General features: G+C 57.5%; 107 protein-coding genes and 1 tRNA gene (2 of these 108 only partly in view). 51 read left to right on the plus strand and 57 right to left on the minus strand.

Features of this window, described 5'->3' with window-relative positions; genetic code table 11:
- Positions 1–55 carry the 5' end (the start) of a glutamine-hydrolyzing carbamoyl-phosphate synthase small subunit gene (gene carA / locus AC2FLA_RS01440; protein WP_496719933.1) on the minus strand. 1,112 nt of this gene lie to the left of the window's left edge, so the window shows 55 of its 1,167 coding nt (coding positions 1–55); it begins with the start codon at positions 53–55; its stop codon lies beyond the left edge, outside the window.
- Positions 56–238: 183 nt separating this feature from the next.
- Here carA and AC2FLA_RS01445 point away from each other — a divergent pair, with 183 nt between their 5' ends.
- A complete protein-coding gene (locus tag AC2FLA_RS01445; protein ID WP_058274249.1) occupies positions 239–724 on the plus strand; it encodes a GatB/YqeY domain-containing protein in 486 nt (161 codons plus the stop codon).
- A 21-nt stretch (positions 725–745) separates the two neighbouring features.
- Here the strand turns inward: AC2FLA_RS01445 and AC2FLA_RS01450 are convergent, their stop codons facing one another.
- From AC2FLA_RS01450 to ctaD, 4 genes are all read right to left on the minus strand, one after another.
- Positions 746–1,240, minus strand: a complete 495-nt coding sequence (locus AC2FLA_RS01450; protein WP_496719935.1) for a DUF2244 domain-containing protein — start codon at positions 1,238–1,240, stop codon at positions 746–748.
- Positions 1,241–1,284: 44 nt separating this feature from the next.
- Positions 1,285–1,884: a 2-hydroxychromene-2-carboxylate isomerase gene (locus AC2FLA_RS01455; protein ID WP_113789062.1), complete on the minus strand. Its 600-nt coding sequence runs from the start codon at positions 1,882–1,884 to the stop codon at positions 1,285–1,287.
- Between the two features lie 105 nt (positions 1,885–1,989).
- On the minus strand, positions 1,990–3,018 hold the full coding sequence (locus AC2FLA_RS01460; RefSeq protein ID WP_496719937.1) for a bestrophin family protein: 1,029 nt from the start codon (positions 3,016–3,018) through the stop codon (positions 1,990–1,992).
- A 147-nt stretch (positions 3,019–3,165) separates the two neighbouring features.
- Entirely contained in the window at positions 3,166–4,839 is a 1,674-nt protein-coding gene (gene ctaD / locus AC2FLA_RS01465; RefSeq protein ID WP_058277640.1) for a cytochrome c oxidase subunit I, read from the minus strand.
- 289 nt (positions 4,840–5,128) lie between these two features.
- Between ctaD and AC2FLA_RS01470 the strand changes: the two genes are divergently transcribed.
- Positions 5,129–5,548, plus strand: a complete 420-nt coding sequence (locus AC2FLA_RS01470; RefSeq protein ID WP_282118720.1) for an HIT family protein — start codon at positions 5,129–5,131, stop codon at positions 5,546–5,548.
- Positions 5,549–5,559: 11 nt separating this feature from the next.
- Here AC2FLA_RS01470 and AC2FLA_RS01475 read toward each other — a convergent pair whose 3' ends face one another.
- On the minus strand, positions 5,560–5,985 hold the full coding sequence (locus AC2FLA_RS01475; protein ID WP_496719939.1) for a MerR family transcriptional regulator: 426 nt from the start codon (positions 5,983–5,985) through the stop codon (positions 5,560–5,562).
- An 84-nt stretch (positions 5,986–6,069) separates the two neighbouring features.
- Between AC2FLA_RS01475 and AC2FLA_RS01480 the strand changes: the two genes are divergently transcribed.
- Positions 6,070–7,017, plus strand: coding sequence for a cation diffusion facilitator family transporter (locus AC2FLA_RS01480; RefSeq protein ID WP_496719940.1), 948 nt, complete (start codon positions 6,070–6,072; stop codon positions 7,015–7,017).
- Positions 7,018–7,315: 298 nt separating this feature from the next.
- Here the strand turns inward: AC2FLA_RS01480 and lipB are convergent, their stop codons facing one another.
- Together lipB and AC2FLA_RS01490 are read right to left on the minus strand one after the other, a co-directional pair.
- Positions 7,316–7,972, minus strand: coding sequence for a lipoyl(octanoyl) transferase LipB (gene lipB / locus AC2FLA_RS01485; protein ID WP_496719941.1), 657 nt, complete (start codon positions 7,970–7,972; stop codon positions 7,316–7,318).
- A 39-nt stretch (positions 7,973–8,011) separates the two neighbouring features.
- Positions 8,012–8,671: a DsbA family oxidoreductase gene (locus AC2FLA_RS01490; protein WP_496719943.1), complete on the minus strand. Its 660-nt coding sequence runs from the start codon at positions 8,669–8,671 to the stop codon at positions 8,012–8,014.
- A gap of 144 nt (positions 8,672–8,815) precedes the next feature.
- Between AC2FLA_RS01490 and AC2FLA_RS01495 the strand changes: the two genes are divergently transcribed.
- The 6 genes from AC2FLA_RS01495 to AC2FLA_RS01520 all read left to right on the plus strand — a co-directional run bounded on the left by AC2FLA_RS01495 (position 8,816) and on the right by AC2FLA_RS01520 (position 15,119).
- Positions 8,816–8,902, plus strand: a tRNA-Leu gene (locus tag AC2FLA_RS01495).
- A 148-nt stretch (positions 8,903–9,050) separates the two neighbouring features.
- Positions 9,051–10,034, plus strand: a complete 984-nt coding sequence (locus tag AC2FLA_RS01500) for a glycosyltransferase family 2 protein (RefSeq protein WP_496719947.1) — start codon at positions 9,051–9,053, stop codon at positions 10,032–10,034.
- 5 nt (positions 10,035–10,039) lie between these two features.
- Positions 10,040–10,984, plus strand: a complete 945-nt coding sequence (locus AC2FLA_RS01505; protein WP_496719952.1) for a hypothetical protein — start codon at positions 10,040–10,042, stop codon at positions 10,982–10,984.
- Positions 10,981–12,996, plus strand: coding sequence for a hypothetical protein (locus AC2FLA_RS01510; protein ID WP_496719954.1), 2,016 nt, complete (start codon positions 10,981–10,983; stop codon positions 12,994–12,996). The genes AC2FLA_RS01505 and AC2FLA_RS01510 overlap by 4 nt, the downstream gene beginning before the upstream one ends.
- A gap of 61 nt (positions 12,997–13,057) precedes the next feature.
- Positions 13,058–14,104, plus strand: coding sequence for a glycosyltransferase family 2 protein (locus AC2FLA_RS01515; RefSeq protein ID WP_496719956.1), 1,047 nt, complete (start codon positions 13,058–13,060; stop codon positions 14,102–14,104).
- A 31-nt stretch (positions 14,105–14,135) separates the two neighbouring features.
- Complete coding sequence (locus tag AC2FLA_RS01520; RefSeq protein ID WP_496719958.1) at positions 14,136–15,119, plus strand: hypothetical protein; 984 nt, start codon at positions 14,136–14,138, stop codon at positions 15,117–15,119.
- Between the two features lie 3 nt (positions 15,120–15,122).
- Here AC2FLA_RS01520 and AC2FLA_RS01525 read toward each other — a convergent pair whose 3' ends face one another.
- A complete protein-coding gene (locus AC2FLA_RS01525) occupies positions 15,123–15,428 on the minus strand; it encodes a DUF6476 family protein (protein WP_496719960.1) in 306 nt (101 codons plus the stop codon).
- Between AC2FLA_RS01525 and AC2FLA_RS01530 the strand changes: the two genes are divergently transcribed.
- Positions 15,427–16,461, plus strand: a complete 1,035-nt coding sequence (locus AC2FLA_RS01530; protein ID WP_496719962.1) for an RluA family pseudouridine synthase — start codon at positions 15,427–15,429, stop codon at positions 16,459–16,461. The two genes, AC2FLA_RS01525 and AC2FLA_RS01530, sit on opposite strands and share 2 nt — an antisense overlap.
- A 146-nt stretch (positions 16,462–16,607) precedes the next feature.
- Positions 16,608–17,504: an RNA polymerase sigma factor RpoH gene (gene rpoH, locus AC2FLA_RS01535; protein WP_058273882.1), complete on the plus strand. Its 897-nt coding sequence runs from the start codon at positions 16,608–16,610 to the stop codon at positions 17,502–17,504.
- Positions 17,505–17,545: 41 nt separating this feature from the next.
- Here rpoH and AC2FLA_RS01540 read toward each other — a convergent pair whose 3' ends face one another.
- A complete protein-coding gene (locus tag AC2FLA_RS01540; protein ID WP_496719964.1) occupies positions 17,546–18,616 on the minus strand; it encodes a fasciclin domain-containing protein in 1,071 nt (356 codons plus the stop codon).
- Between the two features lie 224 nt (positions 18,617–18,840).
- Here AC2FLA_RS01540 and AC2FLA_RS01545 point away from each other — a divergent pair, with 224 nt between their 5' ends.
- The 3 genes from AC2FLA_RS01545 to AC2FLA_RS01555 are packed head-to-tail and all read left to right on the plus strand — an operon-like array spanning position 18,841 to position 21,044.
- Positions 18,841–19,815 (plus strand): Gfo/Idh/MocA family protein, encoded by a 975-nt coding sequence (locus AC2FLA_RS01545; protein WP_496719966.1) that lies wholly within the window; start codon positions 18,841–18,843, stop codon positions 19,813–19,815.
- A gap of 58 nt (positions 19,816–19,873) precedes the next feature.
- Positions 19,874–20,143 (plus strand): DksA/TraR family C4-type zinc finger protein, encoded by a 270-nt coding sequence (locus tag AC2FLA_RS01550; protein WP_108858884.1) that lies wholly within the window; start codon positions 19,874–19,876, stop codon positions 20,141–20,143.
- Positions 20,144–20,156: 13 nt separating this feature from the next.
- The gene (locus tag AC2FLA_RS01555) at positions 20,157–21,044 is read left to right on the plus strand and encodes a DMT family transporter (RefSeq protein WP_496719968.1); all 888 of its coding nucleotides are present in this window, start codon (positions 20,157–20,159) and stop codon (positions 21,042–21,044) included.
- On the opposite strand, the gene AC2FLA_RS01560 is transcribed toward AC2FLA_RS01555, so the two are convergent.
- From AC2FLA_RS01560 to AC2FLA_RS01570, 3 genes are all read right to left on the minus strand, one after another.
- On the minus strand, positions 21,045–22,865 hold the full coding sequence (locus tag AC2FLA_RS01560; RefSeq protein WP_496719970.1) for a M3 family oligoendopeptidase: 1,821 nt from the start codon (positions 22,863–22,865) through the stop codon (positions 21,045–21,047).
- Between the two features lie 68 nt (positions 22,866–22,933).
- Positions 22,934–23,917, minus strand: coding sequence for an alpha/beta fold hydrolase (locus AC2FLA_RS01565; protein WP_496719972.1), 984 nt, complete (start codon positions 23,915–23,917; stop codon positions 22,934–22,936).
- Positions 23,917–24,207: an SCP2 sterol-binding domain-containing protein gene (locus AC2FLA_RS01570; RefSeq protein ID WP_058273875.1), complete on the minus strand. Its 291-nt coding sequence runs from the start codon at positions 24,205–24,207 to the stop codon at positions 23,917–23,919. The genes AC2FLA_RS01565 and AC2FLA_RS01570 overlap by 1 nt, the downstream gene beginning before the upstream one ends.
- Before the next feature lie 69 nt (positions 24,208–24,276).
- Between AC2FLA_RS01570 and AC2FLA_RS01575 the strand changes: the two genes are divergently transcribed.
- The 6 genes from AC2FLA_RS01575 (at position 24,277) to AC2FLA_RS01600 (ending at position 30,165) form a co-directional block, all read left to right on the plus strand.
- Complete coding sequence (locus AC2FLA_RS01575; protein WP_233494683.1) at positions 24,277–24,846, plus strand: tetratricopeptide repeat protein; 570 nt, start codon at positions 24,277–24,279, stop codon at positions 24,844–24,846.
- A gap of 22 nt (positions 24,847–24,868) precedes the next feature.
- A complete protein-coding gene (locus tag AC2FLA_RS01580; RefSeq protein WP_496719974.1) occupies positions 24,869–27,700 on the plus strand; it encodes a helicase-related protein in 2,832 nt (943 codons plus the stop codon).
- 6 nt (positions 27,701–27,706) lie between these two features.
- Positions 27,707–28,072, plus strand: a complete 366-nt coding sequence (locus tag AC2FLA_RS01585; RefSeq protein WP_496719976.1) for an RNA-binding S4 domain-containing protein — start codon at positions 27,707–27,709, stop codon at positions 28,070–28,072.
- A 66-nt stretch (positions 28,073–28,138) separates the two neighbouring features.
- Complete coding sequence (gene fdxA, locus AC2FLA_RS01590; protein ID WP_058273871.1) at positions 28,139–28,477, plus strand: ferredoxin FdxA; 339 nt, start codon at positions 28,139–28,141, stop codon at positions 28,475–28,477.
- 285 nt (positions 28,478–28,762) lie between these two features.
- A complete protein-coding gene (locus tag AC2FLA_RS01595) occupies positions 28,763–29,281 on the plus strand; it encodes a CarD family transcriptional regulator (RefSeq protein WP_058277666.1) in 519 nt (172 codons plus the stop codon).
- Positions 29,282–29,397: 116 nt separating this feature from the next.
- Positions 29,398–30,165: a potassium channel family protein gene (locus AC2FLA_RS01600; protein WP_058277667.1), complete on the plus strand. Its 768-nt coding sequence runs from the start codon at positions 29,398–29,400 to the stop codon at positions 30,163–30,165.
- Here AC2FLA_RS01600 and cobS read toward each other — a convergent pair.
- Positions 30,162–30,926: an adenosylcobinamide-GDP ribazoletransferase gene (gene cobS, locus AC2FLA_RS01605; RefSeq protein WP_496719978.1), complete on the minus strand. Its 765-nt coding sequence runs from the start codon at positions 30,924–30,926 to the stop codon at positions 30,162–30,164. The genes AC2FLA_RS01600 and cobS overlap by 4 nt on opposite strands.
- A 79-nt stretch (positions 30,927–31,005) precedes the next feature.
- Between cobS and cobT the strand changes: the two genes are divergently transcribed.
- On the plus strand, positions 31,006–32,019 hold the full coding sequence (cobT, locus tag AC2FLA_RS01610) for a nicotinate-nucleotide--dimethylbenzimidazole phosphoribosyltransferase (protein ID WP_496719980.1): 1,014 nt from the start codon (positions 31,006–31,008) through the stop codon (positions 32,017–32,019).
- A 28-nt stretch (positions 32,020–32,047) separates the two neighbouring features.
- On the opposite strand, the gene AC2FLA_RS01615 is transcribed toward cobT, so the two are convergent.
- Both AC2FLA_RS01615 and AC2FLA_RS01620 read right to left on the minus strand, forming a co-directional pair.
- Positions 32,048–33,928: a monovalent cation:proton antiporter-2 (CPA2) family protein gene (locus tag AC2FLA_RS01615; protein WP_496719982.1), complete on the minus strand. Its 1,881-nt coding sequence runs from the start codon at positions 33,926–33,928 to the stop codon at positions 32,048–32,050.
- A gap of 19 nt (positions 33,929–33,947) precedes the next feature.
- Positions 33,948–34,403, minus strand: a complete 456-nt coding sequence (locus AC2FLA_RS01620; RefSeq protein WP_058273865.1) for an Lrp/AsnC family transcriptional regulator — start codon at positions 34,401–34,403, stop codon at positions 33,948–33,950.
- Between the two features lie 146 nt (positions 34,404–34,549).
- Here AC2FLA_RS01620 and hppD point away from each other — a divergent pair, with 146 nt between their 5' ends.
- Complete coding sequence (gene hppD / locus AC2FLA_RS01625) at positions 34,550–35,647, plus strand: 4-hydroxyphenylpyruvate dioxygenase (protein ID WP_496719984.1); 1,098 nt, start codon at positions 34,550–34,552, stop codon at positions 35,645–35,647.
- A gap of 66 nt (positions 35,648–35,713) precedes the next feature.
- On the opposite strand, the gene AC2FLA_RS01630 is transcribed toward hppD, so the two are convergent.
- Entirely contained in the window at positions 35,714–37,870 is a 2,157-nt protein-coding gene (locus tag AC2FLA_RS01630) for a hypothetical protein (RefSeq protein WP_496719986.1), read from the minus strand.
- Between the two features lie 164 nt (positions 37,871–38,034).
- Here AC2FLA_RS01630 and AC2FLA_RS01635 point away from each other — a divergent pair, with 164 nt between their 5' ends.
- Positions 38,035–38,730: an SIMPL domain-containing protein gene (locus AC2FLA_RS01635; RefSeq protein ID WP_496719988.1), complete on the plus strand. Its 696-nt coding sequence runs from the start codon at positions 38,035–38,037 to the stop codon at positions 38,728–38,730.
- Positions 38,731–38,732: 2 nt separating this feature from the next.
- Here AC2FLA_RS01635 and AC2FLA_RS01640 read toward each other — a convergent pair whose 3' ends face one another.
- From AC2FLA_RS01640 to AC2FLA_RS01650, 3 genes are all read right to left on the minus strand, one after another.
- Positions 38,733–39,443, minus strand: coding sequence for a GNAT family N-acetyltransferase (locus AC2FLA_RS01640; protein WP_496719990.1), 711 nt, complete (start codon positions 39,441–39,443; stop codon positions 38,733–38,735).
- A 3-nt stretch (positions 39,444–39,446) separates the two neighbouring features.
- The gene (locus tag AC2FLA_RS01645) at positions 39,447–40,739 is read right to left on the minus strand and encodes an O-acetylhomoserine aminocarboxypropyltransferase/cysteine synthase family protein (RefSeq protein ID WP_496719991.1); all 1,293 of its coding nucleotides are present in this window, start codon (positions 40,737–40,739) and stop codon (positions 39,447–39,449) included.
- A 72-nt stretch (positions 40,740–40,811) separates the two neighbouring features.
- Entirely contained in the window at positions 40,812–41,807 is a 996-nt protein-coding gene (locus AC2FLA_RS01650; RefSeq protein ID WP_496719993.1) for a GT-B fold glycosyltransferase domain-containing protein, read from the minus strand.
- Positions 41,808–41,974: 167 nt separating this feature from the next.
- Here AC2FLA_RS01650 and AC2FLA_RS01655 point away from each other — a divergent pair, with 167 nt between their 5' ends.
- The 4 genes from AC2FLA_RS01655 to preA all read left to right on the plus strand — a co-directional run bounded on the left by AC2FLA_RS01655 (position 41,975) and on the right by preA (position 46,307).
- Complete coding sequence (locus AC2FLA_RS01655) at positions 41,975–42,607, plus strand: cupin domain-containing protein (RefSeq protein ID WP_496719995.1); 633 nt, start codon at positions 41,975–41,977, stop codon at positions 42,605–42,607.
- Positions 42,608–42,766: 159 nt separating this feature from the next.
- On the plus strand, positions 42,767–44,101 hold the full coding sequence (locus AC2FLA_RS01660; RefSeq protein ID WP_496719996.1) for an NAD(P)-dependent oxidoreductase: 1,335 nt from the start codon (positions 42,767–42,769) through the stop codon (positions 44,099–44,101).
- A gap of 46 nt (positions 44,102–44,147) precedes the next feature.
- Positions 44,148–44,984, plus strand: a complete 837-nt coding sequence (locus AC2FLA_RS01665) for a methyltransferase domain-containing protein (RefSeq protein ID WP_496719998.1) — start codon at positions 44,148–44,150, stop codon at positions 44,982–44,984.
- An 18-nt stretch (positions 44,985–45,002) separates the two neighbouring features.
- Positions 45,003–46,307 (plus strand): NAD-dependent dihydropyrimidine dehydrogenase subunit PreA, encoded by a 1,305-nt coding sequence (gene preA / locus AC2FLA_RS01670; protein ID WP_496720000.1) that lies wholly within the window; start codon positions 45,003–45,005, stop codon positions 46,305–46,307.
- Between the two features lie 102 nt (positions 46,308–46,409).
- Here the strand turns inward: preA and AC2FLA_RS01675 are convergent, their stop codons facing one another.
- The 5 genes from AC2FLA_RS01675 to AC2FLA_RS01695 form a co-directional block, all read right to left on the minus strand.
- Positions 46,410–47,669, minus strand: coding sequence for a TRAP transporter large permease (locus tag AC2FLA_RS01675; RefSeq protein ID WP_496720002.1), 1,260 nt, complete (start codon positions 47,667–47,669; stop codon positions 46,410–46,412).
- On the minus strand, positions 47,666–48,199 hold the full coding sequence (locus AC2FLA_RS01680; RefSeq protein WP_496720004.1) for a TRAP transporter small permease: 534 nt from the start codon (positions 48,197–48,199) through the stop codon (positions 47,666–47,668). The genes AC2FLA_RS01675 and AC2FLA_RS01680 overlap by 4 nt, the downstream gene beginning before the upstream one ends.
- Before the next feature lie 63 nt (positions 48,200–48,262).
- Positions 48,263–49,237: a TRAP transporter substrate-binding protein gene (locus AC2FLA_RS01685; RefSeq protein ID WP_058273853.1), complete on the minus strand. Its 975-nt coding sequence runs from the start codon at positions 49,235–49,237 to the stop codon at positions 48,263–48,265.
- 24 nt (positions 49,238–49,261) lie between these two features.
- Positions 49,262–49,804 carry a 3-hydroxyanthranilate 3,4-dioxygenase gene (locus AC2FLA_RS01690; protein ID WP_058273852.1) on the minus strand — a complete coding sequence of 181 codons (543 nt, stop codon included), beginning with the start codon at positions 49,802–49,804 and terminating at the stop codon, positions 49,262–49,264.
- Positions 49,805–49,899: 95 nt separating this feature from the next.
- The gene (locus AC2FLA_RS01695; protein WP_496720006.1) at positions 49,900–50,853 is read right to left on the minus strand and encodes a dihydrodipicolinate synthase family protein; all 954 of its coding nucleotides are present in this window, start codon (positions 50,851–50,853) and stop codon (positions 49,900–49,902) included.
- Positions 50,854–51,011: 158 nt separating this feature from the next.
- Between AC2FLA_RS01695 and AC2FLA_RS01700 the strand changes: the two genes are divergently transcribed.
- The 3 genes from AC2FLA_RS01700 to AC2FLA_RS01710 all read left to right on the plus strand — a co-directional run bounded on the left by AC2FLA_RS01700 (position 51,012) and on the right by AC2FLA_RS01710 (position 54,266).
- The gene (locus tag AC2FLA_RS01700; RefSeq protein ID WP_496720008.1) at positions 51,012–51,785 is read left to right on the plus strand and encodes an aspartate dehydrogenase; all 774 of its coding nucleotides are present in this window, start codon (positions 51,012–51,014) and stop codon (positions 51,783–51,785) included.
- A gap of 2 nt (positions 51,786–51,787) precedes the next feature.
- Positions 51,788–52,732 (plus strand): LysR substrate-binding domain-containing protein, encoded by a 945-nt coding sequence (locus AC2FLA_RS01705; protein ID WP_282168505.1) that lies wholly within the window; start codon positions 51,788–51,790, stop codon positions 52,730–52,732.
- A 103-nt stretch (positions 52,733–52,835) separates the two neighbouring features.
- Positions 52,836–54,266, plus strand: a complete 1,431-nt coding sequence (locus tag AC2FLA_RS01710) for an NAD-dependent succinate-semialdehyde dehydrogenase (RefSeq protein ID WP_496720010.1) — start codon at positions 52,836–52,838, stop codon at positions 54,264–54,266.
- Positions 54,267–54,296: 30 nt separating this feature from the next.
- Here AC2FLA_RS01710 and AC2FLA_RS01715 read toward each other — a convergent pair whose 3' ends face one another.
- Positions 54,297–54,905, minus strand: a complete 609-nt coding sequence (locus tag AC2FLA_RS01715; RefSeq protein WP_496720012.1) for a TetR family transcriptional regulator C-terminal domain-containing protein — start codon at positions 54,903–54,905, stop codon at positions 54,297–54,299.
- A gap of 171 nt (positions 54,906–55,076) precedes the next feature.
- Between AC2FLA_RS01715 and AC2FLA_RS01720 the strand changes: the two genes are divergently transcribed.
- The 9 genes from AC2FLA_RS01720 to AC2FLA_RS01760 all read left to right on the plus strand — a co-directional run bounded on the left by AC2FLA_RS01720 (position 55,077) and on the right by AC2FLA_RS01760 (position 63,967).
- Complete coding sequence (locus tag AC2FLA_RS01720; RefSeq protein ID WP_496720014.1) at positions 55,077–56,327, plus strand: Zn-dependent hydrolase; 1,251 nt, start codon at positions 55,077–55,079, stop codon at positions 56,325–56,327.
- Positions 56,328–56,419: 92 nt separating this feature from the next.
- Positions 56,420–57,874: a dihydropyrimidinase gene (gene hydA, locus AC2FLA_RS01725; protein WP_496720016.1), complete on the plus strand. Its 1,455-nt coding sequence runs from the start codon at positions 56,420–56,422 to the stop codon at positions 57,872–57,874.
- 55 nt (positions 57,875–57,929) lie between these two features.
- Entirely contained in the window at positions 57,930–58,727 is a 798-nt protein-coding gene (locus AC2FLA_RS01730; RefSeq protein ID WP_496720018.1) for an ABC transporter ATP-binding protein, read from the plus strand.
- A complete protein-coding gene (locus tag AC2FLA_RS01735; protein WP_058277687.1) occupies positions 58,720–59,649 on the plus strand; it encodes an ABC transporter permease in 930 nt (309 codons plus the stop codon). Before AC2FLA_RS01730 ends, AC2FLA_RS01735 begins: the two co-directional genes overlap by 8 nt.
- The gene (locus tag AC2FLA_RS01740; RefSeq protein WP_058277688.1) at positions 59,646–60,491 is read left to right on the plus strand and encodes an ABC transporter permease; all 846 of its coding nucleotides are present in this window, start codon (positions 59,646–59,648) and stop codon (positions 60,489–60,491) included. The genes AC2FLA_RS01735 and AC2FLA_RS01740 overlap by 4 nt, the downstream gene beginning before the upstream one ends.
- A 56-nt stretch (positions 60,492–60,547) precedes the next feature.
- Positions 60,548–61,537 carry an ABC transporter substrate-binding protein gene (locus AC2FLA_RS01745; RefSeq protein ID WP_058274243.1) on the plus strand — a complete coding sequence of 330 codons (990 nt, stop codon included), beginning with the start codon at positions 60,548–60,550 and terminating at the stop codon, positions 61,535–61,537.
- Between the two features lie 153 nt (positions 61,538–61,690).
- Entirely contained in the window at positions 61,691–62,404 is a 714-nt protein-coding gene (locus AC2FLA_RS01750) for an ABC transporter permease (RefSeq protein WP_496720020.1), read from the plus strand.
- Entirely contained in the window at positions 62,397–63,131 is a 735-nt protein-coding gene (locus tag AC2FLA_RS01755; RefSeq protein ID WP_496720022.1) for an ATP-binding cassette domain-containing protein, read from the plus strand. Before AC2FLA_RS01750 ends, AC2FLA_RS01755 begins: the two co-directional genes overlap by 8 nt.
- Positions 63,132–63,151: 20 nt before the next feature.
- On the plus strand, positions 63,152–63,967 hold the full coding sequence (locus AC2FLA_RS01760; protein WP_496720024.1) for an ABC transporter substrate-binding protein: 816 nt from the start codon (positions 63,152–63,154) through the stop codon (positions 63,965–63,967).
- A 4-nt stretch (positions 63,968–63,971) separates the two neighbouring features.
- Here AC2FLA_RS01760 and AC2FLA_RS01765 read toward each other — a convergent pair whose 3' ends face one another.
- The 11 genes from AC2FLA_RS01765 to AC2FLA_RS01815 form a co-directional block, all read right to left on the minus strand.
- On the minus strand, positions 63,972–64,844 hold the full coding sequence (locus tag AC2FLA_RS01765) for a substrate-binding domain-containing protein (protein ID WP_496720026.1): 873 nt from the start codon (positions 64,842–64,844) through the stop codon (positions 63,972–63,974).
- On the minus strand, positions 64,845–64,970 hold the full coding sequence (locus AC2FLA_RS01770) for a hypothetical protein (protein WP_472723580.1): 126 nt from the start codon (positions 64,968–64,970) through the stop codon (positions 64,845–64,847). It abuts the gene before it with no gap.
- Positions 64,971–64,984: 14 nt separating this feature from the next.
- Positions 64,985–66,247: a c-type cytochrome gene (locus tag AC2FLA_RS01775; RefSeq protein WP_496720028.1), complete on the minus strand. Its 1,263-nt coding sequence runs from the start codon at positions 66,245–66,247 to the stop codon at positions 64,985–64,987.
- Entirely contained in the window at positions 66,248–67,447 is a 1,200-nt protein-coding gene (locus AC2FLA_RS01780; RefSeq protein ID WP_496720030.1) for a formate dehydrogenase subunit gamma, read from the minus strand.
- Positions 67,448–67,474: 27 nt separating this feature from the next.
- The gene (locus AC2FLA_RS01785) at positions 67,475–67,825 is read right to left on the minus strand and encodes a putative quinol monooxygenase (protein ID WP_496720032.1); all 351 of its coding nucleotides are present in this window, start codon (positions 67,823–67,825) and stop codon (positions 67,475–67,477) included.
- A gap of 111 nt (positions 67,826–67,936) precedes the next feature.
- Positions 67,937–68,530, minus strand: a complete 594-nt coding sequence (fdh3B, locus tag AC2FLA_RS01790) for a formate dehydrogenase FDH3 subunit beta (RefSeq protein ID WP_058273836.1) — start codon at positions 68,528–68,530, stop codon at positions 67,937–67,939.
- A gap of 11 nt (positions 68,531–68,541) precedes the next feature.
- On the minus strand, positions 68,542–71,436 hold the full coding sequence (locus AC2FLA_RS01795) for a formate dehydrogenase subunit alpha (RefSeq protein ID WP_496720033.1): 2,895 nt from the start codon (positions 71,434–71,436) through the stop codon (positions 68,542–68,544).
- Positions 71,437–71,564: 128 nt separating this feature from the next.
- Entirely contained in the window at positions 71,565–71,753 is a 189-nt protein-coding gene (locus tag AC2FLA_RS01800) for a ubiquinol-cytochrome c reductase iron-sulfur subunit N-terminal domain-containing protein (protein WP_058273834.1), read from the minus strand.
- A gap of 61 nt (positions 71,754–71,814) precedes the next feature.
- Entirely contained in the window at positions 71,815–72,426 is a 612-nt protein-coding gene (locus AC2FLA_RS01805) for a TorD/DmsD family molecular chaperone (protein ID WP_496720035.1), read from the minus strand.
- A 4-nt stretch (positions 72,427–72,430) separates the two neighbouring features.
- Complete coding sequence (locus AC2FLA_RS01810) at positions 72,431–73,015, minus strand: DUF3306 domain-containing protein (protein WP_496720037.1); 585 nt, start codon at positions 73,013–73,015, stop codon at positions 72,431–72,433.
- Positions 73,012–73,566 (minus strand): DUF3305 domain-containing protein, encoded by a 555-nt coding sequence (locus AC2FLA_RS01815; protein WP_496720039.1) that lies wholly within the window; start codon positions 73,564–73,566, stop codon positions 73,012–73,014. The genes AC2FLA_RS01810 and AC2FLA_RS01815 overlap by 4 nt, the downstream gene beginning before the upstream one ends.
- Positions 73,567–73,829: 263 nt before the next feature.
- Between AC2FLA_RS01815 and AC2FLA_RS01820 the strand changes: the two genes are divergently transcribed.
- A complete protein-coding gene (locus AC2FLA_RS01820; RefSeq protein ID WP_496720040.1) occupies positions 73,830–75,782 on the plus strand; it encodes a 4Fe-4S binding protein in 1,953 nt (650 codons plus the stop codon).
- Here the strand turns inward: AC2FLA_RS01820 and AC2FLA_RS01825 are convergent.
- Positions 75,776–76,612: a c-type cytochrome gene (locus tag AC2FLA_RS01825; RefSeq protein WP_496720042.1), complete on the minus strand. Its 837-nt coding sequence runs from the start codon at positions 76,610–76,612 to the stop codon at positions 75,776–75,778. The two genes, AC2FLA_RS01820 and AC2FLA_RS01825, sit on opposite strands and share 7 nt — an antisense overlap.
- A 24-nt stretch (positions 76,613–76,636) precedes the next feature.
- Here AC2FLA_RS01825 and AC2FLA_RS01830 point away from each other — a divergent pair, with 24 nt between their 5' ends.
- From AC2FLA_RS01830 to AC2FLA_RS01840, 3 genes are read left to right on the plus strand one after another with little or no spacing between them, the layout of a single operon-like run.
- A complete protein-coding gene (locus tag AC2FLA_RS01830) occupies positions 76,637–77,698 on the plus strand; it encodes an Mrp/NBP35 family ATP-binding protein (RefSeq protein ID WP_058273829.1) in 1,062 nt (353 codons plus the stop codon).
- Positions 77,695–78,390, plus strand: a complete 696-nt coding sequence (locus AC2FLA_RS01835; RefSeq protein ID WP_058273828.1) for a biotin/lipoate--protein ligase family protein — start codon at positions 77,695–77,697, stop codon at positions 78,388–78,390. Before AC2FLA_RS01830 ends, AC2FLA_RS01835 begins: the two co-directional genes overlap by 4 nt.
- Entirely contained in the window at positions 78,390–78,869 is a 480-nt protein-coding gene (locus AC2FLA_RS01840) for a DUF6505 family protein (protein WP_108859096.1), read from the plus strand. The genes AC2FLA_RS01835 and AC2FLA_RS01840 overlap by 1 nt, the downstream gene beginning before the upstream one ends.
- A gap of 3 nt (positions 78,870–78,872) precedes the next feature.
- Here the strand turns inward: AC2FLA_RS01840 and AC2FLA_RS01845 are convergent, their stop codons facing one another.
- The 8 genes from AC2FLA_RS01845 to acs form a co-directional block, all read right to left on the minus strand.
- Positions 78,873–79,373, minus strand: a complete 501-nt coding sequence (locus AC2FLA_RS01845; protein WP_058278169.1) for a flavin reductase family protein — start codon at positions 79,371–79,373, stop codon at positions 78,873–78,875.
- Positions 79,374–79,462: 89 nt separating this feature from the next.
- Positions 79,463–80,875 (minus strand): 3'-5' exonuclease, encoded by a 1,413-nt coding sequence (locus tag AC2FLA_RS01850; protein ID WP_496720044.1) that lies wholly within the window; start codon positions 80,873–80,875, stop codon positions 79,463–79,465.
- A 1-nt stretch (position 80,876) separates the two neighbouring features.
- Positions 80,877–81,395, minus strand: coding sequence for a hypothetical protein (locus tag AC2FLA_RS01855; protein ID WP_496695159.1), 519 nt, complete (start codon positions 81,393–81,395; stop codon positions 80,877–80,879).
- A gap of 46 nt (positions 81,396–81,441) precedes the next feature.
- Positions 81,442–83,265, minus strand: coding sequence for a DUF294 nucleotidyltransferase-like domain-containing protein (locus AC2FLA_RS01860; protein WP_496720046.1), 1,824 nt, complete (start codon positions 83,263–83,265; stop codon positions 81,442–81,444).
- A 111-nt stretch (positions 83,266–83,376) separates the two neighbouring features.
- On the minus strand, positions 83,377–85,161 hold the full coding sequence (locus tag AC2FLA_RS01865; protein WP_058273825.1) for a sodium:solute symporter family protein: 1,785 nt from the start codon (positions 85,159–85,161) through the stop codon (positions 83,377–83,379).
- Between the two features lie 5 nt (positions 85,162–85,166).
- Positions 85,167–85,451 (minus strand): DUF4212 domain-containing protein, encoded by a 285-nt coding sequence (locus AC2FLA_RS01870; RefSeq protein ID WP_108859095.1) that lies wholly within the window; start codon positions 85,449–85,451, stop codon positions 85,167–85,169.
- A gap of 185 nt (positions 85,452–85,636) precedes the next feature.
- Positions 85,637–86,320, minus strand: coding sequence for an adenylate kinase (locus tag AC2FLA_RS01875; RefSeq protein ID WP_496720048.1), 684 nt, complete (start codon positions 86,318–86,320; stop codon positions 85,637–85,639).
- 7 nt (positions 86,321–86,327) lie between these two features.
- Positions 86,328–88,292, minus strand: a complete 1,965-nt coding sequence (acs, locus tag AC2FLA_RS01880) for an acetate--CoA ligase (RefSeq protein ID WP_496720050.1) — start codon at positions 88,290–88,292, stop codon at positions 86,328–86,330.
- Between the two features lie 427 nt (positions 88,293–88,719).
- On the opposite strand from acs, the gene dctP reads away from it, so the two are divergent.
- The 3 genes from dctP to AC2FLA_RS01895 all read left to right on the plus strand — a co-directional run bounded on the left by dctP (position 88,720) and on the right by AC2FLA_RS01895 (position 91,836).
- Positions 88,720–89,736 (plus strand): TRAP transporter substrate-binding protein DctP, encoded by a 1,017-nt coding sequence (dctP, locus tag AC2FLA_RS01885; RefSeq protein ID WP_496720051.1) that lies wholly within the window; start codon positions 88,720–88,722, stop codon positions 89,734–89,736.
- Between the two features lie 63 nt (positions 89,737–89,799).
- On the plus strand, positions 89,800–90,429 hold the full coding sequence (locus AC2FLA_RS01890; RefSeq protein ID WP_058273821.1) for a TRAP transporter small permease: 630 nt from the start codon (positions 89,800–89,802) through the stop codon (positions 90,427–90,429).
- A 3-nt stretch (positions 90,430–90,432) separates the two neighbouring features.
- The gene (locus AC2FLA_RS01895) at positions 90,433–91,836 is read left to right on the plus strand and encodes a TRAP transporter large permease (RefSeq protein WP_108858838.1); all 1,404 of its coding nucleotides are present in this window, start codon (positions 90,433–90,435) and stop codon (positions 91,834–91,836) included.
- A 52-nt stretch (positions 91,837–91,888) separates the two neighbouring features.
- Here AC2FLA_RS01895 and ocd read toward each other — a convergent pair whose 3' ends face one another.
- Both ocd and rocF read right to left on the minus strand, forming a co-directional pair.
- Entirely contained in the window at positions 91,889–92,932 is a 1,044-nt protein-coding gene (gene ocd / locus AC2FLA_RS01900) for an ornithine cyclodeaminase (protein WP_496720054.1), read from the minus strand.
- Positions 92,932–93,852: an arginase gene (rocF, locus tag AC2FLA_RS01905; protein WP_496720056.1), complete on the minus strand. Its 921-nt coding sequence runs from the start codon at positions 93,850–93,852 to the stop codon at positions 92,932–92,934. The genes ocd and rocF overlap by 1 nt, the downstream gene beginning before the upstream one ends.
- An 86-nt stretch (positions 93,853–93,938) precedes the next feature.
- On the opposite strand from rocF, the gene AC2FLA_RS01910 reads away from it, so the two are divergent.
- Both AC2FLA_RS01910 and mprF read left to right on the plus strand, forming a co-directional pair.
- A complete protein-coding gene (locus tag AC2FLA_RS01910; protein WP_058277712.1) occupies positions 93,939–94,367 on the plus strand; it encodes an Lrp/AsnC family transcriptional regulator in 429 nt (142 codons plus the stop codon).
- A gap of 98 nt (positions 94,368–94,465) precedes the next feature.
- Positions 94,466–97,075 (plus strand): bifunctional lysylphosphatidylglycerol flippase/synthetase MprF, encoded by a 2,610-nt coding sequence (mprF, locus tag AC2FLA_RS01915; protein WP_496720058.1) that lies wholly within the window; start codon positions 94,466–94,468, stop codon positions 97,073–97,075.
- A 3-nt stretch (positions 97,076–97,078) separates the two neighbouring features.
- Here the strand turns inward: mprF and AC2FLA_RS01920 are convergent, their stop codons facing one another.
- The 6 genes from AC2FLA_RS01920 to AC2FLA_RS01945 form a co-directional block, all read right to left on the minus strand.
- Positions 97,079–98,641 (minus strand): efflux transporter outer membrane subunit, encoded by a 1,563-nt coding sequence (locus AC2FLA_RS01920; protein ID WP_496720060.1) that lies wholly within the window; start codon positions 98,639–98,641, stop codon positions 97,079–97,081.
- A gap of 11 nt (positions 98,642–98,652) precedes the next feature.
- Entirely contained in the window at positions 98,653–99,798 is a 1,146-nt protein-coding gene (locus AC2FLA_RS01925) for an HlyD family secretion protein (RefSeq protein WP_496704349.1), read from the minus strand.
- Between the two features lie 21 nt (positions 99,799–99,819).
- Positions 99,820–100,182 carry a DUF3302 domain-containing protein gene (locus tag AC2FLA_RS01930; protein WP_113788976.1) on the minus strand — a complete coding sequence of 121 codons (363 nt, stop codon included), beginning with the start codon at positions 100,180–100,182 and terminating at the stop codon, positions 99,820–99,822.
- Between the two features lie 34 nt (positions 100,183–100,216).
- A complete protein-coding gene (locus AC2FLA_RS01935) occupies positions 100,217–100,786 on the minus strand; it encodes a disulfide bond formation protein B (RefSeq protein ID WP_496720062.1) in 570 nt (189 codons plus the stop codon).
- Between the two features lie 9 nt (positions 100,787–100,795).
- Positions 100,796–100,951, minus strand: coding sequence for a DUF5993 family protein (locus AC2FLA_RS01940; RefSeq protein WP_186437446.1), 156 nt, complete (start codon positions 100,949–100,951; stop codon positions 100,796–100,798).
- Between the two features lie 115 nt (positions 100,952–101,066).
- Positions 101,067–101,828: a DeoR/GlpR family DNA-binding transcription regulator gene (locus AC2FLA_RS01945; protein WP_496720064.1), complete on the minus strand. Its 762-nt coding sequence runs from the start codon at positions 101,826–101,828 to the stop codon at positions 101,067–101,069.
- Positions 101,829–102,021: 193 nt separating this feature from the next.
- Here AC2FLA_RS01945 and glpD point away from each other — a divergent pair, with 193 nt between their 5' ends.
- Positions 102,022–103,614: a glycerol-3-phosphate dehydrogenase gene (glpD, locus tag AC2FLA_RS01950; RefSeq protein ID WP_496720066.1), complete on the plus strand. Its 1,593-nt coding sequence runs from the start codon at positions 102,022–102,024 to the stop codon at positions 103,612–103,614.
- Positions 103,615–103,662: 48 nt separating this feature from the next.
- On the opposite strand, the gene AC2FLA_RS01955 is transcribed toward glpD, so the two are convergent.
- The 3 genes from AC2FLA_RS01955 to metG form a co-directional block, all read right to left on the minus strand.
- Positions 103,663–106,800 carry an efflux RND transporter permease subunit gene (locus AC2FLA_RS01955; protein WP_496720068.1) on the minus strand — a complete coding sequence of 1,046 codons (3,138 nt, stop codon included), beginning with the start codon at positions 106,798–106,800 and terminating at the stop codon, positions 103,663–103,665.
- Positions 106,801–106,803: 3 nt separating this feature from the next.
- On the minus strand, positions 106,804–107,970 hold the full coding sequence (locus tag AC2FLA_RS01960) for an efflux RND transporter periplasmic adaptor subunit (RefSeq protein ID WP_496720070.1): 1,167 nt from the start codon (positions 107,968–107,970) through the stop codon (positions 106,804–106,806).
- Positions 107,971–108,247: 277 nt separating this feature from the next.
- The gene (gene metG, locus AC2FLA_RS01965) at positions 108,248–109,993 is read right to left on the minus strand and encodes a methionine--tRNA ligase (RefSeq protein ID WP_496720071.1); all 1,746 of its coding nucleotides are present in this window, start codon (positions 109,991–109,993) and stop codon (positions 108,248–108,250) included.
- 217 nt (positions 109,994–110,210) lie between these two features.
- Here metG and AC2FLA_RS01970 point away from each other — a divergent pair, with 217 nt between their 5' ends.
- Both AC2FLA_RS01970 and AC2FLA_RS01975 read left to right on the plus strand, forming a co-directional pair.
- On the plus strand, positions 110,211–110,966 hold the full coding sequence (locus AC2FLA_RS01970) for an OB-fold-containig protein (protein WP_496720073.1): 756 nt from the start codon (positions 110,211–110,213) through the stop codon (positions 110,964–110,966).
- 34 nt (positions 110,967–111,000) lie between these two features.
- Positions 111,001–112,512 carry the 5' portion of a flotillin family protein gene (locus AC2FLA_RS01975; RefSeq protein ID WP_496720075.1) on the plus strand. Its footprint extends 159 nt past the window's final position, so the window shows 1,512 of its 1,671 coding nt (coding positions 1–1,512); its start codon is at positions 111,001–111,003; the stop codon falls past the right edge of the window.

The following is a 112,512-nucleotide window of genomic DNA, read 5'->3' on the forward strand; positions in this document are numbered from 1 at the left end:
TACCGTCGGCCAATGCCAGACATGCGGTGGGCTTGGACGGGGCGTTCTGGGCCATGGCGCGACTCTCCTGCAAGGTAAACCGGCGCATACCTAAGGGGGTTGTACGCTCGGGTCAAGTCTGTTCAATTTTTGGGCTATTGTTTAAAATCAATTAGTTAGCCACATGTGCCCCCTGTTGTATCGCGCTTTTTGTTTCGATATGGTCGAGGTTCCTTTGCCATGGGGATGGACAGAACATATGGATATGCGATCACGGGTGAACACTGCCCTGAAGCAAGCAATGAAAGACAAGGATGCCGAGCGTCTGTCGACGCTGCGCCTGATTAATGCTGCGATCAAGGACCGTGACATCGCCTCGCGCGCGTCTGACAACGAAGAAGCCAAAGGCTGCGGTGACACAGAGGTGCTTGAAATTCTTGGTAAAATGACCAAGCAGCGCAAGGAAAGCGCCCGCGCTTATGAAGAGGGCAGCCGATTGGATCTGGCCGAACGGGAACTGCGCGAGGTCGAGGTCATCGAGGAATTCCTGCCCAAGCAATTGGACGATGACGAGGTGAGCAAGGCCATTCAGACCGCAATCACGGCCACCGGCGCCGGGTCGATCCGCGACATGGGCAAAGTGATGGGTGAGCTGAAAACCCGTTACACCGGCCAGATGGATTTCGGCAAGGTTGGCCCGATGGTCAAAGATCAGCTCTGCGCTGCGCCAGGCGGCAGCTGCTAAGCATTATTGTTTGCGAAGATGCTAAGGCTGCGCGACAGGTTCGCGCAGTTTTTTTGTGAGCTCATCAAACAGCGAAATCCGCTCGTCCTCAGACAGAAACGCGCCGATTTCAACTTCGCGGCCGTCACCGGTCAGTGTGACATAATTCGGGACCGGGCCGCCGCGCTCATGCATTTCGGGACGCGCCCAATAGCGGTTGCAGGACCACTCCTGCTGCCCCCGTTGTGGGTGATGCTGCACCAGACGGGCCTGCGAGCCAGTCAAGGTCAACACCTCGAAAACGCTGCGTGCACGGTAATTGGACTGTATCGCGAACCACAGTCCCAGAACGGTCAACAGCATGAATGGCAGCAAACCCCACAGCAAAACCGACCCAAGAACAGCCATCAGGGGAATCAAGCCAAACAGGAAGACCGCCAACACCACACGCATCGCCCAGCGTGGGGGCAGTGAGTTATGCGGCCACAGGCGCAGCTCTTGCTCGGAACTTGAGGTTTGATTCCATCGATATGGCATGGTGCAAAAATAGCGCAACAACTGCCGGTGTCTAACAGGAAAGATCAGATGACGTGTCCGACTTTGGCCCAGGACAACGCGTCGTCCAGCCGGTCATCGCCCCAGAAAACCTCGCCGCGAACGACCAGGCTGGGGGCGCCGAAAACGCCCAGCTTTGTGGCCTGTTCGGTTTCGGTTTCAAGGGCCGAGATCGTGTCAGGACTGCGGGCGCGGGCAAGGGTCAGACGCGGGTCCTGCTGACACCGATGCAGCGCTTCTGACAACGCCGTTTCGCTGCCCGCCTCAATCCCTTCTTCGAACCAGATGCGGTACAGGTTTTGGGTAAAGGATTTACCCCAGCCATCCGACATCCCCAAAACGGCAACCTGATTGGCCAGCGCAAGATCCGAGATCGGGTAGGGTGCTGGAAGCGTGGCGTGCAAGTGGTACTTGGCGGCGCGCCGTTCGATATCGCGCCACATATATGCGGATTTGGCCGGTTTGCCCGCAAAGGGAATGTTCTGTTGTTCGGACATCACGGTGCGCACGTTGAACGGTCGCCAATTGACGGTCGCGTCATGCTCATCACACCAATCATCCAAGCGCATGATCGTCAGGAAGCTGTATGTGCTGCCGATGGAAAACCAAAAGTCAATTTCGGGCATCTGATGGCTCCGATCCCAGGGTTTCTGGATACATGATACCCTAATTTGGGCAGATTATCGAACGCACCCTGAAATGGCGTTGCGGACGCACCAAATCGGGTCGCTCTAAAACAGAACTTTTTCGATAGGTTGCGCGGGTTGCGGCGCAACCCCGCAGTCGGTCATCTGCCGCAAGTCAATCTCGATGCTGCGACACAGGGCCGAGATCGGAACATCGGTTACATCCCCTTCGAACGGATCCTCCATCGAGGCGCTGACACGTTCGGTGACAAAGAAGATCCAGCAGACCAGCGCCCCAACCGGCGCGAATGTCAGCCAGTCGAAAATCACGAGCTGCAATACGGAGATATCTGTTTCGGGGATAATTGACCGCTCGTCGTTGAACGCCAGTGGCAGCATGAAGATGAAGATCCAACTGAAGACGCGACCGACCTCGGCAACCTGTCTTGGGAACGGTGTGTTTTTGATCCGCTCACACTGGCCTTGTGTCGTCGTAAACCGCGCGAGGCGGTCCATCAGGGCGACGTGCCAATAGGGGTCAATGCCACGGGTACGCGCCAACTCAGCAAGCTTTTCGCCCTGAAGAAACAACAGATAGGAGGCGCGATTGCTCTTGCCTTCAAGCCTTGGCAAGTCGCTTTCCAATTGGCATTCACGCCAGCATTCGGGCTTTTGATGCAGCTCGGTGCGGTCAGATATAGGTTTGTGTCCAAACATCCATGGGCGTCTGCTGCGTCCTGTCGGCGAGGGTTGGCGCAGCTGAAAGGCAAGCATATTGAGCCATGCGATGTGACGTTCGATCAGTTCGTCGCGCAGCGCGGGATCAATCGGTGTGCCGTCGGGCAGCACCAGGTTGCTAATAGTGTTGCCCCAGTCCCTGCTGGCATTGACGATCTCGCCCCAGATGCTGCGCGCTTCGGACCAGCGCGCAAAGGCCGATGTGTTTTTGAAGCCCAGAAAGAACGCCACTGCCAGCCCGAGCATGGTGACGGGCGGGCTGGGGTTCGAGATCAGCTCGATTGTCGTGAGTTCATCTGCCAGTACAACCAGCAGCGTCCATGTCAGCACGATGCAGATAAAGCCAAAGGAGCCTTTGACCATCTGTCGTACAGTTATTCCGTCGTGAAGGATCATGACCGACCGGGTCCTGCGCAATTGGCGATTGCAGATCAGTCTAACGGCTTATTCTCGGGCAAGTCTATGCCAGCGCTGTTTAATTCTTGAGGTCAGAAAATGAAAAGCCCCGCATCTGCGGGGCTTTGTCAGTCTATGTTGCCTGGATTAGTGGGCGTGGCCTTTATCCCAATCTTCCTGCTTTGGCAGCTGCTCGAACGTGTGCTCGGGCGGCGGGGTCGGCAGGGTCCATTCCAGCGTATCCGCGTATTCGTTCCAGGGGTTCGGCCGAGTCTCACGCTTGCCACGCAGCAAGGCGTAGATCACGATGCCGAAGAACAGCAGGAACGAGGCGAACGAGATGAACGCGCCAATCGACGATACATAGTTCCACTGGGCGAATGCCTCAGGGTAGTCGATGTAGCGGCGCGGCATGCCCTGACGGCCCAGGAAGTGCTGCGGGAAGAAGGTCAGGTTGGCGCCAATGAAGAACATCCAGAAGTGAACCTTGCCCCAGAATTCCGAGTACTGGCGACCTGTCATCTTGGAGAAGTAGAAGTACATTCCCGCAAAGATCGCAAACACGGCACCCAAGCTCATCACGTAGTGGAAGTGCGCAACCACGTAATAGGTGTCGTGATACGCACGGTCCACACCGGCCTGCGACAGAACCACACCGGTCACACCGCCAACTGTGAACAGGAACAGGAAGCCGAAGGCGAACAGCATCGGTGTCTTGAACTCGATCGAACCGCCCCACATGGTCGCGATCCATGAGAAGACCTTAACCCCGGTCGGCACCGCAATGACCATCGTGGCCAGCATGAAGTACGCCTGCTGACGAAGTGACAGGCCAACGGTGTACATGTGGTGTGCCCACACGACAAAGCCCAGCACACCAATCGCGATGATCGCCCAAACCATCGGCAGGTAACCGAAGACCGGCTTGCGCGAGAAGGTCGCGATGACGTGGCTGATAATTCCGAACCCAGGCAGGATCACGATGTACACTTCCGGGTGGCCAAAGAACCACAGGATGTGCTGATACAGGATCGGATCGCCGCCACCGGCGGGATCAAAGAAGGTGAAGCCAAAGTTGCGATCCATCAGCAACATGGTGATTGCACCCGCCAGAACCGGCAGGGACAACAGAATCAGCCACGAGGTGACAAAGATCGACCAGCTGAACAGCGGCACCTTGAACAGGGTCATGCCCGGGGCACGCATGTTCAGGAAGGTGGTGATCATGTTGATCGCGCCGAGGATCGAGGAGGCGCCCGATACGTGCACAGCAAAGATCGCAAGGTCCATGGACATGCCGCCTTCGGTTGTCGACAGCGGCGGGTACAGAACCCAGCCTACGCCCGAACCGAGCTGATCGTTACCACCGGGGCTCAGCAACGAGGCCACACCCAGCGACGTACCAGCGACATAAAGCCAGAAAGACAGGTTGTTCATCCGCGGGAAGGCCATGTCCGGTGCACCGATCTGCAACGGCATGAAATAGTTGCCAAATCCGCCGAAAAGCGCTGGGATGACCACGAAGAACATCATCAGAACACCGTGGTAGGTGATCATAACGTTCCACAGGTGTCCGTTAGGCGTGCAGAGCTCGGCTCCGCTGCCGAACAGTCGGAAGCCTTCCAGGCACATATGCTGCACCCCGGGTTCCATCAATTCGATCCGCATGACAACAGTCATCAGAACTGAAATCAGACCGGCAAGTGCCGAGACGACCAGGTATAGAATCCCGATGTCCTTGTGGTTGGTCGACATGAACCAGCGCTGGAAAAATGTGCGCTGGTCTTCATGGTCGTGACCATGAATGGCTGCGTCTGCCATTATAGGTGCCTCCTGTTGCAACTGCACCGCGCAGTTGGACCTCTCCAACGCGCGGGATTCCTGCTGGTTTTAGATTGCGGGGGGACGACCTTCAATGGTCGAGTTTGATCTGGATCAAGATTAATTGTCGCGGGCAGGAGGGCGACCCACGAAATTTTCACCAAATTCCGCATTCATCTGGGTATCAGCGCCCCGAATTCAAGGGGGCGGCTGGGAATTGCGTTCCCCGCTTGACCCGGGCCGGGGTGCGCCGCAGAACTGTCGGCAACGCGTCAATCGGAGAATTGAAATGACCGCCTATGATCCCGAGAATATTTTTGCCAAGATTTTGCGCGCAGAGATCCCTTCGAGCCGAGTATACGAAGATGACGATACGGTGGCCTTCATGGATATCATGCCGCGCGCGGACGGGCATCTGCTGGTGATCCCCAAAACCCCTTGCCGCAACATTCTGGACGCAACGCCTGCACAACTGGCGGCTGTGACCGCAACGGTCCAGAAGATGGCCAAGGCTGTCGTAGCAGCGTTCGATGCGGACGGGGTCACGATCCAGCAATTCAACGAGGCCGCCGGCGGGCAGGAGGTTTTCCACCTGCATTTCCATATTCTGCCGCGCCATGATGGTGTTGCTGTACGGGCGCCGGGAACGATGGGCGATTTCGACCTGATCGCGCAGCATGCCGAAAAGATCAAAGCCGCGCTGAGTTGACTGGGAGGCAGTTACTTCGAGTGCACGTGTGGCCCCGCACACTCACTGTGATCGCCAAATGCGTGAAGCACAGCGCAGACATGGTCGTGCTTGCCATCGCAGGCTTTGGAAATTCGGGTCAGTTCCGCCTCGAGGCTGCGCAGGCGGGAAATACGGTCCCGCAGGTCGGCCAGCTGTCTTTCGGCAATTTCATGCGCTTGGTCAAGGTCGCCGCCAGACGCGCCTTCCAGGGACAGTAAACCCTCGACATCGGTCAGCGGTAAACCAAGATCGCGGCAATGGCGAATAAAAAGCAGCCGTTTCAATGCAGTGTCGTCGTACCGGCGCTGATTACCCGCTGTTCGATCCGGGCGAGGCAGCAGACCTTTGTCTTCGTAAAACCGGATGGTCGGAATCTTGACCTGCGTGTGACGCGACAGATACCCGATTGAATACATCTTTTTTCCTCAGGGCTCTTGAACCTCTAGTCACTAGAGGAATTACATGCAATGTGCAGCCGTAACAAGGGACACAAATATCAGATGGCACATGATCATTCTCATAAAGGGCACAGCCACGCGCACCATCACATAGACCCGGAGGCAGGGGACGTGCGTGTTGCTTGGGCCATTGCCGTCAACATGTTCCTGACACTGGCACAAGTCATTGGGGGCATTTTTTCAGGGTCGCTGGCGTTGATCGCCGACGCCTTGCACAATTTCTCTGACGCTATCGCGCTGGTCATCGCCTTTTTTGCACGCAAAATCGCCCGCCGACCTGCCGATCCACGCATGAGCTTCGGCTATGGCCGGGCCGAGGTCGTCGCAGCGCTGGTCAACTACACCACTCTGGTCGTGCTGTCGGTGTACTTGTTCTACGAAGGCGTGATGCGGTTTTTTGAGCCTGAGCCGGTTAACGGCTGGATGGTCGTCTGGATCGCGGCACTGGCTTTGATTGTGGACCTTGTCACGGCTGCGCTAACTTACTCGATGGCCAAGGACAGCATGAACATCCGGGCGGCCTTTCTGCACAACGTGGCGGACGCCTTGGGATCGGTGGCTGTGATTATTGCCGGCACTGCAGTGATCCTGTTCAACTGGACATGGGTAGACCCCGCCGTCACGATCCTGATTTCGGTCTACATACTGTGGCATGTCAAAAGTGAAATTGGCGAAACGATCCGCGTTCTGATGATGGCAGCGCCCCCCGAACTGGACCCGGAAGAAGTTGCCTCGGCCATCGAGGGTGTACCCGGAGTGTCCGAGGTTCACCATATCCACTTGTGGAGCATGCAGGAGCGAGAGCCTGCATTAACGGCCCATCTGGTCGTGGACGCGGCAGCCTGGGCTGATGCGGAAGGGGTGAGAGCCAGCGTCAGACATTCGCTCCGCGACCGGTTTGCCATTGGTCACGCCACGCTTGAGCTTGAGCAGATCGACCGCGCGTGTGTCGGGTCGTCTCGTTTTGGGCATACAGAAGAGAAAGTATAGAGTGGGATGGGAATTGCCGCTCCGATTTGGGGTCGGAACGGCAGACTCGTTAACAAATACCTTTCCGATTACTCAGGATGACCCAAGATCACCGGTTAACACACCACTCACTCTAAGAACGGTAAGTCTATATTAGCCTCAAACACGCAGGATGTATCTATTTGAGTGAGCTTTTGGATAATTTGCTCATTTTGCGCTGTAAATATTGGGAAATTTCGGCTCAATGTGGAAACAGAGCTGCTAAAAATTGCGATATTGTTGACAACATGTTGACTCTGAACGATTCGCGGGTATCGATTCAGGCCCTATCGGGGTCAAAAGCCTCTGAAAAGGTTTTCCGCAGGGCCGTGTCCACGTCCACCAGGGTGACTGGCAACCCCAGATCGACAAGCGACGTAACCCCATGTTCGGTGATGCCGCAGGGGACGATGCCTGAAAAATGCTCAAGGTCAGGTTCGACATTGATCGAGATGCCATGGAAGCTGACCCATTTGCGCAAGCGCAATCCGATCGCCGCCACCTTATCCTCGGCAGGTTGGCCCGAAACGGTCAGTGGTTTGTCATTGCGCCGCACCCAAACACCAACGCGACCGTCACGGATTTCACCATGCACGTTGAACTCGGCAAGCGCTGCGATCACCCATTCTTCCAGTTGCTTGACGAAACGACGCACATCCTTGCCGCGTTTGTTCAGGTCCAGCATCACATAGGCCACGCGCTGGCCGGGGCCATGATAAGTGTATTCACCGCCGCGCTTGGCCTCAAAGACCGGAAAGCGATCCGGGTCGGTCAGGTCTTCGATCCGGGCCGAGGTGCCGGCGGTGTAAAGCGGCGGATGCTCCAGCAGCCACACACATTCATCTGCTTCACCGGCCGCAATTGCGGCCACGCGCGCCTCCATGAAGGCGACGGCGTCGTTGTAGTCGGTCAGCCCGTCAGTGATCTTCCATTCCATGGGGGCTCCTTACCGCCGGGGCGGGGCGAAGAAAAGAGGTCACGCAGCCTCGGTCAGGCACCGCTGCAACAGGTCCGAATAGGTTTCGGCCCCTTGCGCACCGGTCACCAGGTACTTGCCAGCGAACACCATCGACGGGACACCTGAAACAGCACGGCTGGTCCAGAACTGTTGCTTTTCGCGAACCGGCGCACTGTGATCGCCCGAAGTCAGAGCCGCATGGGCAGCGTCCCGGTCCAGACCCGCCACTTGGGCCGCATCAAGCAGGACCTCGGATTGGGATACGTCCTGTTGATTGGTAAAGTAAGCCTCGAACAGGGCCATCTTCAACGGATGCTGGCGGCCTTGCGTTTCGGCCCAGTTCAGCAGTTGATGTGCTGCAAAAGTATTCACCATCCTGCTGTCGTCATTGAAGTTGAACGTAAAGCCAAGCTCGGCGCCGATCTGGGTCAGCCGATCGCGAGCCTGCTGGCTCTGCTCAACCGTAGAGCCATACTTCTCCATAATATGTTCGCGCAGGTTCTGGCCCTCTGGCGGCATATTTGGGTTCAGCTCAAAAGGATGCCATCTGAGATTAGCCAGCACGTTTTGTTCTTTCAAAGCCAGGTCCAGCTGGCGAAACCCCACGATGCACCAGGGGCACACAATGTCTGAGACGATATCAATCTGGACAATTGGGCGGGGATCTTGCGCGGTCATGGGCGGGCTCCGGGGAGGGGGGAAATATACTCTATCTGCAGTACAGATAAGGATGGCACCGCGGAATTCAAATCGGCTTGTTTTTTGCCTCTTCACATCCTGTTCGCCACCGTCTATACGCCCCTCAACCAAGTCATTGGCAGTGCGGTCGTGGCGGAATTGGTAGACGCGCAGCGTTGAGGTCGCTGTGGGGTAACACCCGTGGAAGTTCGAGTCTTCTCGACCGCACCATAATCCAGCAGAAACTAGCGATTTATCAGTGCAACTGCCGTGTGGTGTTGCACCAGTTAGCGTTGGAATGCCCTTACTACAATTTCGTGTCTCGCCCATGCGGATCGGGATGTGTATGAGTGGGGCAAGACTATTTGGGAAGGGTAACATGTCTCAGTCCATCACCGTGTTCACAACGATGAAGAACGAAGGCCCATATATGCTGGAATGGGTCGCGTTCCACAAAACACTGGGCGTCGACCATTTTGTGATTTTCACCAACGACTGTGATGACGGAACGGACAAGATTGCTGCAAGGTTGCAAGAGCTTGGCCTGGCCACTCATGTCAGCAATGAAGTGAAAGAAGGGGGCAATCCCCAGCACCAGATGCTGCGCCGCGCGCGTCGCCAACCCAAGGTCAAAGAGGCCGACTGGCTGCTGTGTTTGGATGTAGATGAGTTTTGGAATATCCGCTGCGGCGACAACGGATTTCATGACCTTATTGCCGAGGTCGAGCAAAAAGCAGGGCAACCGGTCGATGCGATATCTTTTGCGTGGAAGTTGTTTGGAAGTTCGGGAAACATCAGTTTCGAAGACAGACCGGTGACCGAGGTATTCTCTATGGGGGATCAGGAATTTCCCTATCATTCAGGCCGCGCTTTTGGGCTGAAAACGCTGTTCCGAAATAATGGTAAGTTCACCCGGTTTGGTCCGCATCGCCCAAAGGGGTTTGACGAGGAGGTGGCGCCAGACATCGCTTGGTCAGATGCTGGCGGAAAGCTGTTTCCAGCAGACAAGGTCGGTTGGCGGGCGTGGCATGGGTTTGACCATTCCTTGGGACGCATCCACCATTATTCAGTCCGGTCCATGGATGGGTTTCTGGTCAAGCGCGACCGGGGGCGAACAAACCACATCAAGGTGGATCAGGGACAAGCCTATTGGCAGGACATGAATGCCAACAAAGAGTCTGACCAATCCATCTTGCCCGCCGCGCTCCGCGCCGCACCTCTGCTGGCCGAACTGAAGGCGGATGAAGAGTTGAACGAATTGCATGCGCAGGCCTGTGATTGGCATCGGGCCAAAGTGTCGGAAATCAAGATGCGCCCGGAATGGGTAGAGTTTCGCGTCTGGCTCGCCGATAACCTGATCTGATCATCATGGCCGAAGACCTTTCAAAAGAGCAGCTGAAACCGGAACACCCTGATCGCAAGACAGGGTATGAGCGTATTCTGACGGATCCCGCTCCGCCGTGGTTTGTCGAGCTGTACCCCGGCGGCGATGGCACTGGATTCTTTCAAAAGCTGGAACGCCACTCGATCCTGTTCCATCAGCGTTACCCGAAGCGTCTGGTAGTCAGCTTTGACAATATCGCCAACGCCAATGATCTGTCCTTTGCGCGCGAGCCGTGGGGCTGGAAGTTCTTTCGCGACGAAGGGTGGTCCCACATGGGCGTCTTCGCACGCACCAAGGCATGGTATCGCGACCCCGAGATCATTTCCTATTTTGAAAACAAGGTCGCCGAGGGGTTCTTTGACCGGTTCGATCAGGTGGTTTTTGCGGGTGCATCGATGGGTGGCTTTGGAGCATTGACCTTTTCGGCGCATGTACCCGGCGCGCATGTGATCGCGTTCAACCCTCAGACTACGCTGGATGAACGACTGGTGCCTTGGGAAACCCGCTATCGGTTCGGCCGCGTGCAGGACTGGGACCTGCCGATGAGCGATGCGGCCCAAACCGTTCAGGCAGCTGGTAAGGCTTACGTCTTTTACGACCCGTTCTTTGATCTGGACCGGCAGCAGGTTCAGCGTCTGCAGGGCGACAACGTGATGTTGCTCAAGACCTGGTTTTCAAACCATTTCGCGGCGCCCATGCTGCGCAAGCTGGATATCCTCAAGCCCGTGATGCTGGGGGCGATGGGCGGCTCACTGGATACGGTCGGGTATTACAAGATGATGCGCGCCCGACGTCGCCTGCCTATGTATATTCGGGGGATTGAGGCCATCGGCGCCGAGCGGCACCCTGACTTGGCGGCGAAAGCCCGGCGGCGATTCCGCCGACTGCGTCGGCAGGCAATGGCCGAGAAGGAAAGGGACGCCTCGTGACCGTCGCCAAAGGTGTGTTTGTCGGTCAGCGCAAGGACCGCATGGGCGCCCGGTTGCTGATGATGCTGACCTGCATCCGGTTGGCCGACGATTTCGGCACGACCTACCGGGTGAATTGGTTCCCGCAGGGCGCGGACGCGCCCGAGCTGGACCACCCACAAGAGTTGTTCGCACAGGATTGGATGGATGAACATTTCCTTACTCCCAAGGAGTTCGGAACCCTGGCACAGAATGCCTTGCCGATCTGGTCCTTCCAAAGCGACACCTCGCCCGACCGACTGATTGCGCATCTCAACGCCGGACGGTCGGTGTTGGTCGAGGAAGGTTTCGAGGTGCTGGCCTTCCCGTGGGAGGACGTCGAGACCATCCGCCCGCGATATCGCGACTTTATTCACCGGGTCGGGTTCACCGAAGAAATACGCGAAATTATGGATTGCGCGGATGCCAGGCTGTCAGGGCAGGGTGTATCTGCCTATCATATCCGCCGCGGTGATATTCTGAATGGGTTGCCGTGGAAGCACACGACCTGGCCCGCAAAGATCGAACCCGAAGAACTGTATGAGGCGCATCTAGAGAAGAACGCCGATAAAGCGGCCATTATGTTCTCGGACCAGCCCGAGTTGGTGTTTCGGTTCCAGAAAAAGTTCCCGCACCTGCTGCAGATGTCAGACATTACCGATTTGTCCGGGGTGACCCGGGCGAAACGCGATTTTCTGGAACTCTATGCAATGTCACGCGCAGATCAGGTAATCGCGCCGGTCATTTCGGCCTTTTCCATGGCGGCCGCCCGGATTTCGGGTCAACAGCGAAAAGTGTTTCGGGATGTTCTGACAGAAGAAGAGATTTCTCAGGCGAATGAGGATGCAATTCGGCGCCTACAGGCTGGGTTTGATGGCTTTTTGAACACGTCTGAGGCGGCACATATTTATGCCAAAGTTCTGATCCACATGAACCGGCTGCATTCAGATGATCGGCACGAAGAGGCCAGCGATATCGCTTCAAGGTTGCTGGATAAGGGAGCGGACAACGCGTTTCTGCCACTTCTTCAAGCGCTCAACTTGTTTTACGCAAACAAGTGGGATGAAGCTGCAGAGATGGTCGAGACGGCTTTGCTGGACCCCAATATATGGCCCGAGGACCACGCTGTAGCGCGTGCGTTGCGGTCAGCAGTTCTGGGCACGCAGAAAAAAAGGTGGATGGCAGCTCGAGAATTCAGCTTAGCGTTTTGGGCAAAACCTCTGAGGCCGGACGTAACGATTTTTGGGTCACGCCTGTTGTTCCGCGATCAACTTGCTTTCAGGGCACTACCACCAATCGACTGGGTTGTTCAGAAGTCGATTCGCAGATCGTGGTTCAGTTTCAATACGCATGTTGCACAATTGAAAGTGATTGCTCGCCGTCCGTGCAACTTTGATCTCATACTTCTTGATTGGTCAATTCTCTCTCTGGATGAGCGCGCGCGGCGTTTGACTGGCAACAAGGAACGGCTTCTGTTGTTGCAAGACGGTCTTGAAGCAATGAAGAACTTTCTACCGAATGCCGAGTTTTCCGAGGAGAGTCCTGAGCACAAAAGCCTGGCTACTATGTTGAACGTACATCTGGGACGGATGCGAAGTGAACGGGCCATTGACGTCGCACAATGGGTTTGCGCGCAACGACCAGACAGTCCTCTCTATCTGAAACGTTTGTCAGAACTCTACGAAGCGGCAGGGGACAATTCGCGGGCGCGTTTGGCAATGGCAGATGCATTGGCCAGTGATCCCGGCAATCCGTTTCTGATTTTCGCGATGGGATGTTTTCTGGAACGGATAGGTGCCGTGGAGCAGGCCCATCAACAAATTTTGGAAGCCGCTGGCATCGATGACAATACAGCGGCAATACAGGGTGCCGCAGGGCAATTATTGCTTCGACAAGGAGAAAAGGCCAAGGCGCGGAAATATCTGGCCCGAGCACAAGACCTTTGCCCCAAATTCAAACGGTTCTCAAACCAACTTAAACGGGCAGGTGGGTGAATTGCGTGGAATTCCCCTTGGTAGTTCCATTAATTCAACGTAATTTAACGGCAAATTCCGAATGATCCCGATAAGTTCCGGGCAAGAACAACGAACAGGGCAGTCAGGTATGGTCGATCAGAACCCTCGATATATCAGTGTCACTCCGATGAAGAACGAGGGACCGTTTGTGTTGGAGTGGGTGGCCCATAACCGTGCTATTGGTATCGACCAGATGGTTGTGATGACCAATGACTGCACCGATGGCACCGATGCCTTGCTGCAACGGTTGGATGAAAAGGGCATTCTGATCCACGTCGACAACAACTCGCGTCGCAAGACCAGTCCCCAGAAACGGGCCTATAGGACTTTTCAGAAGATGGAGGTTGCACGCCCGCAGGATTGGGTCGTGGTGATCGACGCTGACGAACATATCAATGTCAAAACCGGAGATCATACGCTGCGGGCATTGACCGATGCCATCCCTGACGCCAAGACGATTTCGATGACATGGCGGTTGTTCGGAAACGCAGGTGTCGTGCGATATGAAGACCGGTTTTTGTCGGATCAGTTCCGGCAGGCCGCTCCGGAAAAGATCTACCGGCCGCCGCAGGCTTGGGGCTTTAAGACTATGTTCCAGCGTGAGATTTGGGATGGGTTGGGTGTTCACCGGCCCAAAAAGCCGGCCGTCGAAACCATCGAAGAATGTCATTGGTATAACGGATCAGGCCAACTGATGCCCGAGCGATATTATGAAAAAAGCTGGCGATCGGCCCGTGACTCGGTCGGCTATGACTTTGTGCAGGTCAATCACTATGCGCTGAAGTCCTGTGAAAGCTATCTGGTCAAAAAGATGCGCGGTCGTGCCCACCATTTGGGGGAAAGCCTTGGCCTGGAATACTGGAACATGATGAACCAGAACGCCCAGACGAATACCTCGATCGATGTGGTTTTGGATCGCAAACGTGGTTTTTATTACGAAATGCTCTCTGACCCCGAGGTTGCGCGCTTGCATCATGCGTCCTGCGATCTGCACCGCCAACAGATCGGACAATTGCGCGACCTGCCCGAGATGCAGGACCTCATGCAGCAGATGACCGCAGGTTTCACGGCCAGCCAGCAGGCATGACGCAGGACAATTCGGGGACAGGGGCTACGTAATGCTTTGGCTGCACATGGGGATGCCCAAAACCGGCACGACCGCCTTGCAGGGATTTCTACGCCGGAAGCATTCGGTCATGAACGAGATCGGCCTGCACTATATGGAGACCGGTCGACGCCGGCTGGATGGCGGGACACGTCTGGCGATAAGTCACAACATCGTCGCCTTTCACATCAACCGAAGCGCAGATCCGATGGATCCGTTTCGGTCTGCCATGACCACTGAATACGACGCGCATGCGGATCAGACCTGTGTTGTCTCTTCCGAGATGTTCTACGGCTGCAATCTGAACCGGCTGGCCGAGGTTTTTGCTGATATCCCCTCGCGTGCATTGACGATCACCTACTATTGCCGGCGGTATTCCGATTTCTTCGAGGCTGATTACAAACAGCGGGCAAAGGCCGGGCGGCTGCCCAACGGCGGGACTGAATACATCCGCCAGCAACTTGATATTATCCGCAATCAACCGGAACGATTGAGTTTTTCTGCCAAACTGGCCGAAATACGCACCGCCTTTCCCGGCGTCACCGTTGCTCCGCTTTTGTATGAACGCTCAGGCATGGTCCGGGGCAACGTCGTTGATGATTTCCTGTCGCGGATCGGTACGCCTTTGGCGGAGGAGGTTTCAGCAGGAGCCGTGTCCAACCCGTCGCAATCCCGCGCGGCGAGCGAAGCTTTTGGTGTCATCTCCCGTGCGCTGGGGCGTAAGAAAAGCCGCCAACTGCGCCGAATTATTGTCGATGACCCCGTCATGGTGCGGCGGAATGATGTGCTGGAACCAGATGAGCGCGCTTGGCTGGACGAATTCCTAGCCAAGCAGGATACCGCCTTTCAGCAAGAGTTCTTTCCCGACCGGCCCGAACTGTTCACCCCGACAAAGCTAAGCGATGAGGACAAGAACTTCCGCCGGGATACGCCCGAAGAGTATGAGGCTTTGCGTAAAGCCACTGAGATCGTATTCCGAATGGCTTTGGACAGCTGATCGCTATTCCTGCAAGACGATTTCTTGACGCTGTTTTCCAGTCGTCTTGTCAAAAATCAGGATGCGGTTGTCATCGGTCACGACGGCGTACCAGTTGCTGCCGATCGTTACGGCCTGTGCTTTGGCACCATCCGGCAGTTCGATTTGATCAGGCAGAGTAGGGGTTCTGTCCGATAGTCGGATGACAATCAGTGCGAATGTCACTAGAACCCCGCCAATCATCACCGCGGTCAGCAGCATGACCATGCGCCGCAGCAAGCGAAGCTGCGGTGTTTCCTGCGGTTCTTGGGGTTCGGAAGGGACAGTCATGGGCACCCGCCAGATTGAATTTCAGATCGCGGCCGATCCGCCGCCACGTCTTGATAAGGCGCTTTCACGGGATGTACCAGCGGATGAAAACCTGTCGCGCACCCGCCTGACCCGGTTAATCGAGAACGGCGAGGTGACCATCGACAGTGTCGAAGTTCGGGACCCAAAGGCCAAGGTGGCCGAAGGCGCCTTGGTGTCAATCTCCGTCGCCGAAGCCGAAGAAAGCCACATCGGTCCCGAAGATATCCCGCTGAACGTCGTCTATGAAGACGCGGACCTGATCGTCATCAACAAACCGGCAGGCATGGTCGTTCACCCAGCGCCGGGCTCACCCAACGGAACACTGGTCAATGCCTTGCTGCATCATTGCGGTAAGGACTTGTCGGGCGTTGGGGGCGTCAAACGCCCTGGCATCGTGCACCGCATCGACAAAGAGACCAGCGGCTTGCTGGTGGTCGCCAAGTCTGACGCGGTCCATCACGGTCTGGCCGCTCAGTTCGAGGCGCATAGCGTCGAACGCTATTACCGCGCGATTTGCTACGGCGTTCCGGATGCGAATGACCCACGTTTGCGTGGCATCAAGGGTGTCAGCTTTGAACCGGGCAATATCATGCGCCTGACCACGCAATTGGCGCGGCACAAAAACGATCGGCAGAAACAAGCGGTTCTGTTCCACGGTGGTCGGCATGCAGTGACACGGGCGCGGTTGGTCGAGACATTTGGCAACCCGGCAGGCATCGCGCTGATTGAATGTTGGCTGGAAACCGGCCGAACGCACCAGATCCGTGTCCATATGGCCCATGCCGGGCATGGGCTGGTTGGGGATCCGGTGTATGGGGGTAAACGCAAGCTTGCGGCGAAAGCCTTCAATCCGGCCGCTGCCGAGGCTGTGCGCAGTTTTTCGCGACAGGCGTTGCATGCCGCAGTTTTAGGCTTTGAGCACCCTGTGACAGGCGAAAATCTTCGGTTTGAGGCCGATTTGCCAAATGATATGGAAATTCTGATTGAACAATTGCGCGCGCCGCTGACATAATACGCAAACATACGTGAGTAACGCGTTCTTAGCTTTCCTTTATCAATCGTTAATTTCAAACTGTTAACGGTACCTCTTGAATGGATCGGGACTTATTCCCATATCCCATGTTAACGAAGTAAACATTTGTCGGAGGGACATGAATCATGGCAAATTACGCAAATCTCCCCGCGCCGACGCCCGAGGGCGGCCTGAACCGCTATATGCAGGAAATTCGCAAATTTCCGCTGCTTGAGCCGGAAGAAGAGTACATGCTCGCCAAGCGTTGGGTCGAAGAGCAAGACACTGAAGCTGCACATAAAATGGTCACGTCGCACCTGCGATTGGCGGCCAAGATTGCTATGGGCTATCGCGGCTACGGCCTGCCACAGGCCGAGGTGATTTCCGAGGCCAATGTGGGCCTGATGCAGGCGGTCAAAAAGTTTGATCCGGAAAAAGGTTTCCGTCTGGCGACCTATGCAATGTGGTGGATTCGTGCCTCGATCCAGGAATACGTTCTGCGGTCGTGGTCGATGGTCAAGCTGGGCACGACATCGGCGCAGAAAAAGCTGTTCTTTAACCTTCGCAAGGCCAAGGCCCGTATTGGTGCGCTGGAAGAAGGCGACCTGCGTCCTGAAAACGTCAAGCGGATCGCTACTGATCTGGGCGTGACCGAAGCTGAAGTCATCAGCATGAACCGCCGGATGTCTGGTGGTGATGCCTCGCTGAACGCGACCGTCGGGTCCGAGGGCGAAGGCACCATGCAATGGCAGGACTGGCTTGAGGACGAAGATGCCGATCAGGCGGGCGATTACGAAGCCCGCGACGAGCTTGACGCCCGCCGCGAGCTTCTGGCGGCTGCGCTGGATGTCCTGAATGACCGGGAAAAGGACATCCTGACTCAGCGCCGTCTGATGGATCAGCCCGTCACGCTGGAAGAGCTCAGCACGCAGTACAATGTCAGCCGCGAGCGCATTCGACAGATCGAGGTCCGTGCCTTCGAGAAGCTGCAGAAAAAGATGCGCGAGCTGGCCCGAGAAAAGGGCATGCTGGGTACTGTCTGACCCAATTGGTTCAGCCCGCCACAACGGCGGGCTGATTTTCTTTAGGCGAAAATAAAGCTGTCTTCGGTCAGATGCCCGGCTCCAATGCCCGTAAGGACAATACTGTCCCCGTCCCCTAGTTCGATGGTGGTCTGGAAGAAGCCACCGGAGATATCATCCTCGATATCTTCAAACCCGGCGATGCCTTCGTAGCCGGACAAGTCAATCTTGTCCTTTCCGACCCGGAAGTCGACGATCCAATCATCGCCATCCCCGTTTTCAATGACAAACATGTCTTTGCCACGTCCGCCGAACATGATGTCATCATCGGCTCCACCGTCGATCACATCGGCCCCTCTGCCGCCGAATATCGTATCTTCGCCTTCATCACCGCGCAGAATGTCTTTGCCACGACCGCCAAAGATCACGTCGTGTCCAGCGCCTCCAAGCGCGACATCATTGCCTCGGCCAGTATTGATGACATCATTTCCGCCACCACCATGAACAAAGTCCTGACCTCGCCCGGTAAAATAGAACTCGTCCGAGTCGTCGCCGAGGATGAAATCGGTGTTCTTCTGACCCAGAATGTCCGTAACCGATACGGGCAGAAGGACTCCGTTTAGGGCGTGAATGATCCCGTTTGTGGCTTCAATATCGGTTTGGATGATACCCGGATCGGCGATGCCGTCATCTGCATCGCCCAAACTTGGTGGGTCGCTTTGAAGGTTCAACTCAACCGATGAACCCTGCAACGTTTCGATCTGGGCGCCGTCGCCCAGGCCGGCGACAGCAGCCAGGTCGAATTCCCCGTTCACCACGTGATATTTCAGAACCTCTGTCAGCATGGGGATGGGATCCCCTCCGCCCAACAGGGTCAGCGCCTTGACGATGTGCCCCAACGCGCCTGCTTCGTCCGAACCCGCATAGCCCAATGCCTGGGCAAGTCCGATAAAGGCGGCGTCGGTCGGGGCGAATACCGTAAGGCTGGCCTCGGGATCATCCAGTGCCCCAGCAAGGCCGGCGGCAACAACGGCCTCGCGCAGGATGTCAAAATCTCCGTTGTTGTCATCGAACGAGCCGACGGCTCCGCTCATCAACACGGTTCCGGTAATTGTCTCTGTCGGTGTTGGCATGTCTGGCAATCTCCCACCCAGTTGGTCACAACATCAATCCCGGGTGCTTTGAACGGACAATGCCGATTACCCGGTGACATAGTTGCTACGGCGCAGACAATGAAACGGATCAAGAAATTCTTAGGTTTACGTGCGCTAATGGGCGGAAAACACCACGAAACCCCTGACTTTAAAGCGATTCCCTGATAGAGACGGCACAAGCTAACAAAGGATGAGGCGGCGGTATGCAGCAACCTGTTCAATGGGGCGTTCTGGGCGCCGCGAAATTCGCACGACAGTTCATGGCGCCGGCAATTCACGCGGCGGACGGGGCCCGGTTGGCAGGTCTTGCCACGTCGGACGCAGCCAAGGCTGAGCCGTTCCAGCAGTACTGCCCTGATCTGACGGTTTATGGCAGCTATGACGCCCTTTTGGCCGATCCCAAAATCGAAGCGGTCTATATCCCGCTGCCCAACCATCTGCATGTCGAATGGAGCCTCAAGGCGTTGGACGCCGGTAAGCATGTTCTGTGTGAAAAGCCCATGGCCATGTCCGCGCCCGAGTTTGATGCGCTGATCGAAAAGAGGGATCAGACCGGTTTGCTGGCGGCCGAAGCGTACATGATCGTGCACCACCCGCAGTGGCAATTCGTACGGCAACTGATCGCGGATGGGGCGATCGGAAAGCTTGTGCACGTGACCGGGGCGTTCAGCTTTGACAATCGGGCGGACACCGGCAACATCCGAAACCGGGCCGAAACCGGCGGCGGTGGGCTGCGCGATATCGGCGTCTACGTGATTGGCAGCGCCCGGTTCGCCACTGGGCAAGAACCAGTTTCGGTGCAATCCGCGATCCGCTGGGAAGATGGCATTGATGCCTTCACCGAGATACGCGCGCAATTCACCGATTTTACCTATTCCAGCTACGTCTCGATCCGGATGCACCCGCATCAGGAAATGGTGTTCCATGGCGAGGGTGGCGTGATCCGCCTGACCGCGCCTTTCAATGCGCGTGTTTTTGGTGAGGCGCGGGTGGAACTGCATCGTCCGGGACTTGAGGTTCAGGTCACGCGGTTCCCGGGCGACGATCACTACAAGCTTCAGGTCGAGGCATTTTGCCAATCAGTCCGCGACGGGTCTGATTACCCATGCCCGTTGGAATTCTCGCGCGGAACGCAGGCAATGATTGACAGGGTGTTTGAGGGCGCGGTCGCCCTCTGACTTGCCACGCAGCGCTCGGCTGGACTAATCTGGCTGTCACCTGATCAGGAGGGAGACCATGGCCGGCGGTTGGGCGCGTGATGGCGCGGTGAGCGAACAGATTGAAGCGTCCATTACGGACGAACTGGCCCGGATGCAGGCGCAAAAGCGGCCTGTCGGGGAAAGCCGGACCCATTGCGCCGAATGTGAAGAGCCGATTCCAGAAAAGCGGCGAGCTGCCATTCCCGGTGTTAAACTCTGCCTGGATTGCCAGCAGGATCGGGACGGGGCCTTCAAGGGCCGTTCCGGCATCAATCGGCGCGGTTCTAAAGACAGTCAGTTGAAGTAAGCGGGGCACAAGGATGCCCGACACCAAAGAGAAGCAGCCACTCTTGCAAAACGGGCTGGTTCTTGGGTTTCTTGCGGCTTTCCTGTGGGGCACGCACAGCGTCATAGTCCGCTACCTGACCAGCGATCTGGGAGGGCTGCAAATTGCGGTAACGCGCCTGTTCATCGCAGCCATCGCCATCTATTGCATGCTGCGCGTGATGCGGGTCGCTGTTTTAATCCGGTTGAATGACTGGAACTTTCGGCTGGCCGTTCTGTCCACTGTGGTCAACTACATCCTGTTCCACATCGGGCTTGAACATACCGGTGCAGCCAATGCCATGGTTCTTGAGAACACGGCGCCGTTCTTTGTTCTTATGTTCCTGTACTTTTTTGCCGACACGCCCGTTACGCGCTCAGACGTACTTGCCACGGGATTGGCGATTTTCGGCGTGTTCCTAACGGTTTATCAGGATTTCCAAGGCGGTGGAGAGCCCCTGTTCGGAGACTTGCTTGAAATCGGAGCAGGCCTAAGCTGGGCGGTTTTCCTAATCTCGAGCAGCCGGGCGATGCGAAATTCTGAAACGACCGGAGAACGTCTGAACTTCCTATTTGGGATATTCTTGTGCTCGGGTGTGCTTTTGGTCCCGCTGGCCGCATTTTCACTGCAAATACCAACGGCCAACGATGTCGTGTTCCTGATTTTGTTGGGGGTGCTACCAACCGCTTTGGCCTACTACCTCTGGTACGAGGCCGCCGCGCGGGTTTCGACGTTGACTGCGACCTTGATGTTCGCCGCATCCGTGGTGTTTACGTTCATCAACTCAGCCCTGTTTCTGGGGGCCGCAATCACGCCGGTCGCGGCCCTAGGGGCTGTGTTGATTGTGGTCGCCATTTTCCTGACGACCAAAAGCCAGAAGTGACTAGTTTTCCATCGCTTCCAGCTCGTCGATAAAGCCAGAAATCATCGACAGACCCTTGTCCCAGAATTTGGGATCGCTTGCATCCAATCCGAACGGGGCCAACAGTTCCTTGTGGTGTTTGGACCCACCAGCGCGCAACATTTCGAAATACTTGTTTTCGAACCCATCCGCACCGCTTTCGTAGACCGAGTATAGCGCATTCACCAAACCGTCACCGAACGCATAGGCGTAGACGTAGAACGGTGAGTGGACGAAGTGCGGGATATAGGCCCAGAAGGTCTCATACCCTTCCATGTATTCGAACGCCGGGCCAAGGCTTTCGGCCTGAACGCTCATCCACAAAGCGTTGATGTCAACCGGGGTCAGCTCGCCTTCGCGACGGGCGGCGTGCAGTTTGCATTCGAAGTCGTAGAAGGCGATTTGTCGGACAACTGTGTTGATCATGTCCTCGACCTTGCCGGCCAGCAGCACCTTGCGCTGTTCCGGAGTTTCGGCCTTGTCCAACATCTTGCGGAAAGTCAGCATTTCACCAAAGACCGACGCCGTTTCAGCCAGCGTCAGTGGGGTAGAAGACAGCATCTCGCCCTGATCGGCCGCCAGTACCTGGTGGACGCCGTGCCCCAACTCATGCGCCAGTGTCATCACGTCGCGCGGTTTGCCCAGATAGTTGAGCATCACGTATGGATGAACCTCGGTGACGGTCGGATGCGCAAACGCGCCCGGAGCCTTCCCGGGCTTCACGGCCGCGTCGATCCAACCCTTCGAGAAAAACGGAGCCGCGATTTCACCCATGCGGGGATCGAAGGCAGTATAGGCGTCCATCACTGTCTTTTCGGCTTCATCCCAATCAACGATGCGGGTGTCTTCCATCGGCAGCGGAGCGTTACGATCCCAGACCTGCATGACATCCAGACCCAGCCATTTGCGTTTCAGCTCATAATAGCGATGGCTGAGCTTGGGGTAGGCGGCCACGACCGCCTCACGCAGAGCCTCAACGACCTCGGGTTCCACGTCATTGGACAGGTGGCGACCGGTTTGCGCGGTCGGCATGTTGCGCCAGCGGTCGACGATTTCCTTTTCCTTGGCCTGCGTGTTGTGGACGCGGGCAAAGGTCTTGATGTTGTCCTGAAACACAGCGGCCAACTCGCGCGCGGCCGCTTCGCGTTTGGCGCGGTCCTGCTCGGTCAGAAAGTTCAGGGTGCCTTCAATGTTCAGTTCTTCGCCATCAACAGTGAAGGTCAACCCGGCAATGGTTTCGTCAAAAAGACGCTCCCACGCGTCGCCAACAACGCCGAGGTCGTGCAGGAATTTCTCAAGCTCGTCAGACAGTTGGTAGGGTTTCATCGCGCGGATGCGGCGGAAGACCGGCTCGTACCGCGCTAGATCGGCATTCGCATCGAAATGCGCCTTCAGGACATCATCGTCGATGCGGTTGATTTCGAGCGTGAAAAACACCAAGGGGGTGGTGAAGATGGTGATCTTTTCCTGCATGTCGGACAGAAATTTGGCACGCTCGGCATCTGTGGTCAGCTGATAGTACCGCAGACCAGCAAACGACATGATGCGCCCGGCGATTGAATTGATCTTCTCATTGCGCTCGACGCAGTTCAGCAGACCCGCAGCATCCAGATCAGCCAGCTTACCCTCGTAGTTTTCGGCAAACGAGGCACATTCCTTTTCCAACCAGTCCAGATCGCGGGACAGTTCGGGCGCGTCCTCTGAGGTGTAGAGATCGGTCAGATCCCATTCCGGCAGGTTGCCCAGATTGCCGGCACCTCCGGCAGCATTTGCGTCTCGGACGGGAAAGGGAAGGTCGCGCATGGATCACCTCGATAATAGCTTTCGCCAACATCTAGGCGCGCGAGACGGGGATCACAAGCGGTGCGTGATCAGACTTCGGAAGACAGAACCGGTTCCGGCACCGCGTCAGTTTGCGCGGCTTTGAAATGAGCGGCCAACTGGTCAAAGACCGGCCCGCGCACGTCGGGCGCTTCCATCAGAACTTCGTGTTCGCCGTCCGGGATTTCGACCAAAGTGCCACTGGGCCAGTTCGCCATGCGGGCGCGAATAGCCTTGCGATCGACAATCTGTTCATGGCTGCCAAGAAAGGTAAGACACGGCGTATCCGGTGCGGTCTGGTCCATCAACCAGACGCATTCATCCAACGCTTCGCGCAGCCAGATTGTCGAAGGCGCACCAAGCGCCAGTTCGGGCTGTGCAGTCAGTTGATCTTTCATCATCTGGAACATGTCCGGATCGCGGGTCAGTACATTACCCTCGAACGGTTGGGAGGCCACATAGCTTTCCAAGGACGTAGTTGGTGGTGTTTTTTCCCCCAACCCGATCCTAGGCCCCCAATAGGCGGTCAGACGGCTGAGCGGTTTCATGATCGGAGTAAAGAAAATGCCCCACATGGGCCCGGTAAAGGCACAGGCGGCAAAGCAGTTCTTTTCCAAAGCCGCGCGCATACCGATGGCCCCGCCCATGGAATGTCCGATCACGAACCAAGGCTTCGGCAGGTTCAGTTCGGTTGCCAGATCCAGCGTGGCCTGAACGTCTTGTTGATAGTCCGTGAACTGTTCGACATGCCCGACGCGTGGGTCATCCAGCAACCGGTCGGCCAAGCCCTGACCGCGCCAGTCGACAGCCAGAAACGCAAAGCCGCGATCCGTAAACTCAGCCGCGCAGTTGCCGTATTTTTCGATATATTCGGTGCGACCGGGAAACATCATCACCGTGCCGCAGGTATCGCCTTCGGGCAGCCAGTGGCCAACCCGAATGCGTGTGTTGTCCGCTGTGTTCAGCCAATGAGCCTGACCACCGGCGGGGACGCCGGCCATGTCTGCAAAGAAAGGGGCCGGCGACAGGTCCATCAGGCCAGCGCCGATGCCAGTTGCATGGCAACGCCCATGTCACCATCCACGGTCAGCTTGCCCGACATGAACGCGCCAGTGGGGTTCAACTCACCGCTGAGTATTTGTTCGAACGTGTCCGCATCGGCGTTCATGGTGACGTCTGTTTCTTCGTCACTGACGCGCGCGCCGCTTGCGTCCAGAACGATTGAGCCCAGATCTGCGATGGCAAATTTTGCCGACGCGGTAAAATCGCCGCCCGACAGTTTTTCGTTCAACGCGGCTGCCGCTTTTTCCAGAGTGTCGCTCATGTTTCTCCTCACTATGTTTGTGCGCCGGGAATGGACATCCGCGGGCGCAGCGCTACACTGAACGTTGTTATGAGCATTGCAAGCACCAATCTCAAAGGTATCGTCGCGGCAACAGCGCTTCTAGTCACGTTTTCCATTCCTTCTTTCGCCCAAACGGCGGATTCCAAGGATGAGGAACAACTATTGCTGCAACTGTCGGAGGCAACCCCCGAACAGGCGATGAACATAGATCGTCAGCTCAAGGCGCTGTGGGCGCAGTCTGGCTCGGCCTCGGCGGATCTGTTGCTTGAGCGCGGGCGCGAGGCGCTGGAAGATGGCGACTCTCTGGCCGCGATCCAGCATCTGACTGCGCTGACTGATCACGCGCCGCAATTTGCCGAAGCCTGGCACGTGCGGGCATCGGCCTTTTTCGGGATCGAACGTTTCGGCATGGCTGCGGCTGATCTGGAATACGCCTTGACGCTGAACCCCAACAACTACGAGGCTATCTACGGATTGGGACTGATTTTTGAGATCGTCGATCGACCCGACAAAGCGCTGGACGCTTATGAGCGTGCTTTAGCTATACATCCCCATCACGAAGAAGTAACCAATGCCGTGAATCGACTGAAGCCCCGGGTCGAGGGCTCGGCCCTCTAACAAGCTGGGGCAGGGGGCAAAGGTGAGCGGGTCAACCCGAATCGTGGCCGTACTGGGCCCGACCAACACAGGTAAAACCCATTACGCGATTGAGCGGATGCTGGGGCACCGGACAGGTGTGATCGGCCTGCCGCTGCGTCTGCTGGCGCGCGAGGTCTATGACAAGATCGTCGCGATCCGCGGGCCGTCGGTCGTTGCCCTTGTGACGGGTGAAGAGCGGATCGTTCCACCGCGTGCTAAGTATTGGGTCTGCACCGTTGAGGCGATGCCGGAAGGCATGGGCGCAGATTTCGTAGCCATCGACGAAATCCAGCTGTGTGCAGATCCCGAGCGTGGTCATGTTTTCACCGACCGTCTGCTGCGGTCGCGTGGAACGAATGAGACGCTGTTTTTGGGCTCTGACACTTTGCGCGGACCGATTGCGGCGCTGGTGCCCGAAGCGCAGTTCATTCGCCGTGAACGAATGTCTCAGCTGGTTTATTCCGGTTCGAAAAAGATCAGCCGCATGCCCGCACGCAGCGCCATTGTCGGGTTTTCGGTCGATAACGTCTACGCCATTGCCGAGCTGCTACGCCGCCAAAAGGGCGGGGCCGCCGTGGTCATGGGCGCGCTTAGCCCGCGGACCCGGAATGCGCAGGTCGAGCTGTATCAGAACGGTGAGGTGGACTACCTCGTTGCGACAGACGCCATCGGAATGGGTTTGAACCTTGATGTGAACCACGTGGCGTTTTCGTCGCTGACCAAATTTGACGGTCGAAGGATGCGTCCACTGGCCCCAAATGAACTGGCGCAGATCGCAGGTCGGGCAGGGCGCGGGATGTCGGATGGCACCTTTGGGGTGACGGGTGAAGCCCCGCCGCTGGACGAAGGGGTCGCACAGGCGATCATGGACAGCCGGTTCACGCCGATGAAGAAACTGAACTGGCGGAATGCCGCTTTGCGGTTTGGCTCGGTTGAGGCCCTCATCGACTCGTTGGAAGTCAGCCCTGACAGCGAACATCTGATCAAGGCCCGACCCGCAGACGACCTGAACGCACTGAAATCGCTGTCTCAGGAGGCCGAAGTCATCGCTCGCGCTAGCGATGGACCGTCCGTCCGATTGCTGTGGGATGTTTGCCGAATCCCCGATTTTCGCGGTATCAGCCACGCGGAACACGCCAGCCTGCTCGAAGTGATCTACGGGCACCTGTATGAACGCGGCACTATCCCTGACGAGTTCATGGCGCGGCAAATCCGCCGCATCGACAAATCAGACGGGGATATTGATGCACTGTCCAAAAGGTTGGCATATATTCGCACCTGGACATATGTTGCGCAACGAAACGGATGGGTGCGTGACGAATCACATTGGCGCGCGGAAACGCGCATTGTAGAAGACAGGCTGTCGGACGCTCTGCATGATCGTTTGACTCAGAGATTTGTGGACCGGCGCACGTCAGTGTTGTTGCGCCGGCTCAAACAGAAGGAGGCCCTTTTGGCCGAAGTAAATGACAAGGGTGAAGTGACCGTCGAAGGAGAATTCGTCGGTCGTCTGGAAGGGTTCCGGTTTACCCCGGACAAAAGCGCACAGGGAACCGAGGCGAAAGCTTTGAAATCGGCCTCTCTGCAAGCACTCGCACCGCAATTCCATCTGCGTGCAGACCGCTTCTACAACGCGCCCGATACCGAAATTGATTTTACCGATCAGGGTGGCCTGATGTGGGGTGAGTATGCTGTTGGCAAGCTTGTTGCCGGGGCAGAACCCCTTAGGCCGATGGTCGAGGTTTTTGTGGATGAGGCCGCAGGCCCGGATGTCGAACAGAAAGTGCAGCGGCGTTTGCAGCATTTCATCGACCGAAAGGTTGCCGCCCTGTTCGAGCCGCTGCTGAACCTGTCGCGCGACGAAGAGCTGTCAGGCCTGGCCAAAGGGTTCGCCTTCCGCATGGTTGAAGGGCTAGGCGTTTTGCCGCGCGCCGGTGTTGCGCAAGAGGTCAAAGATCTGGATCAGGACGCACGTGGAGCGCTGCGTAAGCACGGCATCCGGTTTGGTCAGTTCACCATCTTCATGCCGCTGCTACTGAAACCTGCGCCGACGCGCTTGCGTTTGGTGCTGTGGGCGCTGGCCGGTGGATTGCAGGAATTCCCTGACGCGCCGCCTCCGGGCCTAGTCACTGTTCCGGTCGCCAAAGGCGCGCCCGAGGGCTACGATACCATGTGCGGTTACCGCGATGCGGGCGAGCGTTCGATCCGTATCGACATGCTGGAGCGTCTGGCAGACATGCTGCGCGCCGAAGACAGCCGGGGTGGTTTCGAGGCCAAGCCCGATATGCTGTCGATCACTGGCATGACGCTTGAGCAGTTCGCGGATCTGATGCAAGGGCTGGGCTATAAGGCCGAGCGCGGTGAGCGTGAAAAGGTCAAAGCCGCACCGGTCGAAGCCGAAAAGCCCGCGACTGATGTGACGGAACAACCCGCCGCCAAAGAAACCCCGACACCCGAGGCAGAAGTCGAAGAGGTCGTCGCGACCGCCGAGGCGCCAGCCGAGGCCACCGAAAGCACCGAGGCGGTAGCCGAGGCTCCAGCAAGCGAACCCGCCTCAGACGAGACCGAAGTTGAGGTGTTCTACACTTTCACCTGGGGTCGTCAGCGCCCGGCCAATCGCGCTCCGCGTCGTGAACAGCGGCAAGGGCAGGGGCCGGGCAAAGGCAAGCCGCGCGGCAAACCGCAGGATGGTCGCGGCAAGCCGCAAGGCAAGAAGGGTGGCAAACCGCAAGGTGGCAAGACGTTCTCATCCCGTCCGCCCCGGAAGGAAAAGGCGATCGATCCCGATAACCCGTTTGCAGCAGCGCTTATGGGTTTGAAGGACGGCAACTGATCTGCGATGGCCGAGGCCAAGCTGCGGATCGACAAGTGGTTGTGGCAGGCGCGGTTCTTCAAGACCCGCAGCCTGGCCGCCAAACAGGTCAGCGGCGGTCATGTCCGGTTGAACGGAAACCGGGTTCTGAAGCCGGCACAGGCCATTGGGCCCGGTGACGTTCTGACCTTCCCCCAAGGCCGTATCGTGCGCGTAGTACGCGTCGAAGCACTGGGGGAAAGGCGTGGCCCGGCGACCGAGGCACAAACGTTATACTTCGATATGACGGAAAAGAAGGACGTGCCTCCTAAGAATCCGGGATTTGAGGGAAAGGGTCGTCCAACAAAGAAAGATAGGCGCGCGCTTGATCTTTCTCGCCCCCGGGATGGATGATCCTACCTTGAAGAGAAGGCCAGACTGAATTAGCTAGACGCCCAAACCGAGAATGGGAATCCCACAATGACCTATGTCGTCACCGAAAACTGCATTGGCTGCAAATACACCGACTGCGTCGAAGTGTGTCCGGTGGACTGTTTTTACGAAGGTGAGAACACATTGGTCATTCACCCCGACGAATGCATCGACTGTGGTGTGTGTGAACCCGAATGCCCTGCGGACGCCATTCGTCCCGACACTGAGCCTGGCATGGAGCAGTGGGTCGAGTTCAACCGGAAATTCTCGGAGCAGTGGCCGGTTATTGTTACCAAGAAAGACCCCTTGCCTGAAGCGGAAGAGCGTGACGGCGAAGAGGGCAAGATGGAGAAGTATTTCTCCGAAGCACCCGGCGAAGGCGGTTAAGCGATTCGGTAACTGAACCGGGTAGTTTGAATAGCGGTCTTCTGCTGTATCGCTCTGAAAAGTCTGGGGTTTCTTCACCATTGTGGGGGCCGGACTTTCGGGCGTCGCAATTTTGTGATATACTCAGAAACTGAATGATGAATGAGATGGGGATGACTCCGTAAGTATGTACGCTTTGGAGTTCTGATTTTTTGACAAACTTACCGCCTGACCGGGCCTGATATTGGCGCGGTTTGGGGTCTTTTGTTGTCTCTGCCTCTCTCTCGTAACCAAGGATGAACCTGTATGTCTAAGTCGAAAAAGCTTGAGTTCCGCCCGAACGATTATGTTGTCTACCCCGCCCATGGTGTGGGCCAGATCATTTCGATCGAAGAGCAGGAAGTCGCGGGATACTCGCTCGAGCTGTTCGTCATTTCTTTTGAAAAAGACAAGATGACCCTGCGGGTGCCGACCAACAAGGTTACCGAATCCGGCCTGCGGTCCCTTAGCTCTCCTGACGTTATCAGCCAGGCAATGAGAACCCTGAAGGGTAAGGCCAAGGTGAAACGTGCAATGTGGTCGCGCCGGGCGCAGGAATATGAACAAAAGATCAATTCCGGTGATCTGATCTCGATCGCCGAGGTTGTGCGCGATCTGCACCGCACTGATGACCAGCGCGAGCAGAGCTATTCTGAACGTCAGCTGTACGAAGCCGCGCTGGAACGCCTGACCCGCGAAGTCGCGGCTGTGTCCGGCGCAGGTGAAGTATCGGCGGCCAAGCAGATTGATGAGGTTCTGACCTCGCGCGCGGCCGCGGCTGCCTGATCGCTTTTCAAGTCAATTTTCTGGCCGCTCCCGTAAGGGGGCGGCTTTTTCGCGTTGATGGCTTGGTGAAAGCGCCGTTTACGGCTAATTTTCCAGCAAGAAGAGGCGCGTAGACAGTGAACCTAAAACAGACAGTCAAATATCTATATATCGGCCACGACCCCATTTCCGTCTGGTTTCGCTATGGCTTGATCCTGTTTGATGCGATCACCATCGTTTTCTTTGTCGCTACGGCAAATGGCGAACACGGCACGGGATTCACCGTTGCCAGCCTGATCATTGGGTTCTTCATCGTGCTGGATTTTTCGGCGCGGATGTGGATTTCGAAAGATCGCTGGAAGCTACTGCGCCAAGTCTACACGATGGCCGACATAGTTGTGATCGTCTCGCTGTTTCTTGATCTGTTTCTACCTTGGAATCTTGCGTTCCTGCGTATCTTACGAGCGCTACGCCTGATCCATTCCTATCACCTGCTAAGGGATCTGCGACGGGACAGCGATTTTTTTCGCACGCATGAAGACGCGGTGATCGCGGCGATCAACCTGTTGGTTTTCGTATTCGCCACGTCCACCGCTGTTCTGGTGTTCTTCATCCCGGAAAACAGCCCGCACGCCTATATCGATGCGCTTTACTTCACCATGGCAACCCTGACGACCACCGGGTTCGGAGACATCACGCTGGCGACCCCGGGGGGCAAATTGTTTTCGGTCTTCATCATGATCGTCGGCGTGGCGTTGTTTGTCCGGTTGGCGCAGGCGATTTTCATGCCGCAGAAAGTACGCCACAAATGCTCAAACTGTGGCCTGTATCGTCACGATCCAGATGCGGTTCACTGCAAGCATTGTGGCGAAACCCTGAGGATCGAAACAGGCGGGACGACTTAGATCGTTGCAACCAATGCCGTAAGGAACGCAAGCTCTGCCAGTTGTTGCGAAGCGCCCAGAACATCGCCCGTTTGACCTTTGATTTTGGCCTTGGCGATGAATGCCAGGATTCCAACAATCAGCGCGGAAAATACCGTTGCCATCAGCGCGCTTGGTCCGATCAGCAGCAGCGATAAGACGACCGCAAGGCCAAAGCCGATCGCCGCTGTCTCGGCCTTTGGGCCGCCGACCGAATGGCTCAACCCGCTGTTTCTGGCGTTGGGTAAAGCTGCCATGAGGATTGGCATGACTGCGCGTGAGACGATGCAGGCCGCCAGAATACCCGCAAATGCGTTGGCCGACAGAAGTGCTGCGATCAGCGCGACGCGCAGCAGTTGGGCGAAGATCAGCGTCAGAACGCCGTAAGCACCGATATGGCTGTCCTTCATGATTTCCAGGCGGCGTTCGGTGGTGAACCCGCCCCAAAACCCGTCAACCGTGTCGGCAAGCCCGTCTTCATGCATAGCGCCGGTGGCGATCACCAGCACCGCCACAAGTATCACGGCGCTGGCGAATGCGGGCAGGCCGAATGCACCGGCCGTCCAACCGACGGCACAGGCCAACACCCCGACGACCAGCCCCACCAGGGGAAAGGCCCAGGCCGCATTGGCCTGCCGCGCAAACAGATATTCCGGCAGGCGCGGCATCGGCAGACGCGTCAACAGGACCAGCGACAGCGGAAAATCCCACGCGGAAAACAGTTTGGTGTCGTTTTTGTTCACTCCCGCGCCTTTCGGGGTCTTGTTGGATCGGACGCTTCGGTTAAACACAGAGGACCACTCTGATGCAACGAGGCTTTGGATGCTGCCGGAATTAAAAGACCTGAAAACCCTTCGCGAGGCCCTGAGTAACGCTCCGGGACCGGATGGCAATGCGCTGCAAGGTGCTGCTGAGCGTAACGGACAACTGACTAAACCCCCCGGCGCATTGGGCCGGCTTGAGGATTTGGCAATTTGGTATGCGAGCTGGCGTGGGGATGCCCGGCCGCAGATCTCGGCCCCTCAGGTCATCGTATTTGCGGGCAATCATGGCGTCACAGCGCAAGGCGTGTCGGCCTTTCCGCCCGAGGTGACTGTTCAGATGGTCATGAACTTTGAACATGGCGGCGCGGCGATCAATCAGCTGGCCAAAGCGGCGGGCGCGACGATGAATGTGCACGCGCTGGATCTGGATCGACCGACCGCGGATTTCACCGCTGGTCCCGCGATGTCCGAAGAAGAATTGCTTGAGGCCCTGCGCGTGGGCTGGACCGCCGTGGACCACAATGCCGATTTGCTTGTGGTTGGAGAGATGGGTATCGGCAACACGACCCCGGCGGCTGCCATCGCATGCGCTTTGTTCGGTGGCGACGCCGCAGACTGGACTGGGCGTGGCACTGGGGTAGACGATGCCGGTTTGGCCAACAAAACACGCGTCGTGGCCGAAGGCATCGCCTTGCATGGCGGGTCGGGTGACGGGTTGGAAATCCTGCGCCGTCTGGGCGGGCGTGAAATCGCGGCCATGGCCGGGGCCATCGCCGCTGCGCGTGCCTTGCGTATCCCGGTTATACTTGACGGCTTTATTTGCTCGGCGGCTGCAGCCTGTCTGGCAAACATGTCCGAGGGCGCATTGGATCACACGGTTGCAGGCCACCAAAGTGCCGAAGGCGCACACGCCGCTGTGTTGGCCAAGTTGGGCAAAGAGCCATTGTTGAGTCTTGGATTGCGTTTGGGCGAAGGCTCGGGCGGGGCGCTGGCGATCAACATACTTAAATGCGCGGTCGCGTGCCATTCCGGCATGGCGACATTTGCCGAAGCAGGTGTTTCGGACGGCTGATCAAACCGCCTGATCCGGTAAGACCGGGTCAGGCTGATTTCTTTGCGTGTTTCTCGGCCAGTTCCAGCAGCTCGGTTTCCAGGTCTTTCTCAAGCTGCCGCGCTCGTTCGATGTATTTCTTGTTGTCACCGGTTGACATTCCGGGAATCCACAGCTCTGCCAGGTCACGCACAGAGGCGCGGTCGTGGTGATAGAATGTCTGCTCGGCCTGAGCCGCCTCGTATTCGCTCAGACCTACGTTTTCCAGGACATAGCGACCTGCCCGTAGTGATCCGTCGAACATCTCGCGGACAATGTCATTCGCTCCGGCCTGATACAATTGGTAGACATGGGTACGATCACGTGCGCGGGCCACAATGTGCAAATCCGGTCGCTGACGCCGGGCAAAGCCGACCAAACGTGTGACTTGCTTGGGGTCATCCATCGCGGCGACCAGAACAGAAGCTTTTTCAAGCCCGGCGGCACGCAGCAGTTCTGGCCGCGTGGGATCACCCAGAAATCCTTTGACGCCAAAACGACGCATCAACTGGATTGTCTCAATATCGTGGTCCAGTACGACGGTCTTGAACCCGCTCGCGCGGACCAACCGGTTCACGATCTGACCAAAACGCCCAATTCCGGCGATGATGACTGGGCCTTTTTCGTCAATCTCATCGGGCTCGGCCTCGGGGACGCCATCTCCCATACGGCGCGACAGCAAATCGAAGATGATGAACAGCAGCGGGGTGATCAGCATTGTCAGGGCGATGATCATCAGCAGTTTTTGCGACAAATCCGGTGGGATGACGTTTTGTTGCGTTGAAAAGGCCAACAGCACAAAGCCGAATTCGCCTGCCTGCGCCAAACCCAATGTGAACAACCAGTGATCTCGACCGCGCAGCCGGAACGCACGACCGACCAAATACAGGATGATCCCTTTAGCCAGTATGACCAGCAGTGCCAAACCGATCAGGTCCAGTGGGTCGTTGAAGAAATAGCCGACGTCAATTCCAGCGCCGACCGTGATAAAGAACAGCCCCAGGAAAAGTCCCTTGAACGGTTCAAGGTCGCTTTCCATTTCGTGGCGGAATTCTGAGCTTGCCAGAACAACACCCGCCAGAAACGCGCCCAGAGCAGGGGAGAGTCCGACTAGTGTCATCAGGAAGGAAATGCCCACGACGATCATCAGCGCTAGCGCCGTATACATTTCGCGCAGCCTAGTGGCGTGGATGAACCTGAACAGTGGACGCGTCAGGTAGATGCCAGCCAGAATGACGAAGGCAACTGCGCCGATGGTGACCAGCGTAACGGCCCAGCCGGGCAGGCCCTCGACCAGTGACAAGCTATGATGTCCGGCCTCATGCAGCGCATCCGCGCCACGGTCGATTGAGCCGTCGTTTTCGATATGAGGCATTGCAGGCAACGCCAAAAGCGGCAGCATCGCCAAAATGGGAATGACCGCGATGTCCTGCGTCAGAAGCACTGAGAATGTCGCCCGACCTCCATTTGTCTGCATCAACCCCTTTTCCGACAACGTTTGCAGCACAATCGCTGTGGATGACAGAGATAAGGTTAACCCGACGGCTAGTGCGACCGACCAAGGGTGATTTGCATATATGGCAACTGCAGCGATGACTGCGGTGGACAGCAACACCTGCAGACCGCCTAGTCCCAGGAGCCTGTCGCGCATGTCCCACAAGGCGCGCGGCTCAAGCTCGAGCCCGATCAGAAACAGCATCATGACGACACCGAATTCAGCCACGTGCTGCAGGCTTTCGGTCTCGGCCCCCACAAGCCCGAAGACTGGGCCAATGACAATGCCAGCGGCCAGATAACCAAGAACTGAACCCAACCCCAGACGTGCCGACAAGGGCACTGCTATCACGGCGGCAGCCAGATAGATTGAAGCCTGGTAAAGGAAATCGTCCATGTTTGTCCTCTCGGTCCGGTCAGGTGGGCAATGGCGCGTCGCGTTTAAGTTGGTCCATAACGATCTGGCTGTGCACCCGTGCCACTGCAGGATGCGGCAGTATCACCTGGTGAAGCAAGCGGTTGAGCGCGGAAAGATCGTCGCAATAGACGTGCAGCAGGTAATCTGCCTCTCCGGTCATCGTCCAGGCGCTGGTGATCTCGGGGCGGGTGTCGACCATGCGGGCAAAACTCGCGGATTGTTCCGGGCCATGTGTGCCCAAATGCACCTGAATGAACCCTTGGACCTGTAGGCCAAGTTTTAGGGGATCCAGCCGTGCCGCATATCCGGTGATATAACCTTCGGCCTCAAGCCGCTGACGGCGGCGCCCGGCCTGGCTTGGTGACAGGTTCAGCATTTCACCCAATTGATGCGCGGTCAGATGTGCGTCCTTTTGCAGGGCAGACAACAGTCGCGTATCGGTGGAATCCAGCATATGCGGAATTTCTCCAAATTTTCCCAAGTTCATGCGTGATTTACGCATATGATTATAGTTTACACGAAAACTATGCGCAGAAACAGCGCTCGGTAAGGCGTATTTTGGAATCAGCAAAGAAATTCCTGTTTTTACGGAGACGCGCCATGGGTCCTTTCCCGCACAACGCCCCGAAATCTGTCATCAGCCCTGAAAATCCAGCCGGAACCGATGGGTTTGAATTTGTCGAATTCGCCCATCCCGAGCCGCAAGAACTGCGCGATCTTTTCACCAAAATGGGGTTCGAGTTGGTCGGACACCACGCGGACAAGCCTCTGGTTGAGCTGTGGCAGCAGGGGGACGTGACCTACATCCTGAATGCCCACCCGGAGAGCTTTGCCGCCAAGTTCGTGGCCGAACACGGCCCCTGCGCCCCTGCCATGGGATGGCGTGTCGTGGACGCGCAGAAAGCCTATGAACACGCGGTGTCAAAAGGGGCCGAGCCTTATGACGCGGCGGACAAGACCATGAATGCTCCGGCGATCAAGGGTATTGGCGGTTCGCTGATCTATTTCATCGATCAGTATTATGAAACATCGCCTTACAATCAGGAGTTCACCTGGGACAAACAATCCAAACCGCGCGGCGACGGGTTCTATTACCTCGATCACCTGACGCACAACGTGTACAAAGGCAACATGGACAAGTGGTTCAAGTTCTACGAGAGCCTGTTCAACTTCCGTGAAATCCGCTTTTTTGACATTCAGGGTAAATTCACAGGCTTGTTTAGCCGCGCCCTGACCTCGCCCTGCGGCCGGATCCGTATTCCGATCAACGAAGACCGGGGCGAAACCGGGCAGATCGTATCATACCTCAAGAAGTACAAGGGTGAAGGTATTCAGCATATCGCGGTGGGAAGTGAGGATATCTACGCCTCGACGGATGCGATTGCGGAAAAGGGTCTCAAGTTCATGCCGGGTCCGAACCAGGCCTATTACGACATGTCCAAGGAACGTGTCGTGGATCATGATGAACCTCTGGACCGGATGATCAAGCACGGCATCCTGATTGACGGCGAGGGCGTGCTGGACGGTGGCGAGACCCGGATCTTGCTGCAAATCTTCTCGAAAACCGTGATCGGCCCGATCTTTTTTGAGTTCATTCAGCGCAAGGGCGATGATGGGTTTGGTGAAGGGAACTTTAAGGCTCTGTTCGAATCCATTGAACGCGAGCAGATTGAAAGCGGTGAAATTTCAGCTGCTTAACGGCGTAAGGTAATTCACTAAAGGGCGGTCGGGGATATCCCTCGGCCGCCTTTGTTTTTTGAACCGTCAGCTCCGCGGCATTTTCAGCGTCAGGTTTCTTCCGCGCTTTTGGTAGCGCAATTCGCTGTCGCCAATGGCGATAACATTGCCGCCGTCCAGTCTGTCTCCGACTTTCAGTTTTTTGTACCGACCACTGGGCAACCGGACCAGCGCGCGCCGATTGGCCGGGGTCCCGTAAACCCCAATCAGGTTCAGCTTGCGCAGGTTGAGCGCATTGTCGATAGTCGCCTGCCGCGCCACCGAGGCGGTCGACGGGATCTTCGGTGCCACGGCCTTTGGTTGGAAAGAACCAGCTTCGTCCGAGCTTTGATCGACCGCTGCAGTCGATCCAAGATTGGCGGTGCTTGTGTTTGTACTGGCCGGGCGGGCAAGTCCGGCTGGTCGTGTTTTGGGGCGCGGAACGCGAACGACTGCCAATGCCGTTGGCGTTTCGTCAATCCGGGGGCTGCTTTGCAGGGACTTGGGGCGCAACTTAGGACGCAGAACCGCCAGTTCTTCGCGTGTGCGTCCGCCAAGTTGTTGCCGTTCAAAGCTTTCCAGCAAGTTGGCGGGACGTGGATTTGGCCGTTTCTGCGCTAAGCGGGCTGTAGGATCTTCCTCTATCGGCTCTTGCTCGAATCGAACTGGAACTGCCGGGGGAACCTTGGCGGGCCGGCCAAGGTAAACGACTACTCCGTCGGGGTTCAGGGTCCCTTCGGCTGAAGGCGTGACGAGGCCGCGTTCGTCCAGATCAAACTGGACTCCGGCCTGAGCGGGCAGGGCGTTTTGTTCAAACGGCAGGTCAGTTTCAAAGCTGCTGACGGGGGGCAGCGCCACCGCGTCCTGTGACAAGTCAGTGCTGTCCAGGGATGCCAGATACAGGTCCTCTGGCGACTCCAGGACCGGATCGGGCAAAGGTTCGGGGGCGAAGATCTGGATGCCTGTTTGTGACGAGATTTCCGCTGGTGCAGGCTCTTGTCCCACCGGTTCGACCTGGGTCGGTGCCACGTTCAGCGCTTCGAGGATTGCAGCATCGGTCGCGCTGAGATCAGCGGCGGTTTCTTCAACAGGTTCGGTTTGCGACTCTTCCTCTGGCGCGGTTGCGACCGCCTCGGGTTCGAATTCAAGCTCCGGATCGCCGTCAACTTCCTGTGTCTCGGCGATTTGCTCGTCGGATGCGAGGTTTGGCACAGTTTCTTCAATCGAAACCGCCTCAGCCACTGAGGATTCGGTGTCGTCAGATCCAGTCAACGACCACACGGTCAGAGCAATACCAGCAACGAGAGTGGCCGCCGCGGCTGGAACGGCGTAGCGGTTGATCGGAGGTGTGGCTTTCGTTTTGCCAGCAATATTCGCGTTGGGCGCTGAACGAAACTCCGTCGGGGTCTCAGTATCAGCGATCGCGTGAATGGTAGGGCCATCATCTTCGTTGGCAGGTTCTTCACCCTCAGCGGGTTCCTCTGCTGCGGTCGCATCGGACGCGGAAGGAAACTCCGTTTGGTCCTCGGTTTCAGCGATCGCCCGATCAGCAGCAGATTCATTTTCTTTTGCGGACTCTTCTACCTCAACCGTGTCCACTGCGCCGGCCGTGTCGGGGGCTGAAGGAAACTCTGTCGGGGTCTCGGAATCTGCAATCGTGTCTGCGATAGGTCCTTCATCAGTTTTGGCAGAATCCTCAACCTCGAACGGTTCCGCTTCAACGACCGTGCCGTGGGTTTCGATCTCGAATCGAGGTTCAGACGGAAATCCCTGACCTTCGATCGGGGTTGAATACTGCACCGGAACAAACCCGTGCTCGGCGGCAAATGTCCGGGCCTCATCCAGGGTTTGCCTGGCGACAGCGGCAATATGGGTTGTCGGACCGATGGTTGCGGTGTCAAAGGCGAGCTCATCCAGCGCATAAGGAGTTGCCTCGTTTAGTTCCGCCCGCACTTTTTCAGCGCTTTCCTCGGGGCTTAGGCCCTCTGTTGATACGGACAAAAACCGCACCTGATCTGCTGGTATCACCAGCTTGCAGTTCAGGTCGTTTTCAAGGGCAAAGCCCTGATCCCGCAATGCGATGATTTGTGTATTCAGGTCGGGCGCATCCAGAGCAACCTCGCCAATGCAGTACCAGTCACCATCCGAATGGTGGTGCAAGGATATTCCGGTCGAAGAAAAAGACAGCGCAAAGGCGGGTTTCATAATCCGGAAAAACCATAGTTGTCAGCATCTGTGCAAACGATCATTCGCCCGCAGAGTGACATTAAAGCAGGATCCCGCCGAGGGAAAGAAAAAGCCAGTCATTCCCCTTGTTCGGCAGACCCTCGCCACCCCATGTTGGGGGAAGGAAAATTGGAGGGAAGACCTTGAATAAAATCGCTTTTCTGGCCGCAGTTCTGACGATGTCGGTTGCGGGCATGACCCATGCGGAAGAACGTCGCATCACCGTTGACGCGGCGGGAACCGTACAGGCTACGCCTGATATGGCGACCATAACTCTGGGCGTGACTAATGAGGACGCGCAGGCTTCGAACGCGATGAAGGCCACTTCGGAATCAGTATCTCAGGTCCTGAGTCGGTTGCAGGAACTTGGCATCGAAACGCGTGATGTGCAGACCCGCGATGTGTCTTTGTCGCCGGTTTGGAACAACCGGAACAGCGCCAGCGGAGATCGACCCGAGATTTCCGGTTTTGTCGCCTCGAACCGAGTCGTAGTACGTGTGCGTGACCTGTCGCAGCTTGGCACGATCATGGATGCGGTTATCCAGGACGGTGCCAATGATTTTGGCGGGTTGAGCTTTGGCGTGCAGGATCCAAAACCGCTGCAAGCGCAGGCGCGGGCCAACGCTGTGGCCGAAGCGACCGCCAAGGCCGAGCAGTTGGCACAGGCGGCTAACGTGACACTCGGACCAGTTCAAGAGATCAGCGAACAGGTCGGTGGCGCGCGCCCCGTCGCCATGATGCGGGAATTCAGCGCTGCGGATGCAGGTGGTGTGCCGGTCGCAGGCGGCGAGGTGTCCGTTTCGGTCACCGTCACCATGGAATTCGAAATCTCTGAGTAACCTCAGACGCTTGCGCGGGCCATCAAAGGTTGCCTTTGTTGGCCCGTCTGGTCGAAATTGTCCGGCGATAACCAATCCTCAAAAGCGCTGCGTATGCGGGGCCATTCGCTGTCGAGGATGGAATACCACGCCGTATCCCGGTTGCGACCTTTGTAATGGGTGGCCTGTCGGAAAATACCCTCAAAGGTAAACCCCAAACGCTCGGCCGCGCGACAGGACGGCGCGTTCAGCGCGTCGCATTTCCATTCGTAACGGCGATAGTCCAACTCATCGAACACGCGCCGCATCATCAGGAACATAGTCTCGGTTGATTGCGGGCTACGCTGCAACAAGGGTGAGAAGTGGATGTGTCCCACCTCGATCGCACCCGCCGCTGGGTCAATCCGCAGAAATGAAGCCATGCCCACCGGCGTTTCGTTGCTATCCAGTACCGTGTGGAACATCGGATCGGCATCCATGCAGGTCTCACGGGTCCAATCCTCAAACTCGCGCTCGCCGTCGAACGGTCCGTAGGGCAGGTAGGTCCAGTTGTGGCCATCCGCGTCGTTGGCAAACGCCCGGAATAACCCGGGCGCATGCCTATTCACATCAAGCGGGACAACGGAACAATATCGGCCCTCCATCGGCGTGTAAGGTGGTGTCGGGCGAGGGAAATCGCCCGCTACCGGCAATCCAATGGGTTGGCCCAGACCATTGATGTTGTGCCCGCTCATGAATCAGGCCGACGCTTTAGCCAGCGCCTGATCAAGATCGGCGATCAGGTCATCGGCGTCTTCGATACCAATGGACACGCGAACCACACCCGGGCCTGCGCCCGCGGCCTCTTGCTGTTCCGGGGTCAGCTGCCGGTGCGTGGTCGAAGCCGAGTGAATGATCAGCGAACGTGCATCGCCCAGGTTGGCTACGTGGCTGAAAATCTCAAGCGCGTTGACCAGCTTGATACAGGCGTCATAGCCACCTTTGACCGCGAAGGTGAACAGGGCACCCGCGCCCTTCTTGTAGTGCGCTTTGACCCTGTCACTGTAGGGCGAAGACGGCAGCCCGGCATAAGTGACGTATTCCACGCGGTCATCCGCCTCGAGCCACGCGGAGATCTTTTGAGCGTTTTCGACGTGACGCTCCATCCGCAAAGACAGGGTCTCGATCCCCATCAGCGTATAGTGAGCCGCCTGCGGGTTCATGGTCATGCCTAGATCGCGCAGGCCAATGGCAATTCCGTGGAAAGTGAAGGCCAGCGGGCCGAAGGTCTCATGGAATTTGAGGCCGTGATACGCCTGCTCCGGCTCACTGAGTGACGGGAACTTGTCATTTGCCGACCAGTCGAATTTGCCTGAATCCACGATGCAGCCGCCGGTGACGGTACCGTTGCCAGTCAGGTACTTGGTGGTCGAATGTACGACCAGCGTCGCACCGTGCTCGATCGGGCGGCACAGGTAGGGCGTGGCCGAGGTGTTGTCGACGATCAGCGGGATGCCTGCTGCGTCAGAGACATCGGCCAACGCGCGGATGTCGGTGACATAGCCGCCGGGGTTGGCAATGGATTCGCAGAAAACCGCACGGGTGTTTTCGTCAATTGCGTCCTTCACGGCCTCCAGGTCATCGGTGTCGACAAACTTGGCAGACCAGCCAAAGCGTTTGATGGTCTGGCTGAACTGCGTGACCGTGCCGCCGTACAGACGGGTCGAGGCGACCACGTTGCAGCCCGGACCCATCAGCGGGAACAGCGCCATGATTTGCGCCGCGTGACCTGACGAGCAGCAAACCGCGCCGACGCCGCCTTCCAGCGTGGCGACACGTTCCTGCAGAACCGCCACGGTGGGGTTGGTCAGGCGGGAATAGATGAAACCAACCTCTTGCAGGTTGAACAGGGCAGCTGCGTGATCCGCGTCGCGGAACACATAGGCTGTCGTCTGATAGATCGGTGTCTGACGCGCGCCAGTTGCGGGATCGGGCCGGGCGCCCGCGTGAATTTGAAGCGTATCAAAACCGTAGGTGGGGCCGTCAGACATCTTGGAAATCTCCTGTTGGAAAGTGCGTTGCTGAATCTCTAGGCGATTGGGCGCGCGCAGACAACATTCCTGTCAGCGCATCCAAAGACCATTCTTGCGTATCGTGTTGCGAATAACCTGCTCGCGTTTGGGAAGGTTCTCGCGGTCGAACATGTCCCTGATTTTGTGACCCTTCCGTTGCAGAACCAGCTTCTTGATCGGGTCATATCCCTTGAGGACCTTCTTGACCCGGTTTGGCGCAACCACGGTTTCCAGCACCTCTACAGCGTGATCGCTTTCACGGGCGTAGAGCAGGGGGAACAGGCGGTAATGACAGCTGACCGATCCGTCCAGAAGACCTGCGGGCAGGGCATCGCGACCGCCGCCGAACGAGTGGATAACCAGCGGCAGTGCAGCCTGATCCAGCCAGGGGTCAAAATTCTGTCCAGCCATCTCGGGGATCTCGCCGTCGCGGATCGTGCGGGCATACTCCAGAAAGCGCTTTCCGAAGGTGTGAGGGCAGGAATGAAAGAAATACCCGGCATTGAAGTACAGATAGCGCCGCCAGTAATCCACAGGTTGGCTGGTATCCAGCGAGCTGTCGAAATCCAGTCCGAACCTTTGATAAAGAGCCTTCCAGATCCCATCCAGTCCAGGACCATACAAGGTTGGTTTGGGCCAGGTTCCTTCGACCCTTAGCGATGCGCCGGGGCGGTCAAAGTCGAAGGGGACGCTGGTCAGATCGCCGGTGATCAGTGTGTCACTGTCAAAAAACACAAAGGGCTCACCCTCGGGCATGGCCAGCAAAGCTTCGATCTTGTTGCCATAAGGGTAGCTGGCGCCAAATACTTTGTTTTCGAACGGCAAGATCTCGGCATCCAACTGGCGCAGCGCTTTCAGCAGATCCTCGTCCTGGATGGTAGGGTCCTGCGACCAGCGTGGACCGGGTTGCGGAACAGCCACGAACAGTCGACCGGAAAAATCAGGGCTGCTGTGCCGCAGCGAGGCGGCAAACAAAAGGGCTTCGTATTGCAGACGGTTGTTTTGCCCGATGATAACGATGTTGAATTTCGGGGCGCTGGCCTGCATCCGGTGACTTTCAGTACTTGTGGGTGCCGTGGTCCGGCGCTGCTCGGGTTTCTTGTCGGAGGTACAGTATGCAGACGCGCCCGTCAAAACCAGATGCGATGCGCGCAATTTGAAAAATGTCGTTGCAATCCCATGTTAGGGACACGTCCCCGTTCAGGAGTGCCCCCATGAGGATCAACGCAGATTTCACCAAACGTGTTGCAGTTCATTTCGACCAGAATGAATGGATCGCGTCCCCCGCTGCCGGTGTCGAACGCAAGATGCTGGATCGCATCGGCGAGGAGGTTGCCCGCGCAACGACAATCGTACGTTTTGCTCCGGGCAGCGCATTTTCGGCCCACACCCATGATGGGGGTGAAGAATATCTTGTGCTGGACGGCGTCTTTCAGGACGAAACCGGTGATTTCCCGGTCGGCAGCTATGTGCGAAACCCACCGACCTCGTCGCACACACCTTCAGCTAAAGAGGGGGCGACGATCTTGGTGAAGCTGCATCAGTTTGACCCGGATGATCGGACAGAGGTACGCCGCTCGATCAATGGTCAGGGGAATACTCAACTGTTCAAGGACGCGCATGAAGATGTCCGCGTGTTCAATCTTGCGGCGGGCGAGGCGTTGGATCTGGACGCGTCGCACGGAATGGAGCTGTTTGTGATCGAAGGCTCGCTGAGGGAATCTGACGAGGATTTCACGACCTGGGACTGGCTGAGGTTGCCTCCGGGCGCGCGATCTACCGCCGTGGCGGGTGCTTCGGGAGCGCGTGTTTGGACGAAAACAGGGCATTTGGCTCAGATGGTCTGATACGTTCGCTGCAAGAAAAACAGGCAGAAACAAAGGAAAACCGGGTCGATTGGTCCGGTTTTTTCATTTTTTGACCATTTGGCAAATTTTACCATTTGATAAAAAATTACTTTGTGGCAAGCTAAGGCCACAACAAACATATCTACAGGGAGTAGAGTGATGGCACAGGGCCAGATTGCCCCCGGCATTGTCTCCGGGCGGCTGTCCAGCGATGAGCTGACCTCGAATTTCACGGATTTGCATCCGCCACTGGCCCCTCATGAGGCCGCCGTGGCAGCGGATCGGTGCTATTTTTGTTACGACGCACCATGCGTTACAGCCTGTCCGACAGACATCGACATTCCGCTGTTCATGCGCCAGATTCAGGCTGGTCAGCCCGAAGCGGCAGGTGAGACCATTTTGGCGCAGAACATTCTGGGCGGCATGTGCGCCCGCGTTTGCCCGACTGAGACGCTTTGCGAAGAAGTCTGCGTGCGCGAAACCGCCGAAGGTTCACCGGTCGAAATCGGTCGTCTTCAGCGCTACGCAACAGACAGCGTGATGGTTGGCGGAAGTCATCCGTTCCAACGGGCCGCACCCACCGGCAAAACAGTTGCCGTAATCGGGGCAGGACCTGCGGGTTTGGCCTGTGCGCACCGGCTGGCCATGTTTGGGCATGACGTGGTGATCCACGAAAGCCGCCCCAAACCGGGTGGGCTGAACGAATACGGGATCGCAGCGTATAAATCGACCAACGATTTTGCTCAGGCCGAAGTCGACTGGCTGCTGAAAATCGGCGGAATCTCGATTGAGACCGGTTCAGTTCTGGGCGAGGGGATCTCGCTGAAAGGGCTAGCCGAGAACTATGATGCAGTGTTTCTGTCTATTGGTCTTGCCGGGGTGAATGCTTTGCGCGCCGACGGGGTGGAAAAAGAAGGTGTTCGCTTCGCAGTGGATTTCATTTCGGACGTGCGTCAGGCCTCTGATCTGGTTGATTTGCCCGTGGGTCGCAACGTAGTCGTCATCGGCGGCGGCATGACTGCAGTGGACGCTGCGGTGAAGTCGAAACTGTTGGGTGCCGAACATGTCACCATTGCATACCGCCGTGGTCGTGATGCGATGGGCGCCAGCCGGTATGAGCAAGACCTCGCGTCCTCGCACGGCGTCAAGATCATGACCAATGTGCAGCCCGTGGCTGTGCACGGAAACGGGGCAGCGGCAGAAATCGAATTGGAGTATACGTCCAGTCACGACGGTAAGCTCTCGGGCACCGGAGAGATGATCCGCATACCCGCTGATCAAGTCCTCAAGGCGATTGGTCAAAACTTGGACGGCGCGCCGGAAGGGCTGAAGCTCGACGGCAACAAGATTGCTGTGTCTGGTGCCGGGCGTACCTCGATGGCGGGTGTCTGGGCTGGGGGCGACTGTGCGGCGGGAGGCGAAGACCTGACCGTGACCGCAGTGGCCGAGGGCCGTGATGCCGCGATGGACATCCACGCAACTCTGGATTCGTGATAGGGTGGGGTATTCACCCCATTCCTTTCGCTGCTGAGGTATTCCCATGTCCCAGATCGAACAAGCCGTTGCCCAACACTATACCACCGGAGCCTTGACTGACCGCGTTCGCGCGGCGCTTGAGGCCAGTGGGATTGACCCGGACGCGGCCACTGTGGCCGATCTGAAGGCGGGGGATGAGTTCCACACCGGCGGCGTTCTGGCGACAGACAAACTGTTTGCGCAATTGTCACCGACCCACGCGACCCGTGTGTTGGATGTCGGCTGCGGCATCGGTGGGACGTCGCGGTACATCGTGGATCGCTATGACTCGACCGTGACCGGGGTCGACCTGACGCCAGAATTCGTTAAAACAGCTACCGCCCTCAGCGATCTGGTCGGGCATTCCGACAAGGCCAGTTTTCACGTCGGAAGTGCTTTGGACATGCCGGTGCCGGATGCAGGGTTTGATCTTGCCGTCATGTTGCATGTAGGCATGAACATTGAAGATAAGGCCGGGCTGTTCGTAGAAGTTTCGCGCGCGCTGGCCACGAGCGGGACATTTGCCCTGTTCGATGTGATGGGCGGGGATGTGGACGAACCGCTGTCCTTCCCGCTGCCATGGTCAACGGTGTCCGAAACCTCGTTTGTACATGCACCGCAGGTCTACAAGGACGCCGCGGGTGCCGCCGGTCTGGAACTGGCCGCCGAGACCGACCGCACAGAGTTCGCGCTGAAGTTTTTCGAGGAAGTCTTCGCGCGCATCGCCCAAAGCGGCCCGCCGCCTTTGGGCATCCACCTGATGATGGGCGAGACGGCGCCCGAAAAGTTTCAAAACTACGTCACGAACCTCAAGGCCGGGCGCATTCGTCCGACCGAAATGATTTTCAAGAAAACCGGCTGAGCCGGGAAGGGAGAAGCCATGGCCGATCTGACAACAAACTTTCTGGGCATTTCCAGCCCCAATCCTTACTGGCTGGCCTCGGCACCGCCGACGGACAAGGAATACAACGTGCGCCGCGCTTTCGAGGCCGGATGGGGCGGAGTCGTCTGGAAAACGCTCGGGTCCGAGGGGCCGCCGGTCGTAAACGTAAATGGGCCGCGCTACGGCGCGATCTATGGCGCGGACCGTCGCTTGTTGGGTCTGAACAACATCGAACTGATCACGGACCGACCGCTTGAGGTGAACCTTGAAGAAATGGCACGGGTCAAAGCCGACTACCCGGATCGCGCGCTGATCGCCTCGATCATGGTGCCCTGCGAAGAAGAGGCCTGGAAGGCCATCCTGCCGCGCGTCGAAGAAACCGGCGCGGATGGGATCGAACTGAACTTTGGCTGCCCGCACGGGATGAGCGAACGCGGAATGGGCGCAGCAGTAGGGCAGGTGCCGGAATATATCGAGATGGTCACCCGCTGGTGTAAGAAATACTATGACCGGCCCGTGATCGTGAAGCTGACGCCAAACATCACCGATGTTCGGAAGCCTGCTGAGGCGGCAAAAAACGGCGGCGCGGATGCAGTGTCACTGATCAACACGATCAATTCGATCACCAGCGTCGATTTGGACACGTTCAGCCCGGAACCGTCGATTGATGGCAAAGGCAGCCACGGTGGGTACTGTGGCCCGGCAGTGAAGCCAATTGCCCTGTCGATGGTGTCCGAAATCGCGCGCGCCGAAGCCACCCATGGCCTGCCGATTTCCGGCATTGGGGGCGTGACCACATGGCGCGATGCGGCAGAGTTCATTTCGCTGGGCTGTGGTAACGTTCAGGTGTGCACGGCTGCTATGACCTACGGCTTTAAGATCATCGACGAACTGACCGCGGGTCTGTCCAAGTGGATGGACGAAAAAGAGTACACAAACGTGTCCGAGATTGTCGGTCGTGCGGTTCCAAACGTGACCGATTGGCAATACCTGAACCTGAATTACGTGGCCAAGGCCAAGATCGATCAGGACGAGTGCATCAAATGCGGTCGTTGCTATGCCGCGTGCGAAGACACCAGCCACCAGGCGATTTCCATGTCTGATGACCGGGTGTTCGAGGTCATGGATGACGAATGCGTCGCCTGTAATCTGTGCGTGGATGTTTGCCCGGTCGACGGCTGCATCTCAATGGTGCCAATGACCGCCGGAGAGGTTGATCCGCGGACCGGTCTGGAAGTTCAGCGCGACTATGCCAACTGGACGACGCACCCAAACAATCCGATGGCCAAAGCTGCCGAGTAACTCGGGTACTGAAAACATGAAGGGGCCCGAAAGCGCGGGCCTCTTACCGAATACTGCCCCCTATATTGGGCATTCAAAGCCGCGTGGCGACATCACGTTTTGCTAGATCAAGTAGGTCGACAGGCTTGGGACATAGCTTAGCAGGATCAAGACGGCGGCCACCGCAATCAGGAACGGCCAAAGTGATTTCAGAATTGCTCCGGGGGTCGTGCCGCTCATGGATGAGGCGATATAGAGGCCAATACCGACGGGTGGCGTAAGCAGGCCAAGAACAAGGTTCAGGCATACGACAACTCCGAACTGGTAGGGGCTGATGTCGTAGGACCCAGTGGCAATTGGCAACAAAATGGGCGTGATCAGGATGATGGCGGCGATCCCGTCGATCACCATTCCCACCAAAAGCAGTGCAGCATTTACGATCAGTAAAAACATGAACGGATCTGAGGTGATCGACGTGATCAGCCCCGCCAGCTGCTGTGGTATTTCTTCGTAAATGATCACCCACCCAAAAACGCTGGCCGCCGCAATCATGAACAGGATCATCGATGCGTTTGCGGCTGTTCGCTTGAACATCTCGCCCAGATGTTGCGGCTTTAGCTCTCCGTAAATGAGCCACCCGACCAGAAATGCGATCAGCGAAGCGATGGCTGCGGATTCTGTCGGCGTAGCGATGCCAAACAGAATACCACCGATGATCGAAACCGGGATCAGCATCGCGGGCAGGGCGGCGATCAGGGCTTGCATGGCATCGCGGCGGGACATCCAGACGCCCTTTGGGAATTGCTGGACCCATCCGACCAGCGTGATCACCAAAGCAAAGGCTCCTGCCAGCAGCAGGCCGGGTATGATCCCGGCGATGAACATGTCGCCGATGGGAATCTGCGCCAAAACGCCAAAGATAACGAACATCATTGACGGCGGGATGACCGGTGCCAACAGGCCCCCGGCTGCTGTCGTGGCAGCGGCGAAGCCCTTGCTATAGCCCTCTTCCTCCATTGCGGGGACCATGGCACGCGACATCACGGCGATCTGCGCGGTGGCCGAGCCGATGATGGCGGCCATGAACATATTGGCCAGCAGGTTGATATAGGCGAGCCCGCCCCGGAAACCGCCAACGAACACGCGGGCCAAGGCGACCAGGCGGCGCGTCATGCCGCCTTCATTCATCAGCTCTCCGGTCAGCATGAACAGAGGGATGGCCAGCAGGCCGTAGTTTTCCAACCCGCCAAACATTTTCTGCGCGAAACTGTCGTACAGAACCGTGTTCCCGCTTTCCCAGATGTACCAGATTGCGGTTATCGCCAACACGATGGCAACAGGCACCGACAGCAACAGGGTGGCCAGAAAGACAATCGGGCTCATACCGGTGACCCTTGTCCGGGACGCGTCAGAAGATGCATCGTTGAATGTAGCGTTGCCCCCAAGGCAAACAGCCACATCACAAGCCAAAACAGAAACTTCGGAAGCCCGAGGGTTGAGGTCGGTTCGGCATAGATGAAGTTGAACGTATTGCCTTGAAACGCCACGGCGTCGAACCCTGTACGAGCGATGTCCAGTGGCAGAAACCAGCGCCAGCAGAACCACAGCATCGCAATTGCAAAAGCGAAGACAACGATGTCGACCGCCTTTTGGATGATTGCCCGGATATTAGGCGGAACCAGATCGACAAGGATCGTAATCGAGACCGAATTGCGGTGGTGCAATGCGGCTGATGCGCCAAGGAATGTCATCCAAACCATGGCATAGATCGCCAGTTCATCCACCCAGAACAGGGCGTTGCCAGCGGTTCTGGTCACGACATTCAACAAAATCAACAAGGTGACGCAAACGGCCAGTGCTGCGGCACACCATAACTCAACCCACGCCCACGCTGCAGACAGCCGGTATAACATCGCCGATCCCCTATGAAAAAGGGCGCAGGATTGACCTGCGCCCTTTCCTTGAAACGTTCAACTTTATTTGGTTTCTGCCGCAGTCTCGCGCAGCGCGTCAAGGGACGAGGTTTTTTCAGACCAGATGCCGTTCCATTCCTCAATCGCATCGCCAAAGAATGAGGCATCGACTTTCTTGTAGGCCTTGCCGGTTCCCTCGATCTGTTCCAGCCACTTCGCTTCGTTGGCAACATAGGCGTCGATGGTGCTGTCGACATGCTTGGCCATCAGTTCACCGATCATGGCACGGTCTTCCTCGGACAGTCCCGCCCAGACTTTGGCCGAGACCAGCCCGACCATCGGGAACATCATGTGATCGGATTGAACGATCGTGTCGGCGTGATCATAGTATTTCAGCACCCAGATCAGTTCTGCGTCCATATCAATGGCGTCGACCTGCCCATTGGCCAGCGCGTCATAGACTGCAGGCAGTGGCATCGGCGTTGGTGCAGCTCCGACCGCGTTGTAGAAATCCAAAATCGGCGTGAACGGCGTGATCCGCAGTTTCAGACCTGATAGGTCCTCGGCCGAAGACACATCGCCCCGGCTGACAATCTGGCGCAGCCCGGCCATACCGTAACCTAGGCCTACAACGCCAACCTGACCAGGCAGGGGTTCCAGCATCGATTTTGCGGTATCCGAACGCAGGATGCGCCCCGCGTGGCCGATATCATCCGCGAGATACGGCGCATAAAACGCACCCAGCTCAGGTGCGCGGTTCGATACTTCGGCCACGGTCATGAATGCCATGTCCAGCGCGCCAGTCTGCAATTGTTGCAGCATCTCTGCCTCGTTGCCCAACTGACGGGCAGGGAATACAGATACGGTATGGGCACCACCGCTGGCTTCGTTCAGCTCGGCCCCAAAGGACTCGGCCGCCTTGGTCCAGATATGCGGAGGTGGCGTGATCAGGCCCAGACGGAATTCATCTGCATGGGCAGCTAGCGATGTCACAGCAAGCGCTGCAGCCGAAGCGGCGATCTTAGCAAAATGTTTCATGTTCTTCCCTGTTGTTTGTTCATCTCAGAGTGTGACCCAGCCCTCTGGCGGCTCTTTCCCCGGATGCACGGTCTGGCAGTTCGGGCATGTTCGGTCTTCTTCTGATGAATAGAATTTTTCGTAGACCGGCGGCAAGTCCTTGACGATAGACTGCAATTGCATCTCGGCCCGATGAACGCGGGTACCGCATTCAAAGCAATACCATTCGATCGCGTCCAGCTCGCCTGTTTGCCGTTTGGGTTCGATGACCAATCCGATTGAGCCTTCCTGCGGTCTTTGAGGTGAATGGCGCACATGCGGCGGCAGCAAGAAGATCTCACCTTCGCGGATCGGAACGTCATAGAATTCCTCTCCGTCATACAGCTTCAGCACCATGTCGCCTTCTAGCTGATAGAAGAACTCTTCAACCGGATCGTCGTGATAGTCGGTTCGCTTGTTCGGCCCGCCGACGACGGTGACCATCAGGTCGGCATCCTCCCACACCTGTTGATTGCCGACCGGCGGCTTCAGCAGGTGACGGTGTTCGTCGATCCATTTCTGAAAGTTGAATGCACTTAACTTCGACATGTCCCACTCCCTGTTTGCAGAAGTTTGGCCGGTTTTTTCATAACCGCAAAGAAATTATCCGCATCTAGATATCCGATTTGCTTATATCGATGTCGCTATGGCTTCAGGCCGCATTCCGCGAACCCTTTGCGGATGATCTCTTTTTCCGCCTCGGTCAGTTCCAGCATTGGGGGTCGCACACGCCCTCCGACCTGTCCCAGCAGCTCTTGCCAGTATTTTCCAAAAGCGGTGGGCTTGCCTGCAGGTTTGGTTCGCTTCATCGCGTCCCGCACCGGGTTCAGGCTGTCAAACACCTTGCGCGCCTCATCTGCTTTGCCGGCAAAAGCCAGCCGCGTGTATTCGTTCATGCGCTGATCATTCTTTGTCTGTAACTGGTAAGGCGGCGACGAACACAGATACAATTTCCAATCCAGTTCCAGAATATTGTCCAGCCATTCATGTTCAGCCGATGTCGAGACATGGATTTTGTCGCCCACCATATGCGTCAGTTTCACATACATCTCACGCGGGACGGAGTATTTGATGGCCACGATGTTGGGCAAATCAGCAATCCGTGCGCATTCTTCGGGCTGCATCAGGTATCCGCTGTCCGGGTGGCTCCACATCGCGATCCCGATATCCAGCTCATCGCAGAACCGTCTGTAGTACTGGTACAAAACCTCCCCACGATCCTGGACAAAGCTTAGAACAGGGGCATGCAAGACGATGTAATCGGCCCCACAATTCTGCGCATGGCGGGCCAGATCCAGCGCTGTGTCGAGGTTCTGATCCGAGACCGAGACGATCACACCGGCTTTGCCCGCGCATTCGTCAACCGCAATTTCAAAGTTGCGCTTGCGCTCATCAAGGGTCATCGAAAAGAACTCGCCCTGTTTGCCTGCCACGAACAGTCCCTGGATATCCAGATCGTCAATCCAGTGGCGAATGTTTGACCGCAGCCCGGCCTCATCCAGTGACAAATCATCGTTGAAGGGGTTCAGGGCTGCGGCCCAGATTCCGGTCATGTTCTCGCGCGCATAGGCTTTGGCGTCGCGCTTGGAGTAGTTCATTTTAACGGGCCTTCCGATTAACGGGCAATTCTGGCGTCGCCATCAAAGCCTGATCACACCACGTGATCCAATGCGAAAGCCGGGAACTGGGTATCTGAAATTAGAATACCCGAAGAATACCAATTTAGAATTCTTTGGCGCTGGTTTAGGTTTGCCACATGAAAATAGGATTAATCGGTAAAGGCGCGATTGCGCAACATGTCATGGGCGCGGTTCAGGCGCGAGGCCATATGGTACATGCGGTTCTGGTGCGACCAGGCAGCATTTCACAAAACCCGAACCTGTTTGTGGGTTCGGTGCCAGAGCTCATCGCAGAGGCGGATCTAGTGATCGAATGCGCCGGCCATCAGGCACTGGCGGCCTATGGTCCTCAGGTTCTGGGGCAGGGTACGGGCATGATCACGGTGTCCGTCGGTGCATTGGCGGATCAAACGATTGCAGACGAGATGGAAAGCGCGGCCAGCGTGGGGCGGGCGAAATTGCACCTGGCCAGCGGCGCAATCGGTGCCCTTGATTGCCTGAGCGCTGCGGCGACCGGCAAATTAGACAAGGTTATCTATGTCGGGCGCAAGCCGCCGCTAGGTTGGAAAGGCTCTGCCGCAGAGGACAGGCTGGATCTTGAGGGGCTGACACAGGTTGAAACGCACTTCACTGGGACCGCCCGAGAGGCGGCGTTGGCCTATCCCAAAAACGCAAACGTTGCGGCAGCCGTAGCCTTGGCTGGGATTGGATTTGATGAGACGCAGGTTAAACTCATCGCTGATCCGTCGATTGCGCAAAACGTTCATGAGGTCGAGGCCGAAGGGGAATTCGGGCAGTTCCATTTCCGGATAAGCGGCAATTCCCTGCCGGACAATCCACGCAGCTCGGCCTTGGCCGCGATGAGCGTGGTGGCCAAGCTCGAACAGCTTTCAGAACCGATTGTGCTGTGACCATGGTGGGGCGTCATTCACGTATCGTCGACCGTGCACTGACCCGGCTGAAGCTACGCCAACTGCGTTTGCTGGTAGCGGTGGGAGCCCACGGTAACATCCAGAACGCCGCACGCGAGCTGGGCATCTCGCAACCGGCCGCAACCAAGATGATTCAGGATCTGGAACTGGATTTTGAGGTCAAGCTGTTCAGCCGGACCAATCGGGGTGTGATTCCGACCGTGTTCGGAGAAACTTTGATACGTCACGGCAAGCTAATCTTTGCACAGGTCTCGAACGCTGCGCAGGAACTGGATGACCTGAACGAAGGCAATGCAGGCCGCGTGGTGGTAGGTACTTTGTTGGCGGCTTCAACCAGCCTGCTGCCGGCGGCCATTGAAATCCTTTTGGCTGACCGCCCGAATGTGGCGATCAAGATCAACGAGGGCACGAACGAAGTCCTGATGCCGAGGTTGCTTTCGGGCGAAATCGACATGGTAGTCGGGCGGCTTCCCTCTCATAGGCACCGTGACAAGATCAGGCAGGAAAAGCTGTTTGAAGACCGCATTCTGGCGATTGTCGGCAATCAGCATCCTCTTGCGGGTCGCCCGGATGTTTCCTTCGCTCAGACCAAACCCTTTGGCTGGATCGTCCCGCCGCTGGAAACCACATTGCGGCGTCAGCTGGATCATTTCTTTGTTGGCCAGCAGCAATACGTTCCGCCCGTGACGATCGAATCCGTATCCTACCTGACCAATCGTGCTTTGCTGCAGTCGCGCGATCTGATCGGGCTTATGCCGGCCGAGGTCGTGTCGCAGGACATCGCCCACGGCTACCTGTCGCCATTGGATTGGGATGTCCCATTTGGGCAGGGGCCGATTGGTGTCTCATTCCGGGCGGATGATGATCTTTCCCCCGCTGGTCGTGCCTTTAAATCGGCGCTGCATCAGGCGGTGAAACAGAAATGAGGTCAGGTATTCGTCAAATTGATATCAGTATTCACCCAATTCACTTGAAGTAATGCCAGCCATTGCGTGATTTGAAATAGTCAAAGTCGGAGGCACCGGTTTCATGTATCCTGAGCTTAAGCTGTTCATCGCGGGCAAGTGGCGCACAGCCAACCGGGACATACCGGTCGTAAATCCAGCGACCGAGGGCGAAATCGGGCGTCTTCCCTGCGCGTCGAAGCAGGATCTGGATGACGCTCTGGAGGCCGCAGTCCGAGGGATTCGCGTATGGAGTCGCACCTCACCGCGCGAACGTTCCGACACAATCATGCGCGCTGCTGCGCTGATGCGGGAACGTCAGGAAGAGATTGCCCATGCCATCACCATGGAACACGGCAAGCCGCTGAAGCAGGCCAGGCTTGAGGTTATCCGAGGGGCAGAGTTCTTTGAATGGGACGCGGGTGAGGCAATGCGGACCTATGGGCGGATCATCCCTGCAGCTCCGGGTCACAAGTTCTCCGTTCATCACCAGCCTATCGGTGTCGTCGCGGCCTTTTCACCCTGGAACTTCCCGATGAGCCAACCAGCACGCAAAATCGCTGGCGCGCTGGCCTCGGGCTGCTCGATCATCCTGAAAGCGGCCGAGGAAACGCCAGCGGGGGCAATACATATTGCAAAAGCCTTTGAAGATGCCGGTCTTCCTGCAGGCGTCCTGAACCTGGTGTTCGGAGAGCCGGCAGAAATCTCAGGCCACCTCATCCCGCAGGATCCGGTCAGGCTAGTGGCTTTCACCGGCTCAACCGCTGTGGGGCGGCATCTGACTACCTTGGCCTCAGAACATATGACTTCGGTGCTGATGGAACTTGGTGGCCACGCGCCAGTAATTGTCTGCGAAGACACAGATGTGAAAGCGGCCGGGATCTCAAGCGCAGTTCGAAAAATGCGCAATGCCGGGCAGGTGTGCACATCGCCCACAAGGTTCTTTGCGCATGAGAGCATCTTTGACGATTACGCCACAACTTTCGTTGAACGCGCTGCAGCAACTGTTGTCGGAAACGGCATGGACGAAAATGTGGAAATGGGGCCTTTGGCAAATGACCGGCGGGTGCCTGCACTGACCGAATTGGTGGAAGACGCCCGTGAAAAGGGCGCGACGGTTGCCACGGGTGGCGCCAAACATGGCGACAAAGGGTACTTCTTTCAGCCCACCGTCCTGCTGAACGTGCCCGACAACGCCCGGATCATGCAGGAGGAACCTTTTGGTCCGGTGGCTGTGATCAATCCAGTGTCCTCACTGGATGACGCAATCGGCAAGGCAAACTCGGTGCCCTATGGGCTGGCCGGTTATGCATTTACAAATCGCGCAGACTATATTGATCGATTGATTGACGAGGTCGAGGTCGGCAACCTGTCTATCAACACGCTTGAGGCATCCATGCCTGAAACGCCCTTTGGCGGCGTGAAATCCAGCGGATATGGTCGCGAAGGCGGCACCGAGGGGCTGGACAACTACATGATCGTAAAAAACGTATGGCATTCCGCCGACATCACCTGAGCAAAGGCGCGTCAGATAAAGTCGCGCCGATTACGGCGTCAGAAGTTTCCGGTAGAGCGTGTCGATAAACGGCTCGGCCCCTTCAAATGGGTCTTCGTTGCCCAGAATTGCGCGGACCTGAACGTCGAAGTCGGCGTAGTGCTGTGTCAGCGCCCAGATTGAAAATATCAGGTGATAGGGGTGCAGGCGCGCGATTTTTCCCTGATCCATCCACTGCGTCAGTATTGCCGTTTTCTCATCCACCAGAGATTTGAGGTCACGCGACAGAGATTCGTGGATACGCGGAGCGCCCTGAACCAGCTCGTTCGCAAACAAACGGCTTTCGCGCGGCAGGTCTCGGCTCATTTCCAGCTTGCGGCGGATATAGGCGAGGATTTCTTCCATCGGGTCGCCATCCGCGTCCAGATCATGCAGAGGGGCCAGCCAGATCTCTAACAGACCGGACAGCAATGCGGTGTGGATCGCCTCTTTCGACGGGAAATAATACAACAGGTTCGGTTTGCTCAGCCCGGCCTCGGTGGCGATTTGATCTACGGTCGCCCCACGGAAACCATGCGCCGAAAACACGTTCAGTGCGGCTTCGAGAATCGCGGCGCGGTTCTTTTTCTGAATTCGGGTCGGGGCGCGGTCTTTGGGCATGTTTCCTGACTGTCTCTTTTTCCGCCAAGCGGGCACCAAATATGCCGAATTTTCCGGCGGCACCATGCAATTTCTTGACTGATGTTGAACCCGTGATAGCGTGAGTTTGACCAGATGGTCAAATCAAGACATCAAAAGCGAGCCAAATCGCAAGCAACAGGGAAGAACAAGATGGCAGCTCCGGCGCAGAACCTCAGGATCAATGGCGACAGACTTTGGGACAGCCTGATGGAGATGGCCAAGATCGGCCCCGGTGTTGCGGGCGGCAACAACCGCCAAACCCTGACGGATGAAGACGCAGAAGGGCGCGCCTTGTTTCAAAAGTGGTGCGAGGATGCGGGCTGTACCATGGGGCTGGATCAGATGGGCAATATGTTTGCCCGCCGCGAAGGGACTGATCCGGATGCGTTGCCGGTCTATGTCGGCTCGCATCTGGATACGCAGCCAACCGGCGGCAAGTATGACGGCGTGTTGGGCGTATTGGGTGGGCTGGAGATTATCCGCACGCTCAACGATTTGGGCATCAAGACCAAACACCCGATCGTTGCGACCAATTGGACCAACGAAGAGGGCACACGTTATGCACCGGCAATGTTGTCTTCGGGCGTCTTCGCCGGGATGCACACGCAAGACTGGGCCTATGACCGCGAAGATGCCGAGGGCAAGACATTCGGCGATGAGCTAAAGCGCATTGGTTGGCGCGGCGAGGAAGAGGTTGGTGCCCGCAAGATGCACGCCTTCTTTGAACTGCATATCGAACAGGGGCCGATCCTTGAGGCCGAAGGCAAGGATATCGGCGTTGTGACGCACGGGCAGGGCCTGAGCTGGACGCAGATTACCGTGACAGGCAAAGATGCGCATACCGGCTCGACCCCGATGCCGATGCGCAAAAACGCGGGTCTGGCGATGGGGCGTATCCTTGAGAAAGTGGATGAGATCGCGTGGTCCCATGCGCCCCATGCCGTCGGTGCTGTAGGGCATATTGATGTGTTGCCGAATTCTCGCAACGTGATCCCCGGCAAGGCGGTGTTCACGGTCGATTTCCGCTCGCCGGATTTGGCGGTCATCACAGATATGGAAAACCGTTTGCGCGTTGCGGCCGAAGATATCGTGGAAGAGATGGGCCTGCAGATTGAGTTCGAGAAAGTTGGTGGGTTTGATCCAGTGAAGTTCGATGACAGCTGTGTCGCGGCTGTACGGGACGCAGCAGAGCGGCTGGGATATTCGCATACCGACATCATTTCGGGCGCAGGGCACGATGCCTGTTGGATCAACCGGGTGGCCCCGACGGCCATGGTCATGTGCCCCTGCGTTGACGGGTTGAGCCACAACGAGGCGGAAGAGATCAGCAAGGACTGGGCCGCAGCCGGGGCGGATGTTCTGTTTCATGCGGTCGTCGAAACGGCCGAGATTGTGGAATAGGGGGCGCTGCCCCCGTCGCCCAACGGGCGACTCCCCCGAGGTATTTTTGGCCAGATGAAGCAAGCGGCGCAGACCGCGTCAGGGAGATGAAAATGAGCACTGTTATCAAGAACGGAACCGTTGTGACCGCCGACTTGTCCTACAAGGCGGATGTCATGATTGAAGATGGCGTCATCACCGAGATCGGGATGGATCTGAAGGGTGACAAGGAATTGGACGCCACGGGATGTTACGTCATGCCGGGTGGGATTGATCCGCATACCCATCTGGAGATGCCGTTTATGGGCACCTATTCCAGCGATGATTTCGAAAGCGGTACGCGGGCTGCGCTGGCGGGTGGAACCACGATGGTCGTTGATTTCGCGCTGCCGAACCCGGGCGAAAGCCTGTTGGACGCGTTGAAGCGTTGGGACAACAAATCCACCCGTGCCAACTGTGACTACTCCTTCCACATGGCTGTGACATGGTGGGGCGAGCAGGTGTTCGATGACATCAAAACGGTGATTGAAACGCGAGGGATCAACACGTTCAAGCATTTCATGGCCTACAAGGGCGCGTTGATGGTGAATGATGACGAACTGTTCGCCTCGTTCAAGCGTCTGTCCGAACTGGGCGGCATCGCGATGGTTCACGCCGAGAACGGCGATGTTGTGGCGGAACTCAGTGCCAAACTGCTGGCCGAGGGGAACAACGGCCCCGAGGCGCACGCCTATTCCCGCCCGCCGCAGGTTGAAGGCGAGGCGACCAACCGCGCCATTATGATTGCTGATATGGCGGGCGTGCCGCTTTATGTGGTGCATACGTCCTGCGAGGATGCGCATGAGGCGATCCGGCGAGCCAAATTGCAGGGCAAGCGGGTCTGGGGCGAACCCCTTATCCAACACCTGACGTTGGATGAGAGCGAGTACTTCAACCAGGATTGGGACCATGCGGCACGTCGGGTCATGAGCCCTCCGTTCCGGAACAAGCAGCATCAGGACAGTTTGTGGAATGGCCTGCAATCGGGATCGTTGAGCGTTGTGGCCACGGACCATTGTGCCTTTACCACCGAACAAAAGCGCTATGGTGTGGGCGACTTTACCAAGATCCCCAATGGCACCGGCGGGCTTGAAGATCGGATGCCGATGCTGTGGACCCATGGGGTAAACACCGGGCGTTTGACACCGAACGAATTTGTAGCCGTGACATCAACGAATATCGCCAAGATATTGAATTGTTATCCGAAAAAAGGCGCCGTTCTGGTTGGCGCTGATGCGGATCTGGTGGTTTGGGATCCCGAAAAGTCCAAGACGATCAGTGCCGATGCGCAACAATCGTCGATCGACTACAATGTATTCGAGGGCAAAGAGGTTAAAGGCCTGCCGCGCTTTACCCTTACTCGTGGGCACGTGGCTGTGCATGATGGGGAAATCCGCACGCAGGAAGGCCACGGCGATTTCGTTGCACGTGAGGCCAATACCACTGTGAACAAAGCGCTAAGCACCTGGAAAGAGCTGACCGCGCCTCGGCCGGTTGAACGGACGGGCATCCCGGCGACGGGCGTATGATGCGTGCGGGCCGCAATTCATGCGGCCCAAAATCAAATCTTTTCAAGGCTATGGAATGAATACTGAAAGCACTACCCAGCCCGTTATCGAGGCAAGGCAGCTGGATCTGACCTTCCAAACCAATGACGGACCAATCCACGCGCTGAAAGACGTGAACCTGACGGTCGACAAGGGTGAATTTGTCAGTTTCATCGGTCCCTCAGGCTGCGGGAAAACCACCTTTTTGCGATGTATTGCTGCGCTCGAAACACCGACCGGAGGAACCCTGACGGTCAATGGCATGACCCCGGATGAGGCGCGGCGGAACCGGGCCTATGGCTATGTGTTTCAGGCGGCGGGGCTTTATCCCTGGCGCACCATCGCCAAGAACATCAAGCTGCCGCTTGAGATCATGGGATATTCGACCGCCGAGCAGGATGAACGTGTGAGAAGCGTTCTGGAACTTGTTGATCTTGAAGGGTTTGGTGGGAAATTCCCGTGGCAGTTATCCGGGGGTATGCAGCAGCGCGCCAGTATTGCGCGGGCATTGGCATTTGACGCCGATATCTTGTTGATGGACGAACCCTTTGGGGCGCTGGACGAGATCGTGCGCGATCACCTGAACGAACAGCTTTTGGCGCTGTGGGCGCGCACGGAAAAGACCATCGGTTTCGTCACGCACTCGATCCCCGAGGCGGTGTATTTGAGCACGAAGATCGTGGTGATGAGCCCGCGACCGGGGCGAATTACGGATGTGATCGATAGCCCGCTGCCGAAAGAACGTCCATTGGACATCCGCGACACGCCTGAGTTCATCGAAGTGGCGCATCGTGTGCGCGAGGGTCTACGGGCGGGGCATGCGGACGATGAATGATGGGTTCAAAGCTTTCTGGGCCGTTCTGACCGTTCTCGCGGTGATCGTCGTCTTTTGGTATGCGGCCTGCATTCCAATGAACATCAAAGGTGTTTTGACGGAACAGGAACGTGCCGGGGCCGAAGTTCAGCCACCCTCGGCCAAGGATCGTCGAGATATGTCCGAATTCGGACTGGTGTTGAATAACAGCTTTGCCATCCCTGCCACGTGGGAGCAGGACCGGCCCCGCCTGCCGGCGCCGCATCAGGTCGCCGTCGAGATGTGGGAGACCACTGTACAGAAAAAAATCACTTCGAAGCGGTCACTTATCTATCATGGCTGGGTCACGCTAAGCGCAACGATGCTGGGCTTTGTGATTGGTACTGGATTGGGTATTCTGTTGGCCGTCGGGATCGTGCACAGTCGCGTCATGGACCTGTCGGTGATGCCATGGGCCATCGTCAGCCAGACGATTCCCATCATCGCTTTGGCGCCAATGATTATCGTGGTGCTGTACTCGGTGGGCATTCAGGGGATCATCCCCAAGGCGGTAATCTCGGCCTATTTGAGTTTCTTCCCTGTGGTTGTCGGTATGGTCAAAGGGCTTCGCAGCCCGGATGCAATGCAACTGGACCTGCTGCGCACTTACAGCGCCAGCCGGTCTCAGGGGTTTTGGAAGCTGCGCTTGCCTGCATCGATGCCATATCTGTTTACGTCGCTGAAGATCGGCATTGCGGCTTCGCTGGTCGGTGCCATCGTTGGTGAATTGCCCACAGGGGCGGTGGCCGGTTTGGGCGCGCGTCTACTGGCAGGCAGCTACTATGGACAAACCGTGCAGATCTGGTCTGCCTTGTTTGCAGCGGCCATTCTGGCGGCTTGCCTGGTCGGGTTGCTGGGGCTTGTAGAACGGAAGGTCCTGAAAAGAATGGGGATGGCGCAATGATACTAGTGCTGTTTGCAATCGTCGTTTGGGTCCTGGGTTGGTGGCTGAATAGCCGTCTGGCCAGCGGGCCTTATGCGGACACGCGCATGGTGCGATTTCTGGCTCCGTTCATATTTGGCGTAACGATCATTGTCATTTGGGAGCTACTGGTCAGAGGCCTAGACGTGTCTCTGGTCATACTGCCGGCGCCATCCGTAATTGCGGTGCGCTTTGCCAATAGCCTGCCGATCCTGTGGGAGGATTTCGTTCAGACCATCATCAAAGGCGCGTTCAGCGGATACATCATTGGGTGCTTCGCCGCATTCCTGATGGCAATTGCCGTGGATCGCTGGGATTTCCTCCGACTAGGGTTGCTGCCCGTTGGGAACTTTGTCGCAGCGCTGCCAATTGTCGGGACCGCACCCATCCTGGTGATGTGGTTCGGGTTTGACTGGCACTCCAAAGCCGCCGTTGTCGTAGTGATGGTGTTCTTCCCAATGCTGGTCAACACCGTGGCTGGTCTGCGTGAGGCCACGGCCATGCAGCGCGACCTGATGGAGACCTATGCGGCCACTTATTGGCAGAGCTTCCTGAAGTTGAGATTGCCCGCTGCGATGCCCTTTATCTTCAACGGCTTAAAGATTTCTACCACCCTGGCGTTGATCGGCGCTATCGTGGCAGAGTTCTTTGGCTCGCCCACGCTAGGCATGGGCTTTCGGATATCCACCAGCGTGGGGCAATTATCGCTGGACATGGTCTGGGCCGAGATTGTGGTGGCCGCTTTGGCCGGAACCGCATTTTATGGTCTTGTCGCAATGATCGAAAAAGCGGTGACCTTCTGGCACCCGTCGCAACGTGGATAAAACAATAATTCAACAGACCCCAAAAGGGGCACCAACAGCAACTAGGAGATATGAAGATGAATAAGCTACTCAGCGGGGCGATAGCCGCCTTTAGTCTGGCCGCCAGTTCGGCTTTCGCTGCGGATGAGGTGACATTGCAACTGAAGTGGGTCACGCAGGCTCAGTTCGCGGGCTACTATGTTGCCAAGGACAAGGGATTCTACGAGGAAGAAGGGCTGGACGTCACTATTCTGCCCGGCGGACCAGACATTGCACCGACGCAGGTGATCGCAGGTGGCGGCGCTGACGTGACCGTCGAATGGATGCCCGCGGCGCTGGCTGCACGCGAAAAGGGTTTGCCTCTGGTTAACATCGCGCAGCCGTTCAAAAGCTCGGGCATGATGCTGACCTGCTGGAAAGATGCCGGGATCGCGGCACCCGAAGACCTTAAGAACCGCACGCTGGGTGTCTGGTTCTTTGGTAACGAATTCCCGTTCATGAGCTGGATGAGCCAGCTGGGCATCGACACGGGTGGCAAAAGCGAAAGCGGTGTGGAAGTTCTGAAGCAAGGCTTCAACGTCGACCCGCTGCTGCAGCGTCAGGCCGATTGCATCAGCACCATGACCTATAACGAATACTGGCAGGTCATCGATTCCGGCGTCAACCCGGATGAGCTGGTGACCTTCAAGTACGAAGATCAGGGTGTCGCGACATTGGAGGACGGCCTGTATGTTCTGGAAGAGAACCTTGGGGACGCAGCGTTTGTCGACAAGATGGAACGCTTCGTTCGCGCCTCGATGAAGGGTTGGAAATACGCCGAGGAACACCCGGATGAGGCGGCCGATATCGTGCTGGAAAACGATGAGACCGGCGCCCAGACCGAAGAGCATCAGAAACGCATGATGGGCGAGATCGCCAAGCTGACCTCAGGTTCGAACGGTTCGCTGGACCCTGCCGATTTTGAGCGCACCGTTGCCACCCTGCTGGCGGGCGGTTCCGATCCTGTGATCACCAAGCAGCCAGACGGCGCTTGGACGCACCAGATCACGGATGCGGCGCTGAACTGATCCGCCTAGCATCGGTTGAAAAGGCGCGGTCCCAAACGGGGCCGCGTTTCCTGTATCTTATGTCGGAATTGTGTCTGTACTTGAGATCGAAATGGCGTAGAATTCTATGAATAACAACGCATTTCATACGAAACTGGTGATAGTCCGAATAAAATGCAGGGATTTGCAGCAGAATTCAATACGGCGTTCACTCTGATCCTGAATGGGGATCCAGAGCTTTGGGCGATTGTGCTGCTTTCCCTGAAAGTTTCCATTTTTGCCGTCTTGATTTCTGCACTGATTGGCATGCCTGTTGGCGCTGCGCTGGCTGTTGCACGCTTTCCGGGGCGGCGGGTTATGATCATTCTTATGAACGCGCTGATGGGGTTCCCGCCGGTGGTCGTAGGCCTGCTGGTTTATCTGATGTTGTCGCGATCCGGGCCTTTGGGCGTCCTTGAACTGCTGTACACACCGACCGCGATGATCATCGCGCAGGTTGTTTTGGTGACGCCCATCGTCGCTGCGTTGACGCGGCAGGTGGTCGAGATGCTGGCCGAGGAATACTCAGAACAGCTCCGATCCTTGGGCGTGTCGCGGCTGGCCTCTGTACCGGTACTGCTGTGGGATGCGCGGTTGGCGCTGGTCACGGCCTTGCTGGCCGGATTTGGCCGCGCCATTGCCGAGGTTGGGGCGGTCATAATCGTTGGCGGAAACATCAATCACGTGACGCGGGTAATGACGACGACAATCGCACTGGAAACGTCCAAGGGAAATCTGGCGCTTGCTCTGGCGCTCGGCGCGATTCTGATCGGTATTGCCATAGCGGTGAACGCCATGGTCAGCACGCTCAGCCTGCGGGCTGAGAGAGAGGGGTTGCGCCATGCGTGATCTGGTCTCGGAAATGGCGCGGCGCATCACCGTTAACGGATTGCAGATTGCGCGTAATGGCACCGCATTGCTGGACGTTCCGCACCTGACATTGAGCGGGCCGGGGCCGACCTTGATCCTTGGACCGAACGGCGCGGGCAAAAGCCTGTTGCTGCGGTGTCTGCATGGGCTGATTGCCCCGGACAAGGGCCACGTGGAACAAGACGGAGTTCCTTTGAATGCTGATCACAAGGCCAGGCAGGCGATGGTGTTTCAGCAACCCGTCTTGCTGCGCCGGTCCGTTGCAGCCAATCTGGATTTTGTCCTGAAACGGCAAGGCCTGCAGCGCGTTGCTCGCAAGACGCGTATTGCTGATTTGCTGGCCCAAGGCGGGCTTGAAGGCAAAGCACGGCAAGCGGCCAGATCGCTGTCGGGAGGTGAGGCGCAGCGGCTGGCCATCCTGCGCGCGCTGGCGCTGGACCCGGATACCTTGTTTCTGGACGAACCGACCAGCGCGCTGGACCCCGGCGCCACTCAGGTGATTGAGCGGATGATCCTGCGCGCATCAGAAGGGGGGGTGCGCATTGTCATGGTGACCCATGACATCGGTCAGGCGCGCCGGCTGGCATCGGATGTCGTCATGATGCAGGGCGGTCATGTGGTTGAACATGGCGATGCGCGTCAGGTAATGGACGATCCCAAAAGTGATGCCTCGCGCAGGTATCTTGCAGGCGGATTGGTGACATAAAAAAAAATCTGGAGTTTAGAATGATCCGGAATTTCATTCGGGCAGCATTGGTTTCACTTGGCTTGTTTTCAGGTCCGGCCTTGGCCGAAGAACCATTTATTGTGGTCCAATCAACGACCTCGACCCAAAATTCGGGACTGTTGGATTACATCCTTCCATGGTTCGAGGCGGAAACCGGAATCGACGTGCGCGTTGTTGCCGTCGGTACTGGGCAGGCGATCCGCAATGCAATCAATGGGGATGGAGACGTCCTTCTGGTCCATGCAAAGGCAGACGAAGAGCAGTTTGTCGAAGACGGTTGGGGCGTCGAACGGTTTGACGTGATGTATAACGACTTCGTGCTTGTCGGTCCTAAATCAGACCCGGCCAAGGTGAAGGATGGATCGGATATCGTGGCCGCTTTGACCGCGATATCCGAGGCCGAAGTGCCCTTCGCATCACGCGGGGACGACAGCGGAACGCATAAGGCCGAAATGCGCCACTGGAACGACGCCGGAGTAGATCCGGCTGCGGCATCGGGAACGTGGTACAGGGAAACCGGTTCGGGCATGGGCGCGACGTTGAACGTGGCAAGTGGCATGGATGCTTATACCCTGACGGATCGTGCGACGTGGGAGTCCTTCGGCAACCGTGGAAACCTTGAAGTGTTGGTCGAAGGTGACCCGCGTTTGTTCAACCAATACGGCGTCATTCTGGTGAACCCCGAAAAACATGCAGGTGTACGGGCGGCGGCGGGCCAACGGTTCATCGACTGGCTGATCGGCTCGGACGGGCAGGCAGCCATCGAGGCCTTTGAGTTGAATGGTCAGCAGCTGTTTTTTCCGAACGCGAAATAAGGGATCACCCGCTGGCACCATTGTGGTGGATCGTTCCCAGACCGGACAGGTCATACCCACCAAACTCATCGGCGCGGGTTAGGAACCGGTCGGACTGCACAAAGCTGAGCAATTTCAGCATCGGGTCATCGAAATAGGCTCGACGCCAAATCGCCAGGTCCAGGCGTTCGGTATGCGTGGGAACAAACCCCAGATCGTACAGCCCAGCCAATGCGCCTAGTCCGAACCCGACCTCGGCCTTGTTGTCATGCAGGGCAATGGCCAACTCCTCTTCTGTGCGGGCGCAGGTGGGCAGGGTTTCCAGATCGTCGCGTGTCATTCCGTGGGCCTCAAGCTGTGCGTCGAACAGCCTTTGGCTGGCCGCGCTGTCCTGACGCAGGATGACACGTCGGCCTTTTAGCTGCGCAAAACCCTGAATATCCGACGCGCCCGGTGCCAGCAGCAACCCACGCTCCCGCTGCGCGACTTCAAACAGAACGACCGGGGCCTCACCCAAAGCGTCTTTCAGGGTCTGGGTGTTGAACCCGCCATCCTCGTGAATGTGCAGCGCTGCCGCCTGCGCGTTGCGGTCTTTCAGACGAGTCAGCCCATCGAATGAGCCATCATAATAAGTCGCCAGCCCTGAGCCGCTTTCGCGCAGCGCCCAGTCCAGCAGCGGATCATGGCTGCCCGCAACAATCGGGGGCAGGGGCGGTTCGGCCACTTCCGGGCCGGATCGCGAGGCGTTCAGCCAGGCGATCACCTCGGCCCGCGGGAACAGCAGTTTGCCCATGGCGCGCACGCAAGGCACCTCACCCGATGAGGCAAGATCATAGGCCTTACGCTCGCCAATGCGCAGCAGATCGGCCAGTTCCTTGGTGGTCAGATATTCGGACATTCAGTCGAGACGCACAGCCGAGCTGGTGCCGGCATCCGCAGCACTGAAACCGATCTGTTGCAGCGTAAAGGGCGCGGCGACGGTGATCACCACCATGGCGGCAACAGCAGCAAGAAAGGCTTTCATAGGTCTCCTCCGGCTCAGTTTTCTGGCGCCGTGGCGCGGCGTAGAAAGGCGATAAGGTCGTCCCTGTCCCTGGGTTCGGTGATCCGCTGCATCGGCATCTTCGACCCCGGGATATAATGGTCCGGCCCTTCGTCAAACAGAGCGTTTATCGTTTCTTCATTCCAAATGATATCAGAGTCTTGCAGCGTGTCCGAATAAAAATATCCGGTAAGCGTACCCGCCTTGCGCCCGAACACACCATGCAGCGACGGACCCGCGCGGCGTTGATCATCCGGTGTAAGGCTGTGGCAGATCGAGCATTTGCGGGTAAACTGGCGTTCTCCGTTCTCCATTTCCTCAGGGTTTTTGAGAAAGCTGGGTTCTGTCGCGGCCATCTGTTCCTGGTCGCCAAGCGAGGCGACTGGCCAGCTGTACATGGCTTCGTCAATCCCGCCCGCGTGTAGGTTCTGCCCATCAGGCGAAAAGGCCAGCGCCCAGACCGGGCCGCGTAATGTGGCCCTGAAATCCTGCGCGATACGCCATTCGACCGTGTCGATCACCATAATATAGCCTTCGCCATCTCCGACGGCCAGCATGCTGCGATCCGGGCTAAGCGCCAATGCAAGGATCGGTCGACGTTCCAAGGTGAAATCACGCTCATCACCGGTTGTCAGGTCAAGGATGCGGGTGACACCGTCGACTGCACCATAAGCAATCCAGTTGTCCTGCTCGTTCAGTACTAGTTCGTTGATACCAAAGCCATGTTCCACGAACCGGTTCGTTTCCTGTCCGCTGGCAACGTCCCATATGCGCAGTGAACCATCGATACCTGCGGAATACAGTTCCGTACCGTCTGCAGAGAATTCGACGGCATTCACACCGCTTCCAGTCGGCCCGAGCATCGACGGCGCCGATCCATCGACTGGCCACAGCCCGATGGTGCCGTCCCAACTGGCCGTTGCCACGTGGGTTTTGGATGCGGCCACGCCCACGATCTTGCCTTTGTGCTGACCAACAACCTGACCTCCGGGCCACCGGCGCAGGGTGAAGTCATCTCCTGCCGAATAGATGGCCGTGCCGTTAAAAACGACCGAATTGACGGCGGCTTCGTGGCCTTCCAACCAGTTTGGGGATTGATCCGTCCAAACACCGACCGAGTTGTCAAAGCTGGCCGTGGCGATCCGGCCATCAGGTGCGGTGGCGATCCCCATGATCGGTCCGCCGTGACCCTTAAGCGTATAGAACTCGGCCATTGCGGGCAGGGGCATCAGTGCCAGAGCCAGAACCAACGTGCGCATTTATTCGGCTGGCGAGGCCGCCCCTTCGCTGGCCTCTTTTGCCTGCACCTCTTCCAGCCACAGCGAGTGATGCTCGCGTGCCCATTGCTCTTCCACCTCTCCGGTTCCCATAGCGTCAAACGCACCTTCCATGCCGACCGAGCCCAGATAGATGTGGGCCAGAATGATCGCGATGAACGCATAGGCGACCATGACATGCCAGATCTGGGCGTATTGCATCTCTTCCTGCGGGGACATCTGCACGGGCAGGTTCAGCCCAAGCATCTGCGGAATACCGGTCGAATTCGCGATCGAAAAGGTCTTGGCAAACAGTGGCATTTCAAATGGGAACAGCAACGACAGACCGGACAGGCTGATCGAGACGCCCAGCAGAATGCAAAGCCAGAATATGATCTTTTGCCCGGCGTTAAATTTTTTGGCGGGCGGGTGGCTGCCTTTGGTGAATAACCCCCCACCGGCAGCGAGCCATTTCAGGTCGGTGCGGTTCGGGATGTTGTGAGAAATCCAGTTCACGGTCACGATGATCAGCCCAAGCATAAAGGCCCAAGCCAGGTTGTTGTGCAGCCATTTGCAGCCCTGAGCGATCGTCGCGAACCCCTCTTTGCCGAAAACGGGGATCAGGAAATCACGACCGTACAAAGTCAACAGGCCGGTGACGCCTAGTATCAAGAAGGACCCGGCAAATAACCAGTGCCCGAACCGCTCGATCCCGTTGAAACGCAGAATCTTCCGCCCGGTCTTTTCACCATCAATCCTGATCTTTCCGCGGATCAGGAAAAACAGCAGCAACAGAACAAGCATACCGCCGATGATGTAAGATCCGTATTCACGCAAAGGACCGGTGCGAAAATTTAGCCACCACATGCCGCCGTCCTGGATCAGTACCGTTGCGGCCGGTCCATGAGATGACACGGTTACATCCGCCGAGCCGTAGCGAAGTGCGCGATAGACATCGCTGTCCGAGGTCACACCGCGCGTTCCAAGCTGACCAAGCAAGCCTTCGGCATTGCTTTGGCCGGTGTTTTCGGACCGATAGCTGTTGTCGACCTTTTCTCCACGCTGACGGGCCATGATATCTTGCAGAGTGGTTGCACCGCCTGTGGCGCTGCGGTCAGCTCCTGCAGGAGCTTCCGTGTTTTCCTGTGCCCAGGCAAAACTGGCAAGGAAAAGTGGTATCAGCAGCATTTGGATCAGGCGCATCTATCGAATCTCCTGTGTCGTACGGGGTTATCGGTCAAAGCCGCCGACTTGTTCGTGAAAGACTGCTCCTACGGGTGTCAGGGTATCGCGCAGGTCATCTTTTGCTGGTCCGTAAACCTCTAACGTGGTGGGGGTGAGAATTGCCAGAAAACGGTCGGCGAAATTCGCTCCGAAGTTCTGCATATGGATCATTGCGTCATCTGAACTGGCGTAGCGTTCATAGATGTGAACGGTCGACCCTGTACGATGCCACTCATAAGACTTCGCACCACTTTCTGTCAGTGTCGCATCCACCATTTCCGCCATCAGCGCATCAAATGCTGCATCCTGATCGGCCTGCAACTCAAGTTTCAGCAGCCAGTAAATATCTTCGGTCATGAAATGCTCCGCGCAGATTGGACATGCAACCTAAGCTCGACCAAATCCTTATGGTCGCGCTGGGACGGTCCCGTGGATGAACACGGGACCGTCTTTTCTTGTCAGACGGGTTTATCCGTCTTTCTGGTCGTAGGCTGTGCCCCAACCCCATGCGCCCGAGCCAAACCCGCGCGCCACGACGCGCTCACGGTAGATGGCAGACACAACATCACCGTCACCGGCGAGCAGGGCCTTGGTGGAACACATCTCGGCGCAGATGGGCAGCTTGCCCTCGGCGATCCGGTTGCGACCATACTTTGCGAACTCTGCGGTCGAGTTGTTTTCTTCGGGACCACCGGCGCAGAAGGTACATTTGTCCATCTTGCCACGTGATCCGAAGTTGCCCGCCTGCGGGTATTGCGGCGCGCCGAACGGGCACGCATAGAAGCAATAACCGCAGCCAATGCACAGGTCCTTGGAGTGCAGGACGACGCCTTCTTCGTTCTGATAGAAGCAGTCGACCGGGCACACCGCCATGCAAGGCGCATCCGAGCAGTGCATACAGGCCACCGAGATCGAGCGTTCGCCCGGGTTGCCGTCATTGATCGTCACCACCCTGCGGCGGTTGATGCCCCAGGGCACCTCGTGCTCGTTCTTGCACGCGGTTACGCAGGCGTTGCATTCGATGCAGCGTTCAGCGTCGCAGAGAAACTTTGCTCTAGCCATTATCGTTCTCCTTACGCTGCCGAGATCTTGCAGAGAGTACACTTGGTCTCCTGCATCTGGGTCACTGAATCATAGCCATAAGTTTGGGCGGTGTTGGAACTTTCACCTAAGACATAGGGGTCGGCACCAGCAGGGTATTTATTCCGCTGGTCTTCGCCCTGAAAATGGCCGCCAAAGTGGAACGGCATGAAGGCCACGCCGGCACCGACCCTGTTGGTCAGCATCGCCATCACTTTGACCTTGCCGCCCTCGGGACCTTCGACCCAGACCTGTGCCCCGTCACGAATGCCCAGATTGTTGGCATCGCGCGGATTGATCTCGACGAACATGTCCTGTTGCAGCTCGGCCAGCCACGGGTTTGACCGTGACTCATCACCGCCGCCCTCATACTCAACCAGACGACCAGACGTCAGGATTATCGGATAATCCTTTGAAAAGTCGTTCTTTTGGATCGATGCGTAGAGCGTGGGTAGGCGATAGGCCTGACGGTCCTCGTAGGTCGGATAGTCCTCTACCAGATCGCGACGCGGCGTATAAAGCGGCTCGCGATGGATTGGGATCGGATCCGGGAAGGTCCAGACAACCGCGCGGGCTTTGGCGTTCCCGAAGGGCGCACAGCCATGCTCGATCGCGACCCGCTGGATGCCGCCGGAAAGGTCGGTCTTCCAGTTGGTCTCTGGTCCCGCAACGGCGTCGATGGCCGCGCGTTCCTCAGCCGTTAGATCGCCATCCCAGCCAAGGTCCATCAGCATCTGCATCGTGAACTCAGGGTATCCATCCTGAATTTCCGACCCGACACTATAGACCCCTTCGGCCAGCAGGTTGTCACCGTCGCGTTCCACACCGAAACGGGCGCGGAAGGTCAGGCCGCCTTCGGCCACCGGTTTGGACATGTCATAGAGGTTTGGCGTCCCCGTATGACCCATCTCAGCCGTTCCCCAGCAGGGCCAGGGCAGACCATAGTACTCGCCGTCGTTCGGGCCACCGATTGCCTGCAGCGTGGTTCTGTCGAACGTATGCTGGTTGGCCATGTGGCTTTTTAGACGTTCCGGTGACTGACCGGTGTATCCGATGGTCCAGAGGCCCGAGTTGAACTCACGCGTGATGCTTTCAACATTCGGTGTTTCCGGGTCGTCCATCTCGATATTGCGGAATAGCCGATCTGCCCATCCAAACTTGTTGGCGAACTTGGCCATGATGACCTCGTCCGGCAGACTTTCGAACAGCGGTTCCACAACCTTGTCACGCCACTGCAGCGACCGGTTCGATGCCGTGACAGACCCACGGGTTTCGAACTGCGTACAGGCGGGCAACAGGTAGACACCATCGGTACGGTCATGCAAAACGGCGGAAACTGTAGGATACGGGTCGATCACGACCAGCATGTCCAGCTTCTCCATCGCCGTCTTCATTTCCGTCATCCGGGTCTGCGAGTTAGGCGCGTGGCCCCACAGCACCATGGCACGGACGTTGTTGTCCTGATCCATGTTTGCAGGGTCTTCCAGAACACCATCGATCCAGCGGGAGACCGGGATGCCGCGCTCGTTCTGCAGCGGCTTGTCCTTGCCTTCCTTGTCTTTGATCGTCGCAAACTGGCCAGCGAGCCATTCCGGTTCTTCACCCCAGACACGGGCCCAATGACCCCAAGCACCTTTTGACAGGCCGTAGTAGCCGGGCAGGGTATGGGACAGAACACCAAGGTCCGTTGCGCCCTGAACGTTGTCATGGCCGCGGAAGATGTTGGTGCCACCACCCGAAGTACCCATGTTGCCAAGCGCAAGCTGGAGCACGCAGTAGGCGCGGGTGTTGTTGTTGCCGTTGGTATGCTGCGTGCCACCCATGCACCAGATCACCGTACCAGGACGGTTGTTGGCCATGGTGCGCGCAACGCGGCGCAGCTGCGAGCCGGGGGTGCCGGTGACGCGTTCCACCTCTTCCGGGTTCCACTTGGCGACCTCTTCACGGATCTGATCCATGCCCCAGACACGGGTGCGGATGAACTCTTTGTCCTCCCAGCCGTTGTCGAAGATGTGCCACAGAATACCCCAAACCAAGGCGACGTCTGTACCAGGACGGAAGCGGACATATTCATCCGCATGGGCCGCAGTGCGCGTAAAGCGCGGGTCGCAGACGATCAGCGGTGCGTTGTTCTGCTCTTTCGCGCGCAGAACATGCAACAGCGAGACAGGGTGCGCCTCGGCCGGGTTGCCGCCGATGATGAAAATGGCCCGAGAGTTATGGATGTCGTTATACGAATTGGTCATGGCGCCGTAGCCCCATGTATTCGCAACACCCGCAACAGTGGTTGAGTGGCAAATACGCGCCTGATGGTCCACGTTGTTCGTGCCCCAATAGGCGGCGAACTTGCGGAACAGGTAGGCCTGTTCGTTATTGTGCTTCGCAGAACCCAGCCAATAGACGCTGTCCGGCCCGGATTCTTCGCGGATGCTCATCATGCCGTCGCCGATCTCGTTGATCGCCTCTTCCCAGCTGATGCGCTTCCACTCTCCGCCTTCCTTTTTCATCGGATACTTGAGGCGGCGTTCGCCATGGGCGTGCTCGCGAACTGCCGCCCCCTTGGCGCAATGTCCACCCAGATTGAACGGGCTGTCCCAACCGGGTTCCTGCCCGATCCAGACGCCATTCTGCACTTCGGCAACGACGGTACAGCCGACCGAGCAGTGGGTGCATATGGACTTTATGTTTTCCACGGCCTGATTGGCCGCTGTCTGGGCACTGGCTGGCGTCACGGTTCCACCCGTGGCGCTGATCGCGGCAAGGCCGCCGATCGTCAGGCCCGAGCCACGCAGGAATGCGCGGCGATCGACGGTTTTCTCGCCGACCTGGGACAGGATACTTGTCCGCTGGGGGCGTCTCGCAACCCCGTTGGTCTTTTTCCTAAGCATTTCTTTCCTCCCTTGCGCGCCGTGTGAGCCACGGCTGGCTTGGTACTGCTGGTGCCGACGTCAGGGCCAATCGCAACCGTCAGTCGGGTGTGACCTCGTCCGGGTTTGAACCGGGCGCTGTCGTCGCGCTAGAAGCGTGCGCTTTTCAAGTATGCGCGCGTGTGCGCGGTATCCTGAATGCGGTTCTCATCCGTAGGCAGCTCGGCTGCCTCGGCTTTTCCGCTCAGGCTGGCGGCGGCAACTGCAGCGGGCGCTGCGGTTCCAGCCAGTTTGAGGAAGTCGCGGCGCGTTGCGCCTTCTTCCTTGGTCTTGCTCATGGGTTTCTCCTCTCCCATTTGCGAGTTAGCACCCCTTGGGGCGCTGGTGAGTGACAGCGGTTCACGCTGCCGTCATTCGGAAGGCTTCGCGCTCGATCTCCATGAAGACCCGACCGGCTGTGCCGATCGAGGCATAGAGAACCGAGTTCTCGGCGCCTTCCAAATCCGAATAAAAATGCATGGCCCAAGGGCCGATATGTTTATTCCAGAATGCCCTTTGGTCTTCCAAAGATGCAGCTGCGCCGAAGCGACCAACGATCATGCCCGCCATCATCTCCATCAATGAGGCGATGTTGTCTTCCGGTTCAAAGACATTCCGGGCTCGGGTAATGCCACGCATTGCCATGTCGTTGCGAAGCTGCGCCAGCGGCTTCTCATTCAGGAATCCAGTGAGGTAGAAGCTGGCGTAGGGCAGCAACTCGCCGCGCCCCAACCCGATGAACAGCGCGTTGAATTCGCGTTCCGCTGCGGCGGGCTTGGTCACTTTGGCGACGCGGGCCATGGACTGAATAGCCTGTCCAAGATCGGTCTCATCGCCGGTCAGGCTGGATACTTGATCCAGCAGCATCTGATCGGGCGGCGCAGACAGAAGCAGCCCCAGAAAGTTGTAGAAATCCGCGCGCATACGATCCTCTGCCGAGACATTCATCTGTTGCGCTTCACTTGCGGTCATCAGGTTATCCTTCGAATTCAAATTTCATGCGGCGTGGGGCAGGGGTCACTTCTGCCTCTTCAGACAGGTCCGGCGCTATGTCCACCTCAGCCACCAGAACGGGCTCTGGTGTCGCGGTTTCGGGTGACGCAGGTTCGTCCTGCGGTTCATCCGGTTCAATTGTTTCGTCCGCTTCGCTGTCTTCGGCCTCAGCCGCCAGCGCCTCGACATGTGCAAGCATACCTTTGCCAACCTGATATGCGGTCTGAATGTTTTCGATCACGCAGGCAGCGTCAGTATAATCCTCGCCGTAGTCCACAAGGCCATCGACATTGGCCAAAACCGGGTTCAGCCGCCACAGCCGTCGCAAGGCTCGACGGCGCAGACGGTCGGGAACTGCCTTGGCCATAAAGCCCGAGACATCATCGCCCGCCTGCAATTCGTCAGGGTCGGGCAGATTAAACTCGGCCAGTATTTCGGCATCGGATTTTTCCTGCAGTTCGGCGTGTTGGGCGGCAATGGCCTGTTCTTCAATCGCGATGACCTCGGCCTGGGCTTCCGCCTGTACTGCCGCTTTGCGGCGGGACCAGAAATCGCGGGCTTGGGTCACTGCACGATCCTCCGCGGGGCGCGGTACACGTCTGACTCTTGCCGTATGCGTGCGTCGCCCTTGCCGTCTTCGACCAAATCGATACGCTTTTTGTCCCGGCGGCGTTTCACAAAGACTTCGTCGTTATGATGCTCCAAAGCGAAGTCGCGCACCCAGGCGATCAACCCATCGGTCATCGGGATTTTTTCAACGATCTCTTCACCGGTATCGGCATAGTCCTGACCTTCGAAGGGCGACGCCGTTACCAGCACCGCATCCATCGGCCTTTCGCCATCCAGTGCATCACGAAGGACAAGATAGATCGACGGCTGGCCGTCCGACAGGTTCACCATATAGGCTTCGGTTTCGTCCGCCCAAAGCGTCAGGGGCAGGGTCGCTGCGTGGTACTCAATGGCCTCGCCTTCACGTCGCATTTCGTGCCAGTCCGCAGGTCCGGCACCGGGCAACACAGCAATGGCGCGCCAATTCCATTTCGCCCAGCGGGTTACACCGGGTGTTTTGCGCACGATGACGCCGATTGGCATTTCAATCTGGCTTGCGGCCTTGGCCACTGGCTCCTCCCCGGAAGGCTCTCCCATGCCTTCCCATAGGTCCACTATGGTACACAAAGCGCTCAGGTGCCAAGCCCGCGTCGTACGACCTTAGTCGTAATGGCTGGTAGCAAAATAGTGATCCCCGCAAACGGACGCCTTTGTTTATTGTAAAGAAAGGGGTTTCCGTGGCCAAATGGCCCGCTGTCCCAAAGGGTTTACATTCCAGTAACGGGGATACAGCCTGCGATGCGAAGAGGTGGAGAAGTATCCGGGGGAGGATCATGGGCACCAAACTACTGTTATGCGACTGCGCCGGGTCTCAACCTCTGAATTCCGACAAGATCGGTTCGGCCTGCGAGATGGAATGTTCCAAGGTTTTCACAGCGCTTTGCACGCGAGAGTTGGAAGCGGCGGCCGCGGAGATACAACAGGGGGACACCATCATTGCCTGCGGACAAGAGCAGGAAGTGTTTCAGGCCCTGGCCGAAGAACTGAATGTGGACGCCCCGGGCTTTGTTGATCTTCGTGACCGGGCCGGGTGGTCTGATGAGGGCGCGGATGCGGCCCCCAAGATGGCTGCCCTGGCCGCCGAAGCCTTGTTGCCGCAGCCGGTGACGCCCAGCGTAGACGTCTATAGCGAAGGCACATGCCTGATCATCGGTCCCGGCGACGTTGCATTTGCACTAGCTGAAAAACTGGCCGTTACGCTTGCGGTTACGGTGCTTGTCACGGATGAGGCCGCGCCGTTTTCGCGCGCGTTCGACGTCGTGCGCGGGCGCATCAAATCGCTGAACGGTGCATTGGGTGGGTTTACCCTGCAGCTTGACGCGTTTCAGCAGCTTGAACCCGGCGGACGTGGAGCCTTTGTCTGGACCGAGGCCCGTGACAGGGCGCAATCGGGCTGTGACATCGTTCTGGACCTGACCGGCGACACACCTTTGGTTCAGGCTCCGACCAAGCGCGAAGGCTATCTGCGGGCTGATCCCAAAGATCCATTGTCCGTCGAACGGCTGGCCTTTGAGGCAGCCCAATTGGTCGGCACCTTCGAAAAGCCGCTTTACGTGCGGATGGAAGAAACGCTGTGTGCCCATTCTCGGGCAGAACAGGTCGCTTGCACGAACTGTCTGGATATCTGTCCGACAGGGGCGATCACACCCGCGGGTGAGCATGTGGAAATCGATCCTATGATCTGCGCCGGGTGCGGTGAATGCGCGGCGGTTTGTCCGTCAACGGCGATCATCTACGAAGATCCGCCGGTTTCGGCGTTGCTGTCACGGATGCACATCCTGGCGCGCACCTATCGGCGGGCCGGCGGAGCCGCGCCACGCTTGCTGGTGCATAATGCCCACGGGGCCGAGATGATCCGACTGGCCGCCCGTTTTGGACGTGGCTTGCCTGCCGATGTGATCCCACTGGAGCTAAGTGTGATTTCAGGCTTTGGCCATGCCGAGATGCTGGCTGCTTTGGCGCATGGTTTCGCGCGAGTGGACGTCTTGCTATCCCCAACGACCGAGCGCGATGCGTTGGACCGTGAACTGGCCTTGGCGCAGGCAATAGCGGGGGCGAATGCCCTGGGGTTGTTGGATGAGGCCGACCCTGATGCGCTGTCTGATGTCCTTTATGCCCAAGATGTCCCTCAGCCATTGGCCGACCCGGTGCTGCCATTGGGCAACCGCCGCCAGATCGCCCGTTTGGCTGCGCAGGCGCTGAACCCTAAAGCCGAAGAGCCGCTGGCCTTGCCGGAAAACGCGCCCTATGGGGCGATCGCTGTCAACACGGATGCCTGTACCTTGTGCCTCAGCTGTGTGTCGCTGTGCCCGTCGGGTGCTTTGATCGATAACCCAGACAAGCCGCAATTGAACTTCCAGCAAGACGCCTGTTTGCAATGCGGGTTGTGCAAAGGCATCTGCCCGGAGGATGCGATTGCTCTTGTCCCGCAGCTTGACCTGAGCGATGCAGCCCTGTCTCAGCAGGTGTTGAATGAAGAGGAGCCGTTCGCTTGTGTAGAATGCGGGGCACTGTTTGGAGTTAAGTCCACCGTGGAACGGATCATGGAAAAGCTTGCGGGTACACATCCGATGTTTGCCTCCTCAGACAAGGCGCGGATGATCCAGATGTGTGACAATTGCCGCGTAAACGCACAGTTCCAGCAAGAGGACAACCCGTTCCAGTCTAACCCGAAGCCTCGTGTCGTTACGACCGAGGATTATTTCTCAAAACGAAAGGATCACTGAAGCTGTAAGGGCGCACCCAAGTCCGCTGCAGTTATGACCGAGACAAAGGCAAGGATGGCTTCCAGGTCATCCAGCGTCATCTCGACGGGATAGATGGGCGATGGACGCTGTGGATCAAACGGAGGTGTCAGCCCGTCGATTTGTGTGAACGAGGGGTGCGGGTTGAGGGCGAAGAACGCCTCGAACCGTTCTGACCAGTCCGGCATGGCGCGCAGCACCGCGAAAGAGGGGGTCGAACCCAGACCATTCATCCGGTTCTTGGGCCCGATCACATGGCACCGGCCGCAATGGGTCATCGACAATTCCTCGCCGCGCAGCGTATCGCCGTCGATCACTGTTTCGGTTTTCACGGCCGCGATATCGAAGCTGGCCGAGAAAGGCGGGCCTTGCTCTGGCGCATAGCTTTCTACCGTCCGTTTTCCGATATCGGACAGCAGCCAGTCGCGGAATCGCTCATGTTTGGCGTCCTCTTCGATCCGAAGGTGATAGATCACACCGTCGCGCGCGAACACAGGATCACCCGGAGGGGCGGTTTCCAGCACCAAAACGCCGGCATCATCTGCAATAACCCGGATCCCGGTCTTGAGAGAAAAGCGAGGAAGGATATGTTGCAGCAGACCAGAGCTAGCAACCTCGTCCGGCGCGGCAAGACCAATCGCCTCTTGCGACCAAGAGGGGGTGGCAGAGAGCGTCAGGCTCAGGCACAAGAGGACAAAGCGCATGCCACAGCCTAACGGCACGGCACCAAATGCGTCAAATGAACTGAATGAGACGGAGACACGTGCAATGAACGGCAACCACAGCTTGTCGATACGCAGAGCCCTGGCCACCGGGTTCCAAAAGGAGAATGACGCATGAGTGTTCGTGACGCAGTTCTTGCAAACCTGAGAAAGATCACCGACCCCGTCTCTGGACAGGACATCGTCAGCGCCGGAGTTGTTCGCGCGCTGAACGTCGAAGGGGACACTGTGCGCTTTGTGCTTGAGATCGACCCCAAGCAGGCCGAGCAGATGGAACCCGTCCGTGCCGCAGCCGAACAGGCCGCAAAGTTGGTCGACGGTGTTTCCACGGTCTCGGCCATGCTGACCGCACATTCCGAAAAGGCACCGCCAGATCTGAAGCCGAAACCGAAACCCTCGCAGACTGGTCCGCAAGCCGTGCCGGGTGTGGACAGAATTATCGCTGTGGCTTCGGGCAAGGGCGGCGTTGGCAAGTCCACGGTTTCTGCCAACCTGGCTTGTGCCTTGGCGGCCGAAGGGCGACGCGTGGGGCTGTTGGACGCAGATGTCTATGGACCGTCGCAACCGCGGATGCTGGGTGTTTCGGGCCGTCCGGCCAGTCCTGACGGCAAAACGATCCTGCCATTGCGCAACCACGGCGTCACCATGATGTCGATGGGTCTGATGACCAATGAAGGTCAGGCCGTTGTCTGGCGTGGCCCGATGCTGATGGGCGCGCTGCAACAGATGATGGGTCAGGTGCAATGGGGCGCGCTGGATGTTCTAATCGTCGACCTGCCGCCCGGCACAGGTGACGTGCAGCTGACGCTTAGCCAGAAGTTCAACGTGGACGGCGCCATTGTTGTCTCGACTCCTCAGGACGTGGCTCTGATCGATGCCCGCAAGGGGATCGACATGTTCAACCAGCTCAAGACGCCCATCCTTGGGATGATTGAGAATATGTCGACGCATATCTGCTCGAACTGCGGGCATGAAGAACATGTGTTCGGCCATGGCGGCGTAAAGTCCGAGGCCGAGGCGCTGGGCGTTCCTTTGCTGGGTGAAATCCCGCTGCATCTGGATATCCGAGTTGCCGCTGATGGCGGTGCACCGATCGTGGTCAGCAAGCCCGACAGTCCGCAAGCCGAAGCGTTTCGCCAAATTGCGCGCGGCATGATTGCCAAGGGCAACGCATGAACGAGCCGGTTTTTCCCCCTTTGCTGACGGGCTACCCGGTGCAGGGTGGGGAAGACCCGTTCGAGCGCGCGCAGGCCATGGCTGCGCTGGGCTGTGATGGCGGTACCGTGGTTTATAACATTCAGGCCGATCGTCTGCGTGTGGCCATCGTTTTTGCCCCCGAGGTTGTCTTGCGCGATGCGATGGCAATGGTGCCGCTTTGCGCTGTTGGGTTCCAGAACGCGCTGGGCGCGCTAGCTCCGCCTGAGGTCGCGGTTCATCTGGGGTGGGACGGGCTGATATGTGTGAATGGGGCCAAATGCGGAATGTTCCGTGTGGCAGCTTCGGATGCAGATCCAGAAGCAGAACCGGATTGGCTGATCGTCGGTTGGGATTTGGCGCTGCTGCAAACCAGTCAGGCACCGGGCGAAAACCCGGATGTCACCGCACTTTACGACGAGGGCTGCGCGGATGTCTCGGCAACGCAGCTTGTCGAAAGCTGGTCGCGGCACATGATGACATGGCTGAACCGCTGGCAAGAGGACGGCAACGCGCCTGTGCACGGAGAATGGATAGGCCTGCTGCGCGGAGTAGGAGAGCCCTTCGGTGAAACGGGCGTGTTTCTGGGGACGGATGAACGGTTCGGCATGCTGATCCGGCATGGTTCAGATACACAGCTTCGCCCGCTGACGGAATTGTTGGAGAACGGATGATGAAACTAGCGCGCGCAATCCATTTCGACGAAAGCGACATGAATGTGTTCCACTCCCCGGCGCGAACCGGGGAATGGTGCATTTCGGGCGGATTCGAGTTCTCAAATTGGGGCGAAGGCGATCTTGAAGGCAAAGCGCGTCAGGCTTTTGCGAATGGCTGGTTAGGCGTGGAAACCTTTGGGCGGGTGACATTCGTCGCGGTCACGCAGGTGGAACAGGGCGAGCTGGATCAGATCGCGCAGAGCCTTGCTGAACACTTTGTGCAGCTTTACGGGGCACCGTCGGTCGAGGCCGCCATGGACGTCGCACGGGCCGAGATCGCCCACATGTCCGAGCTGTGTGATGAGCATAACCCAAACACGCTGCTGACCGTCTCGCGTGAGCTGTCAGACGCCGGAGTGCGTGAGGCTTTCCGTGTGATCACGCCGCAAGAGACTCAGCTAGAGGCTCTGGCCGTACATGGGTCATTGGACGAATAACCGTCAGATCAGATCCGCAAAGCCGCCAAATTGACCGCGCTTAAAGATCAAACCTTTGCCGGTGCGGTACATGACCTTTTGAACCTCACCAACAATGATCAGGTGATCCCCCGCATCGTGTTGGGCGTGCACCTGACAATCGAACCGCGCCAGACAACCGGATAATTGGGGCCGGCGCGCCGGGTCGTGGGCCCATTCCGCGTGCGAAAAATCCTTGCCGTCGCGAGCAAAGCGCAGGGCCTGTTCCTGTTGATCCTGTCCCATCACGTGGATCGAATAATGTCGGCTGGTGTTGAAATCGTCGAACCGGTTGGAGTCTTTGGCCAAGCACCACAAAACAAGTGGCGGGTCCAGCGATACCGACGCGAACGAGTTGACCGTAATGGCTCGAGGGCCCTGATCGGTGTTCGTGGTGATCACCGTCACACCGGTTCCGAAACACCCCAATGCTTCGCGAAAAGCGGTGCTTTGATCCGGGGTTGGAGTGAATTGTTTTTCCGTCATTGCGCGCTCATCCCGTGGCCGTGCCTCAGGTGCCACGACGCGCGGGGTTTGTCCATGAAAAGCTGCGCCCCGTTTGCGTGTTTTCCGAACTAGTTCAGGTCTTCCAACAGACGACCATGTTGGCGCGTTGCCTTAACGACCAGGCCAAAGGTTGTCATGCCGCGCGCCTGCAGCATCGGTAGCATTCTGACCAGCGCTTCGGCGGTAGCAACCGCATCACCCAGGGCGGTATGGCGCAGTTGTTCGGGGATGGTGATTTCCAACCGTTCGCACAGAGCATCCAGCGTGTGTTTGTCACTTGCCCCGAACAGCACGGCAGACAACAGAACCGTATCCAGAATGGGGTGATCCCAATCGACATCCATGCGGTTTGCATGTCGCCGCAAAAAGGCCATGTCGAATGGCGCGTTATGGGCCACGATCACTGCATCGCGGGCAAACTGATGCAGCGCGCGCCCGGCATCGGCGATGCCCGGCGCACCCTGAACCATGCGATCGCTGATCTTGTGCACCTTGGTCGAGGCCGGAGGGATCGGGATGCCGGGATCAACCAATGTGTCCAGCTGCTCTCCGTCCACGATGCGGCCGTTGACAACCCGTACAGCTCCGATCTGAACGATTTCGTCCTTGTGTGGCAGCAGTCCGGTGGTTTCGGTGTCAAACACGACGAAACACAAATCCTGCAGAGCAAGGTTTTCGAAGGTCTCATCCGTCGAGGTGTTCAGCAAGTCGAAGTCATACACCAAAGGCCGCGCGGCTTCGGGTGCGATGTTCGCGGCACTGTCCTCGAAGATCAGCATGTATCCGGGTGCGCCGCCAAGGGGCTTCATGCGCGCGCGGTAACTCTGCGTACCATCGACGCTGGTTAGCGTGCAGGCGACCTCCAGCCCGGTTTTCACCAGTTTGGAATGGGCCTCCTCCAGCAGGTCAGATTGTAGGTATTCAAACAACGAGGCATTCAGCCGGGGATGCGCAACCTGTGCCAGAACCTCGGCCGCCTGACCATCGTACAAAACGATCTTGTGTGTTGGGCTCGCCAACAGCATCGCAACTGGAATTTCGGTCAGTAAGGCCGTCAGACGGTGTTTTTCTGCCGCCAGATGTGCCGTCTCTTCGGCCACGGCCTGTGCTACGTCCATGGTTTTACCGGACAATTGGTCGGCCAGTCCGGCCGCGGCTGGTGCCAGATCACCCAGATATCGCGCGGCCTGTGTGTCCAATTCGGTGCTAACTCCGGCATGCGCGCGGGCCCTGAGCTGGGCGGATATCCGTTCGATTGGCTTGGCGACATTGTCGTCGAATAATAACCAAACCGCCGCAGTCAAAGCCAGAAAGCCAAAACCCATCAGGATTTCGGCAAAGATGAATGAATCAAGCAGATCAGGATCAGCAACGCGTCGATAGCTGATCCACAGTGCCACAGAGCTGACGGTCAGAGCGCCAAAGGCCAACAGGCAGAAGAACAGGAAAATGCGCAGACGCAGGCTTAACCGGTTCAGCATGTCACACTCCGCAGGTTGCCTCGACGATTGGGTCACTGGCGGTGACGTCGATCCAGTCGGCGTTCAGCAGCCGCCCGTCATCCGCGAATTCTGCCCCATCCGCAAGATTGGCGCGGCTGAACTCTTTGCAGTTGACCACGACCGGCAGTTTTGAGACCGGGGCCCAGCGACCAAAGAAATACAGTTCCACCAACCGTTGTTCGGGAACCTGTTCATTTGTGCGAACGGAACCGGCATCAATGGCGGCAAAGCGGTCTACGAAGGGCACAGCATAGGTCCAGGGGCGATAGAAGGCGCGGCTTTCAACCTCTTGAATGACGGTCATACCTTCGGGAAGGGTATCGCGTGTGCGGTCGTACCAGGAATATTCACTGGTAATCGTCATGCCGATCATGCCGAGACCTGCGGCAACGGGCGTCATCCAGCGGGGCAGGCGGCCACCCGTCACTTTGTTCAGAACCATTACGATGCCCGCGAAAGCAAAGCCTGCAAATATTGTGCCGATCAGTTCCAGAAACATGTGACTCTCCGTATGTCTGGCGTAGTCGCCAATAGTTATTGCCGCTTTAGCCCAGCATTCCCTTGCCGTGACCTACTGCCGATTGCATGGTTTTTACCACAACGAACGCATCCCGAAGATGACTTCGCTCAAAATCCGACAGGTCCGAGGGCGGCAGGAAATTGTCCGGCTTTTGATCACCCTTCACAAGCCTGACCTGATGCTCAAGGCGGGTTTCTGCGATCAGATCATACGCATCCAGCAAATCCCGCGCGCCCGAGGGGCTGAGGATGCCGCCAGATGCGGCTGCTTTCAGACGCGCCCGAGTATTGGCTTCGGTCAATTGACCCTGAAGGCCGTAGATTCGCGCAAGATCGACGACGGGGACCACGCCATTGTGTTTGAGGTCCAGCGTATTGCGATGTTCACCAGACCGGATGGTCGCAAACCCGCGCAACAGACCCAACGGAGGCGTATGTTTTAGCGAATTTGAGATCATGTGTGCCACAAAGATCGAGTTTGCGTTGGCCGCTGCCAAAGTCTTGGCTCGCAAATCATCAAACAGGTGAAAGGCCCCGCCGATAGGGCGCAGGTCGAACATGACTGAGGCCAGCATCTGCGCCTCGGGGTTCGGTTTGGCGATCCACCCGTTGAAGTAGTCGCGCCAAACTCGGACGGGCTGACACCATCGTGGGTTGGTCGCCATCATGTCGCCCGGGCAATAGAAATATCCGCAGGTGTCCAGGCCATCCGAGACGTATTTGGCAAGCTCGGCGAAGTACTTCATATCGGCATCGGTCACACTGTCATCCAGCATCAGACAGTTGTCTTGATCGGACACGCCTGTCTGTTCCTGCCGCCCTTGCGACCCACAAGCCAACCACAAGTAGGGAACGGGTGCTGGGCCCAGCTTGTCCTCGGCCAAGGCCAACAGTCGGCGGGTTGCTGTGTCTGCAATATCCGTTATCAGCCGCGTCACGATCTCGTGCCGGTTTCCGGCAGCCACCAGTTGCACCAGAAGCTGCGGGATTTCAGCCGTCACCACCGCCATTTGATCCGCTGATTCCGCTTGAGCAATACGGCGGACAAGCTCTGCCGAATTCACCGCCTGATAATGGGTTAAGTCCGTTTGCGTTACGATGCCGACCAAACGTCCACCTTCGCTGATCGGGATATGACCGATCCCGCGTTCCATCATCACGTGCAGAACGTCAGATCCAATGTCAGATGGCGACAGGGTGATTGGGTTCGCTGTCATGATCGCTGATACCGGCGTGTCTGCGGGCATGCCATTGGCTACGTACTTGCCCGAGATATCGCGCAAGGTGGCGATGCCCAGCAGGTTATCCGCTTCGGTGACGCACAAGGATGAAATGTGCTTGTCACGCATGATCCGGGCGGCTTCCTGAACCGATGTGTCCGGTGGGCAGGTTGCAGGGTTATGTGCCATAAGAACGTCAATCGCGCTGGTGGCCAGGCTTTGCGGGCCGGACCGGTTCGAACGGGTCCGGTTGAAGAATTTCGAAACGACGTCGTGCCCGTCAATAAGCTCACGCACCAGACCAGGGGGCAGGACCAGCAAGACGGACGGCGTATGCGCACGCGCCTTGGTCGCGGCCTTGCCGTCTTTCAGTAGCCCACGCTCACCAAACGAATTGCGCAGACCAAGATGAGATACCACGGCGTCGTTTTCATCAGTGATTTCGACGTGCCCCTCATAGATCACGAAAACACCGGGCAGGGTGTGCCCAAGCTCGTACACGGGAAAGTTTTCCTCGACCTCCCAAACCTCGATCTGATTGGCGATCTGATCCAGTGTTTCTGGGGGCAGGGCATCATAGGGGTGGACGGACTTCAGGAACCGGGTGATTTCGTCATGAGACAGGGGCATCGTCAAATCCTGGCTTTCCGGTTTTGAAAAATCCCGCCCGGCATAGTGCCGGGCGGGAGTAGTCGGTCGAAAGATGCGGCACGTGAAAAGGATCCATGCACCGTATCATACTCATTTATTCTGAGCTGCGCCTGCGCCACGGGGAATACGCACGCTTTCGACCAATTCAACGATCTCCGGCGGAGTCTCTTTGGTCATTCCGGCGACGACGTAAGCAACGCCGAAGTTGATCATTGCACCGATGGCGCCGAACGAGGTCGACTTGATCGGACCCAGAAGCGGATCAGCATCAGTGAACGAGTTGGTGCCCGGAATGAACAGCCAGCCCTTGTGCAGGAAGATGTAGACCAGGGTTACGGTCAGACCAGCCAGCATACCTGCGACAGCACCGGTGTTGTTGATACGGGTCGAGAAGATCCCCATCATCAGCGCCGGGAAGATCGAGGCAGCCGCCAGACCAAACGCCAGGGCCACGGTTTGCGCCGCAAAGCCCGGTGGGTTCAGACCCAGATAGGTTGCGACAACGATGGCCACGGCCATGGCGATACGAGCAGCCAGCAGTTCTCCTTTTTCAGAGATTTGCGGGTTGATCGCACCTTTGACAAGGTCGTGGGATACCGCCGACGAGATCGCCAGCAACAGACCCGCAGCGGTCGACAGAGCAGCCGCAAGACCACCGGCAGCGACCAGACCGATCACCCAACCCGGCAGGTTGGCAATCTCGGGGTTGGCCAGAACCAGGATATCGCGGTTGAACTTGGTCAGCTCGTTACCGACCCAGCCTTTTTCTTCCGCTAGAGCCTGCATGTCGGCATTCTTGTCGTTGTAGTACTGGATCTTGCCGTCGCCGTTCTTGTCTTCCCAGTCCAACAGACCGGTTTTCTGCCACGTCTGCATCCAGTCATAGCGCGGATCATTGTCGATATCTTCGACCGAGACAGCGCCACCTTCGATGCCACCATTGGGCCACATCATGTCGGTGATGTTCAGACGCGCCATTGCGCCAACCGCAGGGGCGGTCAGATACAGCAGAGCGATGAAGACCAGCGTCCAGCCAGCGGACCAGCGGGCGTCAGACACTTTCGGTACGGTGAAGAAGCGCATGATCACGTGTGGCAGACCGGCAGTACCGATCATCAGCGACAGCGTGAACAGCACCATGTTCAGCGTGTTCGAATGGTGGGCAGTGTATTCGTTAAAGCCCAGCTCGGTCACAATCGCGTCCAGCTTGGTCAGCAGAGGTTCACCGCTGGCGGTGTCGCTGAACAGACCCAGCGCCGGAACCGGCGTACCGGTCAGCTGCAGCGAGATGAAGATCGCCGGGATTGTGTAGGCGGTGATCAGTACGCAGTACTGAGCGACCTGTGTGTAGGTCACGCCTTTCATCCCACCGAACACCGCGTATGCAAACACGACACAGGCACCGATCAGCAGACCAGAGGTGTTGGACACCTCGAGGAAGCGGCCAAAGGCCACGCCCACACCGGTCATCTGACCAATCACGTAAGTCACCGATGCAACGATCAGACAGATCACGGCAACGATACGTGCGGTCTGGCTGTAGAAACGGTCGCCGATAAATTCCGAGACGGTGTATTTGCCAAACTTACGCAGATAGGGTGCAAGTAACAGTGCCAGCAGCACGTAACCGCCAGTCCAACCCATCAGGAAGGTCGAATTGTCATAGCCGGTGAAGGCGATCAGGCCCGCCATCGAGATGAACGAGGCCGCAGACATCCAGTCTGCCGCTGTCGCCATACCGTTGGTGACCGGGTGAATGCCGCGACCGGCGGCGTAGAATTCCGATGTGGAACCCGCGCGGGCCCAAATCGCAATGCCGATGTACAGCGCAAAACTCGCGCCCACAAAGAGCAGGTTAATGGTAAACTGGTCCATTCCGCTTACTCCTCATCCACGCCAAATTCGGCGTCCAACTTGTTCATGCGCCAGGCGTAGTTGAAGATCAGCACCAGAAAGACCAGGATTGATCCTTGCTGAGCGAACCAAAAGCCCAGATCGGTGCCGCCAACGGCGATGCCGGACAGCAATGGACGCAGCAGAATGCCGAATCCAAAAGACACCAGCGCCCAGATCACGAGGCTGATGTAGATGAGACGCAGGTTCGCCTGCCAATAGCCCTTGTCGGCTTCGGCAGTCTGCGCGGAGTGTGTTGATTGATCCGCCATTGCGGGTTCCTCCTTCGCTTCTTCCATGGGCGACCCGTTGTCCTAAACCTCCAACGCGCGGGGCCGCTTTTCGAAATGCCGAATGCCAGGGTGGCATAAGGCACGACTTCTCCGATCCGCCAAGGCGGGTACTTTGAAGTTTTCCTTTAGGAATTGGGCCCTTGTTCAGGGCAGGCCGTCTTCCCTTAGTTCATGGCGTCGCTGACAATCCTTTCCAGATTGCCCGCGATGTCATCGATATTGCCCATGGCGTTCAGACCTTCCAGAACACCGTGGTCTTGGTAATAGGTAATCAGCGGCGCGGTTTGCGCGTGATAGGCCGCGAGGCGCGAGGCAACGGTTTCGGCGTTGTCATCGGCACGGCGCTTGAACTCGGTGCTGCCGCACTTGTCACACTTGCTTTTAACAACAGGGACCTTGAACGTGTCATGGAACCCTTCGCCACATCCGGCGCAGGTGTAACGGCCCGAGATACGGATCACCATTTCACCATCTTCGACTTCAAGGCTGATGGCGGCGTTGATCTTCTGCCCGGTTTCCGAAAGTAGCCCATCCAACGCCTCGGCCTGAACCGTGGTGCGAGGAAATCCGTCCAGAATGACGCCCTTGGCGCAGTCCGGTTCAGCTAGGCGATCACGAAGGATCGCAATGACGATGTCGTCGCTGACCAGATCACCAGCCTCCATCACGGCCTTTGCGGCTTTGCCAGCATCGGTTTCGGCCGCAACTGCCGCACGCAGCAGGTCGCCAGTGCTGAGTTGAACCAGCCCGAACTTGTCTTCAAGCATACGGGCCTGTGTTCCCTTCCCGGCACCCGGAGGGCCGAGAAGGATCAGAACAGCGGGTGTGGTGATCGTGGCGGCGTCCATCACATCCTCACTTGTTTGCACGATTTTCGATCAGGTCTTCGACCACCGCTGGATCGGCAAGTGTCGAAGTATCGCCCAATGCGCCAAAGTCGTTCTCGGCAATTTTGCGCAGGATACGGCGCATGATCTTGCCGGAACGGGTCTTGGGCAGACCGGGTGCCCACTGGATCACGTCGGGCGACGCAATCGGGCCGATCTCGGTCCGGACCCAGGTGCGCAGCTCTTTCAGCAGCTCATCCGACGGCTCGCGGTCATTCATCAGAGTGACATAGCAATAGATGCCTTGCCCTTTGATCTCATGGGGGTATCCGACCACGGCGGCCTCGGCCACGGCGGCATGCGCTACAAGCGCGCTTTCAACTTCGGCGGTCCCCATGCGGTGGCCCGAGACGTTGATCACATCGTCAACGCGACCGGTGATCCAGTAATCACCATCCTCGTCACGACGGCAGCCGTCACCGGTGAAGTAGTAACCTTTGTAGTCCGAGAAATAGGTCTTTTCGAACCGTTCATGATCACCCCAGACGGTGCGCATTTGGCCGGGCCAGCTGTCCTTGATACACAGAACACCTTCGACGCCGTTGCCGTTGATCTCGATGCCTGATTGCGGGTCCAGCACGACCGGCTGAATGCCGAAGAATGGTTTCATCGCAGCGCCCGGCTTCATCGCGTGAGCGCCGGGCAGGGGGGTCATCAGATGACCACCGGTCTCGGTCTGCCACCATGTATCCACGATGGGGCAATTGCCTTTGCCGACTACCTCATTGTACCAGTTCCAGGCTTCGGGGTTGATCGGTTCGCCCACGGTGCCCAGTAGTTTCAGGTCGCTCAGATCATGCTTCTCGACCCACTCGTTGCCTTGCCCCATCAACGCGCGGATCGCGGTTGGTGCGGTATAGAACTGGTTGACCTTGTGCTTGGCGCATACCTCCCAGAACCGGCCCGCGTCGGGGTAGGTAGGGACACCTTCGAACATCAGAGTAGTCGCGCCGTTGGCCAGCGGGCCATAGACGATATAGCTGTGGCCTGTGACCCAGCCCACGTCAGCAGTGCACCAATACACATCGCCCTCGTGGTAATCGAAAGTGATCTCATGGGTCAGCGATGCGAAAACCAGATAGCCGCCAGTGGTATGTACCACACCCTTGGGTTGTCCGGTCGAGCCGGAGGTGTAGAGGATGAAAAGCGGGTCTTCGGCGCTCATCTCAGCAGGCGCGCAGTAGTCATCGGCCTCAAGCGCCAATTCGTTGTAATCATAGTCGCGGCCGTCGATCCATGTGGTCTGACCACCAGTGCGTTTGACCACCAGGCATTTCACCGTGTCTTTGCAGTGCAACAGGGCGGCGTCCGCATTGGATTTCAGCGCAGTCTTGCGGCCGCCTCGCGGGGCCTCGTCGGCAGTGATGACAACCTTTGCGTCGCAGCCATTGACGCGCGCCGCCAGAGCGTCTGGTGAAAAACCCGCAAAGACGATCGAATGGATCGCGCCAATGCGCGCGCAGGCCAGCATGGCATAGGCGGCCTCGGGGATCATCGGCATATAGATCACGACGCGGTCGCCCTTACGCACGCCCAGCGATTCCAGAATGTTTGCCATGCGGCAGGTCCGGCGGTGCAACTCAGCATAGGTGATGTGCTGCGCTTCGTCTTTTGGATCATCCGGTTCCCAGATGATCGCAGTTTGATCGCCGCGGGTTTTCAGATGGCGGTCCAGGCAGTTGGCCGAAACGTTCAGCGTGCCGTCTGCGTACCAGTTGATTCCGACCGAGCCGAAATCATAGTTTACATCTTTGACTTGTGTGTAGGGCTTGATCCAGTCGATCCGCTTGCCTTGTTCGTCCCAGAACGCGACGGGATCGTTGATCGAAGCCGCATACATCTCAGTGTATTTTTCAGCGTTAACATGCGTGCGGGCCACGGTTTCGGCGGACGGCGGAAAGGTATTGGCTTCTGCCTGGGCAGCGGTTGTCATTCTGAGGCTCCTCCCTCTGGATCATATTGAATCAGACCGATTTTGCCTGCTGAACTGGCGATGTCGATCTGTTTCCTCCTTATGCGCAATAATACGGAGAGCTGAAAACAAGGAAATAAATTACCGATTTATCACGATTAGTTTGTAAATTATTTTTTTGGCTCGAAGTGGTTTTGTAAAGAAAGAGATCATCATTGGGAATAGTGGTGCCTTTACATAGCTTTGGCTGTAATGAAAATTTGTGCAGAAATAAGCCGCCCGATTACAACTAAATTGCATCTGAGACTCACCTTTCGGTTGTTAGCGCTCAACGGTGCCATTCCTTACTGGCCATGAATGCTGACCGGGGGTTGGCACATTCCGATGTTGGCGCTAGCTTTGACCGCAAGCGCCTCGGTAAGGGGGTGCAGCAAAGGGAGAAATCAGTATGAAAAAGATCTTGAGCGGCTCTGCTGTGGCCGCCTTGTGTGTTGCGTTCGTGTCCGAGGCAGCCGCAACTGAATGGAATGCTTCGGTCTGGGGCAAACGTCGTGCGTTTACCGAGCATGTTGAGAAACTGTCTGAGTTGGTCAGCGAAAAGACAAACGGCGATTTCACCATCAATGTCAGCTATGGTGGCCTGTCCAAGCCGCGCGAAAATCTGGATGGAATCGAAATTGGTGCGTTTGAGATGGCGCAGTTCTGTGCCGGATATCATCGCGACAAAAACCGCGCGATCACCGTTCTGGAACTACCGTTCCTAGGCGTGAACAACCTGGATGAGGAAGTTGCCGTCAGCCACGCGGTTTACGATCACCCTGCCGTTAAGGATGAGATGGCGCAGTGGAATGCGCGTATCATCATGACCTCGCCCATGCCGCAGTACAACATCGTCGGAACCGGCGACCCGCGTGACGAACTTGCCGAGTTCGAAGGCATGCGTGTCCGCGCCACAGGTGGTCTGGGCAAGGCATTCGAGGCGGTAGGTGGCGTGCCGACTTCGGTTCCTGCAACCGAAGCCTTTAACGCAATGGAGTCCGGTGTCGTTGACACGGTTGCCTTTGCTCAGCACGCGCATCTGTCTTTTGGCACGATCAACGAAGCGGATTGGTGGACGGCTAACCTGAACCCCGGCACTGTGAATTGCCCGGTTGTGGTCAATATCGATGCCTATGAGGCACTGCCGGCTGAGCATCGCGAAGCGCTGGACAGTTCGATCGACGAAGCGATTGATCACTATCTGGCCAATTATGGATCGCTGCTGGAACAGTGGGACAGTGTTTTGGACGAAAAGGGCGTCGCAAAGGTACAGATCGATGATGCGGTAATCGCAGAGTTCCGCACCAAAGCTGCCGATCCCATCCGGGCACAGTGGATTGAGGATATGTCCGCTCAGGGTATTCCTGCGCAGGACCTGTATGATCTGGTCCAGTCCACGCTGGAACAGCAGCGCAGCGGTAACTAAACGCAAAATCCGGGTGCCCATCGGGGCATCCGGACACCAATAAAAATACAGGGGAACACCGCAATGGCAGGACAGGCCACGGTGCTTGAAGACAACAGCCTCCTGAGTTCTTTGGACCGTAAGTTGTTGAGGTTAGAGCGGTTTCTGGCTCTGATCAGCGGCCTTGCCGTGTTCAGTCTTATGGTTCTGGCGGTTGTCTCGGTCAGCGGACGCAATGCGATTAACGCACCTTTGCCGGGATATGTCGACTGGATCGAACAGGCGATGCCGCTGATTGCATTTCTGGGCATTTCATATGTTCAGCGCGATGGCGGTCACATACGGATGGACATTGTCATCTCACGCCTGCACGGCCGGGCGCTGTGGCTGTTCGAGCTTATTTCGGTTCTTCTGATCCTGGTGCTGATGCTGGCCTTGGTCTGGGGCAGCTGGTCCCATTTTGACCGCTCGTTCGATTTTGGCGCGCCGATGTGGAGCCGGGACAGTTCAATCGATATCGGTATCCCGCTGTGGCCCGCCAAACTGCTGGCACCTGTGGCGTTCTCGGTGCTTTGCCTACGGCTGTTACTTCAGGTTTGGGGATATGGTCGCGCGCTGATCGTAGGGGCCGAAAGCCCAGTAGCCGTTCCACTGATCCAGGACGCCGCCGCACAAGCCGCCGCCGAGGCCGAGCAATTCGAAGGGCAGGACTAGCACATGGACTCGATTGAAATTGGCTTGTGGGTCACAGGTGGCCTGCTGGTTCTGGTTTTTACCGGAATGCGCGTGGCCTTTGCGGCAGGTCTTGCGGGGCTGGTTGGGCTGGTTTGGATTTTCTGGGCCAAGTTCGGATACGATCCGGATCGCTTCGGCAAAGCATTAACCGTCGCGGTAAAGACGGCGGGGCAGGTGCCCCATTCCAAGGTTGCCGCCCATACCCTCAGCCTGATCCCCACCTTTATCCTGATCGGTTATCTGGCCTATTATGCGGGCCTGACGCGCGCGTTGTTCGAGGCCGCTAAACGTTGGGTTGCGTGGGTGCCCGGCGGGCTCGCGGTTTCGACTGTGTTCGCCACAGCCGGGTTCGCGGCCGTTTCCGGCGCGTCGGTGGCAACGTCTGCCGTGTTTGCCCGGATCGCTATCCCCGAGATGTTGAAGGTCGGCTACAACAAGCAGTTCGCAGCCGGAGTGGTCGCAGCGGGCGGTACACTTGCATCCCTTATCCCGCCATCCGCGATCCTTGTGATCTATGCGATCATCGTGGAGCAGGATGTGGGCAAACTGCTGCTTGCCGGGTTTATCCCCGGTGCATTTTCGGCCGTTGTGTACGGCCTACTGATCGTCGGCATCGCGGTTGTGTTCAAAAACGTTGGTCCACCGGTAACAGGTTTCACCTGGAAGCAGCGTTTTGCGTCGCTGCCGGGCGCGTTTCCGATTGTCGCTGTAATCCTGATCATCATTTGCTTTGTCTATAACCCGTTTGGAGAAAAGGCTTGGGGCACTCCAACCGAAGGCGGAGCAATCGGTGCCTTCATCGTCTTCTGTTTCGCCCTTTTCCACGGAATGCGGTGGCCCGAACTGAAGTCGGCGCTGCTGGAAACTGCCAAACTAACCGCGATGATCTTCACGATCATCTGGGGGGTGCTGATCTACGTGCGGTTTCTGGGGTTTGCCGATCTTCCGGGCGCGTTTTCGGACTGGATCACTTCGTTGGAAATGTCGCCGATGCTGATCCTGATCTGCATCCTTCTGGCCTACGCGGTGTTGGGCATGTTTATGGATGCCATCGGGATGCTGTTGCTGACATTACCGGTCGTCTATCCGGCGGTCATGGCCCTGAACGGGGGGGAGACGGTCAGTGCCGCCGAAAGCGCCTTTGGCATGTCAGGTCCGATGTGTGCGATCTGGTTCGGTATTCTGGTGGTGAAAATGGCTGAGTTTTGCCTGATCACGCCTCCTATTGGCCTGAATTGTTTCGTCGTTGCCGGGGTGCGCCCGGATCTGAGCGTTCAGGACGTGTTCAAGGGCGTTACGCCTTTCTTCATCGCCGACGGCGTAACGATCGCGCTGCTCGTGGCGTTTCCCGGTATCGTACTCTACCTGCCGTCATTGGCCGGATAGAAAAAGCCCCCGGTGGTGAACCGGGGGCTAGTCGACGTGAAGTGCGGGTTCTTCAGCTTGCCCGCATCAGCATCCCATACAGATCCCGTGGATCATCCGGATCGGCCAACATGTCCAAAGGTTCAAAGAAATCAGTGCCTTTGATGGCGGATTGAACGTAGCACAAGGCTGAGAAATCTTCGATCGCGAAGCCAACGCTATCAAACAGAGTGATCTGTCGGTCGTCGCGTCGGCCCTTGGCCTGACCGGTCATGACCTGCCACAATTCGGTCACTGGGTGATCCTCGGCCAAGGCTTGAATTTCGCCCTCGATGCGTGTTTGTTCCGGGTATTCGACGAAGATGTCCGAACGCAGCAAAATATCGCGGTGTAGTTCGGTCTTGCCGGGGCAATCACCGCCAATGGCATTGATGTGGACGCCCGGTCCGACCATGTTGTCGGTTAGGATCGTTGCGTTTTTCTTATCTGCGGTGCAGGTCGTAATGATCTGCGCGCCTTCAATAGCGTCTTCAGGTGTTTTGCAAAGCACGACCGTCAGCCCGGAATTCTTGAGGTTTGCCGCGCACTTTTCAGTGGCCGCATGATCAGTATCGAAAAGGCGCACAGTGTCGATCCCGCACATGGCCTTGAACGCCAGGCATTGAAACTCGGACTGAGCCCCGTTCCCAATCATCGCCATAACACGAGATGACTTGGGTGCCAGATAACTGCCGACAAGGGCCGAGGTTGCCGCCGTGCGGAGGGCGGTTAGCATCGTCATCTCGGTCAAAAGCGTAGGGTAGCCGGTATAGACGTCGGCCAGAAGGCCAAAGGCTGTCACGGTCTGCAGGCCCTCGGACGTGTTCTTGGGGTGCCCGTTGACGTATTTAAACCCATAGGCCTCACCATCCGAGGTAGGCATCAGTTCGATTACGCCATGGGGAGAATGCGCCGGAATGCGAGGGGTCTTGTCAAAACTCTCCCATCGTTTGAAGTCGGATTCGATCTGGGCGGCGATCTGGGTGATCATCCGCTCGACCCCGATGTGGTGCACCAATCGCATCATGTTGTCGACGGAAACAAACGGCACAAGCGCCTTGTCAGAAGGTTGGGACATCAGAAACTCCGGGTCGGGCGGTCGAAGATGCGGCGGCCCAACAGGGACGCGGCCAGATCGACCATCAGTTTTGCGGTTCGTCCACGTTCATCCAGGAACGGGTTCAGTTCGACCAGATCCAGCGAGCAGACGAGGCCGCTTTCGTGCAGCAGTTCCATCGCCAGATGGGCTTCGCGTTCGGTCGCGCCACCGGGAACAGTGGTGCCAACAGCGGGCGCAATTGAAGGGTCCAGAAAGTCGACGTCCAGTGAGACGTGTAGGATACCGTTTGCTGCGCGCACTCGGTCGAGGAACGCGATCAAAGGTGCCTTGATGCCGTGCTCATCAATGCTGCGCATGTCTGCCAGCATGGCCTGATCCTGTTCCAATCGTGCGCGTTCAGCCGGGTCCACGGAACGCAGGCCGATCATGCCCACGCGGTCCGTTGGAACCGGGGCAGTTAGCGGAGGGAAGGCGTCAAACCCGGGTTGCCCGGTGAAATAGGCAACCGGCGTGCCGTGCAGGTTGCCGCTGCCGGTGCTGTCAGGTGTATGAAAGTCACTATGGGCGTCAAGCCAAAGTACAAATAATGGTCGCCCGATCCCGTCGGCATGTGCTGCCATCCCGGCAACTGTGCCCATGGACAAAGCGTGATCGCCGCCCATAAAAATCGGCAGTCCGTTCGGCGCGGTTTCCTGTGCGGCGCGGCTCAGGGCGCTGGTCCAGCCGATGCACTCGGGCAGGGCCACAAGGTGTGGATGCTCCGGTACATCTGACGGATCGGCGCTGACATTGCCGATATCCGACACTTGGTGCCCGAGGTCAGTCAGAGCTTGTTCCAGACCGGCCACCCGGTAGGCGTCCGGGCCCATGCGGCACCCCTGACGACGCTTACCTGCGTCCATCGGTGCGCCAACCAATATTACATTTTGCGTATCCATATGACTATCTAGACCCTCGTGATGGCTTGCGAAAAGACAGCAAAATGTTCAAAATGGCATTCGGATAAACGAAATGAGAAGTAGTCATGGACGATTTGGATAGTAGGCTGCTGAGTGCATTGCACCGCGACGCACGGGCATCGCTATCCGAACTCGCCGAAACGCTGGGTGTGACGCGCACTACGGTTCGCAGCCGCCTACAGCGCCTCAAACAGTCCGGTGAAATTGTTGGGTTCACCGTCCTCACCCGTCAGGACGTGGCGCAAAGCCCGGTGCGCGGCTTGATGATGCTGGAAATCGAAGGCCGCGGGACCGAGCGTACGATGGCCCGAATTGCCGCCATGCGTCAGGTGCGTGCTGTTCACTCTACAAACGGCAGCTGGGACCTGATCGCCGAAATCTGGACTGAAACACTGGCCGAGCTGGACGAGGTGCTGTTCCAGATTCGCCGTATGGAGGGGATCACTAAGTCCGAGACCAACCTGCTGCTGTCCACCCGCAAAGGTCGGTTGTGACCCCCGTAGTGCTTTGAGCCTGAACGAAAATGTGCAAAAGTCGGGTTGCGCGTTCCGATCGTGCACAGTGTGATCGAGCCTGAGAGCAGGGACAAAGCATGGCAACTCATGAAAATGTCGAAGAACTCTGGGCTGTACGCCTGGCCGAACGGGTTTCGGGGTTTCTTGAAAAGCCCCTTGTCCGGATCGCGATACCGATTCTGGTCACGCTTATTGCCCTGACCGTCCTGCACGAGCTGTCTTCGCACGTCAAATGGGCTGATGTAAAAACCGACGTCGCGAATACTTCGTGGAAATTGATGTTTTTCGCCCTGTGTTGGACGGCTGTCAGCTTTTTATCTCTCTCACTTTACGATGTGTTTGCCGTGCAAAGTGTGGCAGATGGCGAGGTCCCTTTGCCTGTCGCAGGCATGGCTGGGGCCTGTGGCTACGCCGTGTCGAATTGCCTTGGGTTTTCCTACATCACCGGCACGGCGATCCGGTATCGGATCTATGCGTCTCTGGGTCTTGATCTTGGTCGGGTTGCGGGGGTGATCGCAACATCCTGGATCGCATTCTGGTCAGGTTTCATTCTGCTTCTGGGCGGGTTGCTAACCTTTCATCCGGACGGAGTGTCCAAGGTTCTGCCCATAAGTGACACGGTCGAAACCGTGATAGGGCTGTGCCTGCTTGTTGGTTTTGCAGCCTTGTTCATTTGGCTCTCCAAGGGCGGACGCAGGCTGGCTACCGGCGGTTTAGGCTTCAATTTGCCGGGCGGCAAGTTGCCGGGATTGCTGACGCTGGCGGCTGTGGGCGACCTGTTTGGGGCGTCAATGACACTGTACGTGTTGATGCCGGATGACCTCGGGGTCGGGTTTCCGTTCTTCTTCACCATTTACATTGGCGCCATCGCCGTTGGAATTCTAAGCCACGCCCCGGGCGGAATTGGCGCGTTTGAGGCTACGCTGATCGCCGGGCTAGGGGCCTCGGGTCGGTCTGACGTGATCGCGGCCCTGTTGCTTTACCGGTTGATCTATACCTTCCTGCCGTTCGCCATTGCGACCCTGTCCATCGCGGTGGCCTCGGCCCTGACGCACCGACATCACATCAGCGGAGCCGCCACGTGGGTTTATCGCGTGATCCGTCCAATTGTGCCGATGGTTGCGGCCGGAGTTGCCGCTGTGGCGGGTGTCATTCTGCTGGTGTCCGGGGCGTTGCCTGCAGGCAGCGAGAACCTTAGCGCATTGCGGGACTTTCTGCCTTTGTCCTTCGTTGAAGCTTCGCATCTTGCCGGAAGCGCTGTCGGAGTTCTACTGATCCTTGTTTCACGCGGCCTGTTCCGCAAGCTGTACCGCGCATGGATAGTGGCCATGCTGCTGATGGTTGCCGGGTTCGTCGCATCGCTGACCAAGGGTCTCGATACGCACGAAGCGATCAGCATGTTGGGCACAATCGCCTTGCTGGCCACGTTTCGCGGGGCGTTCTACCGCGTCAGCGGGGCATCGATATTCCGCCTGAACATCCCGTGGCTGGTCAGCGTGGTCGCCTTGCTTTTGGTCGTCTTTTGGGTCGGGCTGTTTTCCTATTCGCATGTCGAATATCAGAACGCTTTGTGGTGGGAGTTCGCGTGGAACGGTGACGCCTCACGCTTTTTGCGATCCAGTCTTGTGGTGGCGGTTATTCTTGGCGTGGTGGCCGTGAATTCTTTGTTCGGGCGCGAGGTTCCGGAACCGGTCCGAACGGAGATCCCCGAGGTTGTTGAACGTCTGGTCATGGAAAGCGAAGACACCGAGTCGCAGATTTCACTGACCGGCGACAAGCAATTCCTGATTTCACCGGACGATGACGCATTTCTGGCCTATGCCGACACAGGCAATGCACTGATCACCAAGGGGGAGCCGGTTGGGGATGAAACCGCCGGAAAGCAACTGATCTGGCAATTGCGCGAAATGGCGGACCGTGAGGGCAAGTTGTGCGCTTTCTACAGCGTATCAACTAAGTACCTGCCGACGTTTCTGGATCTGGGCCTGTCTATTCTGAAGATCGGAGAGGTCGCGCGCGTGCCGTTGAAAGATTTCTCGCTGGACGGTAAATCTCGCAAGCGGTTCCGTCAGGCCAAAAACCGGGCCGAACGCGAAGGGTATGTATTCGAGATCATACCGAAGGACAAAGTGGGTCCTGTGTTGCCCGAATTACGCAAGATTTCAGACGATTGGCTGGAGCATAAGGCTGGTGAGGAGAAGGGGTTCGCCTTGGGCGGGTTTGACGATGAATACCTGTCCTATTTCGATTTCGCGTTGCTGAAGAAGGCAGATACGGGAAAGATCGTCGCCTTCGCCAACCTCTTCCAAGGCGGGAACAAGTCCGAATTGTCGTTGGACCTGATGCGGTATGAGCCGGACGGGTCGAACTTTATCATGGACGCCTTGTTTGCCGAGATGATGACCTGGGGGGCAGAGCAGGGGTTCCATTGGTTCTCGCTAGGAGCGGCACCGTTTTCGGGAATTGAGAACCGGCAACTGGCGTCTTTCTGGAACCGCGTGGGAGGGTTCGTATATGAGCACGGCGAGCAGTTCTATCACTTCGAAGGGCTGCGATCTTTCAAGCAGAAGTTCGATCCGGAGTGGAGCCCGAATTACCTCGCCAGCCCCGGTGGTCTGGCAGCACCACGTATTCTGTACGAGGTGAACATCCTGATTTCAGGCGGTTTGCGCGGGCTGACGAAGTAACACTCAGTTCAGACTGGCGCGGGTCGGGGTTTTCTCCAGCAGATCGCCCCAATCAGTGCGATATGCCATTTCCGCCAGAACGGTTTCTGGTAGGAATTCCTGGTTCTGCCGGATCTGCCAGCCACCACCCAATCCCTTGTAAACCGCAACCAGATTGCTGGAAACCTGCTGGCGGGCCTGAATCAAATTAGCCTGAGACCGCAGCAGGGCTGTTTGGGTGTTCAGGATACGCGAATAGCTTGCGATACCGTCCCGGTACTGGTCGATGGCGATATCAGCCGCTTTGCGCGACGCCGCGACGCTTTTTTCATAGAAGCCAACTTGCTTGCGAGATTGGGCATAGGCCACCATGGCGCTTTCAACCTCGGAATAGGCGATCAGGACAGTGTTCTGGTAATTGGCGATCAACGCCTGATAGGCCGCATCCTGCGCGCGGACGTTGTTTTTGATCCGGCCATAGTTCAGCACATTCCAGACCACACCGGCATTCGCGAGCCCGGTGTTGCTGCCTGCTGAAAACAGATCTTGCCCGCCCGAGGCCTGCAGGCCAATAGCACCTGACAGGATAAATTGCGGATAAAGGTCGGCCAAAGCGATCCCGACCTGCGCTGATTGCGTGGCCGCTGCCAGCTCGGCTGCGCGAACGTCTGGGCGGCGGCGCAGAAGCTCGGCGGGGACACCGACGGACACATTCGTACGCGCAGAGGGGATCCGCCCGGAATTGCCTAGTAGGCTGGTCATGCGGGACGGCGTGGTTCCCAACAGCACGGCCAAAGCATTTTTGGCCTGTTGAAGATCACTTTCAATCTCTGGCACCAAGGCCTTGGTATTGTTCAACAGGGCCGTGGATTCCTGCACGTCCAGCTCGGTTGTTACGCCATTGTCAAACCGCAGTTGGGTCAGATCAGCAGATTCCTGTTGCAACTGGATGTTGTCGCGCGCCACTGCCAGCGACTCCTGCAAGGCACGAATGTTGACATAAAGCGCTGCAACATCGCCGGTCAGGGTGACAAGCGCGTCGTCATAGTTGGCCACTTGCAGCGCCAGATTGGATCGCGCGGCCTGAACGCCACGACGTTGCTGGCCCCACACGTCCAGCTCCCATTGGGCATCAAAGCCGACCTGCGAGGTCGAAAACTCGGTGTCCAACGGAATGATCCGGCGGATATCGGATATCGGCCCGAGGTTGTCGCTGACCTGACGGCGTTCAATGGATGCACCGATGGCCTGTGATTGCGGATACAGCTCGCCAAACGCAATGCCCAACTGCGCGCGTGCCTGCAGAACGCGAGCACCGGCAACCTGCAGGTCCAGGTTCTGTGCATAGGCTTCGGCGATCAGTTTATTGAGGGTGGGGTCGTTGAACGTCTCCCACCATCTCACCACAGGCGCACTGCGCGAGGTCAGGCCGCTTTGACCAGTGCTTGGGGTGTTGACCTCGATCCATTGTTTGACGACCGGTGAGTTCGGGCGCACGAAATCCGGGCCAACTGGTGCGCAGCCGACCAGCAGCGCGGCGCAAAGGGCCGTGCCCATCAGTTGGCGGTATAATCTGGCCCGGGTCATCATATGCGTCCTTAGATATCCAATGGTCGAATGAAGTTGGCGAAGGAATAGAGACGAATGTTGATCCGGCGCAGAAACTCAAAGCTCTTGCCCTGACCGGTATAAATCGCCACGGCCGCGTGACCACCGGCAGGGAAGGTGTGCCCGTCCGGGATATCGACTGAGATCTGGACCGCGATGCGACCGGGTAATTTCGGTAGCTCAAAGCCGGGCAGGCGGCCTGACGGCAAGTATTGCCCTTGACGGGTTGCCCACCAGATCGCTTCGACTTTACCAGTCAAAATTTCGCCCGGATACAGATCAAGGGCGACTTCAACGGGTTGGCCGACTTCGACAAATTTCAGGTTCTGCTGACGGTAGGTTGCAAGAATGTAAGGGTTATCCTTGGTGACAAAGCTGGCAATGGCGCCCAGGCGGATATCGCCGACGACCAGACCCGGACGGGCCTGTTGGGACACGATCATGCCGTCTTCGGGGGCGTAAATCGTGGTGTTATCCAGAAAATACTGGGCCTTGTCTAATTGCACCTGTGCCTGAAGGATGCCGGTGTTTACGCCGTCAATCTGGGAATCGAGCGCAAGCTGAGCCTTTTCCAGATTTGCCGTGGCCTCTTTGACCTGCGCCTGATCTTCGGTCACCTGTTCGTTCCAGCGATCTAGCTCGTCCTGCCGCGCACCACCTGCGGGTACGAGGTTTTCGTATCGGGCTTGCTGCGTCTGTGCGTAGGCAAGTTGCGCGTTGGCACGCTCAATGGCTTCCCCTGCGGCAATGACGTCCTGTTCAAGGATCTTGGCGTTTTGCTCGGCCGCAACCAGCTGCGCTGTGGCTCCTTCAACCTCCAGCGCGAACACGGTGTCATCAAACCGGTACAGCGGATCGCCCTTCTTGACCTCGGTATTGGGTTCAACCAGCACCTCGGTCAGGATCGTTGGCTCCGTCAAACGGGGCACGATCTGGATCGTGGAACGGACCACGTGGCTGTCGATGGAGAACGGCTGGAAAAACCGCAGGGCGACCAGAAAGATCAACAGCAGGTGTGCACCGACCCAGAAGGATACGATGCCCCACGTGATGCTGAACTTCAGCCACTGAAACTTGAAGAAAATAAGCCAGACAAAAATGATATAGAAAAGCGTAATGCCGAGGGCGACAAACATATTTTGTAGTTTCCTTTGGCGTTAGCTCTTTTGTGTTTCTTCCGGATCCAGCGGGTCGCGGTATTCTTCCGTCAACTCACCACCCAAGCGCTTGATTTCTTTGCGAACCGCCTCACGCTCATCATCGGGCATACGGCGGATATCTACCACGGTTCCATCGTGGAACGCCCAGATGAAAGCATGGACCCAGGGTACGATGGCGAGAAATCCCATCCATCCCATGATCTTAATCGCTTCGGCATGAGGGTGATTGCGTTTGATCGCGATGCGGCCCGGTAGTCCCATCACGAATAGAAACAGCGCCATGACGGCGGCCAGCAGCAAAATCAACGCAACAAATGTCAGGTAGTCGTAATAGCCCAGTGGCTGCCCAAGTAACCCCATGTTTGTGCCTCTGTTCGGGAAGGTTATCCCATCCTCAGTTGTTGGAGCCCAGTTCGTCAATCACTTTGTAGCTGGTTGGCGGGTCGGCGCAAATGCCGGGGCCACATTCAAGCAGCGTAGAACCGGCATTCAGAACAGCCAGACCAAGCATGATGAAGAAGGCCACCTTGGCCAAGGTGCTTCCACCAAAGCGCGGCTGGTCCGAAGTATCGTCAGCATATTGGCGATCAAACAGCAGCATAACCGCGGTGCCCAACAGGATCAGGAAAAAGCAAATGGCGGCCCAAGTGTAGTAGTGCAACCCCAACACGGGCGAGCCGTAATGACCCGTGCCCGGAACGATATGCAGAAGGATCTGGCGCACCGATACGCTGCCGCCATAAAGCGCTGCGATTAACATCAACGCATAGTGTTGCGGCCGCGCGCCGTATAGCAGGTTCAAGCCCAGCCCAACGCCCACGGCGACAAAGCCAACGCGTTGCAGCAGGCAAAGTGGACAGGGCAGCTCGTAAAGCGCCAGTTGGTAAACAAAGGCCAACAGCAGTACAAGGCTGACGGCCAGCATGCCGATGGCGTTCAGGGTTCGGGATAATTCTGGTGTCATCATCGCCCCCTACAACTGGATTGTCAGTTGGCTGGTAGCGTGGAATTTCAGCCAGTACACACTCAACGCCAGCGTGAAGAAAAACAGCGCATTGGCTGCTGTTGTTTGTCGATAATAATTCAGCCCCATGGTGGCTGTAAGTAACGCAAATAAAAGCGCTATCATGGCCCGGTTCTCCCCTTCCGTGCAACGACCGCAATACCGGGATACTGTCAGGCGCGGGGAGGTCTGGCAAGAAATCTCTTACCAAGTTCACCTTTTAGGAGAACTACTTAGGGGGTTATTGGCACACGCGCAGGTCAGTCTTCCATTCCTGACACCTCTTGCTTAGACGGTCCGTCAGAGGCCGGTCGGTGTAGAACGTGTCGATCTCAGCCAACGAGGTAATGCGCGCGGGGGCTGCACGCTGAAACTTTGAGTGATCGGCCACAAGAAAGGTGCGCCGTGTCTGGGCCAGAATCGTTTGGCTGACCTGGACCTCTTGAAAATCAAAATCCAATAGGTCGCCATCGGCATCAAGTGCCGAGCAGCCGATGACCGCATAATCGAACTTGAAGTGCCGGATGGTCGCGACTGTCAGATTACCCACCAACCCGCCATCCGACCTGCGCAGGACACCGCCCGCGACGACGATTTCGCAATCCGCGTTCTCGGCCAGAATATTGGCGACATTCATGTTGTTGGTGACGACCATCAAGTCCTTGTGGTTCACCAATTGGCGCGCAACCGCCTCGGTCGAGGTGCCGATGTTCATGAAAACAGACGCGCCGTCCGGGATGTCTAGGGCACAGGCCGACGCAATGCGCGCTTTGGCCTCATCGTTCAGGGCGCGGCGATCCTCATAGCCAATATTGGAAACGCCCGAGCGAATGACGGCCCCGCCATGCACCCGGTCCAGTTTCCCCAGATCCGCAAGCTCAGACAGGTCGCGGCGTATGGTCTGAACCGTGACCCCGAACTGAGCGGCCAGGTCATCCACCATCACACGGCCATCCTGTCTGGCGATGTTCAGGATGTCTGACTGACGGAAGGAAAGGGACATATTCTTCTCCGAAACGGTAAGAGTTCGTTTTTGTTCCAATTTTGAAGGTTTTCCAAGAGCTCTATTCAGTCGTCCGTTCAAATCAGTTCGGTATGTGGCGTTAAAGCGAAAATAAACGAAAGTAAACGTTGACGAAACGCGCGTTCATCGGGTTAATGAGCCCGGTTTTTCAAACAAAGAGAATCATCCGGACATGGAACGGCACACGGACAAGGTCACGGACCTTTTCATCATTGGTGGTGGGATTAACGGGTGCGGAATAGCGCGCGATGCAGCCGGGCGCGGATTGTCCGTGACATTGGCCGAGATGAACGATCTTGCTTCGGCGACGTCATCGGCCTCGACCAAGCTGTTTCATGGCGGTTTGCGGTATCTGGAGTATTTCGAGTTCCGTCTGGTGCGCGAGGCGTTGATCGAGCGTGAAACACTACTGCGGGCGATGCCGCATATCAGCTGGCCGATGCGGTTTGTATTGCCGTATCACAAGGATATGCGGTTCGATTCTGAAACGCCGACCTCGCGACTTCTCAGCACAGTAATGCCTTGGATGAAGGGACGGCGCCCGGCGTGGCTGATCCGTCTGGGCCTGTTCATGTATGACAATCTGGGTGGGCGCAAAATCCTGCCGGGGACAAGCTCACTGGATTTGCAAAGCGCGCCGGAAGGCGGGCCGTTGCAGAACAAGTTTCACACAGCCTACGAGTATTCCGATTGCTGGATCGAGGATTCACGGCTGGTGGTGCTGAATGCCCGCGATGCTGAGGCACGTGGGGCGAATATTCTGGTACGGACCGAAGTTCTGGCGGCCAAACGTGTCGATGATCTGTGGGAGATCACTATGCGCGATAAGCAGAGCGGCGAAACGCGGGTGGTGCAGGCCAAAATGCTGATCAACGCGGGTGGCCCCTGGGTTGGGGACATCATCCAGACCAAGATCCACATCAACTCTCGCGAAGGTGTGCGGCTGGTGCGCGGCAGCCATATCGTGACGCCAAAGCTCTATGATCACGACAAGTGCTATTTCTTCCAAGGTGAAGACGGGCGCATCATTTTCGCCATTCCGTATGAGCGCGATTTTACGCTGATCGGCACAACGGACCAGGATCACCCAGACCCGGCAGAGCCCCCGATCTGTACGGAGACCGAGCAGGATTATCTGTGCGCATTTGCATCGAAATATTTCCAGAAACCGGTTACGCGCGATGACATCGTGTGGACTTATTCTGGTGTGCGTCCGTTGTATGACGACGGGGCCAGCAGCGCCACTGCGGCGACGCGGGATTACACCCTGAAAGTTGACGCGCAGGGTGGGGCGCCTGTTCTGAATGTCTTTGGTGGCAAGATCACCACCTATCGACGCCTCGCCGAGAGTGCGATGGACAAAGTGTCCGAGCATTTCCCCGATCTTCCCGGCCCCTGGACTGCAGGCATTTCGCTTCCGGGCGGCGATTTTCCAGTTGGTGGCGTACCGGATTTGGTCGAGGCAATGTTGGCCGACTACCCGTTTCTGGACCGTGTCTGGGCGCAACGTCTGGTTCGCGCCTATGGCACTGAGGCCAAGACAATTTTGGGCGACGTCAAGTCCATATCAGATCTGGGCGAGGACTTCGGCGCAACGCTTACCGCGCGGGAACTGGCGTGGCTGATGGACAAGGAATACGCGCGCACGGCCGAAGATGTTGTCTGGCGCAGAAACAAGATGGGCCTGCGGTTAAGTGCCGAGCAGATCGCTGGCATTCAAGGTTGGATGGATCGCAAAACCGAACCCGTCGCAGTGAACGCCTGACCAAAGACGTAAAAAGCCCCGCCAGTTTGGCGGGGCTGTTGTTTTGGATCACGCGGCCTCTTCTGATGGGCCCGGATCGTCTTTGGTTCCCTTGATCCATTCCCGCATCCCCTGCAGCAGGGCGTAAAGGACCGGCACCAGGATCACGCCGACCAGAGTAGCTGCCAGCATCCCGCCGAACACGGCGACACCGATGGCTTTCTGGCTGGCGGCACCCGCGCCGCTAGCTGCCAGAAGCGGCACAACACCCAGCAGGAAGGACAGGGCCGTCATCATCACCGCACGGAAACGTTGAAAGGCGGCCTCGGCTGCAGCGTCTTTGACCGACAACCCTTTGGCGCGTTGTTCCATCGCGAACTCAACGATCAGAATACCGTTCTTCGAGGCCAACCCCACAAGCATGATCATCCCGATCTGCGTATAGAGGTTGATGTCGCTGCCCACGATAGCCACAGCCGCCACCGCCCCGAACAAGGCGACGATCACCGATAGCAGGATCGACACAGGCAAGGTCCAACTCTCGTATTGCCCCACAAGGAAGAGGTATCCGAACAGGATCGCTAGACCGAGGATGATCACCACCAGTCCACCGGTCGCCAATTGTTGCTGCGCGGTCCCGGTCCATTCAAAGGCATATCCCGGGGGCAGGGCAGTCGTGGATTCCTCGGTCATGACATTGATCGCGTCACCAGTGGATAACCCAGGCGCCGGAACCGCCGTTACTGTCGCCGAACGGAACAGGTTGTGACGTTTCAGCAGGACCGGACCCAGTACGTTTTCGACATCAATGAGCGTACCCAGAGGCACCATCTCACCCTTGGTCGAGCGCACATACAGGTTCGAGATATCGTCGACATTATCGCGATAAGAACCGTCGGCCTGAATCATCACGCGATACACGCGCCCGAACAGGTTGAAGTCGTTCACATAGTAGGACCCCAACTGCGCCTGCATCGTCTGGAACACCTCGGCCACGGACACTTGCAGCGTCTTGGCCTTTTCGCGATCCAGATCCACGAACAACTGAGGAACGTTGGCCCGGAATGTGGTGTAGGCCTGACCGATTTCCGGTCGTTGGTTGGCCGAATAGACGAACGACCCAACTGCAGACGCCAGATCCTGAGGCGTGCCGCCTCCGGTCTGCTGCACCTCCATCTCCACACCTGCCGAGTTGCCGAGGCCTTGAATGGGTGGTGGGTTGAACGCGATTATCGATGCGGCGGTTTCACCATAGGCAATCGCCAGCACTTTCTGCAGGATTGCATCAGCGCTCAGGTCATCCTCTTTCCGTTCATCCCAGTTGTCGAGGTTCACAAAGATCGCGGCACCGTTTGTTGTCGTACCGTTCAGGATCGAGAACCCGTTGATCAGAACTGTGCTGGCGACGCCGGGGATCTGTTGGATCTGTGTGTCAACACGTGCAGTGACCGCTTCGGTCCGTTCCAACGTCGCAGCGTCTGGCAGTTGCACGTCCACGAACAGATACCCGTTGTCTTCCAGCGGAAGGAAACCACTCGAAGTGTTGGACATGATCGTGCCTGTGCCCATGGCCAGCGCAACGATGATCCCCAGGCCGATGATCGGAAGGATCAGCAATTTGCGTACGATGGCGACATAGCCACTGCGAACGCCGCCGATGAAGTTTTCGAACACCGCCAACAACCCCTTGGGCGGACCGGAGCGTGCCTTCAACACCAGGCCGCACAACGCAGGCGACAGCGTCAACGCGTTGATCGACGAGATCACAACAGCGGTCGAGATCGTCACAGCGAACTGCGAATAAAGCCGTCCCGAGATGCCGGGCATAAAGGTGACGGGCACGAACACCGCCAACAGAACCAGCGTGGTTGCAATAACCGGACCGGTGATCTGCCCCATGGCCTTGCGCGTCGCCTCAGCCGGTGGAAGCCCTTCGTCGGCGATGATCCGTTCGACGTTTTCGACCACAACGATTGCGTCATCCACAACGATCCCGATGGCCAGCACCAGCGCGAACAAAGAGATCGTGTTCAGCGACATGCCAAATAGCAGCAGGAACGCGAATGTCCCAATCAACGACACGGGGATCGCAACCGCCGGAATGATTGTCGCGCGCCAGCTTCCAAGGAAAACAAACACCACCGAGATCACCAGAATGAAGGTCAGGATCAGGGTCGTGACCACGTCATTCAGCGACTGATTGACAAAGTCCGTCGTGTTGAAGGGTACGGCGTATTCCACATCCGTCGGGAAGGTGCGGGACAACCGCTCAAGCTCGGCCTCGACTCGGTCCGACACGGCCAGCGCGTTCGCGCCAGGGGCCTGATAGATGCCGATTACCGTGGCCGGGACACTGTCAAAATAGCCCGAAGCCGCATAATATTCTGCGCCCAACTCGACCCGCGCGATGTCCTTGACCCGCACGATTGAACCGGCATCCCCGGTTCGGATGACAATGTCGCCGAACTCTGCGGCCGAGGTCAGGCGGCCCTTGGTTTTGATAGTGTATTGAAAGGTCTGCCCTTCCGGGACAGGAGGAGCGCCGATGGAACCGGCTGAAACTTCGACGTTTTGTTCCCGAATTGCATTGATCACATCACCCGGAGTGATGGACAAAGCAGCCATCTGATCCGGGTCCATCCAGATCCGCATGGCGTATTCAAGATTGGTCAGAACGTCGGCTTTACCCACTCCCTGAACACGTGCCAGCGCGTCTTTCAGGTTGATCGAAGCATAGTTTGATAGAAAGACACTGTCATAAGTCTCATTTGGCGAGGTCAGCGTCACCAGCAACAGCATGTTGGTGGATGCTTTTTGAGTAACCACGCCAGATGAGGTCACTTCGGCAGGCAGGGACGACATGGCCTGAGCAACGCGGTTCTGCACGTTGACTGAGGCGATGTCTGGGTCGGTGCCCACTTCGAATGTGACGTTGAGCGAATAGGATCCGTTATCTGCCGAGGTCGACGTCATGTAGATCATGTCGTCCACACCGTTGACCTGCGCCTCGATCGGGGCGGCGACGGTGTTTTCCACGGTTTCGGCGTTGGCGCCAGTGTAGGTAGTCGTCACGCTGACCACCGGTGGCGTAATGTCCGGGAACTGAGCGACCGGCAGAACCAAATAACCGATGCCGCCCATGATCGTCAGGACAAGCGAAATAACCAGGGCCAGCTTGGGCCGGCTAATGAACAGGGCTGAGAACATCCGTTATTCTCCCGGCTGTTCAGAGGCGACGACGGCATCCACCGAAACGCCCGGGCGAACCCGCTGCAGGCCCTCAACGATCACGCTTTCACCTTCGCGCAGACCATCCGTCACAATAATCGCCGTCCCAACCACGTCGCCGGTTGTGATGTAGCGCTGTTCGACCATTTGTTTGTCATTCACCACCAACACAAACTCACCACGCTGGTCGCGCTGTAAGGCAGCCTGAGGGACCAGCACCTGAAGGGTGGGCTCCAGTGCTTCGATCTGAACGCTCAGAAATTGTCCGTCGATGATGAACCTGTCCGCGTTGGGGAACTCGGCACGCATTGTAATTGCGCCGGTCAGAGGGTCGATGCGGTTGTCTACAAAAACGATCTCGCCTGTTTCGTCCAGCTTGGTTCCGTTGGGCAAGGTGAGGTGCACATTCGGGCTTTTGTTGCTTTCAGCCAGCGAGGCCGCACTCTCTCCAACCTGTTCGAGAACCGAAGTGAACTGCTTTTCGTTCAGCGAGAAATTTACATAGATAGGGGCTTCACTTACCAGATTGACGAGCGGAGGATTTGTCGGCCCCACAACGTCGCCTACGCTTGTTTCCACACGTCCGATCCGCCCGTCAAAAGGCGCGTGGATCTCGGTATAGCTCAGGTCCAACTCTGCTTGTTGGATGGCAGCGTGAGCGGCCTTGACCTCGGCCTCGGCGACCAGTTCATTGGCGCGGGCGATGTCACGCTCGGACTCCGGGGTGGCATCGCGTTTGTACAGCTCTTCCTTTCGGGCCAGATCGACCTTGGCAAGCTCCAGATTGGCCTCCGCCCGGTCCAGATCGGCTTTACGGGCCTCCAGGGTCGCCTCATAAAGATCGGGTTCGATGGTGAACAACAGGTCGTCTTTTTTGATAAGCGCACCGTCTTCCACGTCCTGAGTTTCAAGAAAGCCGTTCACGCGGGCGACAATATCCACCTTGTTAATGGCCTCGGCACGCCCGATGAACACGGCCTCATCGGTAATTTCTTCGGTATAGGCCGCTGCAATAGACACTTTCGGCGGCGGCGCGTCGCTTTGATCCTGCGCCAGCGCCGTGAACGAGACGCCCAAACTGGTCAGTGCCGCGATGGCCAAGACCGGACCTCTGTGTCGGAAAAAGGAATTCTTTAATGCAAGGGACATGGCGGGCGCCTCGTTAGACCTATGGATATTGCGTCGAGGCAGCTCTGTTGCCTCGACGAGTCGTGCTGATTTCTTGGCAGGATGGCCGTTTTGGAACTTTATCTCAAGCTTCTTGAATGCGTCGGCCGGGTGATGTGCCCGGAAATTATTTCGGTTTCAGGCGGACTTACGCCAAGATCCTATGGAGTTTTGACGGCCAAACCCGGTTTTTGTCGCATTTCGAAAAGAAAACGGAGGCCAAATGGCCTCCGTAACTATGGTGTTGTGATCCAAAATCTCAGTCGCGCTGCCCCGCGAACCTGGATTGCCAGTCTTCGCGTTGTTCGTCCGTGATCTTGGCGAACAGAACGTCCGGCACCGTGAACGCGTGACCGGGGGGCAGGGCGTCCAGCGCGGCCGCAACATCGTCGGGCCAACTGGTGTCCAAAGAGTTCATTGCGCTTAGCATCTTGGCCGAGGCTTCAGGGATGAACGGTGCGCTAAGAACGGCGTAGAGGCGGATCAGATTCAGGCCCAGACGCACCTGAGCGGCGGCCTGTTCAGGGTCTTCCTTGAATGTCGACCAAGGGGCAGCGGCTTGCAGGTATTCGTTGCCCGCAACCCAGATCGCACGCAGTTCCTGCGCGGATTTGCGGACATCCATCGCCTCCATATGCGCTTCATAGGCTCGGACGCGTTTGGTCAGCTCATCAATCAGCGCTTGCTCGCGGTCGCCATAAGCGCCGCCTTCAGGAACTGCCTCACCAAACTTGGATCGGCAAAACTTTGTAATGCGGCTGACAAAGTTACCCAGAACATCTGCCAGGTCCTTGTTCACCGACTGCTGGAAGTTCTCCCATGTGAATTCGCTGTCGCTGCTTTCGGGCGCATGGCTCAGCAACCACCAGCGCCAATAATCGGCAGGCAGGATTTCCAGCGCCTGATCCATGAACACACCACGGCCCTGGCTGGTCGAGAACTGACCACCATCGTAGTTCAGGTAGTTGAACGACTTGATGTAGTCGACAAGCTTCCAACGTTCGGATGACCCAGATTCTTCGTTGTAGGTGTTGGTGCCCAAAATCGTTGCCGGGAAGGAAAGGGTGTGGAAGGGCACGTTGTCCTTGCCCATGAACTGGACATAACGGACATCGTCCGCACCTTTGTCGGTGCGCCACCAGCGCTCCCAGTCGGCGTCGGTCCTGCCGTTGGCATCCGCCCATTCCTTTGCGCAGGCGATGTATTCGATCGGCGCGTCGAACCAGACGTAGAAGACTTTGCCTTCCATGCCGGGCCAGTCCTGATCGCCCTTCTTGACCGGTACACCCCAGTCCAGATCGCGGGTGATGCCGCGATCCTGAAGGCCGTCGCCGTCATGAAGCCATTTTTTGGCGATCGAGGTGGTCAGGATTGGCCAATCGTTCTTGCTGTCGATCCACGCGTCCAATTGGTCCTTCATCGCCGATTGCCGCAGGTACAGGTGCTTGGTCTCGCGCACCTCCAGATCGGTCGATCCGGAAATGGCCGAGCGCGGCTCGATCAAATCGGTCGGGTCCAGCTGTTTGGTGCAGTTTTCACACTGGTCGCCCCGCGCACGTTCATAACCGCAATTGGGGCAGGTACCTTCAATGTAGCGGTCAGGAAGAAAGCGGCCATCGGCGTTGGAATAGACCTGTTTTTCGCTGACTTCGCGGATCAGCCCTGCATCGTCCAGCTTCCCGGCAAAATGCTGGGTCAGCGTCTTGTTCTGCTCACTGGACGAACGGCCAAAATGATCGAAACTCATACCAAAACGCTTGGCGATGTCCGCCTGGACCTCGTACATATCTGCGCAGTATTCAGCCACCGGCTTGCCCGCTTTCGCTGCGGCCAGCTCGGCAGGTGTGCCGTGTTCGTCGGTGGCGCAAAGGAACATAACCTCGTTCCCCCGGCCACGCAGGTAGCGTGCGTACAGATCAGCCGGCAATTGCGAGCCGATCAGGTTACCGAGGTGCTTGATCCCGTTGATGTAAGGGATCGCTGAGGTGATGAGAATCCGAGCCATGTTCCGTTTCCGCGTAACTGTCTGCGCGCCCGTCTACATTATGTAACCGGCCAGCAAAACCCCGGCTTTGGTTCGGACGTCATTTTAGGCACGGGTGGCCGGGAAAATCGGCCTGGCTTACCGCCTAGGATTGCGCCGCCTTCACCGCATGCAATACCTCAGAGTTGTAAATTAGAATCACAAACTCTTGAATTTCCGCAATGACTTCCCATCTATCATGTATACCACAGTATACAATAACGAGGGCAAACAACTGATGTTCGACTTTCTGCTTGAGGGTGCATTTGCGCCCTTCACTTTGGCGCTTGCGCTTCTGTTCGGCTTGCTTGTGCTGGAACTGATCGCATTGGTCCTGGGTGGAAGCCTTATGGCGGGCGAGGGCGATGTCGATCTGGATGTTGTCGATGCCCCCGATCTGGATGTCGGTGATTTCGGTCTGGATATTGATGCCGACATGGATCTGGGCGATTTCGAATTGGCCGAGATCGAGGCAGACGCGCCAGGCGCGGTCTCTGCGGGACCTTTGGCGTGGCTGGGGATCGGCAAAGTGCCGTTCATGATCTGGCTGGTGGTTCTGCTGGCAGGCTTCGGCTTGTCCGGTATGGGCCTGCAACTGACGCTGCGCGACCTGCTGGGCTTTGACCTTCCGCCTTGGATGGCAGCGATTCCCGCTGGTGCCTTTGGGCTGTGGTTTGCACGTGGCTTTGGCGGCATCTTTGCTCGTCTGCTGCCCAAGACCGAGACCGAGGCGATGTCGGAACGCCTGCTTGCCCGTCGCCGTGGCGTGATCACCCAAGGCACCGCTTCGCGCGGACGCCCCGCCGAGGTGCGCGTCATGGATCGGTTTGGCAATACCCACTACCTGCGCGCCGAGCCGTTGCAGGACAAAGACACGCTTGAGCAGGGCACCGATGTGCTTGTGCTGCGCGACCGACGGCGCGACCGGTTCGTTCTGGTCGGCATGTCTGAATAACCAAAATTTCTAACCCCATCACGGAGGATTTTGCATGGAACTTACATTCCTAGCCGTCACAGTTGTGACCATTCTGGCAGTAGTTTTGTTTATCGGCCTTGTGCTTGGTCGTCTTTACCGCCGCGCGACCCGAGAGATCAGCTTGGTGAAAACCGGTGCTGGCGGTAAGAAAGTCATCATGGATGGTGGCGTCATCGTCGTGCCGTTGCTGCACGAAGTCAGCCCCGTCAACATGAAAACCCTGCGCCTTGAGGTTCAGCGCAGCGGAGAGGCCGCTCTGATCACCAAGGACCGGATGCGCGTGGACGTGGGCGTCGAGTTCTACGTCTCGGTCATGGCGACTGAAGAAGGTATCGCTCGTGCTGCGCAAACCCTTGGCGATCGGACGTTCGACGTCGAACAGCTGCGGGAAATGATCGAAGGCAAATTGATCGACGGTCTGCGCGCTGTTGCGGCCCAGATGACTATGGACGGTCTGCACGAAAACCGCGCTGACTTTGTGCAAGAAGTGCAGAATGCGGTGTCCGAAGACCTTCTAAAGAACGGTCTTTCCCTGGAATCTGTTTCGCTGACCGCATTGGACCAGACGCCGTTTGAGGCGCTTGACGAAAACAACGCCTTTAACGCTGTGGGTATGCGCAAGCTGGCCGAGGTCATTGCGACCTCAAAGAAAGAGCGTGCGCAGATTGATGCGGATGCCGAGGTCGAGGTGCGCCGTGCAGCGATGGAAGCTCAGCGTCAGAAGCTGTTGATCGAAAAGGACGAAGAGCAGGCGCGCATCGAGCAGACGCAGCAGATCGAAACGCTACGTGTGGCGCAAGAGGCCGAGGTTGCAGCCCGGACTGAAGACTCGGTACGCGAAACGGAACGGGCACGGATCGCTCGTGAAGAAGCCATTCGCGCCGCAGACATCGAGCGTGAGCGTAAAATCCGCGAAGCCGAGATCTCGAAAGAGCGTGAACTGGAAGTGGCCGAGCAAGAGCGTCAGATCATCATCGCGCAGAAATCCGAAGAGGAAAGCCGCGCGCGTGCATCCGCTGATTTGGCCCGTGCCGAGGCGACCAAAGCGACCGAAGCCGTGGCGACCGCGCAGAAGGTTGCCGAGGCCGAGCGTATCAAGCAGATCGCGCTGATCGAAGCCACCCGCGAAGCCGAGCGTCAGGCGACCGCTATCAGACTGGCTGCGCAAGCTGAGAAAGAATCCGCTGCTGACCGCGCCGAAGCCCGCCGTGAAGAGGCGCAGGCCGAAGCGGACGCGCTGAACATTCGGGCCGAGGCCAAGAAGAACGACATGCTGGCCGAAGCCGAAGGTAAGCGTGCGATCGTCGAAGCAGACAACGTGCTGTCAGTGGATCAGATCCGCATGAAGGTTGATCTGGCGCGGATCGAAACCATGCCGTCGATCATCGCGGAGATGGTTAAACCAGCTGAGAAGATCGACTCGATCAAGATCCATCAGGTTGGCGGTATCGGTGGCACCAATGGCGGCGGCGCATCGAACGGCGACAAGCCGGTCGTCAACCAGGCGCTGGACTCGATCATGGGA

The organism is Ruegeria sp. CDSA033, assembly GCF_059612305.1.

Excerpts from the sequence above, each read along its gene's own strand:
- AC2FLA_RS01445 (WP_058274249.1), top strand. The coding sequence starts at position 239 with ATGGATATGCGATCACGGGTGAACACTGCCCTGAAGCAAGCAATGAAA.
- AC2FLA_RS01450 (WP_496719935.1), bottom strand. The coding sequence starts at position 1,240 with ATGCCATATCGATGGAATCAAACCTCAAGTTCCGAGCAAGAGCTGCGC.
- AC2FLA_RS01455 (WP_113789062.1), bottom strand. The coding sequence starts at position 1,884 with ATGCCCGAAATTGACTTTTGGTTTTCCATCGGCAGCACATACAGCTTC.
- AC2FLA_RS01460 (WP_496719937.1), bottom strand. The coding sequence starts at position 3,018 with ATGATCCTTCACGACGGAATAACTGTACGACAGATGGTCAAAGGCTCC.
- ctaD (WP_058277640.1), bottom strand. The coding sequence starts at position 4,839 with ATGGCAGACGCAGCCATTCATGGTCACGACCATGAAGACCAGCGCACA.
- AC2FLA_RS01470 (WP_282118720.1), top strand. The coding sequence starts at position 5,129 with ATGACCGCCTATGATCCCGAGAATATTTTTGCCAAGATTTTGCGCGCA.
- AC2FLA_RS01475 (WP_496719939.1), bottom strand. The coding sequence starts at position 5,985 with ATGTATTCAATCGGGTATCTGTCGCGTCACACGCAGGTCAAGATTCCG.
- AC2FLA_RS01480 (WP_496719940.1), top strand. The coding sequence starts at position 6,070 with ATGGCACATGATCATTCTCATAAAGGGCACAGCCACGCGCACCATCAC.
- lipB (WP_496719941.1), bottom strand. The coding sequence starts at position 7,972 with ATGGAATGGAAGATCACTGACGGGCTGACCGACTACAACGACGCCGTC.
- AC2FLA_RS01490 (WP_496719943.1), bottom strand. The coding sequence starts at position 8,671 with ATGACCGCGCAAGATCCCCGCCCAATTGTCCAGATTGATATCGTCTCA.
- AC2FLA_RS01500 (WP_496719947.1), top strand. The coding sequence starts at position 9,051 with ATGTCTCAGTCCATCACCGTGTTCACAACGATGAAGAACGAAGGCCCA.
- AC2FLA_RS01505 (WP_496719952.1), top strand. The coding sequence starts at position 10,040 with ATGGCCGAAGACCTTTCAAAAGAGCAGCTGAAACCGGAACACCCTGAT.
- AC2FLA_RS01515 (WP_496719956.1), top strand. The coding sequence starts at position 13,058 with ATGATCCCGATAAGTTCCGGGCAAGAACAACGAACAGGGCAGTCAGGT.
- AC2FLA_RS01520 (WP_496719958.1), top strand. The coding sequence starts at position 14,136 with ATGCTTTGGCTGCACATGGGGATGCCCAAAACCGGCACGACCGCCTTG.
- AC2FLA_RS01530 (WP_496719962.1), top strand. The coding sequence starts at position 15,427 with ATGGGCACCCGCCAGATTGAATTTCAGATCGCGGCCGATCCGCCGCCA.
- AC2FLA_RS01525 (WP_496719960.1), bottom strand. The coding sequence starts at position 15,428 with ATGACTGTCCCTTCCGAACCCCAAGAACCGCAGGAAACACCGCAGCTT.
- rpoH (WP_058273882.1), top strand. The coding sequence starts at position 16,608 with ATGGCAAATTACGCAAATCTCCCCGCGCCGACGCCCGAGGGCGGCCTG.
- AC2FLA_RS01540 (WP_496719964.1), bottom strand. The coding sequence starts at position 18,616 with ATGCCAACACCGACAGAGACAATTACCGGAACCGTGTTGATGAGCGGA.
- AC2FLA_RS01545 (WP_496719966.1), top strand. The coding sequence starts at position 18,841 with ATGCAGCAACCTGTTCAATGGGGCGTTCTGGGCGCCGCGAAATTCGCA.
- AC2FLA_RS01550 (WP_108858884.1), top strand. The coding sequence starts at position 19,874 with ATGGCCGGCGGTTGGGCGCGTGATGGCGCGGTGAGCGAACAGATTGAA.
- AC2FLA_RS01555 (WP_496719968.1), top strand. The coding sequence starts at position 20,157 with ATGCCCGACACCAAAGAGAAGCAGCCACTCTTGCAAAACGGGCTGGTT.
- AC2FLA_RS01560 (WP_496719970.1), bottom strand. The coding sequence starts at position 22,865 with ATGCGCGACCTTCCCTTTCCCGTCCGAGACGCAAATGCTGCCGGAGGT.
- AC2FLA_RS01565 (WP_496719972.1), bottom strand. The coding sequence starts at position 23,917 with ATGGACCTGTCGCCGGCCCCTTTCTTTGCAGACATGGCCGGCGTCCCC.
- AC2FLA_RS01570 (WP_058273875.1), bottom strand. The coding sequence starts at position 24,207 with ATGAGCGACACTCTGGAAAAAGCGGCAGCCGCGTTGAACGAAAAACTG.
- AC2FLA_RS01575 (WP_233494683.1), top strand. The coding sequence starts at position 24,277 with ATGAGCATTGCAAGCACCAATCTCAAAGGTATCGTCGCGGCAACAGCG.
- AC2FLA_RS01585 (WP_496719976.1), top strand. The coding sequence starts at position 27,707 with ATGGCCGAGGCCAAGCTGCGGATCGACAAGTGGTTGTGGCAGGCGCGG.
- fdxA (WP_058273871.1), top strand. The coding sequence starts at position 28,139 with ATGACCTATGTCGTCACCGAAAACTGCATTGGCTGCAAATACACCGAC.
- AC2FLA_RS01595 (WP_058277666.1), top strand. The coding sequence starts at position 28,763 with ATGTCTAAGTCGAAAAAGCTTGAGTTCCGCCCGAACGATTATGTTGTC.
- cobT (WP_496719980.1), top strand. The coding sequence starts at position 31,006 with ATGCTGCCGGAATTAAAAGACCTGAAAACCCTTCGCGAGGCCCTGAGT.
- AC2FLA_RS01615 (WP_496719982.1), bottom strand. The coding sequence starts at position 33,928 with ATGGACGATTTCCTTTACCAGGCTTCAATCTATCTGGCTGCCGCCGTG.
- AC2FLA_RS01620 (WP_058273865.1), bottom strand. The coding sequence starts at position 34,403 with ATGCTGGATTCCACCGATACGCGACTGTTGTCTGCCCTGCAAAAGGAC.
- hppD (WP_496719984.1), top strand. The coding sequence starts at position 34,550 with ATGGGTCCTTTCCCGCACAACGCCCCGAAATCTGTCATCAGCCCTGAA.
- AC2FLA_RS01630 (WP_496719986.1), bottom strand. The coding sequence starts at position 37,870 with ATGAAACCCGCCTTTGCGCTGTCTTTTTCTTCGACCGGAATATCCTTG.
- AC2FLA_RS01640 (WP_496719990.1), bottom strand. The coding sequence starts at position 39,443 with ATGAGCGGGCACAACATCAATGGTCTGGGCCAACCCATTGGATTGCCG.
- AC2FLA_RS01645 (WP_496719991.1), bottom strand. The coding sequence starts at position 40,739 with ATGTCTGACGGCCCCACCTACGGTTTTGATACGCTTCAAATTCACGCG.
- AC2FLA_RS01650 (WP_496719993.1), bottom strand. The coding sequence starts at position 41,807 with ATGCAGGCCAGCGCCCCGAAATTCAACATCGTTATCATCGGGCAAAAC.
- AC2FLA_RS01655 (WP_496719995.1), top strand. The coding sequence starts at position 41,975 with ATGAGGATCAACGCAGATTTCACCAAACGTGTTGCAGTTCATTTCGAC.
- AC2FLA_RS01660 (WP_496719996.1), top strand. The coding sequence starts at position 42,767 with ATGGCACAGGGCCAGATTGCCCCCGGCATTGTCTCCGGGCGGCTGTCC.
- AC2FLA_RS01665 (WP_496719998.1), top strand. The coding sequence starts at position 44,148 with ATGTCCCAGATCGAACAAGCCGTTGCCCAACACTATACCACCGGAGCC.
- preA (WP_496720000.1), top strand. The coding sequence starts at position 45,003 with ATGGCCGATCTGACAACAAACTTTCTGGGCATTTCCAGCCCCAATCCT.
- AC2FLA_RS01675 (WP_496720002.1), bottom strand. The coding sequence starts at position 47,669 with ATGAGCCCGATTGTCTTTCTGGCCACCCTGTTGCTGTCGGTGCCTGTT.
- AC2FLA_RS01680 (WP_496720004.1), bottom strand. The coding sequence starts at position 48,199 with ATGTTATACCGGCTGTCTGCAGCGTGGGCGTGGGTTGAGTTATGGTGT.
- AC2FLA_RS01685 (WP_058273853.1), bottom strand. The coding sequence starts at position 49,237 with ATGAAACATTTTGCTAAGATCGCCGCTTCGGCTGCAGCGCTTGCTGTG.
- AC2FLA_RS01690 (WP_058273852.1), bottom strand. The coding sequence starts at position 49,804 with ATGTCGAAGTTAAGTGCATTCAACTTTCAGAAATGGATCGACGAACAC.
- AC2FLA_RS01695 (WP_496720006.1), bottom strand. The coding sequence starts at position 50,853 with ATGAACTACTCCAAGCGCGACGCCAAAGCCTATGCGCGCGAGAACATG.
- AC2FLA_RS01700 (WP_496720008.1), top strand. The coding sequence starts at position 51,012 with ATGAAAATAGGATTAATCGGTAAAGGCGCGATTGCGCAACATGTCATG.
- AC2FLA_RS01705 (WP_282168505.1), top strand. The coding sequence starts at position 51,788 with ATGGTGGGGCGTCATTCACGTATCGTCGACCGTGCACTGACCCGGCTG.
- AC2FLA_RS01710 (WP_496720010.1), top strand. The coding sequence starts at position 52,836 with ATGTATCCTGAGCTTAAGCTGTTCATCGCGGGCAAGTGGCGCACAGCC.
- AC2FLA_RS01715 (WP_496720012.1), bottom strand. The coding sequence starts at position 54,905 with ATGCCCAAAGACCGCGCCCCGACCCGAATTCAGAAAAAGAACCGCGCC.
- AC2FLA_RS01720 (WP_496720014.1), top strand. The coding sequence starts at position 55,077 with ATGGCAGCTCCGGCGCAGAACCTCAGGATCAATGGCGACAGACTTTGG.
- hydA (WP_496720016.1), top strand. The coding sequence starts at position 56,420 with ATGAGCACTGTTATCAAGAACGGAACCGTTGTGACCGCCGACTTGTCC.
- AC2FLA_RS01730 (WP_496720018.1), top strand. The coding sequence starts at position 57,930 with ATGAATACTGAAAGCACTACCCAGCCCGTTATCGAGGCAAGGCAGCTG.
- AC2FLA_RS01735 (WP_058277687.1), top strand. The coding sequence starts at position 58,720 with ATGAATGATGGGTTCAAAGCTTTCTGGGCCGTTCTGACCGTTCTCGCG.
- AC2FLA_RS01740 (WP_058277688.1), top strand. The coding sequence starts at position 59,646 with ATGATACTAGTGCTGTTTGCAATCGTCGTTTGGGTCCTGGGTTGGTGG.
- AC2FLA_RS01745 (WP_058274243.1), top strand. The coding sequence starts at position 60,548 with ATGAATAAGCTACTCAGCGGGGCGATAGCCGCCTTTAGTCTGGCCGCC.
- AC2FLA_RS01750 (WP_496720020.1), top strand. The coding sequence starts at position 61,691 with ATGCAGGGATTTGCAGCAGAATTCAATACGGCGTTCACTCTGATCCTG.
- AC2FLA_RS01755 (WP_496720022.1), top strand. The coding sequence starts at position 62,397 with ATGCGTGATCTGGTCTCGGAAATGGCGCGGCGCATCACCGTTAACGGA.
- AC2FLA_RS01760 (WP_496720024.1), top strand. The coding sequence starts at position 63,152 with ATGATCCGGAATTTCATTCGGGCAGCATTGGTTTCACTTGGCTTGTTT.
- AC2FLA_RS01765 (WP_496720026.1), bottom strand. The coding sequence starts at position 64,844 with ATGTCCGAATATCTGACCACCAAGGAACTGGCCGATCTGCTGCGCATT.
- AC2FLA_RS01770 (WP_472723580.1), bottom strand. The coding sequence starts at position 64,970 with ATGAAAGCCTTTCTTGCTGCTGTTGCCGCCATGGTGGTGATCACCGTC.
- AC2FLA_RS01775 (WP_496720028.1), bottom strand. The coding sequence starts at position 66,247 with ATGCGCACGTTGGTTCTGGCTCTGGCACTGATGCCCCTGCCCGCAATG.
- AC2FLA_RS01780 (WP_496720030.1), bottom strand. The coding sequence starts at position 67,447 with ATGCGCCTGATCCAAATGCTGCTGATACCACTTTTCCTTGCCAGTTTT.
- AC2FLA_RS01785 (WP_496720032.1), bottom strand. The coding sequence starts at position 67,825 with ATGACCGAAGATATTTACTGGCTGCTGAAACTTGAGTTGCAGGCCGAT.
- fdh3B (WP_058273836.1), bottom strand. The coding sequence starts at position 68,530 with ATGGCTAGAGCAAAGTTTCTCTGCGACGCTGAACGCTGCATCGAATGC.
- AC2FLA_RS01795 (WP_496720033.1), bottom strand. The coding sequence starts at position 71,436 with ATGCTTAGGAAAAAGACCAACGGGGTTGCGAGACGCCCCCAGCGGACA.
- AC2FLA_RS01800 (WP_058273834.1), bottom strand. The coding sequence starts at position 71,753 with ATGAGCAAGACCAAGGAAGAAGGCGCAACGCGCCGCGACTTCCTCAAA.
- AC2FLA_RS01805 (WP_496720035.1), bottom strand. The coding sequence starts at position 72,426 with ATGACCGCAAGTGAAGCGCAACAGATGAATGTCTCGGCAGAGGATCGT.
- AC2FLA_RS01820 (WP_496720040.1), top strand. The coding sequence starts at position 73,830 with ATGGGCACCAAACTACTGTTATGCGACTGCGCCGGGTCTCAACCTCTG.
- AC2FLA_RS01830 (WP_058273829.1), top strand. The coding sequence starts at position 76,637 with ATGAGTGTTCGTGACGCAGTTCTTGCAAACCTGAGAAAGATCACCGAC.
- AC2FLA_RS01835 (WP_058273828.1), top strand. The coding sequence starts at position 77,695 with ATGAACGAGCCGGTTTTTCCCCCTTTGCTGACGGGCTACCCGGTGCAG.
- AC2FLA_RS01840 (WP_108859096.1), top strand. The coding sequence starts at position 78,390 with ATGAAACTAGCGCGCGCAATCCATTTCGACGAAAGCGACATGAATGTG.
- AC2FLA_RS01845 (WP_058278169.1), bottom strand. The coding sequence starts at position 79,373 with ATGACGGAAAAACAATTCACTCCAACCCCGGATCAAAGCACCGCTTTT.
- AC2FLA_RS01850 (WP_496720044.1), bottom strand. The coding sequence starts at position 80,875 with ATGCTGAACCGGTTAAGCCTGCGTCTGCGCATTTTCCTGTTCTTCTGC.
- AC2FLA_RS01855 (WP_496695159.1), bottom strand. The coding sequence starts at position 81,395 with ATGTTTCTGGAACTGATCGGCACAATATTTGCAGGCTTTGCTTTCGCG.
- AC2FLA_RS01860 (WP_496720046.1), bottom strand. The coding sequence starts at position 83,265 with ATGCCCCTGTCTCATGACGAAATCACCCGGTTCCTGAAGTCCGTCCAC.
- AC2FLA_RS01865 (WP_058273825.1), bottom strand. The coding sequence starts at position 85,161 with ATGGACCAGTTTACCATTAACCTGCTCTTTGTGGGCGCGAGTTTTGCG.
- AC2FLA_RS01870 (WP_108859095.1), bottom strand. The coding sequence starts at position 85,451 with ATGGCGGATCAATCAACACACTCCGCGCAGACTGCCGAAGCCGACAAG.
- AC2FLA_RS01875 (WP_496720048.1), bottom strand. The coding sequence starts at position 86,320 with ATGGACGCCGCCACGATCACCACACCCGCTGTTCTGATCCTTCTCGGC.
- acs (WP_496720050.1), bottom strand. The coding sequence starts at position 88,292 with ATGACAACCGCTGCCCAGGCAGAAGCCAATACCTTTCCGCCGTCCGCC.
- dctP (WP_496720051.1), top strand. The coding sequence starts at position 88,720 with ATGAAAAAGATCTTGAGCGGCTCTGCTGTGGCCGCCTTGTGTGTTGCG.
- AC2FLA_RS01890 (WP_058273821.1), top strand. The coding sequence starts at position 89,800 with ATGGCAGGACAGGCCACGGTGCTTGAAGACAACAGCCTCCTGAGTTCT.
- AC2FLA_RS01895 (WP_108858838.1), top strand. The coding sequence starts at position 90,433 with ATGGACTCGATTGAAATTGGCTTGTGGGTCACAGGTGGCCTGCTGGTT.
- ocd (WP_496720054.1), bottom strand. The coding sequence starts at position 92,932 with ATGTCCCAACCTTCTGACAAGGCGCTTGTGCCGTTTGTTTCCGTCGAC.
- rocF (WP_496720056.1), bottom strand. The coding sequence starts at position 93,852 with ATGGATACGCAAAATGTAATATTGGTTGGCGCACCGATGGACGCAGGT.
- AC2FLA_RS01910 (WP_058277712.1), top strand. The coding sequence starts at position 93,939 with ATGGACGATTTGGATAGTAGGCTGCTGAGTGCATTGCACCGCGACGCA.
- mprF (WP_496720058.1), top strand. The coding sequence starts at position 94,466 with ATGGCAACTCATGAAAATGTCGAAGAACTCTGGGCTGTACGCCTGGCC.
- AC2FLA_RS01920 (WP_496720060.1), bottom strand. The coding sequence starts at position 98,641 with ATGACCCGGGCCAGATTATACCGCCAACTGATGGGCACGGCCCTTTGC.
- AC2FLA_RS01925 (WP_496704349.1), bottom strand. The coding sequence starts at position 99,798 with ATGTTTGTCGCCCTCGGCATTACGCTTTTCTATATCATTTTTGTCTGG.
- AC2FLA_RS01930 (WP_113788976.1), bottom strand. The coding sequence starts at position 100,182 with ATGGGGTTACTTGGGCAGCCACTGGGCTATTACGACTACCTGACATTT.
- AC2FLA_RS01935 (WP_496720062.1), bottom strand. The coding sequence starts at position 100,786 with ATGACACCAGAATTATCCCGAACCCTGAACGCCATCGGCATGCTGGCC.
- AC2FLA_RS01940 (WP_186437446.1), bottom strand. The coding sequence starts at position 100,951 with ATGATAGCGCTTTTATTTGCGTTACTTACAGCCACCATGGGGCTGAAT.
- AC2FLA_RS01945 (WP_496720064.1), bottom strand. The coding sequence starts at position 101,828 with ATGTCCCTTTCCTTCCGTCAGTCAGACATCCTGAACATCGCCAGACAG.
- glpD (WP_496720066.1), top strand. The coding sequence starts at position 102,022 with ATGGAACGGCACACGGACAAGGTCACGGACCTTTTCATCATTGGTGGT.
- AC2FLA_RS01955 (WP_496720068.1), bottom strand. The coding sequence starts at position 106,800 with ATGTTCTCAGCCCTGTTCATTAGCCGGCCCAAGCTGGCCCTGGTTATT.
- AC2FLA_RS01960 (WP_496720070.1), bottom strand. The coding sequence starts at position 107,970 with ATGTCCCTTGCATTAAAGAATTCCTTTTTCCGACACAGAGGTCCGGTC.
- metG (WP_496720071.1), bottom strand. The coding sequence starts at position 109,993 with ATGGCTCGGATTCTCATCACCTCAGCGATCCCTTACATCAACGGGATC.
- AC2FLA_RS01970 (WP_496720073.1), top strand. The coding sequence starts at position 110,211 with ATGTATACCACAGTATACAATAACGAGGGCAAACAACTGATGTTCGAC.